This window comes from Nostocoides sp. (genome assembly GCF_037045025.1).
GTDB lineage: Bacteria > Actinomycetota > Actinomycetes > Actinomycetales > Dermatophilaceae > Nostocoides_A.
Genome location: NZ_JBAOHM010000013.1, coordinates 1 through 115,343 on the forward strand (window position 1 = coordinate 1; position 115,343 = coordinate 115,343).

General features: G+C 69.6%; 105 protein-coding genes (1 of these 105 running past the window's edge). 63 read left to right on the top strand and 42 right to left on the bottom strand.

Annotated elements, in window-relative coordinates; translation table 11 throughout:
- Positions 1–535: hypothetical protein (locus V9G19_RS15855; protein WP_462286406.1), on the top strand; the 535-nt coding region annotated here is incomplete at its 5' end.
- Positions 532–720 carry an ABC transporter substrate-binding protein gene (locus tag V9G19_RS15860; RefSeq protein ID WP_462286407.1) on the top strand — a complete coding sequence of 63 codons (189 nt, stop codon included), beginning with the start codon at positions 532–534 and terminating at the stop codon, positions 718–720. The genes V9G19_RS15855 and V9G19_RS15860, both read left to right, overlap by 4 nt.
- Positions 721–1,051: 331 nt before the next feature.
- Here the strand turns inward: V9G19_RS15860 and V9G19_RS15865 are convergent, their stop codons facing one another.
- Positions 1,052–1,222 carry a hypothetical protein gene (locus V9G19_RS15865; RefSeq protein WP_462286408.1) on the bottom strand — a complete coding sequence of 57 codons (171 nt, stop codon included), beginning with the start codon at positions 1,220–1,222 and terminating at the stop codon, positions 1,052–1,054.
- On the opposite strand from V9G19_RS15865, the gene V9G19_RS15870 reads away from it, so the two are divergent.
- The 7 genes from V9G19_RS15870 (at position 1,221) to V9G19_RS15900 (ending at position 6,554) form a co-directional block, all read left to right on the top strand.
- Positions 1,221–1,670, top strand: coding sequence for a hypothetical protein (locus tag V9G19_RS15870; protein ID WP_462286409.1), 450 nt, complete (start codon positions 1,221–1,223; stop codon positions 1,668–1,670). The two genes, V9G19_RS15865 and V9G19_RS15870, sit on opposite strands and share 2 nt — an antisense overlap.
- 45 nt (positions 1,671–1,715) lie before the next feature.
- On the top strand, positions 1,716–1,874 hold the full coding sequence (locus V9G19_RS15875; protein ID WP_462286410.1) for a hypothetical protein: 159 nt from the start codon (positions 1,716–1,718) through the stop codon (positions 1,872–1,874).
- 81 nt (positions 1,875–1,955) lie between these two features.
- On the top strand, positions 1,956–2,396 hold the full coding sequence (locus V9G19_RS15880; protein ID WP_462286411.1) for a hypothetical protein: 441 nt from the start codon (positions 1,956–1,958) through the stop codon (positions 2,394–2,396).
- A gap of 487 nt (positions 2,397–2,883) precedes the next feature.
- Complete coding sequence (locus tag V9G19_RS15885; protein ID WP_462286905.1) at positions 2,884–3,651, top strand: peptidoglycan-binding protein; 768 nt, start codon at positions 2,884–2,886, stop codon at positions 3,649–3,651.
- Positions 3,648–4,313: an ABC transporter ATP-binding protein gene (locus V9G19_RS15890; protein WP_462286412.1), complete on the top strand. Its 666-nt coding sequence runs from the start codon at positions 3,648–3,650 to the stop codon at positions 4,311–4,313. The genes V9G19_RS15885 and V9G19_RS15890 overlap by 4 nt, the downstream gene beginning before the upstream one ends.
- Positions 4,310–5,428 carry an FtsX-like permease family protein gene (locus V9G19_RS15895; RefSeq protein ID WP_462286413.1) on the top strand — a complete coding sequence of 373 codons (1,119 nt, stop codon included), beginning with the start codon at positions 4,310–4,312 and terminating at the stop codon, positions 5,426–5,428. Before V9G19_RS15890 ends, V9G19_RS15895 begins: the two co-directional genes overlap by 4 nt.
- An 883-nt stretch (positions 5,429–6,311) precedes the next feature.
- Positions 6,312–6,554 carry a hypothetical protein gene (locus tag V9G19_RS15900; RefSeq protein WP_462286414.1) on the top strand — a complete coding sequence of 81 codons (243 nt, stop codon included), beginning with the start codon at positions 6,312–6,314 and terminating at the stop codon, positions 6,552–6,554.
- A gap of 154 nt (positions 6,555–6,708) precedes the next feature.
- Here V9G19_RS15900 and V9G19_RS15905 read toward each other — a convergent pair whose 3' ends face one another.
- On the bottom strand, positions 6,709–6,828 hold the full coding sequence (locus V9G19_RS15905; RefSeq protein WP_462286415.1) for a transposase family protein: 120 nt from the start codon (positions 6,826–6,828) through the stop codon (positions 6,709–6,711).
- A gap of 270 nt (positions 6,829–7,098) precedes the next feature.
- Here V9G19_RS15905 and V9G19_RS15910 point away from each other — a divergent pair, with 270 nt between their 5' ends.
- Entirely contained in the window at positions 7,099–7,461 is a 363-nt protein-coding gene (locus tag V9G19_RS15910; RefSeq protein WP_462286906.1) for a transposase, read from the top strand.
- 90 nt (positions 7,462–7,551) lie between these two features.
- Here V9G19_RS15910 and V9G19_RS15915 read toward each other — a convergent pair whose 3' ends face one another.
- Positions 7,552–8,547 carry an ISL3 family transposase gene (locus tag V9G19_RS15915; RefSeq protein ID WP_462286416.1) on the bottom strand — a complete coding sequence of 332 codons (996 nt, stop codon included), beginning with the start codon at positions 8,545–8,547 and terminating at the stop codon, positions 7,552–7,554.
- A 364-nt stretch (positions 8,548–8,911) separates the two neighbouring features.
- Between V9G19_RS15915 and V9G19_RS15920 the strand changes: the two genes are divergently transcribed.
- The gene (locus V9G19_RS15920) at positions 8,912–9,604 is read left to right on the top strand and encodes a VOC family protein (RefSeq protein WP_462286417.1); all 693 of its coding nucleotides are present in this window, start codon (positions 8,912–8,914) and stop codon (positions 9,602–9,604) included.
- 88 nt (positions 9,605–9,692) lie between these two features.
- Here the strand turns inward: V9G19_RS15920 and V9G19_RS15925 are convergent, their stop codons facing one another.
- On the bottom strand, positions 9,693–10,247 hold the full coding sequence (locus tag V9G19_RS15925) for a GNAT family N-acetyltransferase (protein WP_462286418.1): 555 nt from the start codon (positions 10,245–10,247) through the stop codon (positions 9,693–9,695).
- 126 nt (positions 10,248–10,373) lie between these two features.
- Between V9G19_RS15925 and pcrA the strand changes: the two genes are divergently transcribed.
- Complete coding sequence (gene pcrA, locus V9G19_RS15930; RefSeq protein ID WP_462286419.1) at positions 10,374–12,794, top strand: DNA helicase PcrA; 2,421 nt, start codon at positions 10,374–10,376, stop codon at positions 12,792–12,794.
- A 95-nt stretch (positions 12,795–12,889) separates the two neighbouring features.
- Here the strand turns inward: pcrA and V9G19_RS15935 are convergent, their stop codons facing one another.
- Entirely contained in the window at positions 12,890–13,717 is an 828-nt protein-coding gene (locus tag V9G19_RS15935; protein ID WP_462286420.1) for a M23 family metallopeptidase, read from the bottom strand.
- Positions 13,718–14,126: 409 nt separating this feature from the next.
- Between V9G19_RS15935 and V9G19_RS15940 the strand changes: the two genes are divergently transcribed.
- The 6 genes from V9G19_RS15940 (at position 14,127) to sucD (ending at position 21,421) form a co-directional block, all read left to right on the top strand.
- Positions 14,127–16,169, top strand: a complete 2,043-nt coding sequence (locus tag V9G19_RS15940; protein WP_462286421.1) for a M4 family metallopeptidase — start codon at positions 14,127–14,129, stop codon at positions 16,167–16,169.
- A gap of 93 nt (positions 16,170–16,262) precedes the next feature.
- The gene (locus V9G19_RS15945) at positions 16,263–16,808 is read left to right on the top strand and encodes an RNA polymerase sigma factor (protein ID WP_462286422.1); all 546 of its coding nucleotides are present in this window, start codon (positions 16,263–16,265) and stop codon (positions 16,806–16,808) included.
- Complete coding sequence (locus tag V9G19_RS15950) at positions 16,805–18,199, top strand: hypothetical protein (RefSeq protein ID WP_462286423.1); 1,395 nt, start codon at positions 16,805–16,807, stop codon at positions 18,197–18,199. Before V9G19_RS15945 ends, V9G19_RS15950 begins: the two co-directional genes overlap by 4 nt.
- 5 nt (positions 18,200–18,204) lie before the next feature.
- On the top strand, positions 18,205–19,179 hold the full coding sequence (locus tag V9G19_RS15955; protein WP_462286424.1) for a threonine dehydratase: 975 nt from the start codon (positions 18,205–18,207) through the stop codon (positions 19,177–19,179).
- A gap of 129 nt (positions 19,180–19,308) precedes the next feature.
- A complete protein-coding gene (gene sucC / locus V9G19_RS15960) occupies positions 19,309–20,490 on the top strand; it encodes an ADP-forming succinate--CoA ligase subunit beta (RefSeq protein WP_462286425.1) in 1,182 nt (393 codons plus the stop codon).
- Between the two features lie 37 nt (positions 20,491–20,527).
- The gene (sucD, locus tag V9G19_RS15965) at positions 20,528–21,421 is read left to right on the top strand and encodes a succinate--CoA ligase subunit alpha (RefSeq protein ID WP_462286426.1); all 894 of its coding nucleotides are present in this window, start codon (positions 20,528–20,530) and stop codon (positions 21,419–21,421) included.
- Between the two features lie 112 nt (positions 21,422–21,533).
- Here sucD and V9G19_RS15970 read toward each other — a convergent pair whose 3' ends face one another.
- Positions 21,534–22,835 carry a YihY/virulence factor BrkB family protein gene (locus tag V9G19_RS15970; RefSeq protein ID WP_462286427.1) on the bottom strand — a complete coding sequence of 434 codons (1,302 nt, stop codon included), beginning with the start codon at positions 22,833–22,835 and terminating at the stop codon, positions 21,534–21,536.
- Between the two features lie 166 nt (positions 22,836–23,001).
- Here V9G19_RS15970 and V9G19_RS15975 point away from each other — a divergent pair, with 166 nt between their 5' ends.
- Entirely contained in the window at positions 23,002–24,249 is a 1,248-nt protein-coding gene (locus V9G19_RS15975) for an ISAzo13 family transposase (protein ID WP_462286428.1), read from the top strand.
- 101 nt (positions 24,250–24,350) lie between these two features.
- Positions 24,351–28,049, top strand: a complete 3,699-nt coding sequence (locus V9G19_RS15980; protein WP_462286429.1) for a putative Ig domain-containing protein — start codon at positions 24,351–24,353, stop codon at positions 28,047–28,049.
- A 91-nt stretch (positions 28,050–28,140) separates the two neighbouring features.
- On the opposite strand, the gene V9G19_RS15985 is transcribed toward V9G19_RS15980, so the two are convergent.
- The 3 genes from V9G19_RS15985 to V9G19_RS15995 all read right to left on the bottom strand — a co-directional run bounded on the left by V9G19_RS15985 (position 28,141) and on the right by V9G19_RS15995 (position 30,860).
- Positions 28,141–28,791: a prepilin peptidase gene (locus V9G19_RS15985; protein WP_462286430.1), complete on the bottom strand. Its 651-nt coding sequence runs from the start codon at positions 28,789–28,791 to the stop codon at positions 28,141–28,143.
- Between the two features lie 93 nt (positions 28,792–28,884).
- On the bottom strand, positions 28,885–30,360 hold the full coding sequence (locus tag V9G19_RS15990; RefSeq protein ID WP_462286431.1) for a hypothetical protein: 1,476 nt from the start codon (positions 30,358–30,360) through the stop codon (positions 28,885–28,887).
- On the bottom strand, positions 30,357–30,860 hold the full coding sequence (locus tag V9G19_RS15995; RefSeq protein WP_462286432.1) for an RNA polymerase sigma factor: 504 nt from the start codon (positions 30,858–30,860) through the stop codon (positions 30,357–30,359). The genes V9G19_RS15990 and V9G19_RS15995 overlap by 4 nt, the downstream gene beginning before the upstream one ends.
- A gap of 170 nt (positions 30,861–31,030) precedes the next feature.
- Between V9G19_RS15995 and V9G19_RS16000 the strand changes: the two genes are divergently transcribed.
- From V9G19_RS16000 to V9G19_RS16025, 6 genes are all read left to right on the top strand, one after another.
- Positions 31,031–32,209 carry a cell division protein PerM gene (locus V9G19_RS16000; protein ID WP_462286433.1) on the top strand — a complete coding sequence of 393 codons (1,179 nt, stop codon included), beginning with the start codon at positions 31,031–31,033 and terminating at the stop codon, positions 32,207–32,209.
- Between the two features lie 179 nt (positions 32,210–32,388).
- Positions 32,389–33,012 carry a phosphoribosylglycinamide formyltransferase gene (purN, locus tag V9G19_RS16005; protein WP_462286434.1) on the top strand — a complete coding sequence of 208 codons (624 nt, stop codon included), beginning with the start codon at positions 32,389–32,391 and terminating at the stop codon, positions 33,010–33,012.
- Positions 33,009–34,637 (top strand): bifunctional phosphoribosylaminoimidazolecarboxamide formyltransferase/IMP cyclohydrolase, encoded by a 1,629-nt coding sequence (purH, locus tag V9G19_RS16010; RefSeq protein WP_462286435.1) that lies wholly within the window; start codon positions 33,009–33,011, stop codon positions 34,635–34,637. Before purN ends, purH begins: the two co-directional genes overlap by 4 nt.
- Positions 34,638–34,934: 297 nt before the next feature.
- A complete protein-coding gene (locus tag V9G19_RS16015) occupies positions 34,935–35,246 on the top strand; it encodes a DUF2249 domain-containing protein (RefSeq protein ID WP_462286436.1) in 312 nt (103 codons plus the stop codon).
- Positions 35,216–36,340: a hypothetical protein gene (locus V9G19_RS16020; RefSeq protein WP_462286437.1), complete on the top strand. Its 1,125-nt coding sequence runs from the start codon at positions 35,216–35,218 to the stop codon at positions 36,338–36,340. Before V9G19_RS16015 ends, V9G19_RS16020 begins: the two co-directional genes overlap by 31 nt.
- A 56-nt stretch (positions 36,341–36,396) precedes the next feature.
- Positions 36,397–39,129: a multicopper oxidase domain-containing protein gene (locus V9G19_RS16025; protein WP_462286438.1), complete on the top strand. Its 2,733-nt coding sequence runs from the start codon at positions 36,397–36,399 to the stop codon at positions 39,127–39,129.
- Between the two features lie 185 nt (positions 39,130–39,314).
- Here V9G19_RS16025 and V9G19_RS16030 read toward each other — a convergent pair whose 3' ends face one another.
- The 6 genes from V9G19_RS16030 to V9G19_RS16055 all read right to left on the bottom strand — a co-directional run bounded on the left by V9G19_RS16030 (position 39,315) and on the right by V9G19_RS16055 (position 43,376).
- Positions 39,315–40,055 (bottom strand): helix-turn-helix transcriptional regulator, encoded by a 741-nt coding sequence (locus V9G19_RS16030; protein WP_462286439.1) that lies wholly within the window; start codon positions 40,053–40,055, stop codon positions 39,315–39,317.
- Between the two features lie 67 nt (positions 40,056–40,122).
- A complete protein-coding gene (locus tag V9G19_RS16035) occupies positions 40,123–41,151 on the bottom strand; it encodes a DUF418 domain-containing protein (protein ID WP_462286440.1) in 1,029 nt (342 codons plus the stop codon).
- Complete coding sequence (locus tag V9G19_RS16040; protein ID WP_462286441.1) at positions 41,148–41,834, bottom strand: hypothetical protein; 687 nt, start codon at positions 41,832–41,834, stop codon at positions 41,148–41,150. The genes V9G19_RS16035 and V9G19_RS16040 overlap by 4 nt, the downstream gene beginning before the upstream one ends.
- A 35-nt stretch (positions 41,835–41,869) precedes the next feature.
- A complete protein-coding gene (locus tag V9G19_RS16045; protein ID WP_462286442.1) occupies positions 41,870–42,547 on the bottom strand; it encodes an HAAS signaling domain-containing protein in 678 nt (225 codons plus the stop codon).
- The gene (locus V9G19_RS16050) at positions 42,544–42,897 is read right to left on the bottom strand and encodes a PadR family transcriptional regulator (RefSeq protein ID WP_462286443.1); all 354 of its coding nucleotides are present in this window, start codon (positions 42,895–42,897) and stop codon (positions 42,544–42,546) included. The genes V9G19_RS16045 and V9G19_RS16050 overlap by 4 nt, the downstream gene beginning before the upstream one ends.
- A gap of 80 nt (positions 42,898–42,977) precedes the next feature.
- Positions 42,978–43,376 carry a hypothetical protein gene (locus V9G19_RS16055; protein WP_462286444.1) on the bottom strand — a complete coding sequence of 133 codons (399 nt, stop codon included), beginning with the start codon at positions 43,374–43,376 and terminating at the stop codon, positions 42,978–42,980.
- Positions 43,377–43,418: 42 nt separating this feature from the next.
- Here V9G19_RS16055 and V9G19_RS16060 point away from each other — a divergent pair, with 42 nt between their 5' ends.
- Together V9G19_RS16060 and V9G19_RS16065 are read left to right on the top strand one after the other, a co-directional pair.
- Positions 43,419–44,288 carry a bifunctional methylenetetrahydrofolate dehydrogenase/methenyltetrahydrofolate cyclohydrolase gene (locus V9G19_RS16060; protein ID WP_462286445.1) on the top strand — a complete coding sequence of 290 codons (870 nt, stop codon included), beginning with the start codon at positions 43,419–43,421 and terminating at the stop codon, positions 44,286–44,288.
- Positions 44,285–44,599 carry a DUF3017 domain-containing protein gene (locus V9G19_RS16065; protein ID WP_462286446.1) on the top strand — a complete coding sequence of 105 codons (315 nt, stop codon included), beginning with the start codon at positions 44,285–44,287 and terminating at the stop codon, positions 44,597–44,599. Before V9G19_RS16060 ends, V9G19_RS16065 begins: the two co-directional genes overlap by 4 nt.
- A gap of 217 nt (positions 44,600–44,816) precedes the next feature.
- Here the strand turns inward: V9G19_RS16065 and V9G19_RS16070 are convergent, their stop codons facing one another.
- From V9G19_RS16070 to V9G19_RS16095, 6 genes are all read right to left on the bottom strand, one after another.
- Positions 44,817–45,761 (bottom strand): ABC transporter ATP-binding protein, encoded by a 945-nt coding sequence (locus tag V9G19_RS16070; protein ID WP_462286447.1) that lies wholly within the window; start codon positions 45,759–45,761, stop codon positions 44,817–44,819.
- Positions 45,758–46,570 carry an ABC transporter permease gene (locus tag V9G19_RS16075; RefSeq protein WP_462286448.1) on the bottom strand — a complete coding sequence of 271 codons (813 nt, stop codon included), beginning with the start codon at positions 46,568–46,570 and terminating at the stop codon, positions 45,758–45,760. Before V9G19_RS16075 ends, V9G19_RS16070 begins: the two co-directional genes overlap by 4 nt.
- Positions 46,563–47,363, bottom strand: coding sequence for an ABC transporter permease (locus V9G19_RS16080; RefSeq protein ID WP_462286449.1), 801 nt, complete (start codon positions 47,361–47,363; stop codon positions 46,563–46,565). Before V9G19_RS16080 ends, V9G19_RS16075 begins: the two co-directional genes overlap by 8 nt.
- A 150-nt stretch (positions 47,364–47,513) precedes the next feature.
- Complete coding sequence (locus V9G19_RS16085; protein ID WP_462286450.1) at positions 47,514–48,497, bottom strand: malate dehydrogenase; 984 nt, start codon at positions 48,495–48,497, stop codon at positions 47,514–47,516.
- 293 nt (positions 48,498–48,790) lie between these two features.
- Positions 48,791–49,939 (bottom strand): DUF2382 domain-containing protein, encoded by a 1,149-nt coding sequence (locus tag V9G19_RS16090; RefSeq protein WP_462286451.1) that lies wholly within the window; start codon positions 49,937–49,939, stop codon positions 48,791–48,793.
- Positions 49,940–50,145: 206 nt separating this feature from the next.
- A complete protein-coding gene (locus V9G19_RS16095; RefSeq protein WP_462286452.1) occupies positions 50,146–51,825 on the bottom strand; it encodes a DUF885 domain-containing protein in 1,680 nt (559 codons plus the stop codon).
- Between the two features lie 70 nt (positions 51,826–51,895).
- Here V9G19_RS16095 and V9G19_RS16100 point away from each other — a divergent pair, with 70 nt between their 5' ends.
- Positions 51,896–52,474, top strand: a complete 579-nt coding sequence (locus V9G19_RS16100; protein ID WP_462286453.1) for an MOSC domain-containing protein — start codon at positions 51,896–51,898, stop codon at positions 52,472–52,474.
- A 14-nt stretch (positions 52,475–52,488) separates the two neighbouring features.
- On the opposite strand, the gene V9G19_RS16105 is transcribed toward V9G19_RS16100, so the two are convergent.
- On the bottom strand, positions 52,489–52,710 hold the full coding sequence (locus V9G19_RS16105) for an acyl-CoA carboxylase subunit epsilon (RefSeq protein WP_462286454.1): 222 nt from the start codon (positions 52,708–52,710) through the stop codon (positions 52,489–52,491).
- A 27-nt stretch (positions 52,711–52,737) separates the two neighbouring features.
- On the bottom strand, positions 52,738–54,342 hold the full coding sequence (locus V9G19_RS16110) for an acyl-CoA carboxylase subunit beta (RefSeq protein ID WP_462286455.1): 1,605 nt from the start codon (positions 54,340–54,342) through the stop codon (positions 52,738–52,740).
- Between the two features lie 23 nt (positions 54,343–54,365).
- Here V9G19_RS16110 and V9G19_RS16115 point away from each other — a divergent pair, with 23 nt between their 5' ends.
- Genes V9G19_RS16115 through V9G19_RS16130 form a run of 4 tightly spaced genes read left to right on the top strand, consistent with a single transcriptional unit; the run spans position 54,366 to position 57,989 of the window.
- Positions 54,366–55,169, top strand: a complete 804-nt coding sequence (locus V9G19_RS16115) for a biotin--[acetyl-CoA-carboxylase] ligase (RefSeq protein ID WP_462286456.1) — start codon at positions 54,366–54,368, stop codon at positions 55,167–55,169.
- Positions 55,170–55,171: 2 nt separating this feature from the next.
- Positions 55,172–56,215, top strand: a complete 1,044-nt coding sequence (locus V9G19_RS16120) for an adenylate/guanylate cyclase domain-containing protein (RefSeq protein WP_462286457.1) — start codon at positions 55,172–55,174, stop codon at positions 56,213–56,215.
- 52 nt (positions 56,216–56,267) lie between these two features.
- Positions 56,268–56,945, top strand: a complete 678-nt coding sequence (locus V9G19_RS16125) for a response regulator transcription factor (RefSeq protein ID WP_462286458.1) — start codon at positions 56,268–56,270, stop codon at positions 56,943–56,945.
- A 27-nt stretch (positions 56,946–56,972) separates the two neighbouring features.
- On the top strand, positions 56,973–57,989 hold the full coding sequence (locus tag V9G19_RS16130; protein ID WP_462286459.1) for a sensor histidine kinase: 1,017 nt from the start codon (positions 56,973–56,975) through the stop codon (positions 57,987–57,989).
- On the opposite strand, the gene V9G19_RS16135 is transcribed toward V9G19_RS16130, so the two are convergent.
- The gene (locus V9G19_RS16135) at positions 57,890–58,408 is read right to left on the bottom strand and encodes a GtrA family protein (protein WP_462286460.1); all 519 of its coding nucleotides are present in this window, start codon (positions 58,406–58,408) and stop codon (positions 57,890–57,892) included. The genes V9G19_RS16130 and V9G19_RS16135 overlap by 100 nt on opposite strands.
- 136 nt (positions 58,409–58,544) lie before the next feature.
- Here V9G19_RS16135 and V9G19_RS16140 point away from each other — a divergent pair, with 136 nt between their 5' ends.
- Together V9G19_RS16140 and purE are read left to right on the top strand one after the other, a co-directional pair.
- Positions 58,545–59,630, top strand: a complete 1,086-nt coding sequence (locus V9G19_RS16140; protein WP_462286907.1) for a 5-(carboxyamino)imidazole ribonucleotide synthase — start codon at positions 58,545–58,547, stop codon at positions 59,628–59,630.
- Positions 59,627–60,148 (top strand): 5-(carboxyamino)imidazole ribonucleotide mutase, encoded by a 522-nt coding sequence (gene purE, locus V9G19_RS16145; RefSeq protein ID WP_462286461.1) that lies wholly within the window; start codon positions 59,627–59,629, stop codon positions 60,146–60,148. Before V9G19_RS16140 ends, purE begins: the two co-directional genes overlap by 4 nt.
- A gap of 19 nt (positions 60,149–60,167) precedes the next feature.
- Here the strand turns inward: purE and V9G19_RS16150 are convergent, their stop codons facing one another.
- Positions 60,168–61,763 carry a glutamate synthase-related protein gene (locus V9G19_RS16150; protein ID WP_462286462.1) on the bottom strand — a complete coding sequence of 532 codons (1,596 nt, stop codon included), beginning with the start codon at positions 61,761–61,763 and terminating at the stop codon, positions 60,168–60,170.
- Between the two features lie 626 nt (positions 61,764–62,389).
- On the opposite strand from V9G19_RS16150, the gene V9G19_RS16155 reads away from it, so the two are divergent.
- Positions 62,390–62,923 (top strand): hypothetical protein, encoded by a 534-nt coding sequence (locus V9G19_RS16155; protein WP_462286463.1) that lies wholly within the window; start codon positions 62,390–62,392, stop codon positions 62,921–62,923.
- On the opposite strand, the gene V9G19_RS16160 is transcribed toward V9G19_RS16155, so the two are convergent.
- The 4 genes from V9G19_RS16160 to V9G19_RS16175 form a co-directional block, all read right to left on the bottom strand.
- Positions 62,841–63,365, bottom strand: coding sequence for a CoA-binding protein (locus V9G19_RS16160; RefSeq protein ID WP_462286908.1), 525 nt, complete (start codon positions 63,363–63,365; stop codon positions 62,841–62,843). The genes V9G19_RS16155 and V9G19_RS16160 overlap by 83 nt on opposite strands.
- A gap of 63 nt (positions 63,366–63,428) precedes the next feature.
- Positions 63,429–64,613, bottom strand: coding sequence for a nucleotide sugar dehydrogenase (locus tag V9G19_RS16165; protein ID WP_462286464.1), 1,185 nt, complete (start codon positions 64,611–64,613; stop codon positions 63,429–63,431).
- An 86-nt stretch (positions 64,614–64,699) separates the two neighbouring features.
- A complete protein-coding gene (locus V9G19_RS16170) occupies positions 64,700–65,404 on the bottom strand; it encodes a hypothetical protein (RefSeq protein ID WP_462286465.1) in 705 nt (234 codons plus the stop codon).
- 571 nt (positions 65,405–65,975) lie between these two features.
- The gene (locus tag V9G19_RS16175; protein WP_462286466.1) at positions 65,976–66,293 is read right to left on the bottom strand and encodes a hypothetical protein; all 318 of its coding nucleotides are present in this window, start codon (positions 66,291–66,293) and stop codon (positions 65,976–65,978) included.
- 1,053 nt (positions 66,294–67,346) lie between these two features.
- On the opposite strand from V9G19_RS16175, the gene V9G19_RS16180 reads away from it, so the two are divergent.
- Positions 67,347–68,417 (top strand): LLM class F420-dependent oxidoreductase, encoded by a 1,071-nt coding sequence (locus V9G19_RS16180; RefSeq protein ID WP_462286467.1) that lies wholly within the window; start codon positions 67,347–67,349, stop codon positions 68,415–68,417.
- A gap of 12 nt (positions 68,418–68,429) precedes the next feature.
- Here V9G19_RS16180 and V9G19_RS16185 read toward each other — a convergent pair whose 3' ends face one another.
- On the bottom strand, positions 68,430–69,686 hold the full coding sequence (locus V9G19_RS16185; protein ID WP_462286468.1) for a hypothetical protein: 1,257 nt from the start codon (positions 69,684–69,686) through the stop codon (positions 68,430–68,432).
- A 155-nt stretch (positions 69,687–69,841) separates the two neighbouring features.
- Here V9G19_RS16185 and V9G19_RS16190 point away from each other — a divergent pair, with 155 nt between their 5' ends.
- The 3 genes from V9G19_RS16190 (at position 69,842) to V9G19_RS16200 (ending at position 74,424) form a co-directional block, all read left to right on the top strand.
- Positions 69,842–71,002, top strand: coding sequence for an acyl-CoA dehydrogenase family protein (locus V9G19_RS16190; protein ID WP_462286469.1), 1,161 nt, complete (start codon positions 69,842–69,844; stop codon positions 71,000–71,002).
- A 10-nt stretch (positions 71,003–71,012) separates the two neighbouring features.
- Positions 71,013–73,856, top strand: a complete 2,844-nt coding sequence (locus tag V9G19_RS16195) for an FAD-binding and (Fe-S)-binding domain-containing protein (RefSeq protein ID WP_462286470.1) — start codon at positions 71,013–71,015, stop codon at positions 73,854–73,856.
- Between the two features lie 118 nt (positions 73,857–73,974).
- Positions 73,975–74,424, top strand: a complete 450-nt coding sequence (locus tag V9G19_RS16200) for a cysteine hydrolase family protein (RefSeq protein ID WP_462286471.1) — start codon at positions 73,975–73,977, stop codon at positions 74,422–74,424.
- A gap of 142 nt (positions 74,425–74,566) precedes the next feature.
- Here the strand turns inward: V9G19_RS16200 and V9G19_RS16205 are convergent, their stop codons facing one another.
- The gene (locus V9G19_RS16205; RefSeq protein ID WP_462286472.1) at positions 74,567–75,958 is read right to left on the bottom strand and encodes an LCP family protein; all 1,392 of its coding nucleotides are present in this window, start codon (positions 75,956–75,958) and stop codon (positions 74,567–74,569) included.
- A gap of 99 nt (positions 75,959–76,057) precedes the next feature.
- On the opposite strand from V9G19_RS16205, the gene V9G19_RS16210 reads away from it, so the two are divergent.
- Together V9G19_RS16210 and V9G19_RS16215 are read left to right on the top strand one after the other, a co-directional pair.
- Entirely contained in the window at positions 76,058–77,167 is a 1,110-nt protein-coding gene (locus tag V9G19_RS16210; protein WP_462286473.1) for a glycosyltransferase family 2 protein, read from the top strand.
- A gap of 69 nt (positions 77,168–77,236) precedes the next feature.
- Positions 77,237–78,364 (top strand): peptidoglycan-binding domain-containing protein, encoded by a 1,128-nt coding sequence (locus V9G19_RS16215; protein WP_462286474.1) that lies wholly within the window; start codon positions 77,237–77,239, stop codon positions 78,362–78,364.
- A gap of 12 nt (positions 78,365–78,376) precedes the next feature.
- On the opposite strand, the gene V9G19_RS16220 is transcribed toward V9G19_RS16215, so the two are convergent.
- Complete coding sequence (locus V9G19_RS16220) at positions 78,377–79,069, bottom strand: TIGR03089 family protein (RefSeq protein WP_462286475.1); 693 nt, start codon at positions 79,067–79,069, stop codon at positions 78,377–78,379.
- A 49-nt stretch (positions 79,070–79,118) separates the two neighbouring features.
- Between V9G19_RS16220 and V9G19_RS16225 the strand changes: the two genes are divergently transcribed.
- The 7 genes from V9G19_RS16225 to V9G19_RS16255 all read left to right on the top strand — a co-directional run bounded on the left by V9G19_RS16225 (position 79,119) and on the right by V9G19_RS16255 (position 87,918).
- Positions 79,119–81,338, top strand: coding sequence for a hypothetical protein (locus V9G19_RS16225; protein WP_462286476.1), 2,220 nt, complete (start codon positions 79,119–79,121; stop codon positions 81,336–81,338).
- Positions 81,339–81,516: 178 nt separating this feature from the next.
- Entirely contained in the window at positions 81,517–82,545 is a 1,029-nt protein-coding gene (locus tag V9G19_RS16230) for a glycosyltransferase family 2 protein (RefSeq protein WP_462286477.1), read from the top strand.
- A complete protein-coding gene (locus tag V9G19_RS16235; protein WP_462286478.1) occupies positions 82,542–84,416 on the top strand; it encodes a glycosyltransferase family 4 protein in 1,875 nt (624 codons plus the stop codon). The genes V9G19_RS16230 and V9G19_RS16235 overlap by 4 nt, the downstream gene beginning before the upstream one ends.
- Positions 84,417–84,476: 60 nt before the next feature.
- Positions 84,477–85,478 carry a lysylphosphatidylglycerol synthase domain-containing protein gene (locus V9G19_RS16240; protein ID WP_462286479.1) on the top strand — a complete coding sequence of 334 codons (1,002 nt, stop codon included), beginning with the start codon at positions 84,477–84,479 and terminating at the stop codon, positions 85,476–85,478.
- A gap of 11 nt (positions 85,479–85,489) precedes the next feature.
- Entirely contained in the window at positions 85,490–86,296 is an 807-nt protein-coding gene (locus tag V9G19_RS16245) for a class I SAM-dependent methyltransferase (RefSeq protein WP_462286480.1), read from the top strand.
- Positions 86,293–87,219, top strand: coding sequence for a DNA-3-methyladenine glycosylase family protein (locus V9G19_RS16250; RefSeq protein ID WP_462286481.1), 927 nt, complete (start codon positions 86,293–86,295; stop codon positions 87,217–87,219). Before V9G19_RS16245 ends, V9G19_RS16250 begins: the two co-directional genes overlap by 4 nt.
- 90 nt (positions 87,220–87,309) lie before the next feature.
- Positions 87,310–87,918, top strand: a complete 609-nt coding sequence (locus tag V9G19_RS16255; protein ID WP_462286482.1) for a hypothetical protein — start codon at positions 87,310–87,312, stop codon at positions 87,916–87,918.
- Positions 87,919–88,268: 350 nt separating this feature from the next.
- Here V9G19_RS16255 and V9G19_RS16260 read toward each other — a convergent pair whose 3' ends face one another.
- Positions 88,269–89,027, bottom strand: a complete 759-nt coding sequence (locus tag V9G19_RS16260) for a transposase (RefSeq protein WP_462284965.1) — start codon at positions 89,025–89,027, stop codon at positions 88,269–88,271.
- Positions 89,028–89,628: 601 nt separating this feature from the next.
- Between V9G19_RS16260 and V9G19_RS16265 the strand changes: the two genes are divergently transcribed.
- The 4 genes from V9G19_RS16265 (at position 89,629) to V9G19_RS16280 (ending at position 94,474) form a co-directional block, all read left to right on the top strand.
- Entirely contained in the window at positions 89,629–90,387 is a 759-nt protein-coding gene (locus tag V9G19_RS16265) for a transposase (protein ID WP_462286483.1), read from the top strand.
- 278 nt (positions 90,388–90,665) lie between these two features.
- Positions 90,666–91,757, top strand: coding sequence for a cytochrome b5 domain-containing protein (locus V9G19_RS16270; RefSeq protein ID WP_462286484.1), 1,092 nt, complete (start codon positions 90,666–90,668; stop codon positions 91,755–91,757).
- Positions 91,754–93,571, top strand: coding sequence for an ABC transporter ATP-binding protein (locus V9G19_RS16275; RefSeq protein ID WP_462286485.1), 1,818 nt, complete (start codon positions 91,754–91,756; stop codon positions 93,569–93,571). The genes V9G19_RS16270 and V9G19_RS16275 overlap by 4 nt, the downstream gene beginning before the upstream one ends.
- 111 nt (positions 93,572–93,682) lie before the next feature.
- On the top strand, positions 93,683–94,474 hold the full coding sequence (locus V9G19_RS16280; protein ID WP_462286486.1) for a serine/threonine-protein kinase: 792 nt from the start codon (positions 93,683–93,685) through the stop codon (positions 94,472–94,474).
- A gap of 20 nt (positions 94,475–94,494) precedes the next feature.
- On the opposite strand, the gene V9G19_RS16285 is transcribed toward V9G19_RS16280, so the two are convergent.
- Positions 94,495–95,172, bottom strand: a complete 678-nt coding sequence (locus tag V9G19_RS16285) for a response regulator transcription factor (protein ID WP_462286487.1) — start codon at positions 95,170–95,172, stop codon at positions 94,495–94,497.
- Complete coding sequence (locus V9G19_RS16290; RefSeq protein WP_462286488.1) at positions 95,169–96,578, bottom strand: sensor histidine kinase; 1,410 nt, start codon at positions 96,576–96,578, stop codon at positions 95,169–95,171. Before V9G19_RS16290 ends, V9G19_RS16285 begins: the two co-directional genes overlap by 4 nt.
- Positions 96,579–97,068: 490 nt before the next feature.
- Here V9G19_RS16290 and V9G19_RS16295 point away from each other — a divergent pair, with 490 nt between their 5' ends.
- Positions 97,069–98,202 (top strand): DNA-3-methyladenine glycosylase family protein, encoded by a 1,134-nt coding sequence (locus tag V9G19_RS16295; protein WP_462286489.1) that lies wholly within the window; start codon positions 97,069–97,071, stop codon positions 98,200–98,202.
- Here the strand turns inward: V9G19_RS16295 and V9G19_RS16300 are convergent.
- The 5 genes from V9G19_RS16300 to V9G19_RS16320 are packed head-to-tail and all read right to left on the bottom strand — an operon-like array spanning position 98,199 to position 102,620.
- Positions 98,199–98,984 carry an arylamine N-acetyltransferase family protein gene (locus tag V9G19_RS16300; RefSeq protein WP_462286909.1) on the bottom strand — a complete coding sequence of 262 codons (786 nt, stop codon included), beginning with the start codon at positions 98,982–98,984 and terminating at the stop codon, positions 98,199–98,201. The genes V9G19_RS16295 and V9G19_RS16300 overlap by 4 nt on opposite strands.
- The gene (locus V9G19_RS16305) at positions 98,957–100,102 is read right to left on the bottom strand and encodes a Gfo/Idh/MocA family protein (protein WP_462286490.1); all 1,146 of its coding nucleotides are present in this window, start codon (positions 100,100–100,102) and stop codon (positions 98,957–98,959) included. Before V9G19_RS16305 ends, V9G19_RS16300 begins: the two co-directional genes overlap by 28 nt.
- 58 nt (positions 100,103–100,160) lie before the next feature.
- Positions 100,161–100,940, bottom strand: coding sequence for an SGNH/GDSL hydrolase family protein (locus tag V9G19_RS16310; RefSeq protein WP_462286491.1), 780 nt, complete (start codon positions 100,938–100,940; stop codon positions 100,161–100,163).
- 58 nt (positions 100,941–100,998) lie between these two features.
- Entirely contained in the window at positions 100,999–101,994 is a 996-nt protein-coding gene (locus V9G19_RS16315; protein ID WP_462286492.1) for a helix-turn-helix domain-containing protein, read from the bottom strand.
- Complete coding sequence (locus tag V9G19_RS16320; protein ID WP_462286493.1) at positions 101,991–102,620, bottom strand: PucR family transcriptional regulator ligand-binding domain-containing protein; 630 nt, start codon at positions 102,618–102,620, stop codon at positions 101,991–101,993. The genes V9G19_RS16315 and V9G19_RS16320 overlap by 4 nt, the downstream gene beginning before the upstream one ends.
- A 199-nt stretch (positions 102,621–102,819) precedes the next feature.
- On the opposite strand from V9G19_RS16320, the gene V9G19_RS16325 reads away from it, so the two are divergent.
- The 7 genes from V9G19_RS16325 (at position 102,820) to V9G19_RS16355 (ending at position 112,307) form a co-directional block, all read left to right on the top strand.
- A complete protein-coding gene (locus tag V9G19_RS16325) occupies positions 102,820–103,548 on the top strand; it encodes a hydantoinase/oxoprolinase N-terminal domain-containing protein (RefSeq protein ID WP_462286494.1) in 729 nt (242 codons plus the stop codon).
- Positions 103,549–104,862 (top strand): hydantoinase/oxoprolinase family protein, encoded by a 1,314-nt coding sequence (locus V9G19_RS16330; protein WP_462286495.1) that lies wholly within the window; start codon positions 103,549–103,551, stop codon positions 104,860–104,862.
- Entirely contained in the window at positions 104,859–106,868 is a 2,010-nt protein-coding gene (locus tag V9G19_RS16335; RefSeq protein WP_462286496.1) for a hydantoinase B/oxoprolinase family protein, read from the top strand. Before V9G19_RS16330 ends, V9G19_RS16335 begins: the two co-directional genes overlap by 4 nt.
- Before the next feature lie 114 nt (positions 106,869–106,982).
- Positions 106,983–108,449, top strand: coding sequence for a purine-cytosine permease family protein (locus tag V9G19_RS16340; protein WP_462286497.1), 1,467 nt, complete (start codon positions 106,983–106,985; stop codon positions 108,447–108,449).
- Between the two features lie 320 nt (positions 108,450–108,769).
- Positions 108,770–109,528: a transposase gene (locus V9G19_RS16345; RefSeq protein ID WP_462286498.1), complete on the top strand. Its 759-nt coding sequence runs from the start codon at positions 108,770–108,772 to the stop codon at positions 109,526–109,528.
- A gap of 59 nt (positions 109,529–109,587) precedes the next feature.
- Positions 109,588–110,859: an ATP-binding protein gene (locus V9G19_RS16350; RefSeq protein ID WP_462286499.1), complete on the top strand. Its 1,272-nt coding sequence runs from the start codon at positions 109,588–109,590 to the stop codon at positions 110,857–110,859.
- A 149-nt stretch (positions 110,860–111,008) separates the two neighbouring features.
- Complete coding sequence (locus tag V9G19_RS16355; protein ID WP_462286500.1) at positions 111,009–112,307, top strand: alpha/beta hydrolase; 1,299 nt, start codon at positions 111,009–111,011, stop codon at positions 112,305–112,307.
- Positions 112,308–112,332: 25 nt separating this feature from the next.
- Here the strand turns inward: V9G19_RS16355 and V9G19_RS16360 are convergent, their stop codons facing one another.
- Both V9G19_RS16360 and cofD read right to left on the bottom strand, forming a co-directional pair.
- The gene (locus tag V9G19_RS16360) at positions 112,333–113,454 is read right to left on the bottom strand and encodes a coenzyme F420-0:L-glutamate ligase (protein WP_462286501.1); all 1,122 of its coding nucleotides are present in this window, start codon (positions 113,452–113,454) and stop codon (positions 112,333–112,335) included.
- Complete coding sequence (gene cofD, locus V9G19_RS16365) at positions 113,447–114,427, bottom strand: 2-phospho-L-lactate transferase (RefSeq protein ID WP_462286502.1); 981 nt, start codon at positions 114,425–114,427, stop codon at positions 113,447–113,449. The genes V9G19_RS16360 and cofD overlap by 8 nt, the downstream gene beginning before the upstream one ends.
- 130 nt (positions 114,428–114,557) lie before the next feature.
- On the opposite strand from cofD, the gene V9G19_RS16370 reads away from it, so the two are divergent.
- Both V9G19_RS16370 and V9G19_RS16375 read left to right on the top strand, forming a co-directional pair.
- Positions 114,558–114,815: a WhiB family transcriptional regulator gene (locus V9G19_RS16370; protein WP_462286503.1), complete on the top strand. Its 258-nt coding sequence runs from the start codon at positions 114,558–114,560 to the stop codon at positions 114,813–114,815.
- A 43-nt stretch (positions 114,816–114,858) separates the two neighbouring features.
- On the top strand, positions 114,859–115,343 hold the 5' end (the start) of the coding sequence (locus tag V9G19_RS16375) for a hypothetical protein (protein ID WP_462286504.1). Its footprint extends 2,659 nt past the window's final position; only the first 485 of its 3,144 coding nucleotides appear in the window; the start codon lies at positions 114,859–114,861; its stop codon lies beyond the right edge, outside the window.

Sequence of the window (115,343 nt, forward strand, 5' to 3'; positions counted from 1 at the left end):
ATTAAAACACATGTTGAATCTTGTTGTTGCCCCAGTGTTCTTCTCGTTTCTCGACGCTGCGGACGAACGGCTGCCCAATGCGACCGCTGTAGATGAGCAGCAGCAGAGTGCAGAGGCGCTCGATGAGGCCGAATGTGGACTTTGCTCCAGGATCGGTCGTAGCCGATGCTTCCAGGACTGTACGGGAGAGTGGTTTGGTTCAGCAATTGCAGACGACTGTAAGGTCTGCTCGGGGGGCCGTTCGGGCCATGTGTTCAACTCCGATCGCGACTGTGAGGGGACTTGCTTTGGACTTTTTTCGCAGACAAATTTGAAGTTCAGCGCCAAGGTGTTGCGCTATTCGACGACCGGCGACGTCATCGGCATGGACCCGCACATCAACAACGAGGGTCCGACCAATGCGATGAAGGACAACCTCTACGAGGGGCTGGTCATCCGCAACTGCGATCTGACGGTTCGCCCCGGCGCTGGCGACCGAATGGAGCGCAGGCCGAGCCCGACGACGTCTGGCGCTTCAAGCTGCGCCAGGGCGTGACGTTCCACGACGGCACGCCCTTCACGGCCGACGACGTGGTCTTCTCGATCGACCGCATCCAGCGGCGAGCAGTCGCGACATGCAGCACCTACATCGCCGGCGGTCAAGGAGGTGCGCAAGGTCGACGACCACGACGGTCGAGTTCGTCACCGAGGCGCCCGATCCGATCCTGCTGCAGAACCTGACCGCTGTCTCTACATCATGTCGAAGGCGTGGGCGGAGAAGAACAACACGCTGCTGCCGGTGCGCGGCACCGTCGGCAGCGAGAGCTACGCCAACCGCAACGCCAACGGCACCGGCCCGTTCAAGCTGCTCGACGCGCGTGCCCGACACCCGCACCGTGCTGGTGCCGAACCCGAACTGGTGGGGCAAGCCCGAGCACAACCTGACCCGCGTCGAGTTCCGCGCCGATCGCCAACGCCGCCACCCGCGTCGCCGCGCTGCTGTCGGGCGAGATCGACATGATGTACCCGGTGCCGCTGCAGGACATCCCGCGGCTGAAGCGCACCGCCGGCGTCAAGGTCCTGCAAGGGCCCGGAGCTGCGCACCATCTTCCTCGGCTTCGACCAGTGCCGCGACGAGCTGCTCGACATGCCGGGCACGGGCAAGAACCCGTTCAAGGACGTGCGGGTGCGCCGCGCCTTCTACCAGGCGATCGACATCGACGCGATCCACGCGCGTCGTCATGCGCGGCGCCTCGACGCCGACCGGGCTGATGATCGCGCCGGGCATCAACGGCTTCGCCAAGGAGCTGAACGAGCCGCTATCCGTTCGATCCGGACGGCGCCAAGAAGCTGCTGGCCGAGGCCGGCTATCCGCAGCGGCTTCACGCGTGACGCTCGACTGCCCGAACGACCGCTACGTCAACGACGAGGCGATCTGCCAGGCGGTCGTGCCGATGCTGGCCCGCGTCGGCGTCACGGTGAAGCTGAACGCCCAGACCAAGTCGCAAGCACTTCGACAAGATCGGCATCGCGGCAGGCTACAACACCAGCTTCTACATGCTGGGCTGGACGCCGGCACCTACGACGCCCACAACATGCTCTACAACATCGTCATGACGCGCGAACGCGGCGCCCGGCGCCGGCTCGAACAACAGCGGCCGCTACTCCAACCCGCAAGGTCGACGAGCTGACCAAGGCGATCGGCGTCGAGACCGACCAGGAGAAGCGCAACGGCGATGATCTACGAGGCCATGAAGATCCACAAGGAGGACTTCGGCCACATCCCGCTGCACCAGCAGGCGCTGGCCTGGGGCGTGCGCGACGAGGTCATCGACGGTTCGGTCAAGCCGCGCCCGTCGAACGACGTGGAGCTCAAGCTGATCAAGATGAAGTAAAGTTCCGGCTTCTCTATCGACGGGGCCCGGGTGGAGCGATCCATCCGGGCCTCGCCGCATAGACCCGAACGCAACTAGATCATGTTCGCCTATATCGTTCGGTCGCTGCAGTCCGTGCTGGTCATGGCGTCGGTGGCATTCGTCGCCTTCGCGCTGTTCCAGTACATGGGCGACCCGATCAACCAGATGGTCGCGCAGGACGCGACCCTGGAGCAGCGGAACGCGCTCCGCGCCGTGCTCGGCCTCGACCGGCCGTTCTACGTGCAGTTCCTCTACTTCCCTGAAGAACCTGATCACCGGCAACATGACTCGTGGAGTTGTGGGTGTGCCGTTGGATGCTGCCCGGGCTGCTGTTTCCCTTTGTCTGAACAGTCGCTTTTGAGCATGGTAACCAGTCGGCCTCGACTTGGTAGGCACTTGCCGTCCCCTGGCTGGCAGTCATTGCACACACGCCAAGAAACCCTGCCCAGGAGATGCGAGAAAGTCTCCTCGATTGTGATCCCTTCGATGGCCGTGTGCTAAGCGATCTACGGACGGTTTTCATGAGATCCCCGATTCTCGTTGTAGACGTGCCCTGCCGGCTTCGGGCGCCCAATTGTTTGGGCAGGTGAGGCCCGGTGGTATCGAGAGTACCCCCCCGGCTTCGGCGGGGCAAGGAGATCGGCACTGGTGGCCGGGGATGGCGGGTAGTTGGGGGTGGCGGTTATTGTTCGGTGTATGTCGCCACGGCGGGGGTGGGCCTTGTTCGGGTTTGTCCTGGCTGTGGCGTTGGGGGTGGGGGTGGGGTGGTCGGGGCGGGAGTTGCTCGGTCGGCCTGATGAGGTGTTGCCGGCACCGTCGTTCACGGTGGTGACGGTGGCTGAGGATTCGGTGTCGCGGTCGTTTCTCGTTAGCGGCGGCGGCGGGGTGGTCGGGCGGGGCGTCGGTCGTGGGGGGTTTGGCGGGGACGGTCACCCGGGTTGGTTTTTCCGGGGCGCGGTCGGTTAGGGCCGGGGATGTGTTGTATGAGGTGAATCTGGGTCCGGTGGTGGTGGGGCAGGGGGTGGTGCCGGCGTTCCGGGACCTGCAGATCGGGGCAAGGGGTGGTGATGTCTCGCAGGTCCAGAACCTGCTCCGGGAGACGGGGTTCCGGACGGTGAAGGCGTCGGGCAGTTATGACGTGGCGACCGCGAACCAGGTGTATGCGTGGAAGAAGTCGTTGGGCTTGAGCCCGAATGGTGTGGTGGAACTCGGGCGGGTGCTGTTTGTCCGCAAGCTGCCGGCGCGGATGGCTTTGGACCCGGCGGTTCGGGTCGGGGCGGCGGCTCCGGTGGCCGCGAGGGCGGTCAAGGTCCTTCCGGGGCAACCGACGTTCACGATCACTCTGCCGGTGGGGCAGGCGGGGCTGGCCCGCGCCGGGCAGGACGTGACGTTGACGATGGATCAGGCGCGGTGGCCGGCGCGGATCGCGGCGTTGTCGGTTCCGGATCAGGATGGGTCGGTGACCGCCACGCTCGGCCCGGCCGCGGGTGGGGAGTCGATCTGTGGGGCGGAGTGCGAGCGGGTGCCGGTGGCTGGGGCGAGCGGCATACCGGCGGTGATTGTGGTCGTGCCGAAGGTTAGTGGCCCGACGATCCCGACGGCCGCGTTGCGGGTGGCGGCCGACGGGGCGACCGCGGTGATCGATGAGTCCGGCCGGGTGATCGGGGTGACGGTCCGGGCGTCTTCTGGGGGGCTGGCCGTGGTCGAGGGCGTCACGCCGGGCACCCGGGTCCGGGTGCCGCAGGAGGGCCGGTGACCGCAACGACGCCGGTGCTGGCGGCCCGGGAGATCGACTTCACCTATGGCCGCGGCGAGGACTTCCGGGTCGAGGGGTGGTCGGCGAGCTTCCCGCGGGGGGCGGTCACCGCGATGACCGGGCCGTCGGGGTGTGGCAAGTCGACCCGGCTCTATTTGTTGTCGCTGATGTTGCGGATCCGTTGCGGCGTCATCGAGTTGGACGGCCGCCGGGTCGATGACCTGCCCGACGCGGCGCGGGCGCAGTTGCGGGCGCAGCGGTTCGGGTTCGTCTTCCAAGACGCGGCCTTGGATGCTTCCCGCTCGGTGATCGACAACATCCTCGAAGCCACCCTGTATCGCGGTCAACGCGCCGGTGACCATCGCGCCCGGGCTCTGGAACTGCTCGACGCGCTCGAGGTGGCGGTCCCGCCGGGCCGCAAACCCGGGCAGGTCTCCGGCGGGCAGGGGCAACGGATCGCGACCTGCCGGGCGTTGCTGGGGCGCCCGGACATCATCCTGGCCGACGAACCCACCGGCAACCTCGACCCGGCCAGTGCCGCTGTCGTCCTTGGCGCGCTGCGCCGCCACGCCGATGACGGCGGCGCGGTCGTGGTGGTCACCCACGACCCGGGGGTGGCCGCGTGGGCTGACCACCGACTCGAATTGGACGCGCACCGGTGAGTGGGCACCCGGTCACCGGGCTGCTGCGCGAGGCCCTGGCCAGCATCCGCGCCCAACCCGCGTTCACCCTGGTCACCTTGCTGCTGGTGGCGGCCAGCACGATGTCGGTGATCACCACCGCCGGGAAGGCCGCCGCGTCCGAGGCCGCTGTCCTGGCCGCGATCGACGCCCAAGGCACCCGCACCGTGATCATCCAAGCCAAGGGCACCCAGCCCGGCATCGACGAACAACTCGTCGCCACCCTCGCCCGCGTCGACGACATTGAGGCCGTCACCGGGTTCGGCCCGGTCACCGACACCACCGCCGCCGCGAACCCGGCCGGGCCCCGCCTCGGGGTCCGCACGGCATACGGAAGTATCGACGGCACCGTCGTGACGCAACCGGCCCCCGGGCCCGCCGGCACCCTGGCCTGGGCCTCCCGCGCCAGCACCGACCTGGTCGGCCTGCCGCCGGCCGCGGGCAGCCTGCGCGAGATCGACGGCCCCGAACTGCTGATCACCGCCGCCCTGACCGTCCCGCCCTACCTGGCCGGCCTCGAACCCCTCACCGTGATCCCGGCCACCCCGCCCGCGCCGAACGCACCGCCGCGGACCCTGTCCACCATCTATGTCCTAGCCCGCACCCCCGCCGCGGTCGATGTCGTCACCGAGGTCGTCCACCGGCTGCTGGCCGGCGTGCCCGCCGACGGCGCCACCGTCGAGACCTCCGCCGCCCTGGCCGACCTGCGCGCCGCGATCGGCGGGGAACTGACCCAACGCTCCCGCGGCCTGATCCTCGGGGTCCTGGCCGCCGCGACCCTCGCCAGCGCCCTGACCGTCCTCGGCTACACCCTCATGCGCCGCAAAGACTTTGGCCGCCGCCGCGCCCTCGGCGCCACCCGCCTGACCATCGTGCTGCTCATCGCCGTCCAAACCCTCATCACCGCCGCCCTGGCCGCCGCCCTCGGCGCCACCGCCGCCACCCTCTGGCTCACCACCCGCGGCAACCCCCACCCCCCCACCACCTTCACCCTCGCCGTCGCCGTCGCCGTCACCACCTTGACCACCCTCGCCGCCACCCTGCCCGCCACCCTCGCCGCCCGCCGCGACCCCGTCCGCGAACTGCGCGTCCCCTGACCTGGCCGCCTGACCTCGTCGCCGATCCGGTGATGGCCAGCGAGGAGCCTCGCCGGGCGGGCGGCGGCATACGGAATCAGGGGGCCGGCCGAGAACAGGTTCGGCGGCTACTCACCGGGCCTTGGTTTCGACACTGAAGCGCGATTTCTGGAGACCGTTGTGGTGGTCTTCGGGAGTTGTCAACCTCGGTGAGACAGTCATGCGGTTTTCGCAGTGTGGGAGTCGGTGGTGATGGTGGGTCGGTTGATCCAGGCCTCCTTGGGGGGCTTGGCAGGGTCCCGGAAAGGTCGTGTCTCAGCAGGTCAGCGCGCATGTGATGGCTCGTTCGGGGTTGCGGGCGTGGTGTCGTAGGTGCTGCGGCGATGTTGGTCCAGCCGGCCAGCCGTCAGGATGCTGATCGACGGTGTTGCGCAGGGCTGGCCATGACTGCGGGGTGCATGACGCCGGTGCGGACCTGGGAGCGGTCCTCGTCGAAGGTGACGTCGCGCACCCAGTGGACGCTGGTTCTCGATTCCCCAATGGCCTTGGACCCACGCGGCCAGGGTGGCCGGTGGTGCGTCGTGATGGCTGGCGGAGGTGATGCAGGTAGACGACCTCGACGGTCTTCTTCCCGCTCTGTGGTGACGGTGCGGCGTAGTTGCGCGACCTGGGCGGCACCGGCGAACTCGGGCCAGTCCGGCAGCGTCGGTGACGTCGATGACCTTGATGGTCCGGGTCGCACGACGGCCGTGGCCGAGTTGGGTCGGTCCGCGAGCCGACGGGGACCTTGTTCCAGGGCAGCTGTCTTCAACGCTGCTCAGGAGCGTGGGGCTGGTTGGCCTTGACAGTGAACACGTAGTCCGCGCCCGCGTCGAGGATCGTCTGCGGCGGTGTCGTCTTGGGTGTGCATCGCATCCACGGTGATCACGCATCCGCGCAGGTCACAGGGATCGAAGCCGGTCAGCAGGTCGCGCACGGCGGGGATCTCGTTGCGACTTGGCGGCTCGACCTGATTCTGGCCCAGGACGACGCCGGTGGCGTGGTCGAGCGCGGCGACCAGATGCGGCGCGGTCGCGTCGCCGCGGTGCGGGCGCCGCGCACGGTCTTGCCGTCGATCGCGATCACTCGTCGACCGCCGCCGATCTGACGCGACTCGGCACCACGGCGTACGACCGCCAACGCAGACGGTCGAGCGCGGCGGCGTCCAGACGGGCGAACAGCTTGCGCAGCGTGGACTCCACCGGTGCCTCGCCGAGCCCGAGCCGGCCCGAGCTGCACCAGCGTCGAGGTCCGCGGCCCACTCACCGATCGCGGCGAACGACCTGGCGCCCGGCCAGGACCGCGGACACCGCGACCGCGAGCACCCCGACGAGCGGGTAGCGCACACCGCGCGGGTCGCGAGGATCAGGGACGCGGCGCAAGCACAGTCGAGCAGGTCACGGCGCGTACAGTCGGCGCATCGGCATCGACCGATCGGGGAAGATGGCATCGAGCGGGTGGGGTCCTTGGGCTGAGAGGGCTGTGTAGGAACTCCCATCTCAGCCCCACGGGCCCCATCCGTCACACACGCCACGCCGGTCACACCACCACGATTTGCCCAGGTCACAGCCCCATCGACCGACCTTTCCGGAGCCCTGGGGGGCTTGGGCGCGGTGGGCCGGTGGTGCTTGGCGTAGACCGTACCCGGTTTGGTGGCCACGGGAGGGGTTGCCCTGTCTTTGAAGGAGTTTCACGTCATGGGTGATACGCGTCGGGCGTTCACGGCGGAGTACAAGTCGCAGGCGGTCGGGTTCGTGTTGGATGATGACCGGACCCTCGCCGAGGTGGCCAGGAATATCGGCTGCCATGAGTACACATTGGGGAAATGGGTGAAGAAGGAACGAGAAGCGCGTGATCGCGCGCGGGCGGATCAGCCGGTGAGCGAGTCCGAGCGGGCGGAGTTGATCCGGTTGCGGTCGGAGAAGAAGACGGACGCCGCGACGATCGCGCAGCTGGAGATGCAGGTGGCTTTTGCAAAAAAAGTCGCGGCCTGGTTCGCGAACGAGCAGCGGTGAAGTACGCCGCGATCGCGGACTGGGCCAGCGAGGGCGAGTTCCCGGTGAAGTTTATGTGCGCCGAGTTGGAGGTTTCCAGGCTCTTCGAAGTTAGCCGGGCATCTCGTGGCAGATGATGGCTGTTTCCGCCGGTGTTGGCGGGTGCAGGCCCCAGCGTATGCGGCGTTGCTGGTTTCGGGTGTTGCGGAAGCCGAAGGCGTTGCGGCCTTCGTGTTTCCCGAGGCGGTTGTAGCCCTCACTTCGGGCGTTGCTGTATCCGGTGATCAGGCCGGCTTCGATTGCGGGCCACCAGGTTTCGACGGTCTCGGCGAGCCGGTGGACTTCGGGGATGTCGCAGCTGGCGGCTTGGTCGAAGAACCGCCACAGCCGGTGGGAGATCACTGCCCGGTCCGGGACGGAGGTGCCCGGTGCCGGCGCTAGGTCGAGCAGGTGGCGCAGGCGTTCTTTGACGGTGTAGGCGTGCAGGATCTCCACACCGACCTCGTCGGCGTCGAGCAGCCCGTTCCACATCCGCGCGAACGCTTCGGGGCGCAGGCGCTCATGGCCGGTCAGCAGCCGACGCCGGTTGGCCCATTCCGGGTCACGGGCTCGGCCGCGGCGGCCGCGCAGCTGCCGGGTGGCCCGCTGGCGGACCTGGGTGAGCATGTCGTTGGCGAGGCGGACCAGGTGGAACCGGTCCGCCACGTGGGTAACCTGCTCACGCCAGCCCTGTGGCTGCTCGGTCAGCCAGGCCGCCACGCTGGCGGCGGTGCGGCCCTCGACGTGGGCCAGCAGCCCGGCGGTGCCGGCGGCATCGACGATCCCGGTCAACCAGCGGTCGGCCACCAGCACCCATCGGCCGGTGGCCGCCTCCTGCGCCCAGCGCCGCTTCCCGCGGCAGATCTCATCGATCCCGAGCACGCTCACCGGCGGCGGCGCCGCCAACGACTCCTCCACGTGCGCCACGAACGCGGCATGCGCGATCGGCCACGACACCCCAAAGAAATCACCGCCGGCCTGCACGCACCGGAAATCGTCGGCGACACCCTCCCCGCACGCGGACCGTAGCCGGCGCGTCAACCGGGTGCGGGTCGGGATCGCTGGCACCGACTCGGTGAACGAGCCTCTCGAACAAGAGGATTCGCGGCATCGCCACCGCGTCTTGGTCCACTCCAGCGCCACCGCGTGCTCGCCGTAGGGGAAATCGGATCGTCGTGCGCAAGGACCTGTCCATGGACATGGCCGATAAGCTGCTCGATTCGCTACGTGCTGAGGTGGCCTACCTGGAGTCGCTGACCACGCCGATGCCGGATCCACCCGGGCAGCCCAGCTTCCACCACTGAGCTCAGGCGCCCGGTGGTGGGCGGTGAGTTCGGCGCGCAGGTCGGCCGGCAGCCGGTGAACCGTCCCTCCGGGCATCGTGGCAGCCGTAGCCGGGACTATAACGATGTGGCCGCGTACCGTTGGGCGGATGTCGGTGCATCTCGAGTCCGTGGCGTTCGATGCGGCGGCCCCAGCGCGGCTGGCGGCCTTCTGGGCCGGGGTCCTGGCGCGCGAGGCCCGGCCGGACGCCCGCGGTGTCCTACTCCCGGGGACGGACACCCAAGTCGGCGTGCGGTTCGTTCCGAGCACCAGCCCGCGGGTCGGGGTGAACCGGATGCATCTGCACCTGACCAGCACCGACGAGTCCGATTTCGCCGGCACGGTCGCCAAGGCGCTGGGTCTTGGGGCGAGTCACCTCGACGTCGGCCAGCTCCCCGAGGAAGGGCATGTCGTCCTGGCCGACCCCGAGGGCAACGAGTTCTGTGTCATCGATCCGGGGAATTCGTTCCTCGCCGGCTGCGGTCTCCTCGGCGAGGTCGCCTGTGACGGCACCCGCCAGATCGGGCTGTTCTGGGCCGAGGTGCTCGGTTGGCCGCTGGTCTGGGATGAGAACGAGGAAACGGCGATCCAGGCTCCGGCTGGGGGCACCAAGGTGGCGTGGGGCGGGCCACCGCTGGCCCCGAGGTTCGGGCGCAACCGGCAGCATGTCGAGTTGGTGGCGTCCCACGATCTCACCGGCGAGATCGCTCGGTTGCTCGCTGCCGGGGCGACGCTCCTCGGGCGGGCCGACGCATTCGTGGAGCTTGCTGACCCGGACGGGAACGCGTTCCGGCTCGGTTGACCGTCCCTCGATGATGGCCCCGCCGAGCAGGAGCAACGGATCACTCCTTTCGCCTGATGCCCTGCCATGCGTCCATTAGCCGGTCAGGTCAGGTCAGGTCGATCCAGTAGCGGCGGACCAGCCGGCCGTCCCGCTCGCTGCGCACGCGGTTGTCCAAGATCCCGCCATTGGTTCCGATCACCGTCGCGGACCCGATGTTGTCGTCGTCGCAGGTGACCAGCACGCGGTCGAGCCCGAGGTCGCGGCATACGGCCAGGCTCTGGCGCAGGGCCTCGGTCGCGTGGCCCCGCCGGCGAGCGCTCGGTCGCACGCTGTAGCCGATGTGCCCGCCCTCGTGGCGCAGGAAGTCGTTGAGGTCGTGGCGGATATTGAGGGAACCGACATAGTGCCCGTCCGCCTCCATCCACAAGAACGTGCTCGGGACGAATCCGGTCGGGACGGGCCGGTGCGGGTCGGTGCGCCGGTGGACGAAGCGGGCGAATCCGGCCTCGGTCTCCAGCTCGGCTCGGGTGAACTCGTGCTCGGTGCCTGCCTCATCGATCCACATCCACGTCCCGTCGCCGTCGCGGTGGGCGCCGCCGAACTCATCGACGGCCTCGAGATAGGAGCGTTGCAGGTCCACATGCGGGGGCACGAGTCGCATACGAGGACCGTATGCCGAACCCCGGCTCGCGGGCGACCGGATTCCCGCGACCCTGCTGTTTTGGCGGCGCCGACGCGCGCTCGGTGCCAGGACGCTGTCGCCTCGCGGACGTAGGGTTGGACCGAGATGACCACCCTGTTCGATGAGTCGCCCGAGTGGACCGCGGCGGTGACCGCGGCGGGCATACCGACCTGGGCCATGACCGGGAAGGGGCCGGCGCGCGCTCAGGATGCGCCGGCAGACGCCGACCCGCGGGCGGGTGCGGGCGACGTGGAGAGCCTGCTCGCCGGACTCAACGACCAGCAGCGCGCGGCCGTGGTCCACGAGGGTGGGCCGCTGCTGATCGTTGCCGGCGCCGGCTCCGGCAAAACCCGCGTGCTCGCCCACCGGATCGGCTACCTTCTCGGCCACCGCAAGGTCCAACCCGGCCAGATCCTCGCGATCACCTTCACCAACAAGGCCGCTGCCGAGATGCGCGAGCGGGTGCACGATCTGGTCGGCGCGCGGGCCAAGGCGATGTGGGTGATGACCTTCCACTCCGCCTGCGTGCGCATCCTGCGCCGAGAGGCAACCAAGGTCGGGCTGCGCTCCAACTTCTCGATCTATGACGCCGCCGACAGCCAACGGCTGATGGCGCTGGTCATGCGCGACATGGACCTCGACCCCAAACGGCACAACCCGCGCACCTTCAGCCACAAGGTCTCCGGCCTCAAGGACGAACTGATCGACGAGGAGACCTATGCGGCGTGGGTCACCTCCGAGACCGAGCCCGGCAGCGAGTATGAGCAACTCGTCGCCGAGGCCTATACGCACTATCAGCGCCGGCTGCGGGCGGCCAATGCGCTGGACTTCGACGACCTGATCATGACGACGGTCAACATCCTGCAGGCCTTCCCCGATGTCGCCGAGAACTACCGCCGCCGCTTCCGGCACATTCTCGTCGACGAATACCAGGACACCAACCACGCCCAATACGTCCTGATCCGCGAGTTCGTCGGTGGCGCCGGGGCTACCCGTCGCCCCGACCCGGGTGGCGACCAGCCGCAGGTGCCCCCCGCCGAGCTGGTCGTTGTTGGCGACGCCGACCAGTCGATCTATGCCTTCCGCGGGGCGACGATCCGCAATATCGAGGAGTTCGAGCAGGACTACGCCGATGCGACGACGATCTTGTTGGAGCAGAACTACCGCTCCACCCAGACGATCCTGCAGGCCGCCAACGCGGTCATCCGCCGCAACGCCGGCCGCCGCGAGAAGAACCTCTGGTCCGAGGCCGGCCAGGGCGAGCGCATCATCGGCTATGTCGGCGACTCCGAACACGACGAGGCGGCGTTCGTCGCCCGCACGATCGATCGGCTCGCTGACGATCACGAGGTCCAACCCAAGGATGTCGCGGTCTTCTATCGCACCAACGCCCAGTCCCGGGCGATCGAGGAGGTCTTCGTCCGGGTCGGGCTGCCCTACAAGGTCGTCGGCGGCACCCGCTTCTATGAGCGCCGTGAGATCAAGGACGCGCTCGCCTACCTGCGGGTCCTCGCCAACCCCGCCGACACGGTCAACCTGCGGCGCATCCTCAACGTCCCCAAGCGCGGCATCGGCGACCGTGCCGAGGCGTGCGTCGCGGCGCTCGCCGAGCGCGAGCGGATCCCGTTCGTGGCAGCCCTCGGGCGGGCGGCTGACGCGCCCGGCATCGCGACCCGCTCGGTGACCGCGATCGCCGGGTTCACCGCCTTGCTTGAGCGCCTTGGCGCCATCCGCGACCGGGGGGCGCCGATCGCCGAGATCCTCGAGGCCATCCTCGACCAGACCGGTTACCTCAAGCAGCTGCGCGTCAGCCTCGACCCTCAGGACGAGACGCGCGTGGAGAACCTGCAACAGCTGATCTCCGTAGCCCGCGAGTTCGATGAGGTGCGGGTCGAAACGGGGGAGGAGTTCTCGCTCGACGACTTCCTCGAGCAGGTCTCGCTGGTCGCCGACGCCGACGAGATCCCGGACAACGCCGAGGGCGGCGGCGTCGTGACCCTGATGACCCTGCATACGGCCAAGGGGTTGGAGTTTCCCGTCGTCTTCGTCACGGGGATGGAGGACGGCACCTTCCCCCACCAACGCTCCTTCGCCCAGGTCAAGGAGATGGAAGAGGAGCGTCGCCTCGCCTATGTCGGGATCACCCGGGCCCGGGAGCGGCTGCACGTCTCCCGTGCCGTGGTCCGCTCGGCGTGGGGGAGCCCGCAATACTTCCCCGCCTCCCGGTTCCTGGACGAGATCTCGGGCGAGCTGATCGAGTGGGAGCGTCTGGTCAGCGCCTCCGAGCGCCGCACCGACGCCCCGTCGCTGGCCCGGCTGGCAGCCCGTCCGGCCGTCCGGTCACCGGGCAACAAGCAGGTCATCGCGCTCGCCGCCGGTGATCGGGTCAGCCACGACACCTTTGGCCTCGGCACGGTCGTGCGGGTCGAAGGCGTCGAGGAGCGCGCCCTGGCGCACGTCGACTTCGGCGGCGAGTCCGGCGTCAAGCGGCTGCTGCTGCGCTACGCCCCCCTGGAAAAGCTCTAGGACAACTCGCCGAGGTCTGGTCTCTTTGCTGAGGTCGTACTACCGGTAGTACGACCTCAGCAAAAACACCAGACCTCGGCGGGTTTGGCTTAGGCTTAGGGGTTGAGGTGGTGGGCGGCGAGCCAGCCGGCGGGGTCGACGGGGTCGCCGCCCTCGGGGTGGATCTCCAGGTGCAGGTGCGGGCCGGTGGAGTTGCCGGTGTTGCCGGACTTCCCGACGGGACTACCCGGCGCCACCAGGTCACCCTCCTGCACGCTCAGCTCGCTCATGTGGGCGAAGTAGGAGACCGTTCCATCCCAGTAGCGAATCTCGACCTTGAGGCCGTAGCCGCCGGAATACTCGGCCTTGGTCACGACGCCGGAGGACATCGCCACCAACGGGGTGCCGACCGGGGTGCTGAAGTCGAGTCCGGCGTGCAACCGGCCCCAGCGGTGGCCGAACGGCGAGGACAGGTTGGGGTGATTGATCGGCAGCACCCAGCGATGGATCTTGGCGACCTTCTTGGCCCGCGCGGCGGCGGCCGTGCGCTCGGCGATCACGGTGCGGGCGGCATCCTGGGCGCGCTTCTTCTCCTCCTGACGGCCCGGGCTCGCCAGCGCCGCCCGCGTCGCGGCCCTGCGGCTAGCCACGTATCGGGCCTGCTCACGGGACTGCCGGGTGCGCTCCACGACGGCGGCTGTGCTCTCGGCGGCCTGCGCGGCCAGATTGGGAAGTGGTCGGCGGCTGACGGTGAACGCCACAGGCAGCGGCGCGGCCATACCGGCGACCGCGTCTCGGTGAGTGGTTGTCGAAGACTGCGCCGCGGACGACGTGGCCACGGCGCCGACCACCCCGAGGGCGCCGGTCGTCAGGACGACAACGGCGCGCCGGGCACGTCCGCGACGTGGTTTGGGCGCGCGGCGACGACCGACATAGGAAGCCATGACAAGTCCTTCGGGGGAGGGGCCGCAGCCCAGGACATGGGGGACGCAGGACGGGAGATCGCGAGATCACGCTCCCGGCGGCTCCAGAGGTTCTTGCCGACGAGACTAGCGTGACGGTTTCGTTATCCAAAATTCAAGAACCGCTCCCGCCCCCGCAACGGCCCGGATGTGATAAACGCCTCGTTCTCAGGAACCGCCTTACTACCGGCCAGTAGGGCAACCCCTCGCCCGGACGTCCCCTCCCGGGCAGCCGCGCCGACCACAGGAGTTACCGGCGAGTAAGGACTTGGTAAAGCCTGGGTCAGGATTTGGTCAAGAAGGCTTGCCCAAACCGGGGAGAAGCCACAACTCTTCCGTATGCCGCGGTCGCTACCCGGGCGACCGTCTGGTTCGAAGGAGACCCCCTGTCGTGAACAAACTGTCGTGCGGCATCGCTACGGGCACCGCCGTCCTCGTCACCGTCGCCGCGGCCGGGGCCGCGGCGGCCCTCCCCACCCGGTCCGGATCCGATCAGGATGCGTCCGGCCGGAACCCGGCCGAGCGCCTCATTCAGCGCAGCGTCGTCCGCGACGCGGACGGGACGACCTACACCCGCTACGACCGCACCTATAACGTGCTGCGCGTCATCGGCGGCGACCTCATCGTCAAACGGACGCCGAAGGGGCAATCGAGCACGACCTACAACGCGGCCGGCCGGCTCGAGGTCCCCAGCGCCACCGCCCGGATGAGCCCGGCCGCCGCCGAGCGCATCGGCCACCAGCTGGCCGAGCGCGCCACGCTGACGAAGCTGTCGTCCTCGCGAGCCGAACTCGTCGTCCACGCCGGCGCCAAAGGCGCCCGGCTGGCCTACGACGTCGCGACGCGGGGCGTGCGCGCCGACCAGACGCCGAGCATGCTGCACACGATCATCGACGCGAGCAGCGGCAAGCTGCTGACGGCATCCGACGAGGTCAAGACCGGCACCGGGAACTCGATGTATTCCGGGACCGTCACGCTGAACTCCATTCAGTCCGGTTCGAGCTGGCTGCTCAAGGACAGCGTGGGCAACTACACGACCGACCTCAACGGGTCCACGTCCGGCACCGGCACCCAGTTCACCGACGCCGATAACGTCTGGGGCTCCGGGACCACGAGCAGTCGCCAGACCGCCGGCGTCGACGCCCAGTTCGGCGCCGAGAAAACGTTCGCTTACTTCAAGAATGTGTTGGGGCGCAACGGGATCTGGAACAACGGTACGGGAGCCCGCAGCCGGGTCCACTACGGCAACAGCTACAACAATGCCTTCTGGGACGGCACCCAGATGACCTACGGCGACGGCACCAACAACGCCAAGCCATTGACCGAGCTCGATGTCGCGGCGCACGAGATGAGCCACGGCGTCACCGAAAACACCGCCAACCTCGACTACGGCAACCCGCAATTGGGGATCTACAAGGAGTCCGGCGGCCTCAACGAGTCCACCTCGGACATCTTCGGCGTCGCCGTCGAGTTCTATGTCAACTCCGCGGCCGACCCCGGCGATTACTTCATGGGCGAGAAGATCGACTTGCGCGGCAACGGGACTCCGCTGCGCTATCTGGACAAGCCGTCCAAGGACGGCTCCAGCCTGGACTGCTACAACGCGAGCACGATCAAGGTCGACCCGCACTACTCCTCCGGCCCGCTCAACCACTGGTTCTTCATGGCCTCCGAGGGCAGCGGCGCCCGCACGGTCAACGGGGTCAGCTACAACAGCCCCACCTGCGGCGGCGCGCCGGCCGTCACCGGCGCCGGCCGGGCCAACATCGAAAAGGTCTGGTATCGCACGCTGTCGACCAAGCTCACCTCGACCAGCGGGTATGCCGCGGCTCGCGAGGGCGCGATCACCTCGGCGATCGAACTCTTCGGCGCCACCAGCCAGACCTGCCTGAGCGTCCAGGCGGCGTTCAACGCGATCACCGTCCCGGCCGGCTCGGCCAGCTGCGGCGGCACCCAGCCGCCCACCGGCGGCAATCTGCTGCAAAACCCGGGCTTCGAGTCCGGCGCGACGATCTGGACCGGAACCGCCGGACCGATCACGACCAACACCGGCCGGCCGGCGCGCACCGGCAGCTGGAAGATGTGGCTCGGCGGCAATGGCTCGACCAGCTCGGAGTATGAGCAGCAGACGGTGACGATCCCCGCCACGGCGGCGGCGCCGAAGCTGTCCTTCTGGGTCCGGATCGACACCTCGGAGTCGAGCACGGCGGGCACGGCATACGACACGATGAAGCCGCAGATCGTCTCCGGTGGTGTCACGAGCACGCTCGCGACCTATTCCAACCTGACCACCACCGGCGGTGCCTATGCCCAGAAGGTCTTCGACCTGTCGGCATACAAGGGCAAGACGATCACGGTGAAGTTCACGATGAGCGAGGACTCCTCCTTGCAGACCTCGTTCGTCGTCGACGACACTGCCGTCACCACGGGCTGACCCTCCACCCGTGGGCGGGGGTCATCGGCGCGCGCCGGTGACCCCCGCGACCGGACCCCCAACCAGAGCTACCGCTGCGGCGTCGTAAGGTTCGTGACGACCAGCGTGATGCCCGTGCGTGATGTGCTGTGGGAGGGAGTGCGCATGCCGAGCGCCGTCGTCGGCGCCGACGAGTTCGCCGTGCGCGAGGTCTACCAGGCGCATTACGGCACGCTCGCCGGTTGGGTGACCCGGCTGGTCGGCGACCGCGATTTGGCCCACGACATCACGACGGAGGCGTTCATCCGGCTGCTGAAGCACTGGGGCGAGGTGTCCGAGCCGCGCGCCTGGCTCTACACGGCGGCCGCCAACCTCGTGCGTGACCACTGGCGCAAGCGGGGGCGCGAAGCAACGGCATACGGCAAGATCGGCCACCAGCTGGAGGTGGCGCACGCACCGGACCAGGCGACGGCGATCACCGTCCGCGAGGCGGTGCAGTCGCTGCCGGACCGGCTGCGGGTGAGCGTGTTGCTGCACTACTTCGCCGACCTGACCGTGGCCCAGGTCGCCCACCACCTCGGCAAGTCCGAGGGCGCGGTCAAGCGTGACCTGTGGGAGGCTCGCGGCAAACTCGCCGTGATTTTGGAAGGTGTCCGATGACCGGCCGCGACCCCGTCGAGGAGTTCTTCGCCCGCGAGAAGGCGATGATCACCCGCGAGCCTGCCGACGAGGAGCGCTGGCAGGCGATCGTCGCGGCCGGCCGCCGGGGGCGACGCTCGCGCTGGATGACGTATGCCGCGGGCGCGGCTGCCGCGGCCGCCGCCGTCGGCGTGCTCGGCTATGCGATCGGCCGGGCGGTCCCCGGCACCGGGCAGGGCGATCCCGCGGGGCGTGGCTCGGTGACCGCGCTGTCCACCCCCAGCTCCGCGACCAGCGGGACCCCGTCGGCGGTTGCCTCCAGCAGCGCACCCGCCACTCCGAACGACCGGGGCACGAGCGCGCCCCCGCCCGCGTCCGACACCGAGCCGGCCCCGCCACCACCCGGCGACACGGTCATGCCCGCGACCTTCAAGACGATGTCGATGTCGCAGGCCGGTCCCTCGACGATCTTCGCCCTCGGCGAGGGCGTCTGCACCGACCGGTTCTGCCCGGTTGTCGCCCGGTCCGAGGACAACGGCCGCAGCTGGCGCCAGGTGGCGACGTTCACCGATGGCAGCTACCGGCAGATCCGGATGGCCGACGAGCAGATCGGCTGGGTGTTCGGCCCGGACATCAAGCAGACCACCGATGGCGGCCTGACCTGGCACGACTACACCGCGGCCGGGAAGGGGATCGTCGACCTGGCGAGCAACGGCGCCGATGTCGCGATCGTCTCGACGTCCGGCATGTGTGACGGGCAGCGCTGCGAGGGCGAGTTGCTCACCCAGGTCGTTCCCAAGGAGTTGCGGGCGGCGACCGTCGCCCCGGTCGTGACGAAGACGGCGCCGGTGATCGGCGCGAGCGTGGCCTTCTGGAAGGACCGGGCCTACGTCTCGCCGCAGCCGGTCGACGGCCCGGGCCAGCCGTTCTCCGTGGGCGCGGACGGCCAGGCCACACCGCTGGATATCGGCTGCGGCGACTCGGCCGCGGCCCAGGTCGTCGTGCCCGGCGACGGCGACACCCTGTTTGCCACCTGCGCCGACGGTGGGGCCGCTGGAACCGCCTACTACTCCATCCACCGATCCCACGACGAGGGCGCAACCTGGGAAGCCGTCCCCGGCAAGCCGGTCGCCCTGGTGAATGCCGGCATGGTCAGCTTCGCCGCCGGCGACGACGAGCATCTGGTCGCGGTCTCGGGCGGTAGCGCAGACGTGCACGGCTCGCTGCTGACCTCCGCCAACGGCGGCCGGACCTGGCGGAACGTCGTCGATCCCGCGCTGCCCGAGCGTGGCTGGCGTTGGGTGGGCGCGCCCGGAGCCAAGTGGTTCTATCTGTTGCCGACCGAGGGCGAGAAGGCCTACTGGTGGGCACAGGATTTCGGCGACACCTGGTCCAAGGTCCCGATGGACTGACCGGTATGCCGCTCTTCAGCCTCGAGGAACTCGATCGCGCGCACGCCGTGGTCGCCGCTCATGTGCCGGTGACCGCGGCATACGAACGAGTGTTGTTGAGCGCCGAGGTGGGCGCGAGCGTGATCGTTAAACACGAGAACCACACGCCCACCAATGCCTTCAAGGTGCGCGGCGGACTGGTCTATCTCGCCCGACTCGCCCGCGAGCGGCCACAGGTGCTCGGGGTCGTCTCGGCCACCCGCGGCAACCACGGTCAGTCGCTCGCGTATGCCGCGCGCGCCGCCGGCAAGCGCGCGGTCATCGTCGTGCCGGAGGGGAACAACCCGGCCCAGGTGGCGGCGATGCGCGGCTTCGGGGCCGAGGTGCGAGTGCACGGCCGCGACTTCCAGGAGGCGCGCGAGCACTCGGTGGAGCTGGCCGCTGGCCTGGGGCTGGAGATGGTGGCGCCGTTTCACCCCGATCTCGTGCTCGGTGTCGCGACCTATGCCAAGGAGCTGTTCGGGCAGGCCGGGCCGCTGGATGCCGTCTATGTCCCGGTCGGTATGGGCAGCGGCATCTGCGGGCTGATCACCGTGCGCGACCTGCTCGGCCTGCCCACCCGGATCGTCGGGGTCGTCGCCGCGGCCGCACCGGCGACGGCGCTCTCGGTCGCGGCGGGACGGGTGGTGACCACCCCGGAGGCGGCGACCTTCGTCGACGGGGTCGCCTGCCGCGAGCCGATGGCCGACGCGATCGAGATCATGTGTGCCGGAGCCGAGCGGATCGTCACGGTGAGCGAGGACCAGGCGGCCGAGGCGATGCGGGTGCTGTATCGCACCACCCGGCAGATGCCCGAACCGGCCGGGGCGATCGCCTTGGCCGGCCTGCTCACCGAACGTGATCAGGCCCGGGGACAGCGAGTGGCCGTGATCCAGACCGGCGGCAACTGCGACGAGGCGATGGTCGCCGACGTGCTCGCCGGCGCGACCCCGTCTGCGTGACCGTCTCGCCAACATGTGATGCGCCAGACCCGGGCTGCGGGTCGTGCTCACCTGCACCAAGGGCCTAGGCTCGGGGGCACCTTATGCCCCAGGCCGGGCGGCATCGACGCAGCGAAGGACGGAATCAGCGTGGATCTGTACGAGTACCAGGCTCGCGACCTCTTCGAAAAGCATGGCGTTCCCGTGCTCGCGGGCGCCGTTGCCACGACCGCGTCGGATGCCCGGGCGGCCGCCGAGACGATCGGCGGGGTCACTGTGGTTAAGGCGCAGGTCAAGACCGGTGGCCGGGGCAAGGCCGGCGGGGTCAAGGTCGCCAAGTCCGCCGACGAGGCGCAGCAGTATGCCGAGCAGATCCTCGGGATGGACATCAAGGGCCACACGGTCAAGCGGGTGATGATCGCCCAGGGCGCCGACATCGCTGAGGAGTACTACTTCTCGATCCTCCTCGACCGGGCCAACCGCACCTATCTGGCGATGTGCTCCACGGAGGGTGGCATGGACATCGAGACGCTGGCCGTCGAGCGTCCCGAGGCCCTGGCCAAGGTCGTCGTCGACCCCAACGTCGGCATCGACGCCGCCAAGGCCGCCGAGATCGTCGCGGCCGCCGGCTTCGACGCCGACGTCGCCGCCAAGGTCGCGCCGGTGCTGGAGAAGCTGTGGGAGGTCTACCGCGAGGAGGACGCCACGCTGGTCGAGGTCAACCCCCTGGTCAAAACGGGTGCCGGTGACATCATCGCGCTGGACGGCAAGGTGTCCATCGACGGCAACTCCGCCTTCCGCCACCCCGAGCACGAGGAGTTCATCGACCACTCCAAGACCGACCCGCTGGAGGTCCTCGCCATCGAGAAGGACCTCAACTACGTCAAGCTCGACGGCAACGTCGGGATCATCGGCAATGGCGCCGGGCTGGTCATGTCGACCCTCGACGTCGTCGCGTATGCCGGGGAGGAGTTCACCGGTGGGAAGGCCAAGCCGGCCAACTTCCTCGACATCGGCGGTGGCGCCAACGCCGAAGTGATGGCCGACGGCCTCGACGTCATCTTCGAAGACGCCCAGGTCAAGGCGGTGTTCGTCAACGTTTTCGGCGGCATCACGGCGTGCGACGCGGTCGCCAACGGCATCGTCGCGGCATACGGGATCCTCGCCTCGCACGGCAAGGAGCCGAAGCCGCTCGTGGTGCGCCTCGACGGCAACAACGCCGAGCTGGGCCGGCAGATCCTCTCCGACGCCGCGCTGCCCAAACTGGAGCAGGTGGACACCATGGATGGTGCGGCCCGCAAGGTCGCCGAACTCGCTGCCGCCGCGAACTGACCCCCGACGAGACCTGAGCAAAGGATTCGAGACCCAGATGGCAATCTTCCTCAACGAGAACTCCAAGGTCATCGTCCAGGGCATGACCGGCTCCGAGGGCATGAAGCACACGACACGCATGCTCGCCTCGGGCACCAATGTCGTCGGCGGCGTCAACCCGCGCAAGGCCGGCACCAGCGTGGACTTCCCCGGCGGTCAGGCCGTCCCGGTGTTCGGCGGCGTGAAGGAGGCGATGGACGCGACCGGGGCCGATGTCACGGTGATCTTTGTCCCGGCCGCGTTCACGAAGTCCGCGGTCGTCGAAGCGATCGATGCGGGGATGCCGCTGGCCGTCGTGATCACCGAGGGCGTGGCGGTCAAGGACAGCGCCGAGTTCTTCAACTACAGCATCGGCAAGGGCACCCGGATCATCGGGCCGAACTGCCCGGGTCTGATCAGCCCCGGCAAGTCGAACGCCGGCATCATCCCGGCCGACATCACCGGGCCCGGCCGGGTCGGGCTGGTGAGCAAGTCGGGCACCCTGACCTATCAGATGATGTACGAGCTGAACGACTTCGGCTTCTCCACCGGCGTCGGCATCGGCGGTGACCCGATCATTGGCACCACCCATATCGACTGCCTCCAGGCCTTCCAGGACGACCCCGACACCGACGCGATCGTGATGATCGGCGAGATCGGCGGAGACGCCGAGGAGCGAGCCGCGGCATACATCAAGGAGCACATCACCAAGCCGGTCGTCGGCTATGTCGCCGGCTTCACTGCCCCCGAGGGCAAGACGATGGGCCACGCCGGCGCGATTGTCTCCGGGTCGTCCGGGACCGCGCAGGCCAAGAAGGAGGCTCTCGAAGCGGCCGGGGTCAAGGTCGGCAAGACCCCTTCGGAGACCGCAGCGCTGATGCGCGAGATCATGCAAGGCCTCGCTGGCTCCTGACCGGCCCGCGGACGGCAGAGTTCGGCGGGGGGCAGGAGTTTCGCGCGCCCGGCTTGCGCTGTGGGCGTTTCCCGTATGCGCGCTCGACTGCCCCCGCTCGAACCGTGCTCGTTCAGGAGCCCGGCGCGCGGGTCGCGCCGGAAGCTGATCCCGAGGGTGCCGTGTCGGCCGTGCGCTTGGACCGGATGCGGGCGATGAGCAGCGCGATCAGGGCGAGCGCGCCGGCCGGGGTGGTCTCGTCGTGGTCGGGAAGCGTGCCGTCGGGCAGCGGACGTGGCGTGCGGCCGCCCGGACGGGTGGCGCCGCGGGCTCGGCGGCGGGTCTTGCCGGTGGCTTCCGTGGTGGAGTCGGGGTCGTCGGAGTAGCCGGCCGAATGACGTAGCTCGCGGCCCTGGGCGACCTTGTCCTCCAGCTTCTTCGCGCTCTTCTTCGAGCCAGTGTCGTCGCGCGGCGGCAACTGCAGGGTGCGCTCGGCGACGATCCCGGCTTGCAGCTGGCGGGCGCGCTCCAACTCGGAGTCGACCTCGGCGCCGAAGAGCAGCGCGAGGTTGGTCAGCCACAGCCATAGCAAGAAGACGATGACGCCGGCGAGCGAGCCATAGGTCTTGTTGTAGCTGCCGAAGTTGGAGACGTAGAACCCGAAGGCGACCGAGGCGATCACCCAGGTGACGATGGCGATGACGGCGCCCACACTGACCCAGCGGAACTTGGGCTGGCGGACGTTGGGGGTCGCGTAATAGAGGACCGCGACGATGAGGATGACGATCGCGAGGATGACCGGCCACTTGGCGATATTCCAGACGGTCACCGCGGTGTCGCCGAGACCGATCGTGTCGCCGACGCTCTTGGCCAGCGGGCCGCTGACGACCAGCCCGAGCATCACGAGCGCGGCCATGACGACGATGAACACGGTCAGCCCGACCTGCAGCGGGCGCAACTTCCAGAACGGGCGGCCCTCGTCGATCTGATAGATCCGGTTCATCGCCCGGCCGAAGGCGCCGACATAGTTCGACGCCGACCAGAGGGCACCGGCGATCCCGGTGACCAGGGCCAGGCCGGCGCCGCCGGCGTTGACCATGTTGGCCAGGACCTTGCGCAGTTCCTCGTTGACGCTGCCCACGCCGGCCTGCTGGAGTAGGTCGACCATCGCGTTGACCGTCGACTGGCCCTGCCCAAAGACGCCGAGCAGCGAGATCAGCGCGAGCAGCCCCGGGAAGATCGAGAGCACCGCGTAGTAGGTCAGCGCCGCCGCCAAGTCGGTGCACTGGTCGCGCCCGAACTCACCCGCCGCCGCCTTGAAGGTGTATTTCCACCCCGGCATCTTGATCTCGGTCGGCGTGTCCGGCTTGATCGGGTCGTCCGGCTCGGGTGCGGTCTGCTCCTTGACTGCCGCCTGCCCCTCCTGGCCCACCATGCCTGCCTCCCAGCTCTCGACGCGCGGCTATCTCCGCCGTCCAACCTAACCAGCCCACCGGACCCATGGGCTATTGGGGATCGGTCTTCCGGGCTGACGTCCCTGGGTTAAGGGCTTGTGACGAAATAACTTCGTTTTAGGGGGTTGGGACGGCTACGGTTGTGGTATGTCCACGTCCGCGGTGTCGGTGTCGGAGTCGGAGTCGTTGGCGCGCCGGTATGCGGTGGTGGCGCCGCATTTGTCGGAGTTCCAGCGTCGGTTGTGGCTTGGGGCGGAGGCGGCCGAGTTCGGCGCCGAGGGCGTGGCGGTGGTCGCCGCGGCGACCGGAGTGGCGGCGGACACGGTGCGCCGGGGTCGGGCCGAGGCCAGTGGTGGGGTGGAATTGGCGCCCGGCCGCTCGCGCCGCCCGGGCGGTGGGCGCAAGCGGGTTGAGGCCCATGATCCTTCGCTGGCAACGGATTTCGATGCGTTGATCGAACCGGCCACGCTGGGGGATCCGATGTCGACGTTGCGGTGGACGAGTAAGTCGATCCGGACCTTGACCCGGGAGTTACGCGCGAAGGGTCACCGGGTCAGTGATCATGTGACCCGCAGGTTGCTGGCCGAGGGCGGCTACTCGCTACAGGCCAACGCCAAGGTCCTCGACGGGAGCCAGCACCCGGACCGGGATGCCCAGTTCCACTACCTGGCCGACGCGGCAGCGGCCCATCAGGTCAGCGGGGACCCGGTGATGAGCGTCGACACGACGAAGAAAGAACTCATCGGACCGTTCAAGAACCCCGGTCGGGAATGGCACCGGGCCGGCCAGCCGGAACGGGTCAACGTCCACGACTTCGCCGACAAAGACCTCGGCAAGGTCAACCCCTACGGCGTCTACGACGTCGCCCACGACGCCGGCTGGGTATCGGTCGGGGTCGACCACGACACCGCCGCGTTCGCCGTGCACACCATCGAGACCTGGTGGCAGCGGGTGGGATCCGCGGCCCATCCCGGGGCCACCCGGCTGCTGATCTGTGCCGACGGCGGCGGCTCCAACGGCTACCAAAACCGGCTGTGGAAGAAGGAACTCGCCGACCTCGCCACCCGGACTGGGCTGACCATCACCGTCACCCACCTACCCCCCGGCACCAGCAAATGGAACAAAATCGAACACCGCCTCTTCGCGCACATCTCCATGAACTGGCGCAGCCGCCCACTGACCAGCCACGAAGTCGTCGTCAACACCATCGCCGCGACCACCACGACCACCGGCCTGCACGTCGACGCCGACCTCGACACCAACCCCTACCCCGCCGGCATCAGAATCGCCGACACCGTCATCCCCGACCTCGAACGCCGCGGAATACTCCACCGCCACACCTTCCACGGGGAATGGAACTACACCCTCTACCCCGACACGCCCGACCCAAACTAGCTTAATTCCTCACAGGCCCTAAGCGATCGTTAAGTCACCTGTTCTAGCGTCGCGCCGTCGACGGCAAGAGCGCCGCCGCGCCCCCTGGAAAGTTGCTGCCCATGTATCGCCTGTCGCCAGTTCTCCTCGCCTTCGTCATGACCCTTTCCCTTGGCCCCGCCCATGCCGTGGCAGGTGCACCAGCGGCGGACATGTCGATCACGGCGAGCGGCCGGCCCAACGCACGGGCGGTGACGATCACGACGACGAGCCCACTGCCCCGCGGTCGCGTCGGGGTGGCGTATTCCAAGGCGTTGGCAGCCACGGGCGGCGGACCCTACACGTGGTCGGTGGTGTCCGGCGCTCTCCCGGCCGGACTGAGCCTGTCCGGCGCTGGCCTGATCTCGGGGACACCCGCTGCGGGAGGGACAGCGACGTTCACCGTCAAGGCGGTCGGCGCCGGCGGCGCCCAGGCGACCAAGGCGTTCACGCTCGTCGTCGACACCGTCTGGATTGCCACGCCGGCGCTCCCGTCGGGACAGGTCGGCAAGCCGTATGCCGTCACCCTCGCCGCCGGCGGGAGCGGCCCGTTCGCGTGGTCGCTCGTGCCCGGCTCCACCTTGCCCGCCGGGCTCAGTCTGGCCGGCTCGACCGGCACCATCTCCGGAACCCCGACCGTCGCCGGGTCGACGACGGTCAAGATCAAGGTTGTCGGCGCAGGTGGAAAGAGCACGACGAAGCAGTTCACGCTCAAGGTCACCGCTGCCGGCGCCTTTGCCATCACCACCACCGCCCTGCCGGCGGCGACCACCGCAACCGCCTACAGCACCACGCTCGTCGCGACCGGGACCGGAACGATGGCGTGGACCATCTCCGCCGGGAAACTGCCCACCGGCCTGACCCTGGCAAAGGCCACCGGTATCATCTCCGGCACCCCCACCGGGGCCGCCGGGACCTCCTTCTTCACGGTCAAACTGGTCCGCGGGGGCAAGACCGCCACCCAGCCGCTCTCGATCACCGTCGGCGGTGGCACCACGACGGTGACGATCACCACGACCAACCTGCCGAACGGCACGGTCGGCGTGGCCTATACCGCGACGCTTACCGGCACGGGCCCGACGCCATACACCTGGTCGATCGACTCCGGGAGCCTTCCGGCCGGCCTGGCCCTGAACCCATCCACCGGCGCCATCAGCGGGACGCCGACCGTGCGGGGCACGGCGAGCTTCACCGTCAAGCTCACGGGCAGCGGCGGCGCCACGGCGACCAAGACCCTCTCGATCGTCGTCACCGCGGCCGCCACGACGGAGGACTGGACGCAGTCGAGGCACGACGCCGGCCACTCCGGCTGGTCCCCGAACGAGACCGTCATAACCCCATCGACCGCCGCGAACGTCCATGAAGAATGGTCGGTCCCGCAGGGTGGTCCCTCGGTGATCGCCGGTGGCACGCTGTACACCGTCTCCCCCGACCCGGCGAACTCGCGCGACATTGCGGTCGTCGCTTACGACTTGTCCGACGGCACCATGGTGTCGCGTCGGGCCCTCGATTACGCCACCTGCGGCGGTGGGGGAGCCGAGGCCCTGGCGGCCACCGCCAACCTCCTCGTCACCGCCTGCAGCGGCGGGCTCACGGCCGTCAACCGCGCGGCGCCGCACGCCGTGGTCTGGTCGACGCGCGAGACGGACCCCAGCGCCAACAACCGGGCCGTCATGATCAGTGGCAACACCATCGTCTCCTACAGCAGCGATCAGGTCACCGCCTACCGGCTCTCGGACGGCCAGCGGATTTGGCAGTCGCTCCTCCCGTCGGGCTCGACGAGCATTTGGGATGTCGCCGTCTCCGGCAGCACGGTCGTCGTGAACTATTACAACCGGATTCGCGGCCTCAGCCTCGCCACCGGCGCGCAGACCTGGACCGTGGCCCCGACGGCGGCGGACAGCATGGTCGCCAGCACCGACGGCTGGATCTACCTGAACAAGGACGCGGGCGTAGCCCGGCTCAACGCCGCGACCGGCGTCCTCGACTGGGCGGTGCGGCCGGGCAGCGACATCTATCGCGTCGTCGGCGCCGACGGCGACACGGTCTATGTCTGGGAGGCCGTTTTCAACTTCGGACCTCCGTCTCCTTCGAACCTCATCGCCGTGCGGCCTGCCGACGGATCGGTCAAATGGACGTATCCCGTGCCCAGCCGGGTGCGCGACTTCGCAGTCACCGGCGACGTCATCTGGGTGACCTCGAGTGAGATCTACTCCCAGGGCCAAGCCAGCAACCTCATCGCGCTCAACCGGACGACCGGCGCGCAGCTGAAGGACATCGCCTTCGCGGCCGACATGTTCGGCTACCAGTCGGCCTTCGGGAATGGCAAGATCGCGTTCGAGGTCGGCGGCGGCCTCGGGAGCACGGTGCCCCACCGGCTGGCCGTCTTCGGCCGGGCTGCGCAGTTGCCGACCGTCGACACCCGGGTCCTGCCCCTCGCGCGGCCCGGTCAGGCGTACTCGACCACCCTGACCGCCTCCGGCGGGCGAGCGCCATACACCTGGAGCGTCGCCTCCGGGAGCCTGTCCGCGGGGCTGAGCCTGTCCAGCGGCGGCACGATCTCGGGCACGACGTCCGTCGAGGGCACGTCCTGGATCACCGTCAAGGCCACCGATGCCAACGGCGCGGCGCGCACCCGGCGGGTCGGCCTGTCGGTCCTTGCGCTCGGCACGGCGTCGTGGACCTCGGCGTTCGGCGGTCCGGACAACAACCCGTTCGCCCGGGCCGAGACGGCGATTGACGTGCCCACCGCCGGGACCCTCGCCTATCGGTTCGGCTTCGGGAATGCCGGGTCCACCTCACCCGCCTACGGCAACGACGACGACGCCCCGCTGATCTTCGGGAACCGGGCATACATCGTCCGCGAGGACGGGCTCCTCGCGGCATACGACCTCACCGGCATGACGGCCAACCGTCCGCCGCTCTGGACGGCGTATGCCGATCCGTCGGACCACAGCATCCTCTTTCAGCCTCGCCGGCTCACCAGCACGGCTGCGACGCTGGTCGGCATCGATTACCTGGGCCGGCTCGTGGCGATCCGGGCGAGCGACGGGGCGAGCCTGTGGCGCACGGACGGAACGACCTCCTTCAACAACTGGGTGACGTCGGACGGCAGCCGGGTCTATGCCACGACCTACCAGACCCTCGTCGCCCTCGACGCCGCGACGGGGACGGTCTTGTGGACCGTCGACACCGGGGATTACCTCGACCAGGTGGCCAGCGACGGGACCCGGGTCTACGCCAACGCCGGCCCGAACACGAAGGCATATTCTGCAGCAACGGGTGCGGAGGTGTGGTCGACCCCCCTCCCCTCACCGGTCAGCGGCGACGAAACCCGTCGGTCGCCGATCCTCGCCGACGGAACGCTCTATGTGCTCGGCTGGAATGTCATCGCCGCCCTCGACCCGAGTGATGGCGCGATGAAGTGGCGCACCTCAGCCCTCCTCCCCGCCGCGGCTGTCGTCGTCGGAGACACCCTGGTAGCCGTCTCGGACAACAGCCCGAGCATCCTGGCCGCCTACTCGACGGCTACCGGCGAGGTGCTGTGGTCACGTAACGATCTCCCCTACTCCTACGTGTACGCCGCCAGTGACCTGGTGATCACCATGGCGCCCCAGAACAACGGCGAGCTGCGGGGATATGACCGGACCACCGGCGAACTGCTGTGGAATGGCGGCAGCTCCGCCGCGTCCGGGGGTCCCCTTGGTGTCGCCATCTCGGGAGGCCGGATCTATGTGAGCACCCGAGAAGACGGCGTGCGCGCGTTCGGGCCGCTCAGTTAGCGTTAGCCGCTGACCAAATTGCCCAGGTCGGGAGGGGTCGGCCATTCCCGACCCGGGTGACACGGCACTGTCCAGCTCGCCCGACGCCACGTCACTGACCGAGCAGGACGGCCAAGGCGCCCGCGATCATCGCCGGGCCAAAGGCGATCCGGGAGGTGCGGGTAGCGCGCTTTGTGACCAGCAGCGCGCCGGCGACCAGGCCGGCGAGGAGGAAGGCGGCATACAGGGCGACGAGGGCGGCGCTCCAGCCGAACCAGCCGAGCAACATGCCGAGCAGCCCGGCGAGCGTGACATCGCCGCGGCCCAGGCCGCGGCGGGAAAGCCGGTGCAGGACATAGAAGCACAGCCACCCCGCCAACCCGGCCTGCACCGCCCGCCCGTATGCTGCCCACCCGCCGCCCGCGAGCGAGCAACCGGCGAGCATCAGCGCCAGGGCGGGGTAGGACGGCCAGGTCAGGACTCGGGGAAGGCGGTGGACCTCGAGGTCGATGGCGGCCATGACGATCAGCACGCCTGCCGCGCCCACCACAGTCAGGCGGACGATCACCGGCCGATCGGCCAGGCTCCACCCGGCGACGGCACCGACGACCGTGGCGGCACCGGGCACCCAGGGGTGGCGGCGAGCGCGGCGGGTGTCATCGGCATACCGGTAAAAGCCGGTGGCGAGCAGGCGCAGCCCGGCCAGTCCGATGGCCAGGCCGAGGACGCCGAAAACCGTGGCGCTCACCGCCGCACCGCTCACCCCGGCTCCTTCCCGCCCAGCCTGACCCGCTCTGGCAGGGTATGCCGCTGGCGCCCCGGCCGCGCGGCGAGCGGCCGGGGCCTGTGGATAACCTCAGCGGGCGGCGACGAGTGTGGTCAGGCGGGCCAGCTGCGCCCAGTAGGAGTCGCTGTCGATCCCCTCGGGCGCGGTGGTCCACAACACGATCGTGGAGACATAGCCGGGGGTGCCGGTGGCGGACACGGCGACGAATTCGGTGATCGGGGCGCTGTTGTCGTCGAACGTCGTCACCAGTTGGAACTGGCCCGCGGCCGGACCGGCGGTGCTGGTCGTCGTGGTCTGCCCGTTGCGGACCGTGCAGCCGGTGAAGCCGTCGGTCAGCCGCTTGATCTCCGCGTCGACCAGCGCCTTGGCATCGCCGTCGCCGAAGAAGACCTCGCGCACGCGCTGGGTGGCGAAATAGCTCGCGTCGACCCCCTGGCGCTTGACCCGCATCAGCGCGAACGTGCCCTCGCCGGAGGTGTCGGCGTCGCAGCCCTCGGTGATCACCGGCGAGCCCTCCCACGCGCCCGGACCGGCTTCCGCGGTGGCGTCGCCGGTCAAGAACCGGGAGGTGAAGGCGCGCGGATCGAGGAAGAGGTGGGCCTGCGGCATGTCCGCCGGCCCGGCCAGGTGCCGGTCGGGGGTGTCGGTCGCGTCTCCGGTTGGGAGGGAGACGCCGGCGCCGTACCGCTCCAGCCGGTTCTCCACGACATTGGTCAGCCGCGCGAACTGGTCAAGGGTGGCGGTCATGCCGTCCCCGGAGGCGGTGTGCCACATCTCGACATAGACGACGTCGCGGCCTCGCTGGGTGACGGTCAGCCAGCCCTCGTTGCCGTCGGTGTCGGTGAACGACCAGATCGCCGGGTGCTCGGAGTAGCGGTCGGTGCTCTGCTGCGTCAACGTCGTCGGCCGCGGCGTCTGGCAGTTGCGCACTTCGGCGGTCATCGCGGCGGCGGCGTCCTGGGCGGCGGTGTCGCTGGCATAGCGGAAGACCACCTGGGTGGCGAACGACGACGGGGCGCCGGCGGCGGCGACATCCTGGGCATCGACGGCCATACCGGCGCCGACCGGCATGGCGCACAGCAGTTCGGGCACCGTGCCGCTGGCCACCGTTGGCGCGCGGCCGAGCTGCAGTGCGGCTTGCCATTCCACATCCCGCGGCAGGAGGACCTTCGATTCCGCGATCATCTCCTGGAACTCCTCGGTCGACCACGTCCGGGTCGACGACGGGCTGCCGGTCGTGCTGGGCATCGGCGAGGAGGTTCGCGACAGGCTGGTCGCGCTATCCGAGGCCGGGTCGCTCGCGCGCTGGTCGGGCTGCAGGATGCCGGACAGCCCGACCGCGGCGACTGCGAGCCCCGCCGCGGCCAGGCCTGCCGCCGAGGCGAGCCAGACAGTCCGCCGGCGCTTGGAGCCGCGCGCCTTGATCGCCGCCGGCGCAGCGAGAGGGAGGTCGTCGACGTCCTCGCGCAGCGACAGCAGGGCGGCCCGGACCAGGTCGTCCTCCTCGGGCGACCAGTCGTCACGGTCGTCGTGTCGCGAACTCATCGGGTCGCCTCCTTCCCACCGAGGGCGGCAGCGAGGGCCTTGCGGCCGTGGTGCAGCCGCGCCTTGACGGTGCCGGTCGGTGCGCCGAGATCCTCGGCGATCGCCTCGACGCTCATGTCGAGCAGGTAGTGCAGCGCGAGCACTTCGCGGTGTTGCGGCGAGAGCGATTTCAGGGCCGCGACGAGCGCGACCCGGTCGGGGGAGATTTGCGGGGTGCCTTGGACGAGGGAGAGTTGCCGGTGGGCCTCGGCGCGGTTGGTGTCCTTGCGCCACTGCGAGATCGCCAGCCGCCGGGCGACGGTGCGCACCCACGACAACGGGTCGTCGGCCTTGCTCACCTGCGACCAACGCTGCCAGGCGCGGGCATACGCCTCCTGGGTGCAGTCTTGGGCCAGCGTCAGGTCGCCGGTGGTGGCATAGACGAGGTGGATCACCCGATGAGCGGTCTGCTGATAGAACGCATCGAAGTCCAGGCTCGCCACCTCCTCACCGGCGCGCACCGCGCGCGTTCGCCCCGGGGCGGGCGCCGAGACCAAAACCGTCACACCCAGCCGGACGCGTGGCCTCGGCCGCCGGTTGCCACCGTAGCCGATGGATTTCTCCGGAAGCGCGGGGGCATCGGCGTTGCGTCCCGGGCCCCGCGGCCGTGATGGGCGACGATGGTCGCGCCATGACCGTCTTGGAGATGCTGCGCCGCCCCCGCTGGGGAGCCACCTCGGCCACCCCCGCAGGCCCCCCACGCCCATGGCTACGCCCGCTGCTCGGCGGCGCGGCGGCCGCCGCCACGACCCTGCTGGTGATGCTCGTCCTCGTCGCCGGCGCGGGAACGCTCGCGGCCAAGGCCGAACTCGACTGGGGCGATGCCTTCGGCTTCGGCGCCGCGAGTTGGCTGCTCGCCGGCGGCGCCCGGCTGGTCGCGGACTCGGTGGTCATCGGGTTCACCCCGCTGCTCGGCTTTGCCGCGCTCGTCCTGAGCGCCATCGCGGTCGGGCGGCGGTTCCTGCCGCGCTCGGGCCGGCGGCTGCTGCCCTATCTCGGCTGGATTGGGGGGTATGCCGCGGTCGCCCTGCTCGCCGCCCTGCTCACCTTGGCCGGCAGTGCTCGTCCCGCGTGGACGTCGCTGGCGGTGCCGGTCCTCGGAGTGCCTGCGCTCGCTCTCGCGGTCATCGAGGGGCGCCGAGGCCGCCTCGACGATCTGCTCCACCGGCTGCCGCGCACGCTGCGCCGGTGTGTGCGGCCCGCGGTTCGGACCTTGCTGGTCGCGCTCACGTGCGGGATGTTGCTCGTCCTCGCGGCCGTGCTCGCCCACTTTGGTTCGGTCAGCGAGGTCTATCGGCTGCTTGATACGGGAGCGCTGGGCGGGGGCGCGCTCACCGCCGCCCAAGTGCTCGCCTGGCCCAACCTCGGCATCTGGGCCCTCAGCCTGGCCGCCGGGCCCGGCTATTCGCTGACCGAGGGCACCGCGGTCACGCTCGGCGGCGCCACCGGTGGCGTCGTCCCGGCCCTCCCTGTGTTCGCCGCCAGCCCCGGGCCGGGTGATTTTGGCTGGCCGGCGCTGTTGCTCGTGGTGATTCCCATCCTCCTCGGTGCGTATGCCGCTCGCCGCACCCTCGCGGAGATCCCGCGCCTGGCCAGTGGCCGGGTCAAGCTCGGCGGTGTGGCGACCACGGTAGCGCTGGTTGTGGTGACGCTGGCCGCCCTCGACGTCCTTGCCGGCGGCTCGCTCGGCGTTGGCCGGCTGCGGCACGTCGGGGTCTCGGCCCCGGCCCTCGCGCTTGCCCTCGCCGCCTGGATGTCCCTGGGCGCCGGCCTGACGCTGCTCCGCGACTGGTGGCGGCTGCGCCGCTGAGGTCTGCACCCTTTGCTGAGGTCTGCACCCTTTGCTGAGGTCTGGTCTTCTTGCTGAGGTCGTACTACCGGTAGTACGACCTCAGCAAGAAACGCAGACCTCGGCGGATTTGGTGGGGCAGACCTCGGCGGACTTGGTCGGGTGAGGGCTGTGCCTCGGCGGGTGACTAAGCTCGGGATGTGACGAGCACCCGTGACTGGCCGGCGCGGGTGGTGGTGCTCGTTTCCGGGTCCGGCACCCTGCTCCAGGCGCTGCTGGACGCGAGCGGGGACGCGGCATACGGCGTGGAGATCGTCGCGGTGGGGGCCGACCGCGACGGCACGCTGGGCATCGAGCGTGCCCAGCGCGCGGGCGTGCCGACCTTCGTCGTCAAGGTGGCCGACTACTCGACCCGCGCGGAGTGGGACGCGGCGCTGGCGGGGCGGGTCGCGGCATACGAGCCCGATCTCGTGGTCAGCGCCGGCTTCCTCAAACTGGCCGGACCCGCGTTCTTGGCCCGCTTCGGCGGGCGTTATCTCAACAGCCACAACGCGCTGCTGCCGAGCTTCCCCGGCATCCACGGCCCGGCCGACGCGCTCGCCTATGGCGTCAAGATCACCGGCGCCACGCTGTTCGTCGTCGACGCCGGGGTCGACACCGGCGCGATCGTCGCCCAGGTCGCCGTGCCGGTCCTGGACGACGACACCGTCGAGAGCCTCACCGAGCGGATCAAGGACGCCGAGCGGCCGCAACTCGTCGAGTGCGTCGGGCGCATGGCCCGCGAAGGATTCACCGTCACCGATCGAAGGGTCACCATCCCGTGAACGCCGCCCCCACCCCGCCCGGCCCCAGCGAGGACAAGCGCCCGATCCGGCGCGCGCTGATCTCGGCCTATGACAAGAGCGGGCTGCCGGAGCTGGCCCGGGCGCTGCACGAGGAGGGCGTCCAGATCATCTCCACGGGAGGCTCGGCGGCCCTGATCGCCGGGCTCGGCATCCCGGTGACCGAGGTCGCCGAGATCACCGGCTTCCCCGAGTGCCTCGAGGGGCGGGTCAAGACCCTGCACCCCGTCGTGCACGCGGGTATCCTCGCCGACACCCGCAAGCCCGATCACCTCGAACAGCTGGCCCAGCTCGGGATCAAACCGTTCGAGCTGGTCGTCTCCAACCTCTACCCGTTCGTCGCGACGGTCGCCTCCGGCGCCGCCCCCGACGAGTGCGTCGAGCAGATCGACATCGGCGGGCCGACGATGGTGCGGGCGGCGGCCAAGAACCATCCGAGCGTGGCGATCGTGACCGATCCCGCGGCATACGAGATGGTCGTGGAGGCGGTGCGCAGCGGCGGCTTCACGCTGGAGCAGCGCAAACTGCTGGCCGCTCGGGCCTTTGTGCACACCGCCGACTATGACATCGCGGTGGCCAGCTGGATGGGCAGTGTGTATGCCGATACCTCCGGCGGCGACGGCTTCCCCGCGTGGGCGGGCGGGTCGTGGACCAAGCGCGCGACGCTGCGCTATGGCGAGAACCCGCACCAGCAGGCGGCGCTCTATGCGGGCTGGCAGCCGGGCCTGGCCTCGGCCGAGCAACTGCACGGCAAGGAGATGTCCTACAACAACTACGTCGACACCGACGCCGCGGTCCGGGCGGCGCACGATCACGGCGAACAGCCGACGGTCGCGATCATCAAGCACGCCAACCCGTGCGGCATCGCGATCGGCGCCAGCGCCGAGGAGGCGTATGCCGCTGCCCTCGCCTGTGATCCCGTCTCCGCCTATGGCGGGGTCGTCGCCAGCAATGTGCCGGTCACGCGGGCGATGGCCGAGGTGCTGAACACCTCGTTCAACGAGGTTGTGGCGGCTCCAGACTTCGATGCCGAGGCGCTGGAGTTGTTGCGGGAGAAGAAGAATCGGCGCCTGATCCGGCTGTCTTCCGGTGTCGGTGCCCGGCCCGGTGGAGTCGAGAGCCGGCCGATCTCGGGTGGCCTGCTCATGCAGCGGGTCGACGCGCTCGATGCCGTCGTCGAGGACCCCGCGGGCGCGGTGACGGGCGGGGACGATCCGGTGCACTGGCGGCTGGTGGCCGGCAAGGCCGCCGACGCCCAGACCCTGGCCGACCTGCAGTTCGCCTGGCGTGCGGTGCGGGCGGTGAAGTCGAACGCGATCCTGCTTGCCCGCGACGGCGCCTCGGTCGGCATCGGGATGGGCCAGGTCAACCGGGTCGACTCCTGCCGCCTGGCGATCGCGCGTGCCGGGGAGGAGCGTTCGCGCGGGGCGGTGGCGGCCTCGGACGCGTTCTTCCCGTTCGCCGACGGGCTGGCGCTGCTCATCGACGCCGGTGCCCACGCCGTGGTCGCCCCGGGCGGCTCGATCCGCGACGAGGAGGTCATCGCCGCGGCCGAGGCGGCCGGCGTGACGCTGTACTTCACGGGCACGCGCCACTTCGCCCACTGACCGCAGGAACCAACCGAACACGATCACCTGGAGTGTCCGGTAGGTCCGGTGCCCGAACCGTCAAACGATCAATAGCGACGCGACACCCGGGTTTGCACGATCAAACCAAGCCGTCAATGCGCCATTGATCGTTTGACCGGTCCGCTGATTGGTGTCGGCTGGGGGAATTCGATCGATCGCGTGCCCGATGCTGCCCCCAGCGGCCCCGGCGGCCCCGGCGCCCCCGGCGCCCCCGGCGACACCCACCGCGTGCTAATTTATCCAGACCAACATGTAAAAAATCACGCGGAGGCGATCATGGCGACCGACGAAACCACCCGGACCGAGCTGCCCGTCACGGAGAAGGCGCACTCCTGCGGCTGTGGGTGCAGCGACGAGGCGGACGCGCCCGAACTCGACGTCCGCACGATTCCGCACGCGATCCGCCACGCCACCGTCTTTGGTGCGCTCTCGGCGATCAAGCCGGGCGGGGCGATGATCCTCGTGGCGCCGCACAATCCGCTCCCGCTGCTCGCCCAGATCGCGGAGCGCGAGGGCGGGACGATCGGCGTCGACTACCTCGACGAAGGCCCGGAGGCATGGCGGCTGAAGCTGACTCGAGCCGGCTGACCCGCACACCGGCGAGACTGCCCGCCCGCACCCTCCTACTCATCCCCGCGGCCCTCGCCCTGCTCGCCGGCCTGACCGCGGCGCTGCTCCTGCTCGACCTGCCCGGGGTGACCGCGCCCCGGGCAGCCGGGACTCTGAGCGACGTCCACGGGCCGCTGATGGTCCTCGGCTTCCTCGGCACGCTGATCGCGCTCGAGCGCGCCGTCGCCGCGCGCCGCACCTGGCCGTATGCCGCCCCCGCCTTCCTCGGGCTCGGCGCCCTCGCGACCATCCCCGAGGCGAGCCGCCCTGTTGGTCAGCTGCTCACGCTCGCCGGAGCGCTCGGCCTCATCGCCACGTATGTCGTTCTGTGGCAACGACAACGCGACGACGCCGTGCTAGTCGAGCTGCTCGCCGCTGGGTATGCCGCCCTGGCCGCCGCCACCTATCCGCGCCTGGACGTGGCCGCCGTGCTGCCCTGGCTGGCCGGCTTTGTCGTGTTCACCATCGCCGCCGAGCGGGTCGAACTCGCCCGTCTGCACATCGCCCATGGCGAGCGCCGGCTGCTGGCGCATGCCGCGGCATACACCCTGGCCGCCAGCCTGGCGATGCTCTGGCCAGCGCTGGGCGGGCGCCTCGTCGCGCTCGTCCTGCTCGCGCTCACCCTCTGGCTCGCCCAGGCCGATGTCGCCCGCCGCACGATCCGCTCCACCGGCCAGCCGCGGTACGCCGCGCTCGCCCTCCTCCTTGGCTATGCCTGGCTCGCGATCGCCGCCCTGACGTGGTTCGCGAGCGGCACGCTGGCGGGCGGTGCGGCATACGACACTGTGGTGCATGGCATTTTCCTCGGCTTTGCGATGTCGATGGTGCTCGCGCACGCGCCGGTCATCCTGCCGGCCGTCGTGCGCCGCCCGGTCGCCTTCCGCCCGATCCTGTGGGGGCCGCTCGCGCTACTGCACACCGGGCTGCTGATCCGGCTCGCGCTCGGCAACGGCCTGACCGACACTCCCGTATGGCGCATCGGGGCGACCGTGACCATCCTCGCCCTGCTCGCCCTCCCGCTCGCGATCCTCACCGCCGCCCGCCACCCCGTCACCAACCCGCGAAAGGCATGACCGCCCTGCACCCCGATGCCCGCCCAACCGCACCCGCGACCCGGGGACGGTGGGCAATGCGTGACCGGCCCAGCCTGCTCTGGCTCATCCTGGCCGTGCTCGTCTCCTTCGTGCACCCGTTCGTGCCCGAATCCCGGTGGCTGATGGTCCATCTCGTGCTCCTCGGCGCGGTGACCCACTCGGTGATGGTGTGGAGCACGCACTTCACCCAGGCGCTGCTCAAGACCCCCGAGGACCTCGACCCGCGCAGCCGGCAGACCACGCGGCTCGCGCTGCTGATGGCCGGCGTCGCGCTCGTCCTCGTCGGGGTCCCGACGACGTGGTGGCACGTGACGGTCACCGGCGCGAGCCTCGTTGCGGCAGCCGTGATCTGGCACGGCGCGATGCTGTTGCGCCGCCTGCGTCGAGCCCTGCCCGGGCGCTTTCGCATCACGATCCGCTACTACCTCGCCGCCGCGACTGCCCTCCCGGTCGGAGCGTTCTTCGGTGTCTTGCTCGCGCGCGGCCCCGCCGAGGAGGCGCACGCGCGGCTGCTCGTCGCGCACTCGCTGACCATGGTGCTCGGGTGGGTCGCGCTCACCGTGACCGGCACGCTGGTCACGCTCTGGCCGACCATGTTGCGCACCCGGATCCACCCTCAAGCCGAACGTTATGCGAGCGCCGCCCTGCCGGGCCTCGTGCTCGCCCTCGCTGCTGCGGTCGCGAGTGCTCTTGCGGGGCAACGACTTCCGCTCGGTCTCGCCCTGTTCGCGTATGCAGCGGCGCTCCTCGCCGGCTCGGTCCCACTCCTTCGCCCGGCCTTGACTGCACCGCCGCGGCAGTATTCGGTCTGGTCCGCGGGGGCCGGCCTGGTGTGGTTGCTGATCGCCGTGGTCGCGCTGGCCTGGAAGGTCCTGGCCGAGCCGCTCCCCGTTGTCGCCGATTCCTATGGCGCGATCGCGGCGATGATCGTCGTCGGCTTTGCCCTCCAGGTCGTCACCGGAGCGCTGTCCTATCTCATCCCGACGGTCATCGGCGGTGGCTCCCGCTCGGTCCGGGCCGGGCGGGAGTGGCTCGACCGCGGTGCCGCCGCGCGTATCCTGCTGGTCAACCTCGGCCTCGCGCTCTGCCTGTTGCCGATCCCGAGCGTCGTCCGCGTGATCGTCTCCAGCCTTGTCCTGCTGGCGCTGATCGCCTTTATCCCGTTGCTGCTCAAGGCGATCCGAGCCACCGTTGCCGCGCGTGCGGTGTATGCCGCGACTGGCGGAAAACCGGAACCGGGGGCGCAGCCGCTTGGCCCCGAGCGACCGGCGTGGTCGAGCGCCCAGATCGTCGGTGCGCTCGGCGCGCTGGCGCTGGCCGTCGCCGGGGGCATCGCAGCCGACCCAGGATCGGCCGGCTTCGTGCCTCGGGGCGAGGCGGCCACGGCGGGGTCTGGCCAGCTCGCGGGCGGGGGCGTCACGCCGACTGGGGTGACGACGACGGTCAAGGTGAGCGCCAAGGACATGCACTACACGCCGTCGCGGATCGAGGTCCCGGTGGGCAACCGGTTGGTCATCGAGCTGGCCAACACCGATCCCACGACGGTCCACGACTTGACCTTTGGTGGCTCGGTCAAAACGGCGCGACTGCGTCCGCAGCAGAGCGCCACCCTCGACGTGGGGGTGATCGGCGCCGCCACCCAGGGCTGGTGCACGGTCATCGGACACCGCCGGATGGGGATGGTTCTCGACGTCGTGGTCACCGGCTCCGCCCAGGCGGCCGGAGGTGTTGGCGCACAGCAGGGTTCATCCGGCCAGGCCATGCCCGGCACGTCTGGCACGTCCGGCATGGCCGGTATGCCGGGGATGCCCGGTATGCCGGGGATGCCCGGCGGCACGGGGGCCGACTCGAGCGCGGGAGCCGACGCAGCCGGGGGCGGCGGCATACATGCTGATCCGGTGCCGGCGCAGCAGCCGATCGATCCGGTGCTGGCCCCGCTGACCGAGGAGAAGGCGCACAAGCTGACGTTCACCGTCCGGGAGGTCGAACTCGAGGTCGCGCCCGGGGTCCGGCAGAAGCGGTGGACGTTCAACGGCCGCGCCCCGGGGCCCACCCTGCACGGCCGGGTCGGCGACGTCTTCGAGATCACGCTGGTCAACGACGGCTCGATGGGGCACTCGATCGACTTCCACGCCGGGGCGCTCGCCCCCGACCGGCCGATGCGCACGATTCCTCCCGGTCAGTCGCTCACGTATCGGTTCACCGCCCGGCAGGCCGGGATCTGGATGTATCACTGCTCGACGATGCCGATGTCGGCGCACATTGCCGCCGGTATGCACGGCGCGGTCATCATCGAACCGGACGACCTGCCGGCGGTGGATCGCTCCTATGTCCTGGTCCAGTCCGAGGTCTATGTCGCCGGCGACGGCCGCACCGCGATCAGCGAGGTCGACGCCGACGCCGTCAGCGCCGAGCAGCCCGATCTCGTCGTCTTCAACGGGATCGCCAACCAATACGACCACGCCCAGCTCGCCGCCAAGGTCGGTGAGCGCGTGCGCATTTGGGTCCTCGACGCGGGTCCCAACCGGCCGACGTCCTTCCACATCGTCGGCGGCCAGTTCGACACCGTGTATGCCGAGGGCGCCTACACCCTGCGCGGCCCGGACGCTGCGGCAACGCAGGGCGGCAGCCAGGCGCTCGGGCTGCAGCCAGCTCAGGGCGGCTTCGTCGAGCTGACCTTCCCCGAGGCCGGCCACTATCCGCTGGTCTCGCACATCATGGTCGATGCCGAGCGCGGCGCCCACGGGATCATGCGGGTCACGGAATGAGGCCTGATCGGCCGCTCGCCGGCTGAGTGGGAAATCCAGCTGAGTAGTCCGGGCACTTGCGGCCCGCTCTGGGGACGGGGAAGGGCGATCCCGAAGTCCGGTTTGGGAGTATTGCGTCCGGTTAAGGGCGGAGGGTGTTCGCTGCGGAACTCTGCGTCGTGGGGAGCGTCGAACGTCGTGGAAGATCAGGCGGAGCGGCGGGGCAGGCGCAGGTGGCAGGCGCCGGGCGCGGCAAACGGCTCCAGCTCGATGTGCGCGCCGTCGCCGCCACGGGCGAGGTGGGCGCCCTCGACCAGGCCGGCATGGACATTGCACATCACATCGGGGTGCTCGGTGGCCAGGTCGAGCAGCGGGCAGGTGCGCAACTCGACGAGCTCGCCGGCACCGCGTTCGGGGCTGAACCCGAGGCGGCAGAGCAGGTCGACGACCTCGGCCCGGGCCCGGTCCTCGCCTGGGGCGCACGCCGCCACCGGGTCCGCGCCGGCCCGTGTGGCGGGGTCGGCGGCGGGGGCAGGGTCGGCGGCCGGTGCGGCGGGATCGGCCGGGTGCTCCTCGGCATCGGCGGCCAGCGCACGGCCCCAGAGTCGTCCGACGTTCATCGCCGCCTCTACGGACGCCGCGGCATAGGCAGTCAGATGGCTGGCGAAGGCGCGGACCAGCCCGTGGTATTCCTCGGCAACGACGTCGTCGCTGGCGATCGCGGACTGGGCGCCGGGAGCCGCGGCATACAGATGACGGGGGCGGCCGCGGCCGCTGGGAGCGGCGATGCTGCGCACGGCGAGACCGGCCTCAACGAGGGCGTCCAGGTGGCCGCGGGCGGAGTTCTCGTGGCCGCCGAGGACGGCGCGGATCTCGGGGATGGAGAGCGGATCAGGGGAATTGACCAGCTGGCGCAAGACCTCGCGGCGGGCCGGCGATAGCGGCATCCGCCCCAGGGGTAGCGGCGCAGGACCGCGACCAGGCGACACCGTTGTTGTCATCCGATCACTGTAACTATTTTTCAGCGTTAGCGCGAGTCCCCACGACGGTCGGGAGAAGCCGGGGTAACCGCAGCACCGCCTCCAACGGCCCGGGCCGGCGCACCCAGGTCGCCCAGGCCCAACATCCCGCGACGATGGCGATGATCAACCCGCCGAGGATTCCCCAGTTGTTGTCGTTAAAACTCGGGCCGCTTGCGCAAAAAAGCCCGGCGAGCAACAGGATTTGCAGCGCGTAGGCGGTCAGCGCCAACCGTCCCGTCGCGATGAGCGCGGCCAACGCGCGGGTGCTTGCGGAAATTGCCCAGGTCAGCCAGCAGCAGGCGATGAGGGCGCCCGCGGCATACGCGCTGGAGCCGACGATCTCGGCGAAGCTGCCCGAGTAGGCATGCGTGTTCATCCCCGCGAGGTGACCCCCGCCGTAGGCGAGCAGCGTGAGCGCGACCAGCCCGGCAACGACCCACGGCGCGCGCCGAAGCAGCGGCGAGACCCGATCGCGCGCGCGGACGAGCCACGTGGCGAGCGCCACGCCGACGAGGCCGAAGGCGAGATCGGAGGTCGTGCGATAGTTCGCGCCGGCAGCTAGCCATTCGACGGCGTCGACGACGATCGGCGATGGGCCGAGTTGGCCCGCCAGCCACTGCCGGCTGGCCGTCATGATCACCGGACTGGCCAGCGCCATCACCGCCGCCCCGCCGAGCGCCACCCAGGGACGGCGGCCGACGGCCGCGACCAGTGGCGCGAGCACGATCGTCAGGACGCCCAGGGTCTGCAGGACGACGTCGATGAACGGGTAGCTGCGTTGCAGGAGCACGCCCAGCACGATCAGAACGAAGCCCCGCCACAGGTTTTCCCCGGCGAACCCGACAACAGAGGTGCGGCGCCGCTCCCACGCGAGCGCCAGCCCGACGCCGACGAGGGTGGCGAACAGGGGGGCAGTGAGATATTCGGTGGGCAGGTCGATGCGGCTCGGGCTGGTGTGCGCGACCACCATCGTGCAGACGGCGAGGCCGCGGGCCAGGTCGACTCCCGCATCGCGGGTCACCGTGGGCGAATGGCGGCGGGGTCGATGTGAATCCACACGGCCTCGGCGTGGGCAAGCAAGCGCTGGTCGGCGCCGAAGAGCGCGGAAGAGGAGAAGAACTTGCGGCCGCCGCCGCCGCGCGGCCACGCCATGATCACGCACTCCTCGCCGGTCTCGGGCAGGCCCGCGAGCGTGCCGGTCATCGTGCCGAGCACCATCGGCCGCCCGCCGAAGCCGGCCGCCCATCCGCCCGGGCAGTCCAGGGCCGACCAGACGATCTCCGGGGTGACCTCGGCTGCGGTCCAGGCCGCGGCATACGCGCCGTCGGTGACGGCGGCGGGCTGCAGTTTCAGTCCGTCCTCGCGTGCCGTGCCGCAGGAGAAGCAGGTGGGGAAGGGATGCTCCACCAACCCGCCGTATGCCGGGCCGACCGCCTGCGCGTCCGCGAAGGTGACCGGGTCGCCCACCTCGAACTCGAAGCGCTCGCCCGGCTCGGCGGTGGCAACCGGCCCGGCGGGGGAAGCGGAGGCGACCCGGTCGCCGTCGCGAGTCACCTCCAACGGCGTCTCCAGCGGCGGGGGCGCCAGCAGGCGCACGCGCACGACCGGTGCGCCGACGAGGCCGGCGAGTGCGCCAGAGAACCAGCCGCCGTTGGCCGACTCGGGAGGGCCGTTGAAGCGTCGCGGAACGGTGAGCGTCGTCATCCCTCTATCTTGCGGCATACGGCATGGGCGGGCGCTCAGGCGTCGGTCGTGGCGCTCGCGGCGCGCAGCAGCCGGCGCGCGGTGATCACCTGGAGTGCGAGGTAGCCGGCGAGGAGGGCGATGGTGATCGCCAGGCCCCACGGGAAGGACGTGCCAGCCTCGACCCCGCCGCCCGAGCACTCCTGGCTCCCGTCGGGAAGGACCCGGCAGACCTGTGACGCCGTCTCCGTCCGGAAGGTCGCGAGCCCGCCACCGATGACGCCGAGAAGCATCACCGGCAGCCCGCTGCCGAGCACGAGCCCGGCGCGCGTCTTGCTCGCGGTGTCCCAGCGCGTGCCCATCGCGAGCAGGACCCACGCGGCCACCCAGGCGATCAGGCCGACCGGCGCGCCGATGACGGTGACGGCCAGGGCTTCGGCAACGAAGAAGAGGGCGGCCGTAGGCCCCTCGAAGCGGCGCTCGCGCGAGGCGGGCCCGGTCCCGACAGGCGGTGGCGGCGCGATCTCCTCGACGAGGTCCTCGGGGCGACCGAGCCGGTCGAGGAGGGTGCGGATCTCGGCCTCGGTGGTGATGCCGCTCGCCTCGGCCGCGGCGAGGTGCTCCTCGATGTCGGCGACCAGCGAGGCGGCGTCGGCGGCGGGCAGGCGCGAGGCCGCGGTGCGCAGCCGGGCGAGGTAGTCGGTGACGAGCGGGTGTTGCGTGAGGGCCATCATGCCCGCGCCTTTCCTTCGACGATCGTGTCGACGGCCGTGCGGAAGTCCCGCCAGGCCATTCGGAAATCCGCCAACGCTCGCCGCCCCGACGGGCTGAGCGAGTAGTAGCGGCGCGGCGGTCCCGTCACGGACTCCCGCCAGGTCGTCACCACGAGGTCGTCCTTGCGCAGCCGCGAGAGCAGCGGATAGACCGTGCCCTCGCTGGCCACCAGGCCGGCCTCAGCGAGTTCCCCAACGAGGTCGTAGCCGTAGCGCTCCCCGCCGTCCAAGAGCGCCAGCACGCAGTGCTCGAGGACGCCACGGCGCAACTGCGCCATGGCCTTCCCGTCGTCCACCGGGGCAGGTGCCATGCTTCACAAGGTAGCAGGCAGGTACCTTGCCACGCAAGGCATCCGTTCCGTGTGTCTGAGTGTTGGCGGGTGAGCCCATCTCAGGTGGCGCTGATCGCGAGGAGCGCCGCGGCATACGCCTCCTCGGCATCGCTGGCGACGAAGCTTGCCTCCTGCTCACCGGAGCGAATCGTCACCTCCCAGCCGTCGCCGGCACGGCGCAGGCCGAGGAGCCGGTCGCCGATCAGTTCGCGCAGTTGCTCTTCGCGGGGCAGCCAGATCGCCACCTCCAGCGGCACCGAGTCCAGCGCCCATTCGGTGGTCCCGTTGAAGCCCAGGATCGTCTGGTCCTCGTAGTGGTGCACCTCGATCGTCAGGTCGCTGATCCAGAAGACCTCGCCGGCCAACTCGTCCTGGGCAATCGCGAACCGGTCGCCTGCAGCAGGCTCCCAGAGGATGCCGGCCGCCGCGAGGGCGCCTGCTGTCTCGAGGGTGAGCATGGCCTCAATTGTGCGTCACCGGGCGTGTGCCAGGATGCGGCTATGACGGCGCAACGGCTTGACGGGCTGGCGATCCTGCGGGCGATCAAAGCGGAGCTGAAGGAGCGGGTGGCCGCCCTGGCCGAGCGCGGCGTCGTCCCTGGTTTGGGCACGGTCCTCGTCGGCGATGACCCTGCGAGCCATTGGTACGTCGGCGCAAAACACAAGGACAGCGCCGAGATTCGCGTGGCGAGCATGCGCCGTGACCTGCCGGCCACCGCGACGCTCGAGCAGGTGCTCGCCGCGGTCGACGAACTCAACGCCAACCCGGCCTGCACCGGCTTCCTCGTGCAACAGCCGACCGGACTGGATGAGAACGCGATCCTCTCGCGCGTCGATCCGGTCAAGGACATTGACGGCCTGCACCCGACCAACCTCGGCTGGCTGGTCCTGGGCAAGCAAGCGCCACTGCCGTGCACCCCCAAGGGGTGCATCGAGCTGCTTCGCCGGTATGACGTCCCCATCGCCGGCGCGCGAGTCGCGGTCCTTGGCCGCGGCATCACGGTCGGCCGCCCGCTCGGGCTGATGCTCACCCGCCGCTCCGAAAACGCCACCGTCGTCACCTGCCACACCGGCACGCGCGACCTGGCCGGCGAGCTGCGTCGCGCCGACATCGTGGTCGCTGCCGCCGGCGTCCCGGGCATCGTGACGGCGGACATGGTCGCTCCGGGGGCAGCGGTGCTCGATGTCGGCGTCAGCCGGATCGTCGCCGAGGACGGTCACAGCACGGTCGCCGGCGACGTCGACCCGAGCGTGTGGGAGGTCGCCGGCTGGGTCAGCCCCAACCCCGGTGGTGTCGGCCCGATGACCCGGGCGATGCTGCTGGTCAATGTCGTCGAAGCGGCCGAGCGAGCGGCCGGGCTCGCGGGGTGAGCACTCCCGCTCCCAGCGGGCGCCGGTCCGAGCCCCGGCCGCCGGCGGTCGGCCGGTTGGCGCTGTGGTGGTTGGTGGCGGCGGCCTTTGCCGCTGGCGTGCTCTGGGCGGTCACCGACCACATGCTGCGCGCCACGGTGACGATGGGCGCGAGCCTGGTCTTGGGCGCCGTGCTGCGCCTGACCCTCCCCGCCCGCGCAGCCGGCGGCCTGGTCACCCGCGGCCGCGCCTTCGACGTGATCTTCCTGGTGTTGCTCGCCGCCGCCGTCCTCGCCGCCGGCTTCGCCCTCGACCTGCGCGCGCGTGTGTAGGCGCGTCGCGGGCGAGCGCATCGCGGCGGCGGGCGGGCTCCGGCCCCGTTACCCGTCAGTAGGGATGCGCTGAGGTCGTCACTTTTTGCCGAGGTCTGATGTTCGGTAGTACGACCTCGGCAAGAAACGCAGACCTCGGCGGACATTTGGGCGGGAAGGCGCGCGGGAGATTGGGGGGCGGCGCGCCCGGGCGGGCACGTGGCGTGCCCGCGGGGCGTCAGCCGCCCTGATAGACCCGCCGGACAACGTCCTCGATGTCCGGCTCCTCCACCGCCACATCCCGTATGCCGCAGCGCGCCCCCGCCGCGCTGAGCACCGCCCCCAGCGTGGTCGCCGCGGTGTCGAAGGCCAGTCGTTGGCGTAGCCCGTCGGCCTCGCTGTCCAGGTGCTCGGTCCCGGGGATACCGGTCAGGTCGGGCCCGGGGGCCTCCAGGTCCAGCACGAGCACCCGCTGGGCGCCGACTCGAGCCGAGAGCCCGGCGAGCGAACCGTCATAGACCAGCCGGCCGTGGTCGATGAGCAGGATCCGGTCGCACAGCCGCTGCACGTCACCCATGTCGTGCGTCGTCAACAACAGCGTCGTGCCGCGCTCGACGCGCTCGCGGATGAGGAATTCCCGTAGCCGCTGCTTGGACAGCACGTCGAGCCCGATCGTCGGCTCGTCGAGGATGAGCAGCTCAGGGGAGTGCAGCAGCGCCGCGGCGATTTCGGCGCGCATCCGCTGACCGAGGGAGAGCTGGCGCACCGGGGTGGCAAGGAAATTGGCCATGTCGAGTTCGTCGACCAGCTGCGCCGTCCGCTCGGCGGCGACCGGCCGCGGCAGCCGGTGGATCGCGCCGAGCAGTTCGAACGATTCGCGCACCGGCAGGTCCCACCACAGCTGCGAGCGCTGGCCAAAGACGACACCGATCCGGCGGGCCAGCTCGCGGCGCCGGGTGACCGGGTCCAGCCCGCAGGTGCGCACGCTGCCGCTGCTCGGGACGAGGATGCCGGTGAGCATCTTGATCGTCGTAGACTTCCCGGCGCCATTGGCACCGATATAGCCGACCGACTCCCCGCTGTGGATGGTCACGCTGAGGGCGTCGACCGCGACCAGCCGCTCGCGGCGCATGCCTCGCCGGACCGTGAAGACCCGGGTCAGCCCACTCGTCTCAATGCTCATCCGCCGCCCCCTTGATAGTGCCTGATGCCGATCCGCCACGCCGCGCCCGCCAGGACGATCGTCCAGGCCGTCGCCAGCGGCAGCCACCACGCCAGCGGCGCGGTGAGGATCCCCGAGCCGGGGAACCCGAGCAGCCACAGCGCCGGCAGATACCCGGTGAACGCCACCGGGATCAGGAAGGCGAAGGCTGCCACGATCGAGACCGGCCACACCGATGCCGGCTGGGTCGCGGCATACCGGCCGCCATAGACGAAGGCGTTGGTGAACTCCGGACCGTTGACGAGGAAGAACTGGAGCCCGGCGGCGAGGACGAAGACCGCGGCATACAGGATCGGTGCGCACAGCAGCGTCATCGCGAGCATGACCACGCGCCCGAGGTCCCAGTCGATGTCGTTCGCCGAGAGCGCGACGACGATCGCGCCGGCCCCGAAGGCCGCGCGGGCGAGGCGGCGCAGGCTGAGCTCGCTGGTCATCAGCTGCAGCAGCACCGGCTGCGGGCGCAGATAAAAGACGTCGAGCGTGCCCGCCCGCAGATAGGTGGGCAGCCGGTCCATATGTCCCGCAACAAGATCGGCGATCGAGAAGCTGAACTCGGCAAGCCCGAAGACGAGCAGGATGCCGGTCATGTCGAGCCCGCCGATGACCCCGACCCGGTGGAAGAGCACCCAGATCTCGGCGAGCTCGAGCACGCCGATGACCAGCGTGGCGGCGAGGTCGACGGCGAACGGGATGCGATAGCTCGCCTGCGCTCGCATCCGGGAGTGCAACACGGCCGCGTATGCCGCGCGCTCGCTCGGCCGCTCAGCCACCCTGCACCTCCAGCCTTCTGCGACCCGCCCGCGTCAACGCCCGTCCTGCTATCGCTGCCAGCGCCACCCACACCAACTGAATCCCGATGGCGCGCAACGAATCCGGCCCGTCGAGGCGGCCGATGAAGATGTCGGTCGGGGTCATCATCATTGATGGGAAGGGTGTCGCAATCGCGAGCGTCTGCAGCCAGCCCGGGAACAGGGCGACCGGGACATACAGCCCCATCCCGAACCCGGACAGCACCGTGTAGAGGGTGTTGATCCCGCGCACGTCGACGACCCAGAAGCCGAGGATCGCGACGGCATACCCGCAATAGAACGAGAGCACGGCACCGATCAGCATGGCGATCGTGCCGAGCAGATAGGGAAGCGGGCGAGACGGCATGCTCATGCCGGTGATCAGTGCGCCAACGAGGACGCAGGGCAGCCCGCGCGGTAGCAGCGTGAACAGCCGGGCGCCGAGGTCGGAGCACAGGTGCGCGCCTTGGACATCGAGCGGGCGAGTGAAGTCGGTGGCGACATCGCCGGTGCGGATGCGCTCGCCGATCTCCGCGACGCCCATCGCGGCGACGACCCCAATCAGTCCCTGGGAGACCCAGACATAGGCGAGCATCTCGCCCGTGCTGTATCCCGCGAGCGTTCCTCCCGCCGCGCCCACCGCCGCGATCAGAACGGCGGCCTTGACCACCCCGAAGACCGCGTTCGTGAACAGCCCCGCCGCCGCGGCGAGCCGATAGGTCGCCTGGCTGCGGAATCCCGCGCGCAGCAGCAGCAGGTAGGGGAGCGTGCGCACAAACGCAGCAGCATACCGGCGCGGGCGCTGGCCGGCGGCACGGCAGGGGTCAACGAACCTCTGCTAGCAGCAGTTAGTCGACGCCCCAATAGGTTGCTAGCTATTGGACGGCGAGCAACCTCTGCTAGCAGAAGTTAGTCGGCCCGACGCTCAGATCAGGCCGAGTTCCTTGACCTGGTCGCGCTCGGCGGCCAGCCGGGCCACCGAGGCGGCGATCCGCTCCTTGGAGAAGTCGGAGTGCTCGATGCCCTGCACGATCGTGTACTGCCCGTCGGCGACCGTGCACGGGAAGGAGGAGACCAGGCCTTCCGGCACGTCATACGAGCCGTCGGACGGGACCGACATGGACACCCACACGCCGCCGGTGCCGAGCAGCCAGTCGCGCATGTGGTCGATCGTCGCGTTGGCCGCCGAGGCCGCCGAGGACAGGCCGCGGGCCTTGATGATCGCGCCACCGCGGGTCGCGACGGTCGGGATGTAGGTGTCGGTGATCCACGCCTGGTCGACCTGCTCGGCCGCCGTCGAACTGCCGACCTGCGTGTTGAACAGGTCGGGATACATCGAGTCGTCGTGGTTGCCCCAGATCGCGAGGTTCTTGACCTCATCGACCGGGACCTCGAGCTTCTTGGCGAGCATCGACTTGGCCCGATTGTGGTCGAGCCGGGTCAGGGCGTTGAACCGCTCGCGCGGGATGTCGGGGGCGTTGTTCATCGCGATCAGCGCGTTGGTGTTGGCCGGGTTGCCGGTCACGAGGATCTTGACGTCGGCGGCGGCGACCTTGTTGAGCGCGGCACCCTGGCCGGTGAAGATCTTGCCGTTGGCGGCGAGCAGGTCGGCCCGGTCCATGCCCTCCTTGCGCGGCATCGCGCCGACCAGCATGGCGGCGTTGACGCCGTCGAAGACCTTCTCGGGGTCGTCCCCGATCTCGACGCCCGCGAGCGTCGGGAAGGCGCAGTCGTCCAGTTCCATGACGACGCCTTCGAGTGCCTTGAGCGCCGGGGTGATTTCCAGCAGCCGCAGCTCGATGGGCGTGTCCGGACCCAGCAGGGACCCGCTGGCCAGGCGGAAGAGCAGGCTGTAGCCGATCTGGCCGGCGGCACCGGTGACGGCGACCTTGACGGGGGAGTTGCTCACGAGTCCTCAAACCTCTTCGTGTGATTCAGAGTCCGTACGCCGCGCACGAGCGGCGCGGCATACCCGATGCCTCCGACGCTAGCAGCGGCGGCGCCGCCCGGCGAACGCAGCCCCGAGAAAAGTGCCACGCCACTAGGACACCGACGCCCCCGGCGCGGGGCCGGGGGCGTCGGCGGGGGCGGTGCGAGCGGTCACGGGTGAGGGGATGGCCGTGGCCGCCGGCGATGCTCCCGGACGGCGGACCGAAGGTCGTCGCTCCACGGCCTCGGCCCGCCGCCTGGTTTGGGTCGGGCTCAGGTGTTGGGGTTGCCGTCCACCTTGTCCTTGGCCTTGTCGACCATGCCGCGGTTGTCGGCGTCGGGGACGCGCCGGTCGGTGCCGGTCTCGAGGACCTCACCGTCGTGGTCGGGGTCGAGCTTGTCCTTGGCCTTCTGCCACAGGCTGCGGTCGTCACCATCGCGGTCGACGTCGACGTCACGGTCGACATCGACGCCCTCGCGGGTGCCGGTGGCGAGCGGGCGGCCCTCGGCGTCGACGCCGTCACCCTCGACCTCGATGTGCTCCTTGGCGATCGTCTCGGTGACCTCGTGCTGCTCGGTGACGGTCTCCTTGCCGATGGCGACATTTTCGACCGCCACGGTCTCCTTGGTGACGACCGGACGCTCCTCGCGCAGCACGACTTCCTCGACCTGCTCGCCGGTGTCGTGGATGGCGCCGGCGGCGCGGGCCTCGCCCTCTACCGGGGTGCGCTCGACGCTGAGGACTTCCTTTTGGACCGGCACGGTGACGGTCTGCTCCTCGGTCGTGACGTACTTGCGCAGCCGGACGCGGCCACCCTCGACCTGCTCCGTGCCGACATTGAGCCGCTCCTCGGAGCGGGTCATCGACAGGTCGCTGTCGGTGTCAGCGGCAACCCGGCGGTCGACATCCACGTCCCGGTCGGCGTCCACATCGCGGTCGACATCGACGTCAACGCCGCCCCGGTCGACGTCGACATCGACGTCCCGGTCGACGTCGACATCGACGTCCCGGTCGACATCGACATCGCGGCGGGTGCCGGCGACATCGCCGACGGCTGCGGCATCCACGTCGCGATCGGCGTCGTAGCTGCGGCCGTCCCAGTCGTTGTAGTCGGTGCGCGAGTAGTAGGCGTAGAGCTGCTCCTCCTCGGCGGGGCTCAGGTGCTCGTCGACGTCGACGCGCGGGGCGTCCTTGACCATGTCCTTGGAGTAGGGGACGCGGACGCCGCCATCGTCAACGGTCGCGTCGGTGAGCGGCACGAAGCTCTGCGAGCTACCGAACCAACCGGTCGACACGCTCACCCAGGTGGGCTCGCCGGTGGCGTCGTCGAGGTAGACCTGGCCGACTCCGCCGATCTTGTCCCCGTCGGCGTCATAGACGTCACTGGAGAGGATCGAGTCGATGTTTTCGCGGTTGATCACGTGGGGAACTCCTTCTGGGTTCGGCAGGGCCTCGCCGTAAGAGGGCGGCCCGATCGGGGCCACGCCTCTATGAGAGCAGCCAGAGAAGCCGTTGTGGCTCATAGCGATCGCCGAATTCTTACGAGTTAAGAATTCACCAAGTCGGCAACTGCCACCGCCCCAGTCCCGTCCAATCGCCGATATCCTGAAGGATTTCGAGTCGGCCGCTACAACTCGCTGAGCACCGCCGCGCGAAGCGTGTCCAGGCCCACACCGCCGATGTCGAGGGCGCGCCGGTGGAAGGCCTTGAGGTCGAAGGCGTCGCCGTCGCGGCGGCGCTTCTCCTCGCGCAATTGCAGCCAGAGCCGTTCGCCGACCTTGTATGCCGGCGCCTGACCCGGCCAGCCGAGGTAGCGGTCCAGCTCGAAGCGCAGCATCTGCTCTTCCATCGCGACCTGCGCCGTCAGGAAGGTCCACGCCTTGTCATAGGTCCACGCGCCCCCACCGACCTCGGCCGGCGCGTCGAAACCGCAATGGACCCCGATGTCGACGACGACGCGGGCGGCGCGCAGGGCCTGGGCGTCCAGCCAGCCCATCCGGTTGCCGGGGTCGTCCATGTGGCCGAGTTCGGTCATCAGCCGCTCGGCATACAGCGCCCAGCCTTCGCCGTGACCGGAGGTCCAGGCGGATAGCCGCCGCCACCGGTTGAGCAGGTCCTTGCGATAGACGGTTTGGGCCACCTGCAGGTGATGGCCGGGCACGCCCTCGTGATAGACCGTGGTCAGCTCGCGCCAGGTGGTGAACTCGGTGACCCCCGGCGGGACCGACCACCACATCCGGCCGGGGCGGGAGAAGTCGTCACTCGGGCCGGTGTAATAGATGCCGCCGGTCTGTGTCGGTGCGATCCGCCCCTCCAACACGCGCACCGGGCTGGGGATGTCGAAGTGCGTGTCGGCGAGCAGCGCGATTGCCTCGTCGCCCTTGGCCTGCATCCACTCGCGCAGCGCGTCGACGCCGTGCAACTGATAGGCGGGGTCGGTGTCGAGCACCTCGATCGCCTCGGCCGGCGTCGCGCCGGGTTTGATCTGTTCGGCGACCTCGGCGCGCAACGCCTCGAGCGCGGCCACCTCCTGCTGCCCCCACGCATAGGTCTCCTCCAGGTCGATGACCGAGCCGAGGAAATACTGCGAATAGAGCGCATAGCGCTCTCTTCCGCACGGGTCTGCCGGGGGCGCGAGCGGCAGGATGCGCTCGCCCAAGTCACGCCCCAATTGCTCGTATGCCGCTCTCGCCGCGGCGATTCCGTCCGCCACGTGCGCTCGGGTCCCGTCGGAGACCGTGTCCGCGGCCGCCGCGGTCTGCGCCAGCCCCGCAAAATAGCCGCCGTCGGCGACGAACTGCTCGCACTGCCCGATGCAGGCGCGCACCTGGCGCGCCGGGGTGATGTGCCCCTCCGCCGCCGCGCCGGCCAGGGTGTCGACCCACTGGGTCAGGGCCTCGGGCACCCGGGTGAGCCGCGCGGCGATCGTCGCCCAGTGTTCGTCGGTGTCGGTGGGCATCAGGTCGAAGACGCTGCGCACGTTTTGCATCGGGGAGGCAAGGACATTGCACTCCATCGTGTCGAGGCCGGCGGCATACATCTGCTCGGCCACCCCGAGGCGCTCGCGCATCGCGGCGAGTGTCACCGCGTCGATGTCGTCCGCGGGGCTGAGCCCGTCCAGCTTCGCCAGGGTTGCGCGCCGCAACTGCGATGCCGCCGCGAACCCGTCGCGGGTGTAGTCGTCGAGCAGGTGGTCGAAACCGGGAATCCCTAGGTGGGTGGCGGAGATCGGGCTGAGGGCCATCTCGGCCGCGAAATGGTCTTCCGCGATCGCATCGATGGCGCTGGGTTGGCGCGTGGTGGTCACGCGCGCGACGCTACCTCACGCCGCCGCGTGCGTCGCTGCCCGGGGTGGCGGCCGGGTAGGGTTTCGGCTCATGCGTCCCACGATCGTGTCGGTCAACGTCGGTGCGCCCGAACCGGACGGGCCCAAGGGCATCCCGACCGGCATCGCCAAGCAGCCGGTCGAGGCGATTTCGGTGCGGGCGCCGGGCCCCAAACACGGCGGTCTCGGCAGCGGCGTCGCCGGCGACTTCATCGGTGACAACAAGCATCACGGCGGCGACCAACAGGCCGTCTATGCCGTGGCGCGCGAGGAATTGGACTGGTGGGCAACCGAGGTGGGCCGGGAGTTGCCGGACGGGTTATTTGGCGAGAACCTGACGACCGCCGGAATTGATGTGGACGGGTCGGTCGTTGGTTCGCGCTGGCGGGTCGGCACCGCGGTGTTGGAGGTCACCGGCCCGCGGATCCCGTGCATCACCTTTGCCCGGCGCATGGGCGAAGAGCAGTGGGTCAAGCGGTTCACGGCGCACGGGCGCTCGGGCGCCTACCTCGCCGTGGTCGAGCCGGGGCAGATCCGTGCAGGCGACCCGATCGAGGTCACCGACGTGCCCGCCGATGGCGTCACCGTCGCCCAGATGTTCGCCGAGGAGACTGGGGCAACCCGCGACTGACCACCGCGGACGGCTCAGTGCGGCCAGGCGGAATACGACCAGGCGCCCCGTCCGGCGGATAGCCGGGCACGCATGGCGCGGGCGGGGCTGGCCCAGACCCGGACGTGCTTCGGCCCGGCAGCCGTCCCGTCGCCGCCGGCGGACAGCACGGCAACCAGGGCGGCAATCTCCTCCGGGCCGGGGTTGCCGCGCACGACCCGCAGCACGGGGACGGCGCTCTGCTCGGTCTCGCTCATCGTCTACCTCCCTTCACCGCGCGATCGTCACAGCGGGATGTTGCCGTGCTTCTTCGGCGGCAGGCTCTGCCGCTTGTTGCGTAGCGCCCGCAGGGCGCGAGTGACATTCATCCGCGTGTTGGATGGCGTGATGACCGTGTCGATGTATCCCCGCTCGGCGGCGATATAAGGGTTGGCGAGGGTCTCTTCGTAGTCGGTCACCAGGCGCTGGCGGACGGCGGCGACATCCTCCCCACTCGACTCGGCCGCGCTGATCTCCTTGCGGTAGAGGATGTTCACCGCCCCCTGGGCGCCCATCACGGCGATCTGGCTGGTCGGCCAGGCGAGGTTGATGTCGGCGCCGAGGTGCTTTGACCCCATGACGTCATAGGCGCCGCCGTAGGCCTTGCGGGTGATGACCGTGACCTTGGGGACGGTGGCCTCGGCATACGCATAAATCAGCTTGGCGCCGCGGCGGATGATCCCCCCCCACTCCTGGTCGGTGCCGGGCAGGAAGCCGGGGACGTCGACGAAGGTGAGGATCGGGACGTTGAAGGCGTCACACGTCCGCACGAAGCGAGCCGCCTTCTCGGAGGCGTCGATGTCCAGGGTTCCGGCGAACTGCATCGGCTGGTTGCCGACGATGCCGACACTGCGCCCGTCGACGCGGCCGAAACCGACGATGATATTCGGCGCATACATCGCCATGACCTCGAGAAACTCCCCGTCGTCGACGACGTGCTCGATGACGAACTTCATGTCGTATGGCTGATTGGCCGAGTCGGGGATCAGCGTGTCGAGTTCGCGGTCGTGATCGGTGACCTCGAGATCGTTCTCGATGTCGAACGCCGGCGGCTCTTCGAGGTTGTTGGACGGCAGGTAGGACAGCAGCGCCTTGACGTAGTCGATCGCATCGTGCTCGTCGTGGCCCATGTAGTGCGCGTTGCCCGATTTGGTGTTGTGTGCCCGCGCGCCGCCGAGATCTTCCATCGCCACGGTTTCGCCGGTCACGGTCTTGATGACGTCGGGGCCGGTGATGAACATGTGCGAGGTCTTGTCCACCATGACCGTGAAGTCGGTGATCGCCGGCGAATAAACCGCGCCGCCGGCGCACGGGCCCATGATCAGCGAGATCTGCGGGACCACCCCGGAGGCGAGGACGTTGCGGTAGAAGATCTCGCCATACAGGCCGAGGGAGACCACGCCCTCCTGGATCCGGGCGCCGCCGGAGTCGTTCAGCCCGACGACCGGGCAGCCGATCTTCATGGCGAAGTCCATGACCTTGACGATCTTCTCGCCGAAGACCTCACCGAGCGAGCCACCGAAGACGGTGAAGTCCTGGGCGAAGACAGCAACCGTTCGCCCGTCCACCTGGCCGTAGCCGGTGACCACCCCATCGCCATACGGCCGGTGCTTCTCCTGCCCGAACTGGTTGCTGCGGTGGCGGGCATATTTGTCCATCTCGATGAACGTGCCCTCGTCGAGGAGCATCGCGATGCGCTCGCGCGCGGTCATCTTGCCCTTGGCGTGCTGCTTTTCGACAGCACCCAGGGAGCCGGCGTTGGCTACTTCGGCGACCCGGCGCTTGAGGTCGGCCAGCTTGCCAGCGGTGGTTTGCAGATTCAGTTCCTGCGCGACATCTTCGGCGGCCATGTCAGCGAGCCTAGCCTGACCCTATGCGCGCACAACTCGACCATGACCGAATCGCTTCGTTGCTGGGCGAGAGTTCCATCACGAGCGTCGTCGTCCTGGACAAGACCGACTCCACGAACGCCGAAGTTCAGCGGCGCGGCGAGGTGGGCAGCGCCGTGTTCGCCGACTTCCAGGAGGGCGGCAGGGGCAGGCTCGGGCGCCGGTGGGAGGAGATTCCGTATGCCGGTCTGGCCGTCAGCGTGCTGCTCCCCGCTCCGCCCGATCCCGGCTGGATGCCGCTGGCGACCGGGCTCGCGCTGGCGGTCGCCGTCGAGGAGGCGTGCGGACTCGATGCGGCGATCAAGTGGCCCAACGACCTTTTCGACCGCGCGACCGGACGCAAGCTCGCCGGGATCCTGTGCGAGCTGATCCCCGGCGGCGTCGTCGTCGGCGCCGGACTCAATGTCGATCACAGCGAGTACGAACTGCCACTGCCCACGGCGACCTCGATCGCCCTGGCGCTCGGCCTGGGCAGTGGTGGCGGTGTGCGGATCGACCGCGAAGCGATCGCCGCCGCGTTCCTGCGGGAGCTGGGCGCGCGGCATACGGCCTTGTTGGCCGGCGGCGAGGCGGCTGCGCGAGTGCGCGCCGACTATCGGGCACGGTGCGCAACGATCGGCGCCGAGGTCACGGTGACGACCGCGGGAGGCGTGCTGACCGGGCTCGCGAGCGCGGTGGACGACTCGGGGTGTCTCGTGGTGACGGGACCGGCCGGACACGCTACCGTGGCAGCTGGTGATGTTCATCACGTCCGTCCCGCCGGGGAAGCCTCGATGAATTCGGAGTAGCGGTGCCGCAAGAGCCACAGGGCCACGAGGCGGCTCTCGCCGAGGTGCGCAAGCGCTTGCTCGGCGACGAGATCACCCTCGAGGCCGCGGATTTGCGTCCCGAAGTGGCCGACGTATTGCCGGCCGCGACCCGGTATTGGCACGCCTTGGGCTTCCCGCTGCCGCAGAATTGGACCGAATTGCATTTCACCGACGCCGACGTGCGGGCGCTGCAGCGGATCACCCGCCTGATCGACGACGGCGTGCTCGATGAGGAACTCGCGCTGGCGATGACCCGGGCCACGGCCCGCTCGGCCGACCGGTTGGCGGTCTGGCAGGCCCAACTGCTCGCCGAGTTCTTGGCGCCGGCCTCGGACGAGGGCCGGTTGGACCCGGCGGCCGCTGCCGATCTGGCGATCGCCTCCGCGTTGCTCGCCGAGGAACTGGAGCCGATGCTCACCTATGCCTGGCGGCGGCATCTGGTGGCTGCGTTGACCCGCACGCTGAGCGACGCCGCACCGGCCGAGGAGCAGGAGGGATCGGGCGTCAACCGGGTCGTGGGCTTTGCCGACCTGGTCAACTTCACCGCGGTCGTGCGCCGCGCCACCGAGCGGCAGCTCGCGGCGATCGTCCAGCGCTTTGAGGAACTGGCCTCCGATATCGTCACCGCCCACGGGGGCCGGGTCATCAAGACCGTCGGGGATGAGGTGCTCTTTGCCTCAGTCGAGCCGCTCGCCGGGACCGCCATCGCTCTCGACCTCGTCGATGCGATGGGTGAGGATCCGATGCTGCCGCAGGTCCGGGTCGGCGTCGCGTATGGGCCGGTCATCTCTCGGATGGGCGACATCTTTGGCACCACGGTCAATCGGGCGGCCCGGCTGACCGCGATCGCGCCGACCGGGCGCGTGGTCGCCGACGAGGCGCTGGCCGCCCGGCTAGCGGCGCTGTCGGGGTTTAACCTGCACCCGCTGCGGCGACGGAATCTGCGCGGCATCGGGCTGGTCAGCCCGTGCGATATCACCCGCGCGCGGGGTGCCCGGCTGCCGACCGCGCTCGCCGGCAGTTGACTCACTGTGGTCGATAGTGACAGTTTTGGGTGGCGCTCCTATGATGACCGACATGACGCGCGTGCTCCTTGCCGAGGACGACGCCGCGATCGCCGAGCCGTTGTCCCGTGCGTTGCGGCGGGAAGGGTATGACGTCGAGGTCGCCGAGGACGGCGAGCTTGCCCTGCACCTGGCCCTGCGCGGGGCTGACCTGCTTGTTCTCGACCTCGGTCTGCCCCGGCTGGACGGCTTGGAGGTCTGCCGGCGGATGCGCACGGCCGGCGTGACGATGCCCGTCCTCATCCTGACCGCCCGCGCCGACGAGGTGGACACCGTGGTCGGGCTCGATGCCGGCGCCGACGACTATGTGACCAAACCCTTCCGCCTGGCCGAGTTGCTCGCTCGCACCCGGGCGTTGCTGCGCCGCGGGTCGGTGGAGTCCGAAGGCGCCGGCGGCGAGGTCCTGGTCATCGACAGCGAGAGTCGCCGCGCCTACTTTCACGGCACGGAATTGCACCTAACCGGCAAGGAGTTCTCGGTCTTGGCCGTGCTTTTCCGCGAGCGCGGCCGCGTGGTGCCCCGGGAAGAACTGATGCGTGAGGTGTGGGAGACCGTGTGGTACGGCTCGACCAAAACGCTCGACATGCACATCTCGGTGTTGCGCCGCAAGCTCGGCGACGATGCCGCCCAGCCGCGCTACATCACCACCGTGCGGGGCATCGGCTTCCGCCTCGACCTCGACCCGAGCTAGCGCGTGCGGCCCGTCCTGGTGCGGTCGATGATGCAGGCCGTCGGGGCGGCCGTGCTCACCGTCGTCGTGCCCACCTTTGCCGTGATGATGGTCTTTGCCAGCCGCTCCCCCCAAGACCGACTGAGCAATCGATTCGGAGGATGGGCACTCGCCGGGGGCATGCTCGTCGCCTACCTCCTGCTTGGCGGCCTCGCGCTGCTGCTGGCGGCGCTGGTCGCCCGGCGGCAGGCTGCCAAACTCGGCCAACCGCTCACCGAATTGGCCGTCATGGCCGAGCAACTCGGTGACACCGCGGGCAGCCTCAGCCCGCTGTCGAGCGGGATCCGCGAGATCGACAAGATCAGCCAGGTGCTGGCCGGCAGCTCTAACGACATGACCCGGGCGCTGGTCGCCGAGCGAGAGTTCGCCGCAAACGCCAGTCACCAACTGCGCACGCCGTTGGCCGCCCTGCTGTTGCGGCTGGAGGAGATCGCCACCACCGACGATCCGCACGTGGTCCGCGAGGAAGCCCAGATCGCGATCGCCCAAGTGGAGCGGCTAAGCGGCGTCGTCGACGACCTTCTCGGCCAGTCCCGCTCGGGACCGCAAATCCGCGAGGCGGTCTCGCTCGACTCGGTCATCGCCGCCTTGCAACAGGAGTGGCAGCCCGCCTTCGCCAACGCTCGCCGGAGCATGCGCGTGCACGGCCAGCGCGGGCTGACCGTCCAGATTCGCCGGGCTGCCCTATCCCAGATCCTCTCCACACTCGTCGAGAACTCGCTTGCTCACGGCCGGGGCACGGTCTCGGTCGCGGCCCGCCGCAGCGGGCCGTCCGTCATCGTCGAGATCACCGACCAAGGACCGGGGATCCCCGCTGACCTCGCCCCCCGGATCTTCGAGCGCAGAGTCTCCTCGACCGGCAGCGGGCTCGGGTTGGCGCTGGCCCGCGACTTGGCCGAGCAGAACTACGGCCGACTGGAGTTGGTCGGCGCCGAGCCAGCGGTGTTTGCGCTGTTCTTGTCCGAGGCCGGCTCGAGCTCCTTGGCGAACACAAACTTGCGGTAGGCCCAGAACCGGAACAGGGTGCCGAGGCCGATGCCGATGACGTTGGCGATGTTGTCCGCCAACAATGACTCCTGGCGCAGGCCATAGTGCGAGACGACGATCGCGCCGGCGCCGATGACCAGGGCCACGAGATTGGTGACCACGAACAGGGAGAACTCGTGGTGCGCGGCCCGGTTGCGCCGGTGGCGAAAGGTCCACTGCCGGTTGCCCAGCCAGGAAAACACCGTCGCCACGCTGGCCGAGACGACCTTGGCGGTGGTCGGCTTGTCCGCCAACACCGTATGCCGCAACAGGTTCATCGTGCCCACGTCGATGACGAAGGCGACCGCCCCGATGATCCCGAACTTGAGGATCTCGCGCCACAGCATCGACAGCGTGCCACGCAGCCAGTCGCTGAGGCGGTCGGTCGCGGCGGGCACCGACCAACCCTAAACGCTCGCCCTCGATGCTGCCGGTATCCTCGCGGGCGTGGACTCGCCCGACTCGCCGACACCGCTGCGGGCGCCCGGCGGCTTCCCCGTCGTCGGGATCATCGGCGGGGGACAGCTGGCCCGGATGTGCGCCGGGCCCGCGGCCGAATTGGGAGTCACGCTCGCCGTCCTGGCCGAGAGCCCGGATGCCGCGGCCGCCCAAGTCGTGCGGAGCGCGCCGGTGGGTGATCACGCCGACATCGCCGCGGTTCTCGACTTCGCTGCGGGCTGCGATGTCGTCACCTTCGACCACGAACACGTGCCGAGCGAGGTTCTCGCCGCGCTCGTCGCCGCCGGCGCGGCCCTGCAGCCGACGCCGGCCGCGCTCGTTTTTGCCCAGGACAAGGTCGCGATGCGCACCCGGCTGACGCAACTCGGCATACCGTGCCCGAGGTGGGTTGCCGCCACGGAGATGGACGAGGCGCTCGCCTTTGGCGAGCTGGTCGGCTGGCCACTGATGGCCAAGGCCCCCCGCGGCGGCTATGACGGCAAGGGTGTCGAGATCGCCTTCGGCCCGGAGGAACTCACGCCGTGGCTCGAGCGAGGGCTGGTCCTGCTCGAGGAGCTCGTCGACTTCCGACGGGAGCTGGCCGTGCTGCTCGCGCACTCGCCGTCGGGGCAGGCCGCGGCCTGGCCGGTCGTCGAGACCGTGCAGACCGACGGGATCTGCACCCAGGTCATCGCCCCCGCGCCCGGTATCGACCCGGATCTGGCAGCCCGGGCGACCGAGGCGGGTCTGCGGATCGCCGGCGAACTCGGGGTCACCGGCGTGCTGGCCGTGGAGATGTTCGACCTCGACGGGGAGCGGTTCGTCGTCAACGAGCTGGCGATGCGCCCGCACAACAGCGGCCACTGGTCGATGGACGGCGCGATCACCGGTCAGTTCGAGCAACATCTGCGCGCGGTGCTCGACCTGCCGCTCGGCTCACCGCTCCCTCGAGCGCCGGTCACGGTGATGGCCAACATCCTCGGCGGGGACGAGCCGGAGCTGTATTCCGCATACCGACATGTCCTGGCGCGCGACCCAGAGCTGAAGGTGCACCTCTATGGCAAGCAGGTGCGGCCCGGGCGCAAGATCGGGCACGTCAACGTGTCTGGCACCGACCTCGCCGACCTGATCGAGCGGGCCCAACATGCCGCCGACTACATCCAGGGAGTGATTCGCGAATGACCGAGCCGGTGGTCGGCATCGTCATGGGCAGCGACAGCGATTGGCCGGTCCTGGAGCAGGCCGCAATCGCCTTGCAGGAGTTCGATATTCCGTATGAAGCGGACGTCGTCTCCGCCCACCGGATGCCCGAGGACATGATCGGCTACGGCCGCGACGCCGCGAGTCGAGGGCTGCGGGTCATCATCGCCGGCGCCGGGGGAGCGGCACACCTGCCGGGGATGCTCGCTGCGGTGACCACACTGCCGGTCATCGGTGTCCCGGTGCCGTTGCGGTATCTGGACGGGATGGACTCGCTGCTCTCGATCGTGCAGATGCCCGCGGGGGTGCCGGTGGCAACGGTCTCGATCGGTGGGGCACGCAACGCCGGCTTGCTCGCGGCTCGCATCCTCGCTAGCAGCGGCGACGCCGAGGCCAGCCGGCTGCGCGCGGCGATGGAGCGCTTCCAGCAGGACCTGCGCGAATCGGCATCCGCCAAGGGGGCGGCGCTTCGCGAGCGAGCGGCCCGCTCAGCTGATTAGCTCCCGGAGATTCCGGCGGTCAGGACTCCGCACGGGGAGCGGGCTCGGAGCTGGCCGAGGAAGGAGCGGAGCCGCCGCGCGGACCCGTCGCCGACATCACCGCCTCGATCTCTGCGCGGATCTGGCCCGACAGCCCGCCCCACGACGGCTCGTAGCCATAGATTTCGCGCAGCGGGGTGCCGTGTCGATTGCCGTCGAGGATCTCGACGTCGTCGGCGTCGAGCAGCGCCGGGTGCCAGACACCGCATGCCTCGGAGACCTTGAGCAGGTCCCTTCTTAGGGTGCGGATGTAGTTGGCCAGGCGCACGGACTTCAGGGTCGGGTCGAGGCCGTGGGCTAGCCAGGTGTTCTGGGTGGCGACGCCGGTCGGGCAGTGGTCGGTGTGGCACTTCTGGGACTGGATGCAGCCGATCGCCATCATTGCCTCGCGGGCGATATTGACCATGTCGGCACCGAGCGCGAAGGCGACCAGGGCGTTGTCCGGCAGGCCGAGCTTGCCCGAGCCGATGAAGACGACGTCGGTCCTGGATGCCGGCGCCGCGCGAAGAGCGCGTAGACCCGGGCGAACCCGACCCGGAAGGGCAGCGAGACGCGCGTCGCTGAAGACGAGCGGAGCGGCGCCGGTGCCGCCCTCGCCGCCGTCGATGGTGATGAAATCGACTCCGCGAGAACCGGATCGCATCTGCCTCGACGAGGTTCTCCCAGAACAGCAGGTCGCCGACTGCCGACTTGATCCCGACCGGCTTCCCGGTCGCCTGGGCGATCTTCTCGACGAAGTCGAGCATGCGAGTCGACGTCGTGGAACTCGGCATGCCGCGACGGGACTCGCGCAGTCCGTGCCCATCGGTATGCCGCGGATCGCCGCGATCTCCTCGGTGATCTTGGCGGCCGGCAGCATCCCGCCGAGGCCCGGTTTGGCGCCCTGGCTGAGCTTGATCTCGATCGCCCGGACCGGCGCGGACTCGACCACCTTGCGCAGCTTGTCGAGGTCGAAGCGTCCCTCGTCGTCGCGGCAGCCGAAGTAGGCGGTGCCGATCTGCAGGATGAGGTCGCCGCCGTGGCGGTGGTGCGGCGAGAGGCCGCCCTCGCCGGTGTTGTGCTGGCAACCGGCGCAGTTTTGCCCCGGCGTTGAGCGCGGCGATCGCATTGCGCCGACAACGACCCGAAGCTCATCGCCGCTGATGTTGACGACCGAGTCCGGGCGGAAGGCATCGCGCCGCCCGCGTGGCCCACCGAGCACCTTGGGGCAAGGGAGCCAGACGTGCTCGCCGGCGTGAACGCCGGTGGGCGGCACCGCATCCGAGAAGGTGTGCTGCTTAAAGACGACGTATTCCGCGTCTTCGACGGCATTGTCGGTCCCGAAGCCGACGTAGTTGTTCTTCAGCTTGGAGCTGGCATAGATCCAGGTCCGCTGGTCACGGCTGAACGGCCGCTCCTCGTCATTGCTCGTGACGATGTACTGCCGCAGCTCCGGCCCAATCGTCTCCAGCGCGAACCGGGCGTGCGCGATGACCGGGAAGTTGCGCATCAGGCTGTGCCGCTTCTGCAACAAATCGTGGGCGGCAACCCCGCCGAGGGCGGCGACAGCGGTGGACAGCACAACCTTGGGCCTCATGGCTCCAGTGTGCCGCCGCCACGGTGTGGGTGGAGGTGGTCGCGCCGGTGGAACCGGTCACCCGGGAGGTAGGGTCGGTGCGCCATGACCGCTGCCCCGCCGGTGCCTCGCACCGAGAGCGACCCCCCGCGTCGGGGCCGCACCCTGCGGTGGGTGGCCCTCGGCATCCTGCTCGTCGCGGCGGTGACCGCGACACTCGCCGTCGCCGTGGCCAAGCGCAACGCCGCCAACACTCCCGAGGCGCTCGTGCGGGTGTATGCCGCGCATCTCTCCGCGGGCCGCGCCGCGGCAGCCGGTGAGCTGGCCCCGCCGACCGCGGCCGACGGGGCCACGCTGGTCCCGGGCCTGCTGTCGGACGACGTCCTCACCGCAGCTCAGGAGCGGTTGTCGGTCCGAAAGATCACTGCCATCGCGAGCGACCAGGTCTCGGTCGGACAGAGCGCCGAGGTGGCCGTGACCTACCGGGTCGGCAATAGCGAGAGCCAGGCTGTGCTGCGCGTGTCCCGGCTGCCGAATACCTGGGGAGTCTTGCGGCACTGGCGAATTGTCGACACCCTGGCGCTCCGGTTGTCATCCGCACCGATTTGCCCGGCCTGCCGGCGCAGATCGGGGCGACGCCGGTCCCGGTGTCGCCCCTGGCCCCCGGCTCCGCGGATCGGCGCGTGCTGCTCTATCCCGGCAGGTATCACATCGAGGGCGCGCCGAGCCCGTGGCTCACCGCCTCGGTCGACCTCCCGGTCACCCACGACCACGTCACGCAGCGCCTCCCCAGCCCGGCACTCTTGCACCGTTCGACCAGCGCGCTGCTGGACCGGGCACGGAGCGAAGCCAACCGCCTGATCACGCGGTGCGCAGCCGCCGGCCGAGCAATGGATCAGCAGCGCTGCCCGTCGGCGATGGTCTGGAGACGGGATCACGGCAAGCTCACCGTGACGTCACTGCCGGACATCGCTGGCCTCGGCGCCTATCTCGGCACCGCACGCCAGACCGGACGCACGCTGCAGTTCAACTCGATGTGGCAACCGGGCGAGTTCACCTATTCGGGGACACCGTCGGTCCCACCGGGGCATAGGCGGTTCAATGTCTCGGGTGGCGTCGAGCTGACCGAGGACGGCAACGGCGCGCGCATAGAACTGTGGGGAGAACCCTACCCGCCGTAACTAACTGCCGGGGCGCAGCCGGGGGTATTCGATGCGTGGGCAGGTGTCCATGACCACCCCGATGCCGGCCTCGGCGGGCGCGGGCCGCTGCGGCGGCATCCATGACGCCCTGCTGCATCCAGATCGCGTCGATGTCCAGCCGCTCCTTGTTGGCGATCGCCTCGTCGACGATCTTGCCGACGAGGCCCGAATTGACGAAGCACTCGACGACCTTCAGGTCGGTGCCATCGGGGATGTCGGACAGCCGCGCGTAGCCCTGCTGCCCGTGGACCGTCTCGGCCTTGGGGTGGATGGGGATAATGCCCTTGCCGTGCTCGAAGAGCAGCCAGCGCGAGACATGCCAGGCGTCGCGGCTCGCATTCGTGCTCAGGCCCACCACGGCCCAGATGCCCGGGTCGATCAGGAGGGAGCGGACGAGTTCGGGGTCGTTTTGGTGCACCATTGCCACGCTGCCATTCTGGCACTGCTGACCAGCCGGACGCGGCAAACCGGCGCGGGTCGACTCTCAATCGGAGTGGAAGAGGTCTCGGGTATAGACCCGCTCGGCGACGTCGGCCAACTCGGGGGTATGCCGGTTGGCGACGATGACATCGCACCGGCGCTTGAACTCGGCCAGGTCGCGCACCACCTCCGAGCCATAGAACGACTCGTCGGCCAGCTCCGGCTCGTAGACGATGACCGGGATGCCCTTGGCCTTGATCCGCTTCATGATCCCCTGGACGCTGGAGGAGCGGAAGTTGTCGCTGCCGGCCTTCATGATCAGCCGGTAGACCCCGACGACCCGGGGCCGCTTGGCGACGATATCGGCGGCGACAAAGTCCTTGCGGGTGGTGTTGGCGTCAACGATCGCGCTGATCAGCGTCTGCGGGACGTTCTGGTAGTTGGCGAGCAGTTGCTTGGTGTCCTTGGGCAGGCAGTAGCCGCCGTAGCCGAAGCTCGGGTTGTTGTAGTGCATCCCAATGCGCGGGTCGAGGCCGACCCCCTCGATGATTTGGCGGGTGTCGAGTCCGTGCGTGGAAGCGAAGGTGTCCAATTCGTTGAAATAGGCGACCCGCATCGCCAGATAGGTGTTGGCGAACAACTTGATCGCCTCCGCCTCGGTCGAGCCGGTCAGCAGCACCGGCGTGTCGGGTTCCTCGCACGCCTCGAGCAGCAGTTGGGCGAAGCGGCGGCCTCGCTCGCTGTCCTCACCGACGATGATCCGCGACGGGTGCAGGTTGTCGTGCAGCGCCCGGCCCTCGCGCAGGAACTCCGGCGAGAAGATGACCTGCTCGGTGCCGAGGCGCCGGCGCACGTTCACGGTGAAGCCGACCGGGATCGTCGACTTGATCACCATGACCGCCTCGGGGTTGACCCGGGTGACGTCCTTGATCACCGACTCCACCGACTCGGTGTCGAAGTAGTTGGTCACTTCGTCGTAATTCGTCGGGGTGGCGATAATGACAAACTCCGCTGCGGCATACGCCTCATCGGGGTCGAGAGTGAAGCGGATGTCGAGCGCATCCTCGGCGAGGAAGCGCTCGATATCCGGGTCGCTGATCGGGCTCTTCCCTGCCTGTAGCAACGCGATTTTGCGCTCGTCGATGTCGTGGGCGACCACTCGGTTGCGCCGGGCGAGCAGCACCGCCAGGGACAGGCCGACGTAGGAGGCGCCGACGACGGCGATGGACGTGGGAGCGCTGGTGGACACGGCCGGTCAGTTTAGTACGAGGCATAGCGAGGCAAATTTCTTGTGCAGCATGCGGTTTCCTTTCGTTGACAGGCGCGCGGACGATGTCAGCGCTGCCACACCTTCCAGGAGGACGTGCCTTCACCCGTGACGGATGCCCGGGGGTCGTCCAGGTCGATCACGCCGAGCCGGCCGGTTGCCGCCGACGAGATCGAGGCGGCGGTCTCGGTGGCCGTCCGGGCGTAATAGCCACGGTCGCGGAAGGGATCTCCCACCGGACGGACGCCGACGTCGAGCGCAGCCGACGAACCGGCCGACGTCGATGTCGTCCACACCTGAGTGGGCAGGCGGCCGGCGATGTCGATGCCGTGGAGACCCACTCGGGCTGGCGTCAGCTCGCCCCGGTTGCCGCCGCGTTCGACCCGCAACAGGGTGCAGGACGAGGACGACGTGGCGAAGGCCGGCGGCCGGGCGCCGGCGGTGCACTGCCAGTCGTTCCATTCGGTCAGCGTTTGCGCGACCAGCGCAGGCCCGGGTGGGACCGTTGTGTAGTCCACCGAGGAGTAGATCCAGCCCGTGTGCGCATTGCCCGGACGGCCGGGGATCGCGCCCGTGCGCAACCACCGGATGCCGCCGTCGCGGTTGTCGGCGACCAGACGCCAGGCTCGCTCGGAGGACCGCGTGGGCGCCGAGCGCCCGGTTCCGTCGTCCCAGCGATAGACCTTCGCGTGCCGCAGGATGGCGCCGGTGAGCTTGGCATTCGGGGCGTCGGTCCGGAAGCGGCCGATCCGGCCAATGGCCGTGGCACGCATCGTGCGCCATTACTCCGTGACGCCATACTCCCCGCCGACCGAGTAGTGGATCCCGCCGGAGGGGGCGGATCGAGAGGCGCACCTCCCCGCCATCGCCGTCCGGGTCGGTGCGCACGTCGCTGCCGAGCAGGCCGACGGCGATGGCCTCCCGGCCCGGCGGCGCATTCGTCCGATGCGACTCCCCGCCCACCTTGCGGCAGGACAATGTATCGGTCGTGACGCTCGGACAGGCGCAGTCGGCGATGCCCCAGTCGAGGTAGTAGTCGCCAGTATCAAGACTGGCCGAGACGAGGTGGCGGTTGCCCGAGCGGTCCGGCGTGGTCCCGGTCACCGTCCAGGCCAGGCGGAAGTCGGTGGCCACGGATAGCGGGTGTCAGGGACCCAGCCGACGGACACGCCGGGCTGGGTGGCCGACGGGGCGTTGGCGGCTGCTGGGGCCGCAGCCGATGCGGTCGCGCCGGAGGCGACTGCTGCTGCCAGGAGGAGGGTGGCGGGTGCAAAAGCACGGTGTGACATGGACTTTCCTTCGCGGTGTGACATGGTGTTCCCCTTCCTGCCTGCCTTGTGGCCGTTAATGACTCCAAAGTTGGGAGGAGGTGGTGGCCTCGCCGGTGACGGTGGTGCGCGGATCGTCCAGGTCGATCACACCGAGCCGTCCGGTGGCCGTGGAGCCGATGGACGCGGCATACACCAGCTTCCAGCCGCGCTCCTGGGCGACGATGTAGCGACTGTGATCCCCCGCAGGTTGACTGCCGAAACTCAGTGCGGCGGAAGAGGGCCTGGGTGATGCCGCGGACCATACGGTCGTCGCAGTCCGGCCGGAGATGGTGAACCCGCCGGAGCCGACGTGGGTCGAGGTCAGGTCTCCAGGGGGTGTTGCCTGCTCCACGCGGAGCAACGTGCATACCGAGGAGCGACGCGCGAAGGCCGGCGGGGTGGTGCCCCGCGGGCACTGCCAATCTGCCCATTCGACGGAGGCGTCGACCGACAAAGAGGCGGGAGGGCCGGCAGTGCGCGAGGTCTCGGCGTGGACCCACCCCACTGTGGGCGTTGCCGGGCCGTCCGGCCAGCTTGCCCATCCGCACCCAGCAGGCGCCGCCGGACCGGTCGTCGTAGTCGTTGGTCCAGCCTCGCTTGGCGGCCCGAGCGGACTGGCCGGTGGTGGCGGACCCGCCCGCCCAGCGGTAGGCCTTGTGGTGCTCGAGATCGGCGAAGGTGAGGGTGGTGTTCGGTGCGTCGAGGGGGAGGTCGCCGATCCGCCCCGACACGGTGGCCTTCAGCGTGCGCGAGCGCTCCACAACCGTCCAGGTGCTGCCCACGGAATAGTGAATTCCGCCGGCCGGCCGGATGCTCAGCCGGATATCCTCGCCGTCGGCCGCGGCGTCGGTGCGCACGTTCATGCCGACCAGACCAACCGGGACGACCTGCTTGCCGGGTTCGACGAAGAGCGTCTTGGCCTCGCCACCCACGTAGGTGCACCGGGTCAACGCAGTCACTCCGGCGGCACAGGAATAGTCGCCGAGAGTAACGCCCAACTGGGTTTGGTCCGGCTCGAGATAGGCGTGGACGGAATGCCGGTTTCCCCGCCGTCCGGCATGGCTCCCGTGACCGTCCAGACCAGTTCGACGTTCGTCGCCTCTGGCTGCTCATGGTCGACGACCCAGCCAATGGGCAGGCCCCGTTGGGCTGTGGTGTCCTCGGCGGCTGGCTGGCCCGCAGCAGGCAGGGCAGCGAACGAGCCGCCGCCAGCGAGGCTAGCGGTTGCCGTGAGGAGAACGAGGGGGGCAAAGCGACGGGGCGACATTATGGTTCCTTCCCAGGGGAGCTAATGTCTCCTTTTCGACGGTAAGCTCCGGGCAGAAGGCACGACAATGGGGTGATCACCCCATTGACCCCACCGGGACGTCAGCGAAAATCCCAGGCTGCGCGGTAGGTTTCGGGTATGAGGTTCGGCATCTTTGTCCCGCAGGGCTGGCGCATGGACTTGGTCGGGATCGACCCCGCACAGCATTGGGGCGTGATGGCTGGACTCGCCCGCCGCGCCGACGCCAACCCGGAGTGGGAGTCGATCTGGGTCTATGACCACTTCCACACCGTGCCCGTGCCCAGCCAGGAGGCGACCCACGAGGCGTGGACCCTGATGGCCGCCTTCGCCGGCGTCACTGGGCGCGTGCGCCTGGGGCAGATGTGCACCTGCATCAGCTACCGCCACCCCGCTTACCTCGCCAAGGCCGCGGCGACGGTCGACATCGTCTCCGAGGGACGCCTCGAGATGGGCATCGGTGCCGGCTGGTATGAACACGAGTGGCGCGCCTACGGCTACGGCTTCCCCCGGGCGGGCGAGCGGCTGGCCCGGCTGCGCGAGGGCGTCGACATCTTCCGGCAGCTGTGGACCACCGGCTCGGCGACCCTGGCCGGGAAGCACTACCAGGTCGACGGCGCGTTGTGCTATCCGCAGCCGCTGCAGGGCACGTCGCTGCCGGGGTCACGAGCCAACGGCATACCGATGTGGGTCGCCGGCGGCGGCGAGAAGGTGACCTTGCGGATCGCTGCGGAGTATGCCGACTACACGAATTTCGACGGCACGCCAGACACATTCGAGGAGAAGTCGCGGATCCTGCGCGGCCACTGCGATGACGTCGGGCGCGACTTCGACTCGATCGTGCGAACCGCGGACTACAACATCTTCATCGGCCGCGACGAGCGCGAGGTCGAGGAGCGGTTCCGCTGGTTCGAGAACCACCTGCGCCAGGCGGGTGTGCCGGAGCGCAAGATCGAGGGCCAGCTACGGATGGCCCGGACCGGCCCCGCCGTCGGGACACCGGAGCAGATCCTCGAAAGCCTGACCGCCCTGGAGGGCCTTGGGATGGCGTACGCGATCACCTACTTCGCCGAAGCGGCATACGACCTGTCGGGTGTGGAGCTTTTTGAGCGAGAGGTCATCCCGGTGCTCCTCGACCCGGCCCCCAAGGAGGAGGAGCATCACCGCTGGCACCTGCCCGGCTTCAACTGATGGGCCGTCGGATCAGGGGGTGCGCACCCAAATCTTGGTGTCGCTGTAGATGGACCCGCGGAAGTTGAGGCCGTCGGCCGCCAGATCGAGGTCGCCGAACCGGCCGGCGGCTATAGACGAGGGGTAGATGTAATCGGTTGCCCTCACCCCCACTTCGAGAAGCCGGTGAGTCTTCTCGGCAGTGCCGGTCGCTCGTAGCCGAAGATCGACCGCCGCCGTGGACGTCCAGGATCCGGTTTTGTCCAGAATGGCGGTTGACAGCCTGCCTTTGGTGGTGAACCACTTCCACCCTCTGTTCGTGACCGGCAGTCGGCGCTCGATGCCATCGTCGGTCCGCAACAGGGTGCACCCGCTGTCGCGTCGGGCGAAGGCTGGAGGAGCGACACCGTCCGGGCAGTACCAGTCGTTCCACTCGCCCTGCACAAGCGCCGTCGGCGACGTCTCATCGTTGTCCAACGCTGCTGTCACGAAGCCGGTGTGGACGTTCCCGGGGCGACCGGGAAGACCCCCCTGCCGCCGCCAGGTGAAACCGTTGTCCGCGCTGCCCCCGGGGGCGCGGGTCCAGCCTCGCTCGGTCGGGGGGGCCGTCCGCTCCTGCTCGGTCTGGGGGGCGGTCCGCTCCCGCTCGGTCGGGGGGGCCGTCCGCTCCGGCTCGGAACCCGACGTCCAGATGAAGGTGTTCCGGTCGTCTGCCCATCCGCCGGATGCGACGACAGCGCCCCCATTGACGTCGAAACCCGCAATGGCGCCCGTCATCCTCACGTCCTGGGTGTCCCACATCTCCGTGAGTTCCTGGCCCCGGCCGAATGACCGGACCGAATACGTGAGCGGGGAATCCGGGCGCAGGGACAGTTCGACATGGAACGGGTCGTATCCGCCATGCGACAAGTCGGCGGAGATGTTGACACCCAGCACACCGACCTTTTGATACCCCGGCTCGGGCGAGTCCAGGAAGTCGCCCCAGTGCCCCTCGAGAAGTTCGCAGGCCCTGACATCCCACGTGCCGCCCGGGCAGTCGTAGTGCGTGATGGACGCGGTCAGAACTTCCATCTCCTGGTACACGAAGGCGGAGAAGCGATGGTAGTTTCCCGGCGCCCCGGGCAGCCGACCGGTCAGATCCTGGCTGGCGGCCACGCGCAAACTTGGGTCGTCGTACGGGTCGGGCGCCCAGCCCTGGGTCAGGCCACGCGGGCCGTCGGCCTGGGCGGCGCTGCCGCCGACGCCGACGGCGGTGGTTGCGAGAAGCAGGACGGTGAGTAGTCGTTTCATTGGTCTCCTTCCCGAGAACGTCGGGTACTCGCGACGCTATCTCTGCATCGGCGGTTGGGGAATGGGGTGAGCGACCCATCGAGGGCGCGGATCGGAGTGGTTGGTGTGATCCGGGACGCTGCGCCGCGGCATGGCTCGCGCGTAGTGTTCATAGCGTGAACCCCGACTTCGACAGCTACCGCCTCTCCGACGACCACCGGGCGATCCGCGAGGCGGTGCGCGACCTGGCTCGGGACAAGATCGCCCCGTATGCCGCGGAAGTCGACGAGCAGGCCCGCTATCCCCAGGAAGCGCACGACGCGCTGCTCGCCAGTGAGTTCTTCGCGCCGCATGTCGCGGAGGAGTACGGCGGCGTCGGTGCCGATGCGCTGGCCACGTGCATCGTGATCGAGGAGGTGGCCCGCGCCGACGTCTCGGCATCGCTCATCCCGGCCGTCAACAAGCTCGGCTCGATGCCGCTGATCCTGGCCGGCAGCGACGACCTCAAGCAGCGCTACCTTCCTCCACTGGCTCAGGGCACCATGTTCGCCTACGGGCTCTCCGAGCGGGAGGCGGGCAGCGACACGGCCGGGATGACCTGTCAGGCCCGCGACAACGGTGACGGGACATTCACGCTCAACGGCGTCAAGGCGTGGATCACCAACGCCGGCGTAGCCGGCCTCTATACCGTGATGGCGGTGACCGACCCCGATGGGCGGCGTGGCGCCAACGTCTCGGCGTTCGTCATCGAGGACGGCGACGAGGGGTTCTCGGTTGGTGAGAAGGAGCGCAAGCTCGGCATCAAGGGCAGCCCCACGCGGGAACTGCTTTTCGACAACTGCACGATTCCGGAGGACCGGATGGTCGGGACTCGCGGCGAAGGCCTGAAGATCGCCCTGCGGACCCTCGACCACACCCGGATCACGATCGGCGCCCAGGCCGTCGGCGTCGCCCAGGGGGCGCTGGACCATGCGCTGGCTTATGTCAAGGAGCGCAAGCAGTTCGGCAAGGCGCTCGCGGAGTTCCAGGGGCTGCAGTTCATGCTCGCGGACATGGCGATGGAACTCGAGGCCGCTCGGCAGCTGGTCTATGTCGCCGCGGCGAAATCCGAGCGCCAGGAACGCGATCTGGCGTTCTATGGCGCCGCAGCCAAGTGCTTCGCGTCCGACGTTGCGATGAAGGTGACCACCGACGCCGTGCAGTTGCTCGGCGGCGCCGGCTATGTCCGCGACTTCCCCCTGGAGCGGATGATGCGCGACGCCAAGATCACCCAGATCTACGAAGGCACCAACCAGATCCAGCGGATCGTGATGGCGCGCTCGTTGCTTTCTCGCTGACGCGTGGCCGATGACCGGGACGTATGACGTTCAGGCTGCCGTCGGGGCGCTGGCTCGGTCCGCCCGCGGCCGAGTGGGCTCGGATGCCACCGCGCGGGCGCTGTATGCCGTGGACGCGTCGAACTATCGCGTCGTCCCGGATGCGGTGGTCGTGCCCCTCGACGAGGAGGACCTGGTCGTTGCGCTCGGTGTCGCCCGCGAGCATGGGGCGCCGGTGGCGCTGCGTGGCGGCGGCACCTCGATGGCGGGAAACTGCTTGGGCGGCATCGTTATCGACGTCTCGCGTCACCTCAACAAGATCCTCGACCTCGACCCGGCCGCGGGGCTGGCCGTCGTCCAGCCCGGCGTGGTGCTGACCGACCTGCTGGCCGCTGCCCGCCCGCACCGGCTGGCCTTCGGCGCCGACCCGTCGTCGGCGAGCCGGGCCACCCTCGGGGGGATGATCGCCAACAACGCCTGCGGTGGGCACTCGGTGGCCTGGGGCACGACGAGCGTCAATGTCCGGGCGCTCGACGTGGTGCTCGCGGACGGGCGCCGGGCGGAGTTCGCCGTGCCCGGCTTCGGTCCGGTTGCCTCAGGTCCGGGGACGGCCGATCTCGTGACCCGGCTCTCGGGGCTGGGTGAGGCGAATCGACTTCTTGTTCAACGCCGGTTCGGTCAGTTCAGTCGCCAGATCTCCGGGTATGCCGCGCAGCACCTGATCGCCGACGGCGGCCCGGACATCGCCCGGCTGTTGTGCGGCAGCGAGGGAACGCTCGCAACGACCCTGCAGGCGACGGTCAACCTCGTCCGGGTACCGGAGGCGGTGGCGCTGCTGGTTCTCGGCTTTCCCGATGCGATCGCCGCGGCGGACAGCGTGCCGATCGTGCTGCCGCATGGTCCGCTCACGATGGAGTCGGTCGATGCGCGCCTGCTCGAGCTGCTTCCGGATGACCTGCGGCGGTCGGCGCACGCGGCAGGCTTGCCCGAGGGCGGGATGTGGCTGCTTGTCGAAGTCGGCGCCGACTCGTCGGAATCGGCTGCAGCACAGGCGGGCTGGATCGCCGAGGCGGTGCGGGACGGCATACCGGGGAGCACGGCAACAGTCGTTTCCGACAGGGCGGCGCAGGGGGTGCTGTGGCGCTGCCGCCGGGACGCGGCCGGGCTGGTCACCCGCCGACCGGACGGCGCCGAGGCCTGGGGTGGCTGGGAGGATGCGGCCGTGCCGCCGGCGCGGCTGGGTGAGTATCTGCGCCGCCTCGAAGAGTTGCTCGGCCGGTTCGGATTCTCGGGCCTGACCTATGGGCACTTCGGCGAGGGCTGCATGCACATCCGGATCGACTTCGATCTGCTCACTGCTGCAGGGGTGGCGCGCTATCGCGAATTTGTCGAGGCGGCAACGGATCTCGTCGTATCGCTCGGTGGGTCGATTTCGGGGGAACACGGCGACGGGCGGGCCCGCTCGGCGCTGCTCACCCGGATGTATGGCGCGGACGGCGTCGCGCTGCTCGGCCAGGTCAAGCGGGCGTTCGACCCGGACGGGCTGCTCAATCCCGGTGTGATCGTCGACCCGCCACCGCTTGATGCTGGCTTGCGGCACCTCGGCGCCGCACGTAGCCGGTCGGTCACCACGATCTTCGACTATCCCGACGACGACGGCAATTTCGCTGCGGCAGCGCGGCGTTGCGTCGGGGTCGGCAAGTGCCGGCAGTCCTCCGGCGGGGTGATGTGTCCGAGCTATCAGGCCACCGACGAGGAGGTGCACTCGACCCGTGGCCGGGCACATCTGCTCTGGGAGATGCTCGAGGGCGAGGTCGTTACCGGCGGCTGGCGGTCGCCCGAGGTCGCCGACGCGCTCGAATTATGCCTGTCCTGCAAGGGATGTCTGAGCGACTGCCCGGTCGGCGTCGACATGGCGACCTACAAGGCCGAGTTCACTCACCACCACTACGCCGGCCGGCCGTGGGCCCGGCCACGCTCGCACTGGTCGATGGGGTGGCTGCCGGTCACGGCACGGGCGGCGCCGGTGGTCAACCGGCTCGTCGCCTCCCCGGCGCGGCCGGTGGTTGCCCGGCTCGGCGGGATCGCGCCGGAGCGCCAGTTCCCCGCCTTCGCTCGCGAGTCGTTCGAGGCGTGGTTTGGTCGCCGGCCGCGCCGGGAATCGGGAACCCCCGTGCTGCTCTGGCCGGACACGTTCACCAACTTCCTTGCGCCCCAGGTCGGTCGGGCTGCTGTGGTGGTGCTGGAGGACGCTGGCTTTGAGGTGCGCCTCCCCACCTCGGCCGTATGCTGCGGACTCACCTGGATCTCCACCGGCCAGCTCACGACCGCTCGCCGCGTGTTGCGCACCTCGCTGCGCCGGATCGCGCCGGCGCTGGAAGCCGGGGCGCCGGTCATCGGACTGGAGCCGAGTTGCACGGCCGCGCTGCGCCACGACGCGCCGCGGCTGCTGCCCGGCGACCCGCTCGCGCAGCGGGCGGCGACCCAGGTGCACACGCTGGCCGAGGCGCTCGCGGCATCCGCACCGCAGTGGCGGCCACCGCAGGTCGGGGGAGGAGCGCTGGTGCAGACCCACTGTCACCAGCACGCGGTGCTGGGCTTCGACCCCGACCGCGCGCTGCTCGCCGCGGCCGGTGTGGACGCCGACATCCCCGACTCCGGGTGTTGCGGCCTGGCCGGCAACTTCGGTTTCGAGGCCGGGCACTACGCGATCTCGCAGCGCATCGGCGAGCGGGTGCTGCTGCCCGCGGTGCGAGCCGCCTCGCCAGCTACGGCCATCGTCGCCGACGGGTTCAGCTGCCGCACCCAGATCGCCCAGGGAAGCGGCCGGGTGGCCGTTCATGTGGCCGAGCTGCTGGCCGCCGCGATCGAGTAGGGCACGCCACATCGCTGCCGCTGACGCCGGAGCACCAACCGCGAGGAGTCAAGCTCATGATGCGTGAACGGACCGTCGTCCTGGAGATCGACCTCCAACGCTGGATCGTGAGTTGCCGTTGGCGCCACTGTCGGGCCAGGAGTGTGTCAGCGCTGTAGCGCGGCTGCGAAGGGCGGCGCGCGTGCGTGGTTGGGATGTTGTTCCCGTGCGCTACCTCCGTCTTGACAGGAGCGACGGTGGGCCGGAGGGCGAGGCAGCATTCGCTGAGGGCCTGGAACCGGATACGCACGACCTGGTGGTTACCAAGTACGGCCTCAGCGCCTTCGCGGGCACCGGGCTGTCTGGGCAACTCCCGGTTGGATCGCACCTCGTGGTCGCGGGCGTGGCCACCGAAGCGGGAGTCATGGCCTCGGTCCTTGATGCGCTGACCGACCACTCGGTGAGTGTGGTCGTGGACGCCGTCACGCGCGGCTCGGAAGCAGGGCACAGCGAGGCTTTACAGCGCATGGAAGCCGCGGGCGCCTCCATGATCCGGTTGCGGGAGATCCTGGGCGAATCGAGCGCGTAGCGGGCCGTTGTGTCGACGCGGCGAAGCGGCCGGGCGCGCCAACGAAGGGCCACGGAAACCCTCCGCAGTAACCCTGCGCAGTGACCTCGGTGGGATGCACCTGGCGCGCCCGCCGCAGGCAGACGGCCAGGGCGAAGTGCGGTCAGGGGAGGGTGACCGGCTGGTCATCGCGCAACTGCTGGAAGAGCAGCTGCGCCTTGGCCGAGTCCCAAGTGACCGCGGTGCCCGCGGGGGTCGGGACGGCGGCATCGGCGACGGGCACGGTCACCGAGGCGCCCGCGCCGCCGGAGACCGCCCGCAGGCCGAGGAAGGCGCCGGCGGTCTCGCGCATCGAGTCGTCCTCGCCGACCGCGACCGACGAGCCGGCGGCCGTGCCGACCGAGTGCAGCTTCCACGGCAACAGCGCCGTCGAGGGGGTGGCGATCTTGCCCATCAGGGCGCCGAGGAACTCCCGCTGCCGCTTGACTCGGCCGAGGTCGCCCTCGGGGTCGGAATAGCGCGCGCGGACATAGCCGAGGGCGTTCTTGCCGTCGAGGGTCTGGCAGCCGGCCGGCAGGTCGATGTGCGCCTTCTCGTCCTGCATCGGCGCCTTGAGGCACATCCGCACCCCGCCGACGGCGTCGACGAGCCCGGCGAACCCGCCGAAACCGATCTCGACATAGCCGTCCATCCGCAGCCCGGTCGCCTTTTCGACCGTCGCGCTGAGCAGCGGCGGGCCGCCAAGGGCGAACGCGGCGTTGATCTTGTTCATCCCATACCCGGGGATCTCGACATAGGAGTCACGCGGGATCGACAGCAGCGTCGGGTCCCCATCGCCGGTATGCAGCACCATGATCGAGTCGGTCCGCGCTCCTTCGGTCGAGCCGGTGCCGAGCTTCTTGCGCTCCTCGGGGGTCAGGCCGGACCGGGCGTCGGAGCCGACCATGAGCGTGTTGCGGCCGGCGGTGTCGCCGATGTGACCTCCCGGCGGCTCGGTCGCCACCCGGCCCACGGAAGCCCAGCTCGATCGGACCGCCCACGTCTCCGCCCCGAGCCACGCCAGGCCGAGCAGGACCAAACACACGATGACCGTCCGCAGCCGGTGCCGCCGGCTACCCGCGCGTTCGGGGCGCGGGGGGAGAGGCGGGGGAGCGGTGGGAGGGACAGCGCCGGGCGGCACGCCACTCGGCGCAGCCGAGCCTGCCGGCAGGGCGACCGACGGCTCCGGACGGGCAGTGGGCGTGCGGACGGGCAGCGGCCGGGCCGCGGTCGAGGCGGCCTCCCGACCGGACGCGAGCGGAGCCGTCGCTGCGGTGGCGGCATACGGGCTCGCGCCGGTCGATGCAGGAGCATCGGGTAGGACGGCGGTGGCCTCCTCGCCGAGCCAATCCGACTGCGCCGACGCTGGCCGGGAGCGCATCGGGCGGGTGGGTGCGGCCCGGCCCCGTCCGGTGGACGTGCCGCGGTGCGGGGGAGGGGGACCGGTGCGCTTGCCCTGGGGGATGGCCTGGACGTCGTCGGGACGTTCGGGCCGGCCGGGGGTGCGGTCGGTCATTCCGACAGGGTAGACGGCCCACCTGCATCCACGCTGGGAACGGCGCGCCGGGCCGGTGCGTGCCGGTTACCGATCCGGCCATACCGGATACTTGCGCACGTGCCCGTGCCCGACACCCAGATCCCGCCCTGGCCGTCGGTGTCGGTCGTCGTCCCGGTGCTCAACGAGGAAGCCCACCTGGCCGACGCGGTCGCGATGATCACCGGGCAGGACTACCCCGGCGAGGTGGAGATCGTGCTGGCGATCGGCCCGAGCCGCGACCGCACCGACGAGGTCGCCGCGCGCCTTGCTCAAGCCGACCCCCGCATCCGGGTTGTGCCCAACCCCACCGGCCGGACCCCTGCCGCCCTCAACGCCGCGATCGCCAACTCCCACGGCGAGATCGTCGCCCGGGTCGACGGTCACGCCGAGATCCCGCCCGACTACCTCACGATCGCGGTGCGCACCCTGCTGGAGCAGGACGCCGACAACGTCGGGGGGGTGATGTATGCCGCCGGCCGCACCCCCTTCGAGCGGGCCGTCGCCACCGCGATGCGCAGCCCGATCGGCGTCGGCAACGCCTCCTTCCACGTCGGCGGCGCGGCGGGCGAGGCCGACACCGTCTATCTCGGAGTCTTCCGGCGGGCCGCGCTGGAGCGGGTCGGCGGGTTCGATGAGCACTTCGAGCGCGCCCAGGACTGGGAGATGAACCTGCGGGTGCGCCGCACCGGCGGCCGGATCTGGTTCACTCCCGATCTGGTCGTCACCTATCGTCCGCGCGGCACGCCGCGGGCGCTGGCCCGGCAATACTTCCAATACGGCACCTGGCGGCACGTCATCGCCCGCCACCACACCGGCTCGATCAACCTGCGCTATCTCGCCCCGCCGGCCATGGTGCTCGGCACGACAGCGGCCACCCTGCTCGGCCTGGCCTGGCGCCCGGCCCTGGCCATCCCCGCAGGGTATGCCGCGGCTGTCACCCTCGGTGGCCTGGCCATCGGCCGTGGCGATCCGCCCGCCGCCCGGGCGCTGACCCCCATCGCCCTGGCGATCATGCACTGGTCGTGGGGGATCGGCTACCTGAGCAGCCCCCGCCGCCTGGCCACCGGCCGGCGGGACGCACCCGGCACGCCGCAGTCCGTCGCCGGAAGCGGAAAAAAACCCAGTCTGATCGGGCGTGGTGGGTTGCGCCCTACCGGATTTCATGGCGCAATGGCCCACGGCCGGTGACGACGATGCCCGGCCGGGCCCGCGGCATACGAAATCCGGCCGGGGGCTGTCCGTGCCGGAAGGAATCCCGTGACCACACTCCGCACCTCCCTGATTGCCTCCGTCTCGGCGGTGGCGGTGAGCGTGACGCTCGCCGCACCCGCCCTCGCCGCGGTGCCCGCGCCCCCCAAGCCCCCGATCCCGATGCCCTCGACCGTCGATGTCCCGATGAGCTATCAGGGCCAGTCGCGGTGCGACCCGACGACCAAGCCGGGCGCGGCCGCCCTCGCCGAGCTGCTCTCCCGGCACTACTCGCGCCCCAGCTATGGCACCGTGCGCGCGTGCCTGTCCGACGTCAGCGAGCACTACGACGGCCGGGCCGTCGACTGGATGCTCGACGTCAACGACCCCGCCGACAAGGCGATCGCGGACGCGGTCACCAAGTGGCTGACCGAGCGGGACTCCCGCGGCAACTACGGCTCGTGGGCGCGCCGGTTCGGGCTGATGTACGTCATCTGGAACCGCAAGGTGTGGAAGTCCTACCGGGACATCGGCACCTGGCAGCCCTACACCGGCAGCCACCCGCACACCGACCACATTCACTTCAGCTTCGCCTGGGACGGCGCATGCAAGCGGACCTCGTGGTGGACCGGCCGCGCGGTGACGTCGATCAACACCAACGGCTGCAGCACGCCACAGGTCACCGTCGCCACCGAGTTCACACCGGTCAAGGACATCGTGCTGCGGCTCGGCTCGACCGGCTCCGCCGTCCGCTTGGCGCAGAGCAACCTGCCCGGTGTCGCGGTCGACGGCGAGTACGGTCCGCTCACCCAGTCCGCGGTCCGCTCCTTCCAGAGCCGGTATGGCCTGACGGTCACCGGCAACGTCGGCCGGGCGGTGTGGAACAAGATGGAGCAGCTGCAATACCCGCTGATCAAGTTCCGCAAGACGGTCATCCTCAAGAAGGGTGACACCGGCAATGCGGTCAAGAAGGCCCAGTGGGCGCTGCGGATGCCCAAGACCGGTGTCTTCGACGACCGGATGTTCCAGCGCGTGCGGCAGGTCGAGAACAAGTACGGCCTGAAGCCCAATGGCGTGATCGGCCCGCTGACCTGGGCGGCGCTCGATGAGGAGTTGCGCGCCCGGATGCGGATGACCGAGGCGAGCGCGGAGCTGGAGCGGGTCGTCGAGGGCGCGCTCGCCGATCAGCGCTCCTGACTCACTCGTGACTCACGCCTGCCGGGTGACGCCCTCGGCGGCCAGCCGGGCCGCGAGGGCACCTGGCTCCGGCGCGTCGCCGGGGGTGATCGAGAGCACGATCGAGCCGTCCGCGGCATACGTGCTCAGCGCCAGGCGCAAGAACCCGGCGGTGTCGCTGGTCGTGGTGTGCACCCGGGCTCCCGGCTGCTCGTCGTCCGGGACGACATTTTCGTATGCCGCCGCCTCGCCCCCCGCGCTCAGCGCGGGCGCGTCGTCGTCGGCGCGGTCCCAGGGGTTGGCCTGGTCGGGGTAGCCGGCCAGCTCCTTGGCCTCGTCGAAAGCGGTGTCGGGCAGCGGGTGGGCGCTGCGCCGCGCGAGGGCGGGCAGCGTCACGATGATCGCCGCGCCGTGCCCGGCGGCGTGGGTCGGGTCGGCGGTGACCAGGACGTCCGCGCCCGGATCGGTCGTCACCTCGGCGCCGACCGCCCAGGTGGCCAGCGCCCAATAGAGCGTGCGCCAGTGCGGCGCGAGGTCGAGGGCAACGCGGGTGCCGGGGCCGGCGTCGAACTCCTCCTGCAGCAGGTTGGCCGCCTTGGCGACCCAGTTGGCCAGAACCTTGGCGGACAGCTCGATCCGCTCGCCGGTGGTGTCGTCATAGCAGGTGATCCGCGGCCGGGCCGGATCGCTGCGCAGCAGGCGGGGCAGGAGGTCGTCGGGGCGCACGAGGCCAGCCTACGGAGAGGCGCCCACAGCGGCGGGTAGCGTGACCGCCGTGAGCGAGCCAGCGGCATACGAGCGCGGGCGGGGGGTGGAGGCGTGGGTCCAGCGGGGGGTGATCGGCGCCGGGCTGGTTTTGCTGGCCACCTCGCTGCTGGCGGCCTTTCTAGGGGGGTTGGGCTGGTGGCGGCCGTGGCTCGTGTTGCCGCTGCTGGTGGTTGCCGCGGGGTGGATCGGAGCTGTCGTGGCGCGGCTGCCGGCGGTGCGCCTGGGAGTCGGGCCGGCCTTCGCGTTGCTCGGGGTGGCGGTGGCGAGCGGGTGGTGGCTGTCCGCGACGCACAGCTCGCAGATCCTGCCTCGGCGCGATGCGGGCAGCAACCTGCAGGCGGCGATTGCGCTCGCCGACACCGGCCACCGGATCCTCGCGGTCCCGTCGGCGAGCATCGGCGGCCCCGGGGTGCTCGACATCGACGGGATCACGCTGGCCAGCCCGGCGTTTTTCGAGACCGGCAGCGCGGCGGCGCCGAGCATCCAGCCGCAGTTCGTGATCGGCCCGGCGGCGGTGTATTCGCTCGGTCGCTGGCTGGGCGGGGTGGGCACGACGCTGATCCAGCCGGCCTGGCTGAGCGCGGCCGGGATTCTCGCGGTGGGGCTGCTGGCGGCCGTGGTGATCGGGCGGTGGTGGGGGCCGGTCGCCGCGGTTGCGGTCGCGCTGCAGTTCCCGATCGTGCATACCGGCCGGGCGACCTATAGCGAGCCGTTGGCTCTTTTGACGCTCGGCGCGGGGCTGCTCGCGTGGGTGGTGGCGGCCCGGTTCGAGCATCGGCGCGCGGCGGTGGTGGCGGGGCTGTTGGTCGGCGGGACGTGCCTGGTGCGGATCGACGGCCTGCGCGAAGCGATCCTGCTCATCCCGGTCGCCGTGCTCGGGTTGGTGCAGGGGCGCGCGTGGCCGCGACCGCTGTTGGCGGGGACGGCGGTGGGCACGGGCGTGTCGCTGCTGGCCGCGGTTGCGTTGTCGAACCAGTATCTCGGCGGGATCGCCGCCAGCCTGGTGCCGCTGCTCGCGCTCGGGGTCGTGTTTGTGCTGGCCGCGTGTGTTTTGGTGCTGCTTGCCCGCCGCGGATTCGGTATGCCGCGCGCTCTGGCTCGCATCCTGGCTCCGCTGCTCGCCGGCGGGGTTGTGGTTGTTGGGCTGCTGCTCGCGGCGCGCCCGTTGATGATGACGGTGCGGCAGGACCCGAACGACCCCGGGTCGCGGGTGGTCGCCGGCCTGCAGGCCCGGCAGGGGTTGCGGGTCGACGGCGGCCGGACGTATGCCGAGCAGACCGTCACCTGGCTGGCCTGGTGGGTCGGGCCGCTCGCGCTGGCCGTGGCGCTGGTGGCGCTCGCGGTGCTCGTGCACCGGCTCGCTCGCGCGTGGACGGCCGGCGCGGCATTGCCCGCCTGGGCCGGACCGCTGGTCGTCGGCGCCGGGTCGACCGTCCTCACCCTGTATCGCCCGGGCATCACCCCCGATCACCCGTGGGCCGAGCGGCGGCTGGTCATCGCGCTGCCGTTCGTCGCGTTGCTCGTGGTGGCCGCGGCGGCGTGGTTGTGGCGGCCCGGCCTGGCAGCGGCCACAGGGAGCCGAACTACCCTGGCACGGGCCGTCGCCGGCTTGGTCGTGCTCGTCTTGGTGGCTCCGACCGCGGCGGCGACCTGGCCGCACCGCGCCGAACGCGTGGAGGCCGGCACGATGAGCGCGGTCGCGAGCGTCTGCCGTGCACTGCGGCCGGGAGATGTCGCGCTCGCGGTCGACTCCCGCGCGGCCAACGAGTGGCCGCAGGTCATCCGCGGCATGTGCAAGCGGCCGGCCCTGTCCACCACGAGCGCGCTGCGGCTGGACCCGATTCAAAGGCGCGCCGCCGCGGACCGGATCGCCGCCGGCCTGCCCCCCGGTGGTCGACTCGTGCTGCTCGCTGCCGACTCACCCGACGCGATCACCGTCATGGGCGCCATCCCCGACCTGGTCGCCGACATCGACGTTCGCGAGGACGACCGGCTCCTAGAGCGCCGCCCCGACGGCCTGGTAAACCTGCCGATCCGGGTCTGGCTCGGGTCCGCTGTCCCAGCCCGGTCCGGCAGGACCGCCAGCGCCCCGCCGACCGCTAGCCCAAAGGCAATGGCCTTGTCACGTACCGTCGCCAGCGGCTCGCGGATGCGCACGCCCGGAGTCAGGCGCACCAACTCGGCTCGGCGCCACTGCCGCATACTCATCCCCTTCGCGCGCGCTTGAGCCAGGGAGAAGGCTCGGCCGGGATCGAAGGCGAGGGATGGCGTCGCGCGCCCGGCCGGACGACATCGCGAGGAGCCGATCGACACGCAGCCCGTCCTCTTGGTCGTGGGTGGCCGGTTCGTGGGTGGCTGGGTGCAACCGGAGTTAGGGGCGAGGGGCAGGTACGCTCGGAGCCACGATGACCGAGCTCGCCGCCTCTTCGCGCCCGGTGGCGCGCCCCGAACCCGCCAACGCCGAACCCGCCGACCACGAACTGGGCAACTCCGAACCCGCTGTCCCCGAAGCCGCTGTCCCCGAAAACACCGACCTCGTATCCGTCCCTCCCCTCGTCACGATCGTGCTGCCCTGCTACAACGAGGGCGAGCACGTGCTGCTCGAGATCGAGCGGATCACGGCAGTGATGCGCGACAGCGGACTGACCTACGAACTGTTGTGCATCGACGACGCCTCCACCGACAACACCCTCGAGGTCCTCACCCGCGCCCAGCGCGACTACCCGAACATCCGGCTGATGCCCTTCCGCCGCAATGGCGGCTCCGGCACCGCCCGGCGGATCGGGACCCAGCAGGCCAAGGGCGAGATCGTCGTCTGGACCGACGCCGACATGACCTACGAGAACGAGCGCATCCCCGAGCTGGTGCGGACCCTGCTGGACGACCCGTCATACGACCAAGTCGTGGGCGCCCGCACCACCGAGGAGGGCAGCCACAAGTGGCTGCGCGTGCCGGCCAAGTGGCTGATCCGCAAGATCGCCGAGCGGCTGACCAACCAGCAGATCCCCGACTTGAACTCCGGCCTGCGCGCCTTCCGCCGCAGCGTCGCGCTGCCCTACCTGCGGCTGCTGCCGGCCGGGTTTTCGTGTGTGACGACGATCACGATCGCGTTCTTGTCCAATCAGCACGACATCCTCTATCTTCCGACGACCTATGCCAAGCGCGCCGGCAAGTCGAAGTTCCGGTTCGTCCACGACGCCTACCGCTACATCCTGCAGGTGCTGCGGATGGTCATGTACTTCGACCCGCTCAAGGTCCTCATGCCGCTCGCGCTGTGGCTGGTCGGCATCGGGATCGTCAAAGGCGTCGTCGACATGATCCGCCACCCGTTCTACTTCCCGGCCAACACCGTGCTGCTCGTCGTCAGCGGCATCATGGTCGGCTCGCTCGCGCTGCTCGCCGATCTCGTCGTCCGATCGAGGGACGGGGTGTGAGCCCGGGGCTTGCCGCCGCCGCCCTGCGGATCGCCGTCGTCGGCCCGACGCACCCGATCAAGGGCGGGGTCGCCGTGCATACGACCGAGTTGGCGCACCACCTGAACGCCGCTGGCCACGACGTCACGCTCGTCTCCTGGTCGCAGCTCTATCCCGCGCGCCTCTATCCCGGCGAGACCACCGTCCCGCTCGACCAACCCGAGGTCACCCCATATGCCCGCACGGTCCGGCCGCTGCACTGGGCCAAGCCGCTGAGCTGGCGGCGCACGGGCAAGCACGTGGCGGCATACGACCTGATCGTGCTCGTGCATGTGATCCCGCAGATCGTCCCGGCGCATCTGACCCTGCTGCGGGCCGCCACCGGCGGCGCCCACCCGCCCCGGGTCGTCGCGCTCGTGCACAACGTGCTGCCGCACGAAACCCGGCCCGGCGACGAACGGCTGATGCGGAGGTTCCTGTCGCGGGTCGACGCGGTTCTCGTGCATACCCGCCAGCAGGCCAATGTCGCCACCTCGCTCGGCGCCGATCTCGTGCGGGTCGCGCCGCTGCCGCCGCACCTTCCCGGGGGGCCGCCGGCAAGACGGGAGCCGTATGCCGGTCCGGCCCGCCTCGTCGCGCTCGGCATCGTGCGCCCGTACAAGGGCCTGGACGGCCTGCTGCGGGCGCTTGCCGAGGCGCCGGGGCCGACGCTGACGATCGCGGGAGAGGTGTGGGGCGACCTGGGTGAGGAGCTGCGCGAACTCGCGGGCGATCCCCGGCTGGCGGGGCGGGTGAGCTTCCAGGAGGGTTATGTTCCGGCGGCCGAGATCGCGCCGCTGCTCGCGTGCCACGATGTGATGGCGCTGACCTATACCTCGGCGACCGCGTCCCAGAATGCGATCCTCGGGCATGCGCATGGGCTGGCCGTGCTGGCCAGCGCGGTCGGCTCGTTTCCGCACGACGTGAGCGATGGCGTCGACGGCCTGCTCGTGCGGCCCGGCGACCACGACGCGTTGGTCGCGGCGCTGACCCGGCTCGCCGATCCCGAGGTGGTCGCCCGGCTGCGGGAGGCGGCGCCCGAGGTCAACCTGTCCGGGCCGTGGGCCGAGTACGTCGGCGCGCTGGAGGCGCTCGCCGCGGCCCCGCCGGCCGACACCGAGGCGGTGCGCCGGGCGGTCTCCGGCGACCCGCGGCCGTTGCCGCTGCGCCTGGCGGGGCAGGTGCGCGACGGGGTGCTCGGCCTGGCCGCGGCGGCGCGCCCGCGGATCGAATTGGCGCCGGGCGACCTGCCCGATTGGGTGCACCCCACCGACGTGCTGGCGCTCGATGTGGACGCCGACGCCGCCCGGGATGCCGCCCGCTCCCTCGGATTGCCGCGGCGGGGCTCGCGCGTCGAGGCGTGGGCGGCGTTGGGCGGATTGGCGGCCGTGCTGCGGGTGCGCGATGACGGGCAGCGGTCGGCGCTCATCCTCGACGGCTCGGGGGGCGCCAGTCCGTTTGGCACGTGGGCCAAGGCGGTCGGGTTCGCGCCGGTCGAGGTCGACCCGGGCGAGGAGTTGGACGTCGAGCCGCAGTCGCTCGATGTCATGGCCCGGCTGCACCCGGCCGATGTCGACGCCGAGGATGTGTCCGACCTGCTTGGCCAGGCGGCGTGGGCGCTGCGTCCGGGTGGGCTGCTGATCACGACGTTCGCGCTCGGGCCGAGCACGGTTCCGGGCTCGCTCAGCGTCGCCGACGTGCGGGCGGTGCTGGCCCATGCGGACAACGCCGGGTTGCGGCTGATCGGCGATCTCGACGGCGACCTGACCGCCAAGATGCGCCGCGCGCAGCAGCACGCTTACGATCCGCGAGCGGCATACGGGCTGGCGCGGTTGACTTGGCGGCGCCGGTGACCTGGCGGGGTCGGTGAGCGGTCGGTGTCGGTGACGTGGTGAGGTCGGTGAGCGGGAGCCGTGGCTGAGCCCGGGCAGCGGGCGAGCGAACCAGCGCGGCGGCGCGGCGCGCTGGCGATCGCGCGGATCGTGCTGGCCGTGCTCGTGCCCGCGGCGGTGGTCGTCGCTCTGGTGACCAACTGGGCGGATGTCGAGCCGCACCTGCGCGCGGTCTCGCCGGGCGCGCTCGTGCTCAGCGTGGTGGCTGGTCTCGGGGCGCCGGTGTTCACGATGCTCGGCTGGCGGGTGGTGTTGGCCGACCTGGGGTCGCCGCTGCCGCTGCCCCCGGCTGCGGGGATCTTTTTCGTCGGCCAGCTGGGCAAATTCGTCCCGGGGTCGGTATGGACCGTTCTCGCCCAAGCCGAAATCGGCTCCCGGCTGCGAATCCCGAGGCGGCGCAGTGCGGTTGCCGGCCTGGTGAGCGTTGGACTGTCTCTACTGACCGGGCTGGCCGTCGGGCTGCCGGCGCTGCCGCTGTTGCTGCGCCGCGACGACGCGCGGGCGGTGACCGTGCTGGTCGTGCTGGCCATCCCGGTGCTCGCGCTCGCGCTGCATCCCCGGGTGCTCAACGCCGCGGTCGCCCGCGGCTTGCGGCTGCTGCGCCGCGAACCCCTCGAGCACGACCTGTCCGGGCGGGCGGTGGCGACGATGGCGGGCTGGTTCCTGCTCGCCTGGGCGAGCGCGGGAGCGAGCGTCGCGGTCTTGGCCCGCGATCTGCAGCCGGGGATCGGCATACGGGATCTCGGGGTCAGTTGTATCTGTGGCTTTGCGCTGGCGTCGGCCGCGGGGATGCTCGCCGTGCTCTTGCCGGCGGGGCTGGGGGTGCGTGACGGGCTGGTGGTGCTCCTGCTCGGGACGATCGTGCCGCTGCCGGCCGCGACGGCGATCGCGGTGATCAATCGTTTCGTGACGACCTTCGCCGATGTCGCGTTCGCCGGCGCGGGGTGGGCGTGGGCCCGGACACACCACCTGCTCGGCGGGACCGGCGAGGATCAGCGGCCGGCTGTCGGGCCCGACGCTTAAGGTTGGGCGCTGTGAGTGAGCCGCACCGGGAGCGCCAGGAGCAGCTGGCCTATTCCGAGCTGATGGACAAAATGCTCGACGAGCAGGGCCGACGCACCAAGGCGCGCAAGATCATCGCCGTGTTGCGCCATGCCCTCGGCGTGTCCGACCTGAGCGGGCTGCGGGCGCTCGATGTCGGCTGTTCGGCGGGGTTCATCGCCGACGAGCTGGCGCTGGCCGGGGCCGAGACGGTTGGCGTCGACATCGACGAGCCCGGCTTGGCGGCGGCCAGACACCGGTTCGGTGAGCGGGTGAATTTCGAGCTAGCCCGGGGAGAGGCGATGCCCTTCCCCGACAACGCCTTCGACATCGTGGTCTTCAACCACATCTACGAGCACGTCGTCGACCCCGAGGCCGTCGTCGCGCAGATCCGGCGGGTGCTCTCCCCGCAGGGCGCCCTCTATCTCGGGATCGGGCACAAGCACCAGATCATCGAGCCGCACTACACGCTGCCGCTGCTGTCCTGGCTGCCGCAGCCGGCGGCCGACCGCTATCTTCGGCTGACCGGAAAGGGCGAGCACTACTACGAGCGCTACTACACCCGGGGTGGGCTGAAGCGGCTGTTCGGGGCGTTCGACGTCTGGGATTACACGCTGCCGGTGCTCGCCGATGCCCGCGCGTTCGCGGGCGACGACCTCATCCCGGCGTGGGCCGCGCGCATTCCCGAGCGGGCGTTGGCCGCGGCGCTGCCGCTCGTGCCGACCTATATCTGGGTGGCGTTCGGCTCGGCCCGTATCCCCACCGGCCCGCCGCTGCGCATCGGGCCGCGGCGGATATGACCGTCACCGCGTTGCCCGTCGAGCGGCGCTACCGCCCCGGGCACCCCCTGTCCCTCGGGGCCGTCGTCGGCTGCCTGCGGCACGGCCGCGGCGACCCGACGTTTGTCCGCGACGGCGCCGGGATCTGGCTGGCCCGGCGCACCCCCGACGGCCCGGCGACGCTGCTGCTGCGCGAGGACCCAAGGGCCGGGGAGGTCGTCGGCCAGGCGTGGGGGAGCGGGGCCGGCTGGCTGCTCGACGGCCTGCCCGACCTGCTCGGGGCCGACGATGACTGGGACGGCTGGGTGGCCCACCACCGGCCGGTCGCCGACGCCCGCCGCGCCAACCCCGGCTGGCGGGTGCCGCGCTCTCGTCTGGTCCTCGACAGCCTGATCCCGATCGTCATCGAGCAGAAGGTCACCGGCCGGGAGGCGTTCGCCGGATTCCGTTCGCTGGTATGGCGTTTCGGCGAGCCCGCTCCCGGCCCACGGGACGGGCTGCGGTTGGCGCCGAGCCCCGCCGGCTGGCTGGCCATCCCGTCCTGGGAGTATCTGCGCGCCGGCGTCACGCCGCAGCGCTCCGACACGATCATCCGGTGCGCCCGCGTCGCCGGCCGCCTGGAGGAGTGCGCCGAGCTGCCGCTGCCCCAGGCCCGCGCCCGCCTGCGTGCGGTCCCCGGCGTCGGCGTCTGGACGATGGCCGAGGTCGCCCAGCGCGCCCTCGGCGACCCCGACTCGCCGAGCTTCGGCGACTACCACGTCGCCAAGGAGATCGGCTGGGCCCTGCTCGGCCACGACATCGACGACCTCCAGCTGGAGGAACTGCTGATCCCGTATGCCGGACATCGCTACCGCGTCCAGGCCCTCCTTGCGCTGGCGGGCAGTCGCCGTCCCCGCCGCGCCCCCCGGATGACCCTGCCGACCCACCTGCCCACGCGCCGCTAGGAGTGCGGCCCCGCGAATCACCGACGGGCACTCTTCACTGATCCAGAGGACCAGGCGATTGTGGGCTATATCGTTAAAGGGGTCACACCAATGCCTACGGCATTCTTCGCCGACGCGCTGACCTATGCCCACTCCGGTCTGTTCACGATCGCGTGGCTGGCCGGTTTCGCCGAGGCGATGGAAGCCGCCCGCTCCAGTCTCGTGCTGATGTCGGTGCCGCGCAGGACGAGCCCGGGCTCGAGGCGGTCCGGAACACCAGCGTCGACGGGGATCGCCGCAGCCTGCACTGCCCATCCGATCATGGACGCCGCCATCGCGCGGGGCCTGCCGGTCGTGGCCGGAGACCCGGGTCCTGGGAGCTTCGTCTCGATCGACGAGCGTGGGGCCGGGCAATCGCCACCCAAGTCCGCCGGCTCGGTCACGAGCGCATCTGGGTGCTGCTCGGCCCGCCGTTCGACGCCAAGGAGGCCCGGGCGCTGCCGGGCGGAGGAGTTCGTCGCCGAGCTGAGTCGCGTCGGGCCGGACCTTCCGCATCCCGGTATCCCCGGCGTCATACCGGTACAACAACACCCGCCCACAGGTCACCAGAACAACGCCGTCGCACTCCTGCACGCACAACCCACCCGGCTGCGGCATCCCCGCCAACGCCCCTTGATCCACCCCCACACCCTACCGCACATCTTATCTGATTCCCGATAAGACGAGACACGGAAAACGCCCTGCTCACGGACCGGACACTCACCTACTTGAGGAGGTCTGAGGCTGGGGGGGCGATACGAACTCACCCGGCATACCGGCTGACTTCGTAGAAACACCCCAACCTCGGCTACCGGAGGCGCGTCAGGCTGGTCGCAACCCCGTCCGTCCCGATTCAGAAAGAGGTCGGATGGATGAGGCTATAGTCCCGCAATGCGCCACCACGGATGGTGCGTGCGCACAGTACCCGAGAGGACTCGTATGGTGATGCGCCGCGGGACGTGATGGGCAGGCACGGCTTGCACGTGAATTAGCGCCGCAATGCAGATATCCCGCGGAACCATGAGGCTTATTCACGAGGCTAGTTTCAGGAATTGTAGCCCGAGGACGGCGGTGATGGTTTGAGCGAATGTGTGGTAGGGCCGCCGGTAGTCGGTGTGGAGGATCCGCCAGGTTTTCAGGTGGGCGATGGTTCGTTCGATGGTGGCGCGGATCGCGTTGAGTTCTTTGTTGAATTGTTTCCGGTCGTCGGTGAGTTCTCCCTTGGGTGGCTTTTTGATGGGGGTAATCAGGCCGGCGCCGATGTAGCCTTTGTCAGCGATGATCGTGGCGGCACGGTCGCCGTCCAGGAGGCCGCTGGCGCGCAGGGCGGTCAGGTCGTGGGTGGACCCGGGAAGGGGATCGGAGACCCACAGCAGGCGGCCGGAGAGGGTGGCGGCGACCTGGACGTTGACACCGGTGGTGTGGTGTTTGCCGGAGTAGAGGTCGGGGACATCGGCCCAGGACCAGCACGGGAGCAGAGTTCCGTCGATGATCAGCACGACCTCGGGGTCGAGGTCGTCCGCGACCGGGATCCAGTCGGCGGTGGCGTCGGCCAGCACCGGGGTCATCGCGGCGATCGTCCGCGAGATCGTGGGCTGGGAGGTGGCGTACCGGTCGGCCAGGTCGTCTTGGGTGTGGTTTCGCCGCAGATAGGTCAGGGTGATGATGATCGACTTCCGCAGCCCCAGCGACGGCGGGTAGGCCAGCGAATATCCCGCGTTCTGCAGGTCGCGGATCAGGAGGACGAGACGGTCGATCTGGGTCGTGGTGAAACCGGTGGTAAAATACATTCGCGACGGCCCGATCTGGAGGTTTGAGTGTGGTAACCCAATCTTCTCTTGGAGCGGGCTGTGGCTTTGTCAGGCGCTCCGATCAGAATGTCGCGATTGTATTACATTCCCCCACCGTGAATAAGCCTCCATGATTTCGCTCACCACGGTTCCCTCGCGCCGGACCTCGACGCGTGCGGCGTCTGGGGAGTCGAGAATGAGGCCGAGTTGTGAGGAGTATTCCATTCAGAGGTGCCCACCACGGCCGTTTAGCCGGCGGTCCGAGTTACTTCGGACTGTCCGAAGTCGTAGAAGTAGTGCTCCTCCCGCGACACTCGGCCTAACTGGCGGCCGTGGCAGTCGTAGGCTGTCGCGATGTATCTGTAGGAGTACTCGCTCTCGACTCGTGCCTTAAGCGCACCGGCGTCGCCTCGAACGGTGCCGAGTTGCCGAACTCCGGCTGGTTGGGTGTAGAAATATCGCTTGGTAGAGAGAGGCTTATTCAGGGGGAGGAACGTAATACAAACGCGACATTCTGACCGGAGCGCCTAACAAAGCGACAGCCCGCCCTTAGAGAGAATTGGGTTAGCACACTCAAACACTCCAGAACGGGCCGTCGCGAATGTATTCTACCACCGGTTTCACCAGGGGCCAGATCGACCGTCTCGTCATCATGATCCGCGACCTGCAGAACGCAGGATATCCAGTGGCCTACCCGCCGTCGCTGGGGCTGCGGAAGTCGATCATCATCACCATGACCTATCTGCGCCGAAACCACACCCAAGCAGACCTGGCCGACCGGTACGCCACCTCCCAGCCCACGATCTCGCGGACCATCGCCGCGATGACCCCCGCCCTCGCCGACGCCACCGCCGACTGGATCCCGGTCGCGGACGACCTCGACCCCGACGTCCCCCTGATCATCGACGGAACCCTGCTCCCGTGCTGGTCCTGGGCCGACATCCCCGACCTCTACTCCGGCAAACACCACACCACCGGTGTCAACGTCCAAATCGCCGCCACCCTCGCCGGCCGGCTGCTGTGGGTCTCCGATCCCCTTCCCGGGTCCACCCACGACCTGACCGCCCTGCGCACCCACGGAGTCCTCGACACCGAGGACCTCCTCACCATCGTCGCCGACAAAGGCTATATCGGCGCCGGCCTGATCACCCCGATCAAGAAACCACCCGGTGGAGAACTCACCGACGACCGGAAGCAATTCAACAAAGAACTCAACGCGATCCGCGCCACCATCGAACGAACCATCGCGCATTTGAAAACCTGGCGGATCCTCCACACCGACTACCGGCGGCCCTACCACAAATTCGCTCAAACCATCACCGCCGTCCTCGGGCTACAATTCCTGAAACTAGCCTCGTGAATAAGCCTCCGAGTGTCGGCCGCAACGTCGCCAGGGGAGCTACCTTCTCCTGAGGCATCACGGCCGTCGCCAAAGAAGACGGGATTTGCCACAAAAAGTGGAGTAATGCCGGCGATCATTCTCAGGAGGATCCCGGCTGATTCGGTTTTCTTTCATCATGACCCGCTTTCCGTCCGTCTTTGCTGAAACAGTACGGCGTCACATGGGTACAAGCCAGGCCCGACGCATGAGAATTCTTTCATGTGCCTCTCACTTTGGCCTCATCCTCGGCTCGCAGTGTGGGACCTGTGAACGCCGAACTCGCCACGCTCGCTGGGCCCGATACTTCCGGTGGTCTTCCGTGGCATCCCCTGGTTGTTCATGCGGCCACCGTGTTGTTGCCGCTCTCCCTGGCCGCTTTGGTCGTCGCGATCCTCGTCCCGAGGCTGCGGGCCCGGCTCGCCGGGCTGTCCGTGCTGGGCGTGGGCGCTGGTGCGGTGGCGGCCTGGTTCGCAGGGGAATCCGGCGAAGCACTCGCCGCCGAGGTCGGCGTCTCGAAGGTGCACCAACAGTATGGCGAAGCATTGCCGATGTTGGCCGTCTCGGCTCTGGCTCTGGGAATGCTCTGGTGGCGCCTCGTGTGCCCATCCACACCAGGGAGGATGCCGCCTTGGGCGGGCCGCGCACTATCTGTTCTCGTTGTCATTGTGGCGGCTGCCACGTGCGCCGTCACCGTGGCGGCAGGCCACAGTGGTGCGGTTTCGGTGTGGGCGTCGGCGCGGACCACCCCCGCGGCCGACGCGCCGGCGCCGACCGGCGGCGAGGCCACCGGTCGCGGCTCGTCCCAGGCGTCGCCGGACGGCGCTGGGGGCCCCCTCACTCTGGCTGAGGTAGCCAAGCACAACGGCGGCACGAGCTGCTGGTCGGTGGTCGACGGCCAGGTCTACGACGTGACGAGGTGGGTGTCCCAGCATCCGGGTGGCGCCGGGTCGATCACCGCGATGTGCGGAGCGGACGCCTCAGGCGCCTACCGGGGAAAGCACGCCACCGACCCGGGACCCGCCGAAGCGCTGGCCGGTTTCCGCATCGGGCCGCTCGAGCCCTCCGGCACCTCGACATCCGCTGGAACTGGCGCGGTCAGGCCACCCGCACCTGAGGCGGGCTATACCCGGGCGGACGTCGCCAAGCACGCCACGGCGCGAAGCTGTTGGTCGATCGTCGGGGGCAAGGTCTACGACCTGACGCCGTGGATTGGTCGCCACCCGGGGGGTGCCGAGGCGATCACAGAGATGTGCGGCGGAGACGGCGGCGGGCAATATTCGGAGGAGCATTCCGGCGACGCCGACGCCGCCACCACGTTGAGGGGCTACCAGATCGGGGTGTTGCGGTGAGCGCGCGAGATGTCCCAGCCGCCCCGAGGGCGGTCGATGGCGCCGATATCGCTCGGCTGGCCGTGGCCAGCCTCCTGGTGCTGGTGGCGTCGGCGTTGGAGCTGGCCCTTCCATGGCCGGTCAAGGTCGTCATCGACAATGCGCTCGGTCAGCAACCCCTCACCGGACCGCTAGCGGTCATTGCCGGCTGGTCCCCGGTATGGCTGACGGTCGCCGCCGCCTTGACGATGGTCGCCATGGCCGTGGGGACGCGCGTGACCGGCTACGCCTCCGGGGTATTCGCGATTCACGCGGCCGAGTCCATCGGCCACCGGATCCGGATTCATCTTTTGGGCAATCTGATCCGGCGCTCACCACGGTTCCACGATCGCCACCGCAGCAGTGATCTGGTCTCGCGCCTCACCATCGATGTCTACCGATATCAGAACGGCATCGTGGCGTGGTGGGAGACCGCGATCCCCGAATCCCTCTTCGTTCTCGGAACCCTGGTCGTGCTGTGGCGCATGGATGCTCAGATCGCGCTGGCGGCGGTTGTGGTGTGTCCGTTGCTGTATGTCGTCGTCGTGACCCGGCGCCGGGCGGTGCGCAGCGCCCAAACTGCCGCCCGCGAGGCCGAGAGCGAGATGACCACCCGCGCATCCGACCTGCTGCGAAACGTCACGCTCGTCCAGGCATACCGCTATGAGCAGCGCGGCCTGGTGGACTTCACCCTCTCCAGTGACGCCTGTCGGCGCCGCGAGGTCCGGGTCGGGATCGTCGATGCCCGCCTCGCTCCGCTCGGTGAGTTCGTCCTCGCCTGTGGAAGCGCGATCGTGCTGATCCTGGCAGTCGCCAAGGTGCGCGCAGGCACGATGAGCCTCGGCGAGCTCACGGTCGCTTTGGCGTATCTCGGGTCGCTCTATGCACCGATCCGCGAACTGAGCCGGATGGCGACGTTGCTGGCGAAGGCCAGGGCGAGCAAAGACCGGCTCGACGAAGTCCTGCAACCCGGCCAGGCCATGGAGGCGACCGGATCTGGGCAGCCAGTCCTACCGCTGCGCGCCGGCATCACAATCGACCACATCGGCTTCGCCTACAGTGACGCATCCACCGTCCTCGACGATGTCTCGCTGAATATCCCGGCGGGTAAGGTCTTGGCGATCGTCGGGGCGACCGGGACCGGTAAGAGCACCCTGTTGGCGTTGCTCCTCCGGTTCAACGAGCCCGATCGGGGCCGCATCTGCTGGGATGGAATCGACATTCGAGACCTGGACATCCAGGCTTTGCGCCGTCAGGTCGCCTTCGTCCCGCAGGAGTCCTGGTTTCTCGACGCGTCGATCGGGACCAATATCGCAATGGGCAACACCGACTGCGACGCCGCGCGCCTCCAGCACGCCGCCGAGGTCGGCTGGGTCGATGAGTTCGTCAGCCGGCTGCCCGACGGGTTCGCCACCTCGATGGGCGAGGGCGGACTTCTCTTCTCCGGGGGTCAGCGCCGCCGGATCGCCATCGCCCGCGCCGTGGCCGCCGACGCCTCCGTCGTCCTGCTCGACGAACCAACGGCGGGCCTAGACAATGAAGCCGCGGCCGTCGTGATGGCCGCCGTGGCCGATGTCTGTCGCGGGCGCACCGTTGTCATCGTGACGCACGATCTTCACCTCGCGGCGACCGCAGATCGCGTCGTCGACATCACCCAACTCGAGGAAGGAGGGGCGTGCCATGGTCAAGGGAATGGTCAAGCCGTTCGGCGAACTGCAGAGCCGTCGTTCGTCGAAACACAGCCGCAAGCACAGCCGCAAGCACAGCCGTCACTCGCGTCACTGAGTCGGCCCTAGACGGGGCGGCCCGGCAGGTACGCAAGCCGGGCTACCCCGCACCCCGATCAAGGAGACGCAATGACTTCAAGGCCGCTCCCGGCGCCGGGAACCCTCTTGGCGCCTGGGCTGGTGGCCTGGCAGCGGCTCGGACACGGCGAGTTCAACGAAGCGTGGCTTGCCTGGTCGAGCTGCCTGTGGGCCCCGGTTACCGTGAAAATATGTCGTGCTGCCGGCCGAAAATTGGCGCTGGGCCGGGCCTACCTGCGAGACGAGGCCGAGTTGTTGGCTCAGCTCGCGCACCCGAGCCTGCAACGCCTCCTGTCGATCCGCGTCGACGATTTGCCACCCCACGTGGTGTTGGAGTATGTCGAGGGGCCCAGCCTCGCGGCCGTCCTCCTCGAGCAGCAGTTCTCGGCCGCCGACGCGAGAATGGTTACTCTGCAACTGCTTTCGGCCCTGCATTATCTGCACGGCCAGGGAATGGCACATCTGGATCTCAGTCCCTCGAACGTTCTGCTGCGGGAGGGCCGGATCGTGCTCCTGGATCTGGAACTGGCCCGGCCCCTTGGCCACGTCCGCAGCAGCGGCCCCCCGAACGGAACCGAGGGCTACCAGGCACCTGAATATGTGGCGGGCGACCCGGTCACGCCGGGCATGGACATTTTCGCGGTCGGCGCGATCTGCTTCGAGTTGCTCACCGGAGAGCCAGCCAGCTGCGCGGCCACCGGCACGCTGCGCTCGCGGGAGGAGATTCGCGCTCTCCTGGCGCGCACGAGTCCGAGCGGGCTCGCCGGGGCTATCGCCAACCTGCTCGAGCCCGATCCCGCTTCCCGGCCAGAGTCGGCCGCGGCGGCCCTGACGATGGTTTCGCAGACGATGACCGATCAGCCGCTGTGGCCCGACTTCGTGCCAGGCCCCTGATCGGTTGCCCCGGCGACGGATCATCGATGACGCGGGCCCGCGAGCCGATAGCCGGCACCGCGGACGGTCTCGATGCGGTTGGCGCCGAGCTTGCGCCGTAGGTAGCGGATGTACACGTCGACGACGTTGGACCCGGGGTCGAAGTCATATCCCCATACGTCGCTGAGGATCTGCTCTCGGGTCAACACCTGGCCCGGGTGACGCAAGAGCAACTCGGCGAGGTGGAACTCCCGCGTCGACAGCGCGACTGTGCGCCCGTCGACGCTCGCCGCCCTGGTGTGTAGGTCCAGTTCGAGTCCCTCGTGCGAGAGAACGGTCGGCTCCGGGATGGCGATCACATCGGCGCGAAGGCGGGCGCGGATCCGGGCGAGCAGCTCCTCGAATCGGAACGGCTTGGCCAGGTAATCGTCGGCTCCCCGGTCCAGCCCGGCGACGGTGTCGGTGACCGAACTCCTGGCGGTGAGCACGATCACCGGGAGTTGGACACGTTGACGACGTATCTCCTGCAGGACGTCGAGTCCATCCATGACCGGCAGGCGGAGGTCCAGGACGAGCAGGTCAAACAATCCGGAGAGCGCGTGCTGCAACGCGCTGTAGCCATCCTGGGCGACGGTGGGCTGGAATCCGGAGGCGCGCAGACCCTTTTCGACAAATGCAGCGATCCGCTCCTCGTCCTCCGCAACGAGAATGCGCTTCACCGGGTGCCCCTCATCGCGGCGTCATCGAGCACCCGTCGCACCCCCCTGCCAGAAGGCAGTTCCAGCCAGAAGACGCTGCCGGTTCCGGCGGCACCCGAGGTCACCCCCGCTCGTCCGGAATGGGCCTGCATGATCGCGCGGACGATAGACAGCCCGAGGCCGGAACCGGGGCTGGTGCGTCCGTTCGTGCCGTGGACGAACCGTTCGAAGATCCGCTCGGCTTCGTCGCGCGACACGCCGTCGCCGTCGTCACGCACCCACAGCCGTACCCGCTCGCCGAGGTCGGCGGCGCCGATGCCGATCTCGCCGCCGGCCTGCGTGTGCCGAACGGCGTTGTCCGCGAGCTGGAGGAGGGCTTGCTGCAGACGCTGCTCATCGGCCTCGACCACGACGGCCGGGGCGCCATCCGCAACCCAGCGGCGATCGCCAAGCGCCGTGGCCTTGCACAGAACCTCCGAGAGGAGCCGGTCGATGTCGACCGGGGCCAGACGAACGAAATCGGGTCGTCCGGCGCGCGCCAGGATCGTCAGGTCGTCGATGAGGCGACTCATCCGCCGCAGTTCGTCGGTCGCCAGGTCGATCGTCGACGCCACATCGACCGGATCGCCGGGATCGACCACATCCAAGTGGCCCTGCACGATAGTGACCGGCGTCCTCAGTTCGTGCCCGGCATCATCGAGGAACCGCTGCTGAGCTTGGAAGGCCAGCTGTAGCCGACCGAGCATGGAGTTGAACGCCCGGGCAAGATCGGCCAGGTCGTCATCCCCATCGACCGGGATCCGCCGGGTTAGGTCCGTCGAACTGATGGCCATGGCCGTCGACCGGAGCTGCCGCAGCGGCCGAAGCAGCCGTCCTGCGACCACCCATCCGGCCACGGCGATGACCATGAGCGCGCCCAGCGCCGCGGCCGCGTTCCACAGGCGGTTGGCCATCAGGGTCGCCTGTTGCGGCCCAAGCAGGACGGCCGCAACGAACGTTCCGAGCCGCGCCGAGCCCACCCTCACCGGGACAGCCAAGAACCGCACCGGACCCGCTGGCGTGTCGAGTTGGCGGATTTGGGCCCCGTCGCGAAGTTGGAGACCGCCAGCTTGCGCGATGACCGCATCCAAATCGCTCACCCGGACCGGAAGGGGCGTCGAGGGCATCAGAGCGAGTTTCCGGTCGAGCAATCCGAGGTAGATCTCGTCGCGCCCCGGAGTGAGGTGGGACAAGGCAAGACGCAGCAGGTCGTGGGTGGATGCGACCGGTGCTCCGCGCTCAGTCAGCGGCGGATTGGCTGCGAGGGCCCGTAACTCCGCCAGTTCGACCGCCAGCAGCCGGTCGACGCGTGCGGTGAGTTGCCCGTTTTGAAAGGCCGCGTCCGCTGTTCCCACCAGAGCCATGGCCGCTGCCGTGAGGGCGAGCATGGTCGCCAACAGCCGGGCTCGGACCGGGAACGGCCGCTGCCACCGGTGACTACGCCCCCGAAGGCGAAGCCACGACGTGGCGCTAGCGGCCAACACTGTCCTCGACCGCATCGCGGTCATTGCCGTCCTCGTCCACCTCGCGAGGCGCAGCCGGAGACGCGAGCTCGGGAACGCTGCTGCTCGAATCGGAGGATGCCCCGGGAGGGGGAGCGGGTCCGGTAGCGCCGGCCGGCCCCGTGGTAGCAGCCGGAACGGTCACCGGTGGACCGAGGCGGATCGCGTCCGCCCCCGGCGACCTGATCAACAGGATCAACGAAAAGGCCAGAGCACCGATACAAAGCACGATCCATGGCACCAGCGATCTCCTGCCCCGCCCACGCAGGTTGGTCGCTCGGGATGTTCCCACCGTCACTATCCCAGTCTGATGAACCCTTCAACGGTGCGCAAATGATCAGACCCTGACGATTCCGCGAGCCCTCACCCTCAGTCGGTGGATGGCGCAGGCGGCGCGCCTACGTCGAGGCGCAAACCGGTCTCGGTGCGGGTCACGGTGCCGGTCAGCCACTCCGAGGGCCGCGCGCATTCCCGAGCGGGCGTTGGCCGCGGCGCTGCCGCTCGTGCCGACCTATATCTGGGTGGCGTTCGGCTCGGCCCGTATCCCCACCGGCCCGCCGCTGCGCATCGGGCCGCGGCGGATATGACCGTCACCGCGTTGCCCGTCGAGCGGCGCTACCGCCCCGGGCACCCCCTGTCCCTCGGGGCCGTCGTCGGCTGCCTGCGGCACGGCCGCGGCGACCCGACGTTTGTCCGCGACGGCGCCGGGATCTGGCTGGCCCGGCGCACCCCCGACGGCCCGGCGACGCTGCTGCTGCGCGAGGACCCAAGGGCCGGGGAGGTCGTCGGCCAGGCGTGGGGGAGCGGGGCCGGCTGGCTGCTCGACGGCCTGCCCGACCTGCTCGGGGCCGACGATGACTGGGACGGCTGGGTGGCCCACCACCGGCCGGTCGCCGACGCCCGCCGCGCCAACCCCGGCTGGCGGGTGCCGCGCTCTCGTCTGGTCCTCGACAGCCTGATCCCGATCGTCATCGAGCAGAAGGTCACCGGCCGGGAGGCGTTCGCCGGATTCCGTTCGCTGGTATGGCGTTTCGGCGAGCCCGCTCCCGGCCCACGGGACGGGCTGCGGTTGGCGCCGAGCCCCGCCGGCTGGCTGGCCATCCCGTCCTGGGAGTATCTGCGCGCCGGCGTCACGCCGCAGCGCTCCGACACGATCATCCGGTGCGCCCGCGTCGCCGGCCGCCTGGAGGAGTGCGCCGAGCTGCCGCTGCCCCAGGCCCGCGCCCGCCTGCGTGCGGTCCCCGGCGTCGGCGTCTGGACGATGGCCGAGGTCGCCCAGCGCGCCCTCGGCGACCCCGACTCGCCGAGCTTCGGCGACTACCACGTCGCCAAGGAGATCGGCTGGGCCCTGCTCGGCCACGACATCGACGACCTCCAGCTGGAGGAACTGCTGATCCCGTATGCCGGACATCGCTACCGCGTCCAGGCCCTCCTTGCGCTGGCGGGCAGTCGCCGTCCCCGCCGCGCCCCCCGGATGACCCTGCCGACCCACCTGCCCACCCGCCGTTAGCTGCTCACCGGTCGGGTTCTGCCGCGCCGTGAGACATCAGCGCCTCGACCCGCTCGATAACCGCTAGCCGGGTGAGCTCGGCCCGGCTGCTGCTGGTGAAGTGCGAGGCCGGGTTGGTGCTGGTGAAACCAGTGACCGATCTCGACATCGATCCGGCGGACGGGCAGCTCGTCCACCGTATGCATCAGCTCCCAGCCGTAGGATCGCTTGCGCCACCACTGCCAGCCGTTGCCGGCACGGCCCTCGTCGTAGTGCCGGACCTCGTGCGGCCAGATGGCTCCGTCGAGAAGACCGCCGTCACGCAACGGAATCGGGCCGAGCGGCGGCACACCGATGCCCGGGTCGACGAGATAACGCGATCCGTCGAGGGTGGCGACGACGACCAGGTGGCAGCGCCCGGCGAGGTGCGGGTCACCGACGCGGTCGAGGTGCAGCTCCACGGCATACCCCAGCGCCCCGAGCGCCGCATGCACTAGCGTGGCGCGCTCGAAGCAATAGCCACCCCGTCCACGACCGACGAATTTCTCCTGCACCGCAGCGAGATCCACTCCGGGATGCTGCTGCAGCAGGACGTCGAGGTTGTCGAAGGTGAACGTCCGCGATTGCGCGGTCTGCAGCCGGGCGAGCGCCTTGCTCGCCTGTTGGGCCTCGCCGGCGCGGGCGCGCTCCTTGTTGACCGTGCGCGCGGCGATCTCCTCGGCGGTGTCCTCGCTCTCGCCCTCTTTAGTGCCGGGGTCTCGAGCCGGCCGGGGGTTCAGAGGGTCGCGCGGTATGGATCCCAGGTCTCCGGAAGAAGCGGCGCGCCGGGAGCGGAGCTCTCCAGAGTCACGAACGACTTTGCCTGAGCGGCCTCATCGATCGATGACATGACGTCGAGGACGTGGAAGGCAAGTTCTCCGGATGCGCGATGTGGGGTCCCGCTCCGCAGGCCCCGGGCGAGGTCGAGGACGCCCAGGCCGCGGGAGGCCGTCCATTCGGGACTGCTCACCCGCCGCCAGTCGGAGCGCGGCGGCTCGACGCCCGCCGCCATGAACTCCTCGAAACTGAACCGACGAGTGGGGTAGATGAACACGTCGCCCACGAAGGAGTTCGGATCCGGAACCGCCAGCGTCGCCTCCGTGCCGGTGATCTCGATCCAGCCCTTGCGCAGCACCGGCGACTCGTAGCTGAAGGTGCTGTGCGCGGTGACGCCGCCCTCGAACTCCAGGAGGGCGGTCACATTGGTGGGGACCTCCACCGGGAAGGCCGTGCCCGCGCGCGGGCCGGTCTGCACCGTGCGCTCGGCGAACGCCGTGGTGGTGGTCGCGGCGACGGCCCGGATCGAGCCCAGCATTTGCACCAGCATGGTCAGGTAGTAGGGGCCGCGATCCCACAGCGGGCCGGCGCCTGGCGCATAGATGAACTCGGGGCTCGGATGCCACGACTCCGGCCCGGGATCCTGCAGCAGGGTGATCGCGGAGAGCGGCTGCCCGATGGCTCCCGAGGTGATGAGACGCTTCGCGCTTTGTAGCCCGGCCCCGAGGAAGGTGTCCGGGGCGCACCCGAGGCGCAACCCTCGTTCGGCGGCGAGGGCGAGCAGGTGACGTCCGCCCTCCCGGTCCACGGCGAGCGCCTTCTCGCTATACACGTGCTTGCCGGACCGCAGGAGCGCACTGGTGACCGGCACATGAGCCGCCGGCGTGGTGAGATTCAGGACGATCTCGATGCCGGAATCATCGAGCAACTCCTGGACGCCGCCGACGTGCGGCACCCCGAACGCCCGGGCCTGCTCCGCCGCGCGATCGGCCACCTCGTCGGCGATGGCAAGGACGCGCAGATCCGGGAAGCTGGTCAGGTTCCGCAGATACTCGGCGCTGATATTCCCCGCACCGATGACTCCGACGCCGACGGGTCCACTCATCTGTTCTTCTCCTTCGCCAGGGGCGGTGCGGTTCGAGGGGGTCGCGGGCATGCGCAGGTCAGCTCCGCTCGCGCAAGCACTCGGCGCCCGCGGCGGCGACGGCACGGGCCGCGAGCGAGGAGTGATGCACGCCATCGACGCTGAGGATGAGCTGCCGCCGGCGGGCGAACCAGTCCTTGCTCGGGGGCAGGATGCTCATCGCGAGCGCGTCGCCGATGCGGGCGGCGTTGTGCCCAGACCAGTCGTATGGCCGGAGCGAGGCGCCGGGATGCGCCTCCCGAAAGCGCAGCGCGGCCGCCGCCATGGCCGCGCGCTGATCGACATATGGAAGAGCGTGGGTCCGGGCGATCTCGCGGATCAGCGCGTCCCGGGGGGCCAGCGTCTCGGTGGGCAGCCAGGTCAGCTCCGTCGCGGGCAGCCCGATGACGATCAGATCCCACCCGGCGACCCGAGCTTGGGTGACGATTCGTTCGTATGCGGCCCGGAAGTCGGTGTCGCGGCCGGCCACGGGCGCGCCGGCGCGGGCGGCCACATACCGGGCCCAGAAGGCCGAGCGGCGAGCCAGGGTCGGCCAGAGGGTGTCGTTGGTGCCGATGCCGACGATGCAGGTGGTCACCGCGGCATACCGAGGCGAGGCGATGTAGCGGGTCAGGCGGGCGGCGGCGCCCTGAACCGTGTCGCCGTTGCGGCCGCGGTTGATGAAGCGGTCCGGGGTCTTCATGAAGTCGAGGTAGGAGTAGCCGACCTGGCCGTAGGTGAGGCTGTCTCCCAGGCAGAGCACGGTCCGGGCGGCACCGGTCATGCCGAGCGCCTTCTGGCGCAGCGGCACCTCCTCCATGGTTCGAGGCTAGCCCCAGCCTGGCCACCCGCCGCGGCCCGATCAGGTTTGGCGGACCTCAGAGCGGCGCGAGCCGGTCGTGGAAGGCGAGATAGAGGTTCGCGATGATTGTCGGGGAGGTGAGCGGCGCGTGGAGGATCTCCTCGATCCGGCGCATCCGATAGCGCACCGAGTTCGGGTGGAGGAAGAGCGCCTTGGCGGTGGCCCCGACATCGAGGCCGTTGGCCAGCCAGGTGATCGCCGTTTCGACGAGGTCCTCGTGGGCGAGGAAGTCGTCGAGTTGCTGGCGGACCTTGTCGGCCGTCGCCTGCTGCCCGCGTGAGGACAGCAGCCAGGTGGCGAGGTCGACGTCCTCGAAGCGCACGACCATGCCGGAGCCGGGCGGCGTCGGAGATTCGGCCGCGGCGAAGGTGCCCCGACGCACCGCGACCTGCGCGGCTCGGCGCGCGTCCCGGTGGTGGCGACGCGCCACGACGAGATCGGTGAACCGCTCGCTCAGGCCGATGTGGTGGGTCGCGGCGAGCACGGCGATCCAGTCGTCGAGGGCGGGTCCGCCCCCGACCATCCCGCTCACCTCCGCGGCCGTCCTGGGCTGGGTGTCGTCGGGATCGGCACTCGAATGGAGCACCAGCGCGAGCCCGGCCAACTGGGCCTCGTCGTGCAGGTGGGACAGCAGGCTCTCGTGATCCCCGCCGCCGACCGCCGCCGCCGCTCCGCCGCGCCCCGGAATCACCGCCCGCGGAACCGCCTCGAAGAACTGGACCGGATGTCGCGGGAGGAACCGGAAGGGCCGCAACCGCTCCCAGATGCGCACCTCCTCCTCGGTCGTCACCCCGTCCCACAGCTGACGCAGCAGCTGTCCCGACTCGGCCCGCATCTGGGCGGCCCCCAGGGCCCGGACCCCGCCGACGGCGGCGAAGATCCGTTGCGCCGACTCCAGCAGCGGATCCCCGACGTCCTCGAGCGTGCCGGCGTTCTGGGACGCGAGGACCAGCCAGAAGCCGACCCCGCGGACGCTGAGCGGACGGGTCAGGACGTGCCAACGCCCGATCATGAACGATGCCGGTGCACCTTGCGGCTGCGCAGCTCCGACCAGATGATCCGCGTCGGCCCTGCCCCCACAGCAGCGACCTGGCGGCCGCTCTCTTCATAGGCGACCGCGGTGCCCTTGACCAGGGCGGCGAGCCGGCGGACGAGGGCGGCGACCGGCCGCGGCTCGGCCAGGGTCTGCAGCAGGTCGTTCTGCAGCCACAGCAGCCGCTGCGCCGCGTGCGGGTCCCCGCCCAGGACGGCGCTGTTGACATAGTCCTCGACCCGATAGAACGGCACCTCGGGCGGGATGGTCAGGACCGGGAAGCCGGCCTGCGAGGCGGCGAGGACCAACGCCCGCGGCACGGTGTCGAAATGCACGCCGATCCCGAAAAGGAGCGCCGCGACGTCGGCGGCGACCAGCCCGGCGACGAGGTCGGCCTCGCCGCCGTTCCCGGGCCGCATACCGACGAACCGCAGCCCGGTGGTCAGCATCACCGAGCCGGGCCGCAGCCAAGCCTCCGGGTGCTCCAGCTCGATCGAATGTGCCCCGCGCACCCGTGCCGTCGTGGGCGCCTCGGAGACCAACTCGAGGCCCAAGGGGGTGTGCGCGAGGAGGTCACCGACCGTCAGCGTTGTCGGTCCGGACACCGTCGTCACCTCCCCGCACCATCGCGGATCGCCCTATTCGGGCGATCTTATTGTTGCAAAGCACAAGAAATCGAGGCGCGCTTTGGAAAAGCGACGGTGACGGGAGCGAAGGCCTGATCCATTCTCGATTCATCACCCCGGCGGCGGGCACCGCGAGGGAACTTCACACCAACCCCGAAACCACCTGGAGGTGGCCACATTGTCCACTCTTCGCGTCGCCGTCGATGTCGGCGGCACCTTCACCGACGTGTGCATCTTCGACGAGGACTCCCGCGAGGTTCGCGTCACGAAGGTCCCGTCCACCCCCGATGACCCGATGCGGGCCATCATGAACGGCGTCCACCGCGGCGAGGTCGACCTCAAGGATGTCTCCCTGTTCAGCCACGGCACTACCGTGGCCACCAATGCCCTGATCACCCGGCGCTTCCCCGCCGCGGCGATGGTCACCACGAGGGGCTTCCGCGACGTCCTGGAGATCCGGGATGGCACCAAGGACGATCTCTGGGACGCCTACAAGGACGTGGGGACGCCCTACATCCGGCGCCGGGACCGCTTCGAGGTCACTGAGCGGATCGACTTTTCCGGTCAGATCGTCGAGCCGCTGGACGAGATCGAGGCCCGGCGGGTCGCGGCCCTGCTGCGCAAGCGGGGCGCCACGACGGTCGCGGTGTGCTTCATCAACAGCCACGCCAATCCGGCGCACGAGGTCCGCATGCGCGAGATCCTCCAGGAGGAGCTTCCCGACGCGGCCGTCTCGACCTCCGCCGAGATCCTCCCGGAAATCTTCGAATACGAGCGCTTCAACACCACCGTCGCCAACGCGGTCCTGGCGCCGCTGGTCACCGGCTATGTCAATCGCCTCAGCGGCGAGCTGTCCGGGGAGGGGTATGCCGGTGACCTCCTCCTGCTGCACAGTGGCGGCGGCTAGATGACCCCGACGATGGTTCAGCGCTACCCCGTCCGGCTGGCCGCCTCGGGGATCGCCGCGGGGGCCATCGCGGCGCGGCACGTCGCGAGCCAATGTGGTTACCCGAATGCCATCGGCCTGGACATGGGCGGCACGAGCACCGACATCTGCCTCGTCCATGGCGGGGAGTTGCGCGTGACCACGGAGTGGTCGGTCGAGTACGGCTATCCGATCATCTTCCCGAGCATCGAGGTGCTGACCATCGGCGCCGGCGGCGGGTCGCTCGCCTGGCTGGACGAGGCCGGCTCGCTGCGCAACGGGCCCCAGTCCGCAGGTGCCGATCCCGGCCCGGCCTGCTATGACACCGGCGGAACCGAGCCGACCAACTCCGACGCCAACCTCACCCTCGGCCGGCTCGGCACCAGCCTGGCCGGCGGCGCGAAGTCCCTCGACCCGTCCCTGGCCCGCGAGGCGCTGCGACGCCGGATCGTGGAGCCGCTCGGTCTCGAACTGGCCGAAGCCGCCGGCGCGGTCGTCAAGGTCGCCAACGCCAATATGGCCGACGCCGTCCGCCTCGTCTCGATCCGCCGCGGACTCGACCCGCGCGACTTCGCCCTCGTCGCCTTCGGTGGGGCAGGAGCACTGCACGGCGCCGAGGTGGCCAAGGAACTGTCCATACCGACTGTCATCGTGCCGGCGAATCCGGGGGTCACCTCCGCCCTCGGGTGCCTGCTCGTCGACATCCGGCACGACCTGTCGCAGATGTACAACCACGAGGTCGCCACGATCGACGCGGACGACCTGGAGCAGCACTACCTCACCCTCGAGGCGGAGGCCTCCGAGCGGCTGCGCCACGAGAAGGTCCCGGCGGACCGGGCGGTGCTGCAACGGCTGGTCTCGATGCGCTACCGCGGGCAGTGGCGTTCCTTGGCCGTCGAGATCGGCTCGGGTCCGGGCGCTCTGGCCGAGGCGGTGCAGCGTTTCCACGAGCAGCACGAGCGGGAGTTCGCCTTCCGCCGCGACGAGGCGGCCGTCGAGGTCTACCAGCTCTCGCTGCGCGCGATCGGGACCACGCCCAAACCGGTGTTCGCGGTGCACGAGCGGGTCAACGGCCATACACCGGAGCCATCGGGGCACCGGGACGTGTGGTTCGAGGACACCGGCTGGGTGCCCACCCCGCTCTTCGACCGGCTCACCCTTCCGGCAGGCACGGCGATCACCGGCCCGGCGATCATCGACCAACTCGACTCCACAACTGTCGTCCCGCCCGGCACCACAGCGGAGATCGACGAGTCCCTCAACATCCTCATCCACCTGAAGGAGACCTCCCGATGAGCATCGATTCCCCCGCCCGTCCGGCGGCCAGCGCGAGCGAGGACACGGCATACGTATCCCGGACCCTCGACCCGGTGACCTTCGAGGTCCTCAAGAACGCCTTCGCGACCTCGGTGGACCTAATGAGCGAGCAGATCCTGCGGACCTGCTATGCCTTCGTCATCTACAGCCGCGACTTCAGTTCGGCTCTGTGCGACGCCCAGGGCAACACCGTCATGCAGGGCAGCCAGGACATCGCCGTCCACGTCGGCACGCTGCACTTCCAGTGCAAGGCCGTCCTCGAGCTGTTCCAGGACGACATCCACCCCGGTGACGTCTTCGCGATCAACGACCCCTATCGCGGCGGGACCCACTTCAACGACGTCAGCTTCATCCGCCCGATCTTCGTCGAGGACGAGATCATCGGGTTCGCCCAGAACAAGGGCCACTGGGCCGATATCGGTGGCTCGGTGCCGGGCAGTTTCGACGTCAATGCCAAGGAGCACTTCGGCGAGGGGCTGCGGATTCCGGCAGTCAAGATCTTCGACCGCGGCGTTTTCCGGTATGACGTGGGCGCCCTCCTCGTGGAGAACACCCGCTCGCCGGAGGTCGCTTTGGGCGACCTACACGCCCAGTCCGAGGCGACGAGCATGTGTGAGCGCGAGGTCCTGCGCCTGGTCGAGCGCTATGGCAAGGACACGGTCGTCGAGGCGATGGCCGAGGTGCAGGATTATGTCGAGCGGATCGTCCGCAAGCGCGTCGCCGAGCTACCCGACGGCACCTGGACGACGACCGACTATCTCGATGCCGACATGGGCAAGGCCGAGGGGCTGGTCCCGATCACGGTGACCATGACGATCCGGGGCGACCAGGTGCTCTACGACCTCGACGGGTCCGCGCCGGCGGTCAGCTCCTTCCTCAACTCCGGCTGTGGGACGACGTTCTCGGCGATCTATGCCGGCACCAAGACCTTCTTCCCGGACATCCCGCTCAACTCCGGCTTCTATCGCGCGGTCGACGCCGACATCGGGCCCGAGGGCACCGTCGTCAACGCCGGGTGGCCGTATGCCGTGACCGGCTTCTGCTCCGGGCCCTACGAGAAGTTGATGAACGCGATCTTCGAGCTGTGGAGCCAGATCGTGCCCGAGCGGGCGCTCGCGTGCTGCTTCAACCTCGAATATCTCCTCGTCGGCGGCCGGGATGCCCGGGTCGAGGAGCAGCCGTATTTCATGTGGTACGACTGGATGGCCGGCGGCTGGGGCGGTCGCGCGACCAAGGACGGGTCCGGTGCCACCGCACCGGTCTTCGGTGTCGGTCTCGCGGTGCAGCCGTTGGAGGGGCAGGAGCGGCTCAGCCCGGTCATCACCTCCAGCCACTCGCTCGCCGTCGACTCCGGTGGCCCGGGTCGCTTCCGTGGCGGGGTCGGGATCGAGAAGGGCGGGGTGCTGACCGACGCGACGAACACGGTCATGTCCTATTGCTGCGACCGCGCCCGGTCGATCACGTGGGGGATGGGCGGCGGCCTGCCGTCGATCCCGCACGGGGTGTGGCTCAACCGGGGCACCGAGCGCGAAACCTTCCTCGGCAGCGTCTTCTCCAGCGTGCCGGTGGAGTCCGGCGACAGCTTCGTGCGGCCCTCGGCCGGCGGCGGTGGCTATGGCGACCCGCTCGAGCGGGACATCCACGCCGTCGTTGAGGACGTCATCGACGGCTATGTCTCCATCGAACGGGCCGCCAAGGACTATGGCGTGGTCGTCCACGCGGTCGACGCCGAGCTCGACGAGTACGAGGTGGACCAGAGCGCCACGCAGGAGCTGCGTTACCAAATCCGTGCGGACCGCCGCGGCTGGCTCCAGGAGGACCCGGCCGACGTCGCCCGGCGCTACCGCGCCGGCGAGATCGACCTGCTCGACATGATCCGGCGCTATGGCGTCATCGTCGATTGGGGCAGCGGGGAGCTGTATGAGGAGACCACTCGCCAGTTCCGCGAAACCCTGATGCGTCGCTCGGCGGGCCACTGGGGCTGAGCCCCAATCGTCGACCAGGGTGCACCCGGTCACCGGCCAGTGACCGGGTGCGCGAAGGACTCTCCCGGTCCGTCTCTGCCGTCCACGAAAGACCCCTTCGAAAGCGAGTTCATCATGCCGCTGCCTCCCGAGCAATCCCGGGCGATCCGCACCCCGCCCGCCCCCACCCACGACGAGATCGAGCCCGTCCACGCCCAGCGCGACCTCTTCGGATCCAACGCCGACGACGGGACCGGCTTCGTCCCGGAGAAGGACGACCACCGCCACGTCGAACGTATCCCGCGCCTGTCGCTGATGATGGGCTGGTGGTCGCTGGTCTCGGCGATGTTCTACATCTACGTCGCCGCGCTCGTCGCCTCGATCGTCGGGGTGCGGGACGCGACCATCGGCATCGTCTTGACCGTCATCGTCTTCGGCGCGATCAACACGGTGTTGTCGGCCTATGCGATTCGCACCGGCTTCACCGTCGACCTGCTCAGCCGGGTGATCTTCGGCAAGGCCGGCTCGGCGCTGGCGACCCTCGTCTTCGCGGCCACCGCCCTGTATTACGGCGTCTTCGAGGGCTCGATCATCGCGACGACCCTGGAGGCCTGGACCCGTGAGAGCCTCGGCTGGCCGATCAACATCTGGTATCTGATCGTCGTCCTCTATTCCACCCCGCTGGTCTTCGGCGGCGTGCGCAACTGGCTCGACCGGGTCAACGGCATACTCCTGCCGTTCTATCTCGTCGGCCTCGCCGCCGCGGTCGTCGTCGCCACGGTCAAGGGCCACCCGCAGGGGTGGACCGGCTACGGCTCGCACGAGCCGATCCCGCTCTCGTCCGGCGGACCCGGCTGGCTGCTCGCGTTCGGCGTCTACATGGGCGTGTGGATCCTGATGATGTACACGATGGACTTCGCCCGGCTCGGGCGGCAGGAGGACGCGGCATACCACGGCGCGGTGACCTTCGGCTGGGTCTTCTACACGATGGCCTTCCTCGTCAACGGGCTGATCGGGATCTATCTCAGCCACACGTTGCGCGACCAGGTCGGCTCCTCGGTGACCGAGGGCGGCGTGGCCGTCGCGCTCACCCAGGTCATGGGCATCTTCGCGGTGATCCTCGTGTGGATCAGCCAGACCCGGATCAACACGGCGAACCACTACCTCGCCTCGGAGAACCTCGCCAGCTTCGGCGAGAGCTTCCTGCGGATCAAGGCGCCGCGGGTGGTGTGGGTGCTCGTCGGGTCGGTGATCATGTATCTGCTGATGCTGACCGATGTCTTCAGCTACCTGCTCAAAGCGCTGTCGTGGCAAGGCGTTCTGGTCACTTCATGGGTCGCGATCGCGCTGGTGCACATCGCCATGGACCGCCGCGACGGGGTCGACCCCGACACCCTCGAGATCCGGATGGACCGGATTCGCTCCGCCTCGCACCCCGGGACCATCGCTTCGGTGGTCTCCTCCGCGGTGGGGCTGGTCATCATCGAGAGCGCCCCGCCGTGGGCCACCACCTGGGGCCCGATCGTCACCGCCGTCGTCGCCGCGGGTCTGTATGCCGTGCTCCGCTCCGCCTCCGGCATCACCAGCTCGGTGCGCACCTGACTCCGACCGGGTGCCTGACCCGGCTCGGCTGCTGTCGCGGACGATCGCCCCCACCCTGGCGGTCGTCCGCGATGGCTTGCTGGCTTGGCTTGGTCCGTGACCGGTCTTCGGTTGCGGTTCTTCCCGTGGGCGGGTGACTGAATCCGATTGTAAAAGGACGGCAACGGGGCATGCGAACTGGATGATTCATTGAGGCTTATTCAGGGGGAGGAACGTAATACAAACGCGACATTCTGACCGGAGCGCCTAACAAAGCGACAGCCCGCCCTTAGAGAGAATTGGGTTAGCACACTCAAACACTCCAGAACGGACTGTCGCGAATGTATTCTACCACCGGTTTCACCAGGGGCCAGATCGACCGTCTCGTCATCATGATCCGCGACCTGCAGAACGCAGGATATCCAGTGGCTTACCCACCGTCGCTGGGGCTGCGAAAGTCGATCATCATCACCATGACCTATTTGCGGCGAAACAGCACCCAAGAAGACCTGGCCGACCGGTACGCCACCTCCCAGCCCACGATCTCGCGGACGATCGCCGCGATGACCCCCGCCCTCGCCGACGCCACCGCCGACTGGATCCCGGTCGCGGACGACCTCGACCCCGACGTCCCCCTGATCATCGACGGAACCCTGCTCCCGTGCTGGTCCTGGGCCGACATCCCCGACCTGTACTCCGGCAAACACCACACCACCGGTGTCAACGTCCAAATCGCCGCCACCCTCTCCGGCCGGCTGCTGTGGGTCTCCGATCCCCTTCCCGGGTCCACCCACGACCTGACCGCCCTGCGCACCCACGGAGTCCTCGACACCGAGGACCTCCTCACCATCGTCGCCGACAAAGGCTATATCGGCGCCGGCCTGATCACCCCGATCAAGAAACCACCCGGTGGAGAACTCACCGACGACCGGAAGCAATTCAACAAAGAACTCAACGCGATCCGCGCCACCATCGAACGAACCATCGCGCATTTGAAAACCTGGCGGATCCTCCACACCGACTACCGGCGGCCCTACCACACATTCGCTCAAACCATCACCGCTGTCCTCGGGCTACAATTCCTGAAACTAGCCTCGTGAATAAGCCTCATTACCTGCTAATCGTCCGATTCGTCGACTGCATATTGTAGGGTTCAACCGTGGACTACGCGCGTCGGATCGTCGACGACGAGCTGGATGAACTGTTCCCGTATGTCCCAGCTATCGCGATCGATGGACCCAAGGCGGTAGGGAAGACGACCACGGCCGAGCAACGGGTAAGGGGTGTGCTGCGTTTGGACTCGCGCGCCGTCCGCACCGCTGTGGCTGCCGATCCCGAACTGGTCAGGGATCGCGCGCGTTCGCTGTTGATCGACGAGTGGCAGAAGGTTCCCGAGGTGTGGGACGTGGTTCGCCGAGTCGCCGACGAAGACCTGACCGGTGGCCAGTTTCTACTGGTCGGGTCCGCTGCCCCAGCCGTGGGCGCGACCGCGCACTCGGGTGCCGGGCGAATCGGTCGGCTACGGATGCGACCGATGACGCTGTCCGAGCGCGGGGTGGCCGAACCGACGGTCAGCTTGCGGGAGCTTCTTACCGGGACACGACCACCCGTGCAGGGCCGTAGCGACCTGCGGCTGGTTGACTACGCACAGGAGATCCTCGCCTCCGGTTTTCCTGGGCTTCGTGGCCTGCCGTCGCGGGCCTTGCGGTTCCAGTTGGACTCCTATCTCCAGAACGCCGTCGACCGCGACGTGCCCGAGCAAGGATTGGCGGTGCGCAAGCCGCAGGCGATGCTCGCGTGGTTGCGTGCGTATGCCGCGGCCACCGCCACGACCGCCAGCTACTCTCGTGTGCTGGACGCGGCGACTCCGGCTCAGGCCGACAAACCGGCCCGCAGTACTTCTATTGCCTACCGTGATGTGCTGACTCAGCTATGGCTGTTGGACCCGGTCCCGGCTTGGGCGCCGGGCGGTCATCCGCTGACTCGGCTCGGTCAAGCTCCAAAGCATCACTTGGCCGACCCGGCTCTGGCGGCACGACTCTTAGGAATGACGCTTACCTCCCTGGTGGACGGCGAGGGGAGCCCTATCGGCCCGCAGGCCGGGACGATGCTCGGCCATCTCTTCGAATCGCTGGCCACGTTGTGCATCCGGGTCGCGGCGGAGGGGTCCGACGCTATGGTCGGTCACCTGCGCACGCGCAACGGCGACCACGAGATCGACGTGGTCGTCGTCCGTGACGACGGCAAAGTGGTGGCGATCGAGGTCAAACTCGCGACCACCATCGAGGACCGCGACGCCACCCATCTGCACTGGTTGGCCAAACAACTAGACGACCGTCTCCTGGACGCCGTCATCGTCAGTACTGGACCCCAGGCCTATCGCCGCCCCGATGATGTCGCTGTGGTACCCCTGGCGTTGCTCGCCCCGTAGCCACGTCACCCTCCCAGGGCGCGCTCACCGGTGACGCAGGCGAATCAGTCCCCTTCCTGGAGTTCGGCGGCCGGGGTGGTTCTAGCCCTACCGCGAATCGGGGTGCCAGTGCCCTCGAAGGCCCGCCCGGGCGGCCATACGGTCAGATCATGTCGGAATCCGCAAAGGGCGTGCGCGCCAAGGGAACCCGGCCCCATCTGCGAGTCGCGGCGGTGGCGCTGTCGGGCCTCGTCGCCCTGGGAGCGAGCGCGGTCCCCGCAGGGGCGGCACCGGGGGTGGCGAGCGTCTCCCGCGGGTCCGCGACGAGCGCGCCGGCGGGGCCGGGACGACTGCTGTGGGCCGAGCACGCCGCCAGCTTGAGTGCCAGCCGGGTGCGGGCATCGCTCTCGGCGAACGGATTCGACGCCGGCCACACCGTCGCCGGCGTCGACCTGTGGCGGCTGACCTACGCGACCGTCGATCCGCAGGGCCGATCCATCACGGCGAGTGGTCTGGTCGTCGTGCCCCGGGTGTCCGCTCGAGCCCTGCGGACCGTCGTGGTCGAGCACGGCACCCTTGCCTATCGCGGCGACGCGCCCTCGGCCGCCGCCAACCCCTTCGTCACCGGCGCGGCACTCCAGGCGGCGAGCGCCGGCTACGTCGCGGTCGCGCCCGACTATCTCGGTTTGGGCTATGGCGCCGGAACTCACCCCTACCACGACATCCCGACTGAGGTCTCGGCCACGATCGACCTGCTGTCGGCGACTCGCAGCTTCCTGCCGCGCACCGGTCATGAGGCAACCCACGACCTCCTGGTGAGCGGCTTCTCGCAAGGTGCCTCGGCGGCGCTCGGTGTCGCCCGCGCCGTTCAGGCCAACCCGGGCGGCTGGTGGCGGGTGCGTGCGGTGTCGGCGATCAGCGGCGCCTACGATGCGACCGGAGCCGAGATCCCGGCGCTCGTCTCCGGGGAGGTCCCCGGCCCTGTCGCCGCCTACTACGTCAGCTATGTGCTGGTCGCCTACAACAAGATCCATCACCTCTACCAGCGCCCGGAAGAGGTCTTCAGGTCACCCTATGCCGCCCGCGTATCCACCCTGTTCGGCGGAAACGTCCAGGAGACCGCAATCTTCGCGGCCCTGCCACAGACCCTCAACGACCTGCTCACCGCGCGCGGGATGGCCCTGCTGACCGATCACGAAGGTCCGCTGAAACGCGCGCTGCGAGACGCCGATCGGGTGTGCTCCTGGCGCGCGGGGGTCCCCGTCCGGTTGTACTACGTGCCCGGAGACGAGCAGGTCGTCAACGCCAACCTGACCTCGTGCGCGGAGAAGTTCGCCTCCGTGGGGGTCGACGCGACGACCGCGCAGCTTCCTACCGAGCCGGTGCACGGGTCCCTCCACCTGGGGTCGGCCATCACCGGCGCAAATCGCACCTTCTCCTGGTTCCTCCGGGCTCTCCCGCCGGCCTGACCCGCTCAAGCGAGCCGCACGTGCCTCAGGGCGCCGTGAGCGCGTGTATATAAAGGTGCAAACCGGCCTCGGTGCGGGTCACGCTGCCGGTCAGTCCCTCCGACCACAGTGCGACCTCCAGACGGGCGGCGAGGCGGCCGGCGGGATACGGGTCGGGGCAGTGCAGGTTAACCGTGTGGTCGACCTCGACCTGCCCAACGAACTCCACCATGCCTGTGCTCGGGTCGGTCAGGGCCAAAGCCACCGCCCGCGCCACTCGGGTCCGGAGTGGCTCCACACCAATGGCCCGTATGCCGATTCGCTCGCTGGAGGCGCTCCCCGGCGGGTGGCCGAGCGCGGCGCGGGCCGCCTCGACGTGGCCCAAGGCGAAGAAGTCGCCCGGGCCGGTGCGGATCAGCCGGGCGGCTCCGTCCCGCCAGCGATCGTCCGTCCCCGGATCGTCGGCGCCCGTGCCGTCCACGGGCAGCACCCACTGCGCAGCGCCGCGCACCAGCGCCGCCGCTATCCCGCGCGACTTGCCCTTGACCAGATCGGCGGCGGCAGCAAGCTCGTCGGCAATCGCGATCGCGGTGACCGCCAGCGCGCGGCCGTCGGCGTCGCGGCGACCACGGTGATCATCGAGGACCCGTAGCCCATGCGCTCCGAGCGCGAAGTCGATCTGCCCGGCCCGCCAGGGGCGCCCGGCGGTGTCGCTAAGGATCACCCCGAGTCGCGATACCTCGGGCAGCAGTGCGGCCAGCCGAGCGTGCAGGTCGGCCGCCACGTCGTCGGGCTTCTCCGGGAGCAACAGGATCTCCCCGCTCGGGCCGGTGTTGGACGAATCCACCCCGGCCGCAGCGGCCACCACGCCACACCGGCCCTCGACGATCCGGGTCGGGCCGTCGGAAGTCGCGCGTTCGGCGACGATGCGGACGGTCTCGCGCGCCACCGCAGGCCGGCGATCGGCGCCGGGGGCACGCAGCCCGAGCGCCTTCGAGACGACCTTGGACGTCACCACCAGGACATCCCCGTTCTGCACCGAGAGCCCGCTTGCGCGCAACCCCGCGATGAGGAGTTCAGCGAGATCGTCGCCGGCCACCACCTCCGGCACCCCGCGCACCGGCCAAACCGTCAGCCCGAGGTCGCGACCACGGCCAACGTCAGACATTCACGCTCAACCCGAGGTCTAGACTTGCCCGGGCGATCCGAGCGGCGGCCTGGCGGTCCGACATCAACAACGGACCGTCGTGAGCGATGACCTGCATCCCGTCCGGATACGGGCCGGACTCCAGATCGCCCGGATCGACCAGCCAGCCGTCGAGGAAATCGGCATACAGCCCGGCGACGGCCGCGGCGGTGGAGTCGACGCCGATCGCGCGCAGGCAGGCGTCGGCGTGCCCGCGGACCGGACGGCCACCGATGAGCGGGGCGACGCCGACGATGGGCGCCGGGGTCCCGCGCAACGCCTCGCGCACCCCCGGCACGCCGAGAATGATGCCGATCGAGACGACCGGGTTGCTCGGCGGCAGCAAGACCAAATCCGCGGCGCCGATCGCCTCTAGCACACCCGGCGCCGGGGTAGCCCGGTCGAGCCCGGCGACGACGAACTTCTCCGCCCGGGTCTCGGCCCGCTCGGCGACCCACCACTGCTGGAAGTGGATCGCCTCGGGCCCACCCGCGCGCTCGACGACGACGTGCGTCTCCACCGGCGCGTCGGTCATCGGCAAGATCGTGATGCCCCGGCCGGGCAAACCCCAGCGCTCAGCCAGCCGCGCGGTGATCTCGGTGGGCGTCAGCCCGTGCCCGAGCCACAACGAGCGCGCGATGTGCGTGCCAAAGTCTTTGTCGCCCAATGCGAACCACTGCGGCTGCACTCCGTATGCTGCCAACTCGCCTTGCACGGCAAAGGATTCCTCGGCTCGTCCCCACCCTTGGGCCTCGTCGATCCCGCCGCCGAGGGTGTAGAGCAACGTGTCGACATCCGGGCTGACCCGCAGCCCGAACAGCGTGATGTCGTCGCCGGTGTTGGCGATCACGGTCAGCGTCGAGTGGGCCAGTCCGGGGTCGGCATCCAGGGCGTCCCGCAGCCCCCGCAGGAACCGGGCACCACCGACACCGCCAGCCAGGGCAACGATTTTCATGACGGCAATCCTTGCGCATTGTCCGCGACCGCTTGACTTCTGGGGCATGACACGCGTGTAATTCCACTGGTGTGGTCAACCGGACACTCCGGTGTCGGGAACAAATCGTTATGAATGGGAGGCAGGCGGCATGCGTGAGCTCGTCTTGCTGGGGGACGTCGTCGAGGAACACCTGTCCTGGCAGGAACGGTCACTGTGCGCCCAAACCGATCCGGAGGCGTTCTTCCCCGAGAAGGGCGGCTCGACCCGCGAGGCCAAGAAGGTGTGCGTCGGCTGCGAGGTTCGCGCCGAGTGCCTCAGCTATGCGCTCGCCAACGACGAGCGGTTCGGCATCTGGGGTGGGCTGTCCGAGCGCGAGCGCCGCAAGCTGAAGCGACGGGCCGTCTGAGCGGCCCGGGCTGGCGCCCGGGCACATCCGACCCGTTGTCTGCGTGCCGATCGTGATGGCTACCCAGACCCCGCCGAGCAGCGGGGCGAGCGCCGCCGCTACCCCGCCCGAGGGACCGGCTACTGCTGTTGCCGCGCTGCTCGTTGCCGAGCGCCTCGACGACGACCTCATCGAGGTCCTGCTGGCGGTCGCCGATCAAACCCACCCGCCCGACCTCCTGCGCGTCATCGACGCTACCGCCTCGGGTGAGCTGGCCACCTCCCTCGAGAGCAACACCGGCCTGCGCGAGCACCTGCCCACTACCGAGATCGACCGCGTGACGCCGGGAACCGACATCCGGGAGGCCGTCGCCGCGGCGGTCAGCGACCTTGACGCCGAGATCGTGTGGGTCCTGACGGGTGTCACTCGGCCCGAACCCGATGCCCTGCACCAGTTGTCGACCGCCCTTGCCGCAACTGCGGATGCCGCGATGGCCGGCCCCAAGCTCCTCGACGCCGACCGCCCGGGACGACTGCAGCGCTTCGGAAT

What these genes read in the sequence shown, in the direction of transcription:
- V9G19_RS16345 (WP_462286498.1), top strand. Translation starts at nt 108,770, where the DNA reads ATGTATTCTACCACCGGTTTCACCAGGGGCCAGATCGACCGTCTCGTC.
- V9G19_RS15980 (WP_462286429.1), top strand. Translation starts at nt 24,351, where the DNA reads ATGTATCGCCTGTCGCCAGTTCTCCTCGCCTTCGTCATGACCCTTTCC.
- V9G19_RS15970 (WP_462286427.1), bottom strand. Translation starts at nt 22,835, where the DNA reads ATGGTGGGCCAGGAGGGGCAGGCGGCAGTCAAGGAGCAGACCGCACCC.
- V9G19_RS16310 (WP_462286491.1), bottom strand. Translation starts at nt 100,940, where the DNA reads ATGGAGGAGGTGCCGCTGCGCCAGAAGGCGCTCGGCATGACCGGTGCC.
- V9G19_RS16160 (WP_462286908.1), bottom strand. Translation starts at nt 63,365, where the DNA reads ATGGTGCACCAAAACGACCCCGAACTCGTCCGCTCCCTCCTGATCGAC.
- V9G19_RS16130 (WP_462286459.1), top strand. Translation starts at nt 56,973, where the DNA reads ATGATGCAGGCCGTCGGGGCGGCCGTGCTCACCGTCGTCGTGCCCACC.
- V9G19_RS15955 (WP_462286424.1), top strand. Translation starts at nt 18,205, where the DNA reads ATGCCGCTCTTCAGCCTCGAGGAACTCGATCGCGCGCACGCCGTGGTC.
- V9G19_RS16030 (WP_462286439.1), bottom strand. Translation starts at nt 40,055, where the DNA reads ATGCCGCTATCGCCGGCCCGCCGCGAGGTCTTGCGCCAGCTGGTCAAT.
- V9G19_RS16170 (WP_462286465.1), bottom strand. Translation starts at nt 65,404, where the DNA reads ATGCGTGCCACGGCCATTGGCCGGATCGGCCGCTTCCGGACCGACGCC.
- V9G19_RS16045 (WP_462286442.1), bottom strand. Translation starts at nt 42,547, where the DNA reads ATGATGGCCCTCACGCAACACCCGCTCGTCACCGACTACCTCGCCCGG.
- V9G19_RS16355 (WP_462286500.1), top strand. Translation starts at nt 111,009, where the DNA reads ATGTCGGAATCCGCAAAGGGCGTGCGCGCCAAGGGAACCCGGCCCCAT.
- V9G19_RS16180 (WP_462286467.1), top strand. Translation starts at nt 67,347, where the DNA reads ATGAGGTTCGGCATCTTTGTCCCGCAGGGCTGGCGCATGGACTTGGTC.
- V9G19_RS16055 (WP_462286444.1), bottom strand. Translation starts at nt 43,376, where the DNA reads ATGCTCACCCTCGAGACAGCAGGCGCCCTCGCGGCGGCCGGCATCCTC.
- V9G19_RS15975 (WP_462286428.1), top strand. Translation starts at nt 23,002, where the DNA reads ATGTCCACGTCCGCGGTGTCGGTGTCGGAGTCGGAGTCGTTGGCGCGC.
- V9G19_RS15920 (WP_462286417.1), top strand. Translation starts at nt 8,912, where the DNA reads ATGTCGGTGCATCTCGAGTCCGTGGCGTTCGATGCGGCGGCCCCAGCG.
- V9G19_RS16250 (WP_462286481.1), top strand. Translation starts at nt 86,293, where the DNA reads ATGACCGTCACCGCGTTGCCCGTCGAGCGGCGCTACCGCCCCGGGCAC.
- V9G19_RS16140 (WP_462286907.1), top strand. Translation starts at nt 58,545, where the DNA reads ATGTGCGCCGGGCCCGCGGCCGAATTGGGAGTCACGCTCGCCGTCCTG.
- V9G19_RS16000 (WP_462286433.1), top strand. Translation starts at nt 31,031, where the DNA reads ATGACCGTCTTGGAGATGCTGCGCCGCCCCCGCTGGGGAGCCACCTCG.
- V9G19_RS16020 (WP_462286437.1), top strand. Translation starts at nt 35,216, where the DNA reads ATGGCGGCTGAAGCTGACTCGAGCCGGCTGACCCGCACACCGGCGAGA.
- V9G19_RS16150 (WP_462286462.1), bottom strand. Translation starts at nt 61,763, where the DNA reads ATGAGGCCCAAGGTTGTGCTGTCCACCGCTGTCGCCGCCCTCGGCGGG.
- purE (WP_462286461.1), top strand. Translation starts at nt 59,627, where the DNA reads ATGACCGAGCCGGTGGTCGGCATCGTCATGGGCAGCGACAGCGATTGG.
- V9G19_RS16260 (WP_462284965.1), bottom strand. Translation starts at nt 89,027, where the DNA reads ATGTATTTTACCACCGGTTTCACCACGACCCAGATCGACCGTCTCGTC.
- V9G19_RS16335 (WP_462286496.1), top strand. Translation starts at nt 104,859, where the DNA reads ATGAGCATCGATTCCCCCGCCCGTCCGGCGGCCAGCGCGAGCGAGGAC.
- V9G19_RS16125 (WP_462286458.1), top strand. Translation starts at nt 56,268, where the DNA reads ATGACGCGCGTGCTCCTTGCCGAGGACGACGCCGCGATCGCCGAGCCG.
- V9G19_RS16110 (WP_462286455.1), bottom strand. Translation starts at nt 54,342, where the DNA reads ATGGCCGCCGAAGATGTCGCGCAGGAACTGAATCTGCAAACCACCGCT.
- V9G19_RS16015 (WP_462286436.1), top strand. Translation starts at nt 34,935, where the DNA reads ATGGCGACCGACGAAACCACCCGGACCGAGCTGCCCGTCACGGAGAAG.
- V9G19_RS15875 (WP_462286410.1), top strand. Translation starts at nt 1,716, where the DNA reads ATGATCTACGAGGCCATGAAGATCCACAAGGAGGACTTCGGCCACATC.
- cofD (WP_462286502.1), bottom strand. Translation starts at nt 114,427, where the DNA reads ATGAAAATCGTTGCCCTGGCTGGCGGTGTCGGTGGTGCCCGGTTCCTG.
- V9G19_RS16370 (WP_462286503.1), top strand. Translation starts at nt 114,558, where the DNA reads ATGCGTGAGCTCGTCTTGCTGGGGGACGTCGTCGAGGAACACCTGTCC.
- pcrA (WP_462286419.1), top strand. Translation starts at nt 10,374, where the DNA reads ATGACCACCCTGTTCGATGAGTCGCCCGAGTGGACCGCGGCGGTGACC.
- V9G19_RS16255 (WP_462286482.1), top strand. Translation starts at nt 87,310, where the DNA reads ATGCCTACGGCATTCTTCGCCGACGCGCTGACCTATGCCCACTCCGGT.
- V9G19_RS16070 (WP_462286447.1), bottom strand. Translation starts at nt 45,761, where the DNA reads ATGAGCATTGAGACGAGTGGGCTGACCCGGGTCTTCACGGTCCGGCGA.
- V9G19_RS16360 (WP_462286501.1), bottom strand. Translation starts at nt 113,454, where the DNA reads ATGTCTGACGTTGGCCGTGGTCGCGACCTCGGGCTGACGGTTTGGCCG.
- V9G19_RS16105 (WP_462286454.1), bottom strand. Translation starts at nt 52,710, where the DNA reads ATGAGCGAGACCGAGCAGAGCGCCGTCCCCGTGCTGCGGGTCGTGCGC.
- sucD (WP_462286426.1), top strand. Translation starts at nt 20,528, where the DNA reads ATGGCAATCTTCCTCAACGAGAACTCCAAGGTCATCGTCCAGGGCATG.
- V9G19_RS16060 (WP_462286445.1), top strand. Translation starts at nt 43,419, where the DNA reads ATGACGGCGCAACGGCTTGACGGGCTGGCGATCCTGCGGGCGATCAAA.
- V9G19_RS16305 (WP_462286490.1), bottom strand. Translation starts at nt 100,102, where the DNA reads ATGAGTGGACCCGTCGGCGTCGGAGTCATCGGTGCGGGGAATATCAGC.
- V9G19_RS16265 (WP_462286483.1), top strand. Translation starts at nt 89,629, where the DNA reads ATGTATTCTACCACCGGTTTCACCAGGGGCCAGATCGACCGTCTCGTC.
- V9G19_RS16050 (WP_462286443.1), bottom strand. Translation starts at nt 42,897, where the DNA reads ATGGCACCTGCCCCGGTGGACGACGGGAAGGCCATGGCGCAGTTGCGC.
- V9G19_RS16315 (WP_462286492.1), bottom strand. Translation starts at nt 101,994, where the DNA reads ATGATCGGGCGTTGGCACGTCCTGACCCGTCCGCTCAGCGTCCGCGGG.
- V9G19_RS15865 (WP_462286408.1), bottom strand. Translation starts at nt 1,222, where the DNA reads ATGACGACGCGCGTGGATCGCGTCGATGTCGATCGCCTGGTAGAAGGC.
- V9G19_RS16340 (WP_462286497.1), top strand. Translation starts at nt 106,983, where the DNA reads ATGCCGCTGCCTCCCGAGCAATCCCGGGCGATCCGCACCCCGCCCGCC.
- V9G19_RS16115 (WP_462286456.1), top strand. Translation starts at nt 54,366, where the DNA reads ATGCGCGCACAACTCGACCATGACCGAATCGCTTCGTTGCTGGGCGAG.
- V9G19_RS16330 (WP_462286495.1), top strand. Translation starts at nt 103,549, where the DNA reads ATGACCCCGACGATGGTTCAGCGCTACCCCGTCCGGCTGGCCGCCTCG.
- V9G19_RS16040 (WP_462286441.1), bottom strand. Translation starts at nt 41,834, where the DNA reads ATGACGACGCTCACCGTTCCGCGACGCTTCAACGGCCCTCCCGAGTCG.
- V9G19_RS15880 (WP_462286411.1), top strand. Translation starts at nt 1,956, where the DNA reads ATGTTCGCCTATATCGTTCGGTCGCTGCAGTCCGTGCTGGTCATGGCG.
- V9G19_RS16230 (WP_462286477.1), top strand. Translation starts at nt 81,517, where the DNA reads ATGACCGAGCTCGCCGCCTCTTCGCGCCCGGTGGCGCGCCCCGAACCC.
- V9G19_RS16205 (WP_462286472.1), bottom strand. Translation starts at nt 75,958, where the DNA reads ATGACCGACCGCACCCCCGGCCGGCCCGAACGTCCCGACGACGTCCAG.
- V9G19_RS16195 (WP_462286470.1), top strand. Translation starts at nt 71,013, where the DNA reads ATGACCGGGACGTATGACGTTCAGGCTGCCGTCGGGGCGCTGGCTCGG.
- V9G19_RS16185 (WP_462286468.1), bottom strand. Translation starts at nt 69,686, where the DNA reads ATGAAACGACTACTCACCGTCCTGCTTCTCGCAACCACCGCCGTCGGC.
- V9G19_RS16290 (WP_462286488.1), bottom strand. Translation starts at nt 96,578, where the DNA reads ATGCTCGCCCTCACGGCAGCGGCCATGGCTCTGGTGGGAACAGCGGAC.
- V9G19_RS15950 (WP_462286423.1), top strand. Translation starts at nt 16,805, where the DNA reads ATGACCGGCCGCGACCCCGTCGAGGAGTTCTTCGCCCGCGAGAAGGCG.
- V9G19_RS15990 (WP_462286431.1), bottom strand. Translation starts at nt 30,360, where the DNA reads ATGAGTTCGCGACACGACGACCGTGACGACTGGTCGCCCGAGGAGGAC.
- V9G19_RS15870 (WP_462286409.1), top strand. Translation starts at nt 1,221, where the DNA reads ATGCGCGGCGCCTCGACGCCGACCGGGCTGATGATCGCGCCGGGCATC.
- V9G19_RS15925 (WP_462286418.1), bottom strand. Translation starts at nt 10,247, where the DNA reads ATGCGACTCGTGCCCCCGCATGTGGACCTGCAACGCTCCTATCTCGAG.
- V9G19_RS16025 (WP_462286438.1), top strand. Translation starts at nt 36,397, where the DNA reads ATGCGTGACCGGCCCAGCCTGCTCTGGCTCATCCTGGCCGTGCTCGTC.
- V9G19_RS15935 (WP_462286420.1), bottom strand. Translation starts at nt 13,717, where the DNA reads ATGGCTTCCTATGTCGGTCGTCGCCGCGCGCCCAAACCACGTCGCGGA.
- V9G19_RS16100 (WP_462286453.1), top strand. Translation starts at nt 51,896, where the DNA reads ATGCGTCCCACGATCGTGTCGGTCAACGTCGGTGCGCCCGAACCGGAC.